95 protein-coding genes, 1 tRNA gene, 1 rRNA gene and 1 other RNA gene (1 of these 98 cut by a window edge) are annotated in these 113,893 nt (G+C 72.4%); 64 read left to right on the forward strand and 34 right to left on the reverse strand.

Going from position 1 to position 113,893, the window contains the following annotated elements; all coding sequences use genetic code 11:
- Positions 1-215: 215 nt before the first annotated feature.
- The 5 genes from rrf to BLW78_RS17380 all read left to right on the forward strand — a co-directional run bounded on the left by rrf (position 216) and on the right by BLW78_RS17380 (position 7,711).
- Positions 216-331: ribosomal RNA gene (gene rrf / locus BLW78_RS17360) — 5S ribosomal RNA — on the forward strand.
- 109 nt (positions 332-440) lie between these two features.
- A tRNA-Met gene (locus tag BLW78_RS17365) sits at positions 441-517 on the forward strand.
- 434 nt (positions 518-951) lie between these two features.
- Complete coding sequence (locus BLW78_RS17370) at positions 952-2,910, forward strand: autotransporter assembly complex protein TamA (RefSeq protein WP_091681073.1); 1,959 nt, start codon at positions 952-954, stop codon at positions 2,908-2,910.
- The gene (locus BLW78_RS17375; protein WP_091681074.1) at positions 2,911-7,263 is read left to right on the forward strand and encodes a translocation/assembly module TamB domain-containing protein; all 4,353 of its coding nucleotides are present in this window, start codon (positions 2,911-2,913) and stop codon (positions 7,261-7,263) included.
- A gap of 130 nt (positions 7,264-7,393) precedes the next feature.
- Entirely contained in the window at positions 7,394-7,711 is a 318-nt protein-coding gene (locus tag BLW78_RS17380) for an HPr family phosphocarrier protein (RefSeq protein WP_091681076.1), read from the forward strand.
- A gap of 3 nt (positions 7,712-7,714) precedes the next feature.
- Here the strand turns inward: BLW78_RS17380 and nth are convergent, their stop codons facing one another.
- From nth to BLW78_RS17400, 4 genes are all read right to left on the reverse strand, one after another.
- Complete coding sequence (gene nth, locus BLW78_RS17385) at positions 7,715-8,335, reverse strand: endonuclease III domain-containing protein (protein ID WP_244526972.1); 621 nt, start codon at positions 8,333-8,335, stop codon at positions 7,715-7,717.
- A gap of 172 nt (positions 8,336-8,507) precedes the next feature.
- A complete protein-coding gene (locus BLW78_RS17390) occupies positions 8,508-9,383 on the reverse strand; it encodes a GNAT family N-acetyltransferase (RefSeq protein WP_091681079.1) in 876 nt (291 codons plus the stop codon).
- Positions 9,384-9,487: 104 nt separating this feature from the next.
- A complete protein-coding gene (locus tag BLW78_RS17395; RefSeq protein ID WP_091681080.1) occupies positions 9,488-10,594 on the reverse strand; it encodes a CobW family GTP-binding protein in 1,107 nt (368 codons plus the stop codon).
- A gap of 66 nt (positions 10,595-10,660) precedes the next feature.
- Positions 10,661-12,178 carry a D-alanyl-D-alanine carboxypeptidase family protein gene (locus BLW78_RS17400; RefSeq protein ID WP_091681083.1) on the reverse strand — a complete coding sequence of 506 codons (1,518 nt, stop codon included), beginning with the start codon at positions 12,176-12,178 and terminating at the stop codon, positions 10,661-10,663.
- Between the two features lie 270 nt (positions 12,179-12,448).
- Here BLW78_RS17400 and queE point away from each other — a divergent pair, with 270 nt between their 5' ends.
- Positions 12,449-13,081, forward strand: coding sequence for a 7-carboxy-7-deazaguanine synthase (queE, locus tag BLW78_RS17405; RefSeq protein WP_091681085.1), 633 nt, complete (start codon positions 12,449-12,451; stop codon positions 13,079-13,081).
- A 286-nt stretch (positions 13,082-13,367) separates the two neighbouring features.
- Here queE and BLW78_RS17410 read toward each other — a convergent pair whose 3' ends face one another.
- On the reverse strand, positions 13,368-14,279 hold the full coding sequence (locus BLW78_RS17410) for a DUF6925 family protein (protein ID WP_091681086.1): 912 nt from the start codon (positions 14,277-14,279) through the stop codon (positions 13,368-13,370).
- Between the two features lie 175 nt (positions 14,280-14,454).
- On the opposite strand from BLW78_RS17410, the gene rfbC reads away from it, so the two are divergent.
- The 4 genes from rfbC to rfbA all read left to right on the forward strand — a co-directional run bounded on the left by rfbC (position 14,455) and on the right by rfbA (position 17,950).
- A complete protein-coding gene (rfbC, locus tag BLW78_RS17415) occupies positions 14,455-15,006 on the forward strand; it encodes a dTDP-4-dehydrorhamnose 3,5-epimerase (RefSeq protein WP_020094104.1) in 552 nt (183 codons plus the stop codon).
- 93 nt (positions 15,007-15,099) lie between these two features.
- Positions 15,100-16,149, forward strand: coding sequence for a dTDP-glucose 4,6-dehydratase (gene rfbB, locus BLW78_RS17420; protein ID WP_091681088.1), 1,050 nt, complete (start codon positions 15,100-15,102; stop codon positions 16,147-16,149).
- Entirely contained in the window at positions 16,149-17,054 is a 906-nt protein-coding gene (gene rfbD / locus BLW78_RS17425) for a dTDP-4-dehydrorhamnose reductase (RefSeq protein ID WP_091681089.1), read from the forward strand. Before rfbB ends, rfbD begins: the two co-directional genes overlap by 1 nt.
- Positions 17,051-17,950: a glucose-1-phosphate thymidylyltransferase RfbA gene (rfbA, locus tag BLW78_RS17430; RefSeq protein ID WP_056534087.1), complete on the forward strand. Its 900-nt coding sequence runs from the start codon at positions 17,051-17,053 to the stop codon at positions 17,948-17,950. The genes rfbD and rfbA overlap by 4 nt, the downstream gene beginning before the upstream one ends.
- A gap of 30 nt (positions 17,951-17,980) precedes the next feature.
- On the opposite strand, the gene BLW78_RS17435 is transcribed toward rfbA, so the two are convergent.
- Positions 17,981-18,247, reverse strand: coding sequence for a hypothetical protein (locus tag BLW78_RS17435; RefSeq protein ID WP_020094108.1), 267 nt, complete (start codon positions 18,245-18,247; stop codon positions 17,981-17,983).
- Positions 18,248-18,416: 169 nt separating this feature from the next.
- On the opposite strand from BLW78_RS17435, the gene BLW78_RS17440 reads away from it, so the two are divergent.
- Genes BLW78_RS17440 through BLW78_RS17455 form a run of 4 tightly spaced genes read left to right on the forward strand, consistent with a single transcriptional unit; the run spans position 18,417 to position 22,880 of the window.
- A complete protein-coding gene (locus BLW78_RS17440) occupies positions 18,417-19,514 on the forward strand; it encodes an OpgC family protein (RefSeq protein WP_091681091.1) in 1,098 nt (365 codons plus the stop codon).
- Entirely contained in the window at positions 19,475-20,347 is an 873-nt protein-coding gene (locus tag BLW78_RS17445; RefSeq protein WP_020094110.1) for an SGNH/GDSL hydrolase family protein, read from the forward strand. The genes BLW78_RS17440 and BLW78_RS17445 overlap by 40 nt, the downstream gene beginning before the upstream one ends.
- Positions 20,348-20,403: 56 nt before the next feature.
- A complete protein-coding gene (locus BLW78_RS17450; protein WP_091681092.1) occupies positions 20,404-21,744 on the forward strand; it encodes a lipopolysaccharide biosynthesis protein in 1,341 nt (446 codons plus the stop codon).
- Positions 21,741-22,880 carry a GNAT family N-acetyltransferase gene (locus BLW78_RS17455; RefSeq protein ID WP_091681094.1) on the forward strand — a complete coding sequence of 380 codons (1,140 nt, stop codon included), beginning with the start codon at positions 21,741-21,743 and terminating at the stop codon, positions 22,878-22,880. The genes BLW78_RS17450 and BLW78_RS17455 overlap by 4 nt, the downstream gene beginning before the upstream one ends.
- Positions 22,881-23,186: 306 nt before the next feature.
- Here BLW78_RS17455 and BLW78_RS17460 read toward each other — a convergent pair whose 3' ends face one another.
- Positions 23,187-23,471 (reverse strand): hypothetical protein, encoded by a 285-nt coding sequence (locus tag BLW78_RS17460; protein ID WP_020094113.1) that lies wholly within the window; start codon positions 23,469-23,471, stop codon positions 23,187-23,189.
- A gap of 169 nt (positions 23,472-23,640) precedes the next feature.
- On the opposite strand from BLW78_RS17460, the gene BLW78_RS17465 reads away from it, so the two are divergent.
- Positions 23,641-23,895: a hypothetical protein gene (locus BLW78_RS17465; RefSeq protein ID WP_026605077.1), complete on the forward strand. Its 255-nt coding sequence runs from the start codon at positions 23,641-23,643 to the stop codon at positions 23,893-23,895.
- A 10-nt stretch (positions 23,896-23,905) separates the two neighbouring features.
- Here the strand turns inward: BLW78_RS17465 and BLW78_RS17470 are convergent, their stop codons facing one another.
- The 3 genes from BLW78_RS17470 to BLW78_RS17480 all read right to left on the reverse strand — a co-directional run bounded on the left by BLW78_RS17470 (position 23,906) and on the right by BLW78_RS17480 (position 30,314).
- Positions 23,906-26,203 (reverse strand): PAS domain-containing sensor histidine kinase, encoded by a 2,298-nt coding sequence (locus BLW78_RS17470; protein ID WP_020094115.1) that lies wholly within the window; start codon positions 26,201-26,203, stop codon positions 23,906-23,908.
- Between the two features lie 253 nt (positions 26,204-26,456).
- A complete protein-coding gene (pepN, locus tag BLW78_RS17475) occupies positions 26,457-29,081 on the reverse strand; it encodes an aminopeptidase N (RefSeq protein WP_091681095.1) in 2,625 nt (874 codons plus the stop codon).
- Between the two features lie 105 nt (positions 29,082-29,186).
- Positions 29,187-30,314: an acyltransferase family protein gene (locus tag BLW78_RS17480; RefSeq protein WP_244526973.1), complete on the reverse strand. Its 1,128-nt coding sequence runs from the start codon at positions 30,312-30,314 to the stop codon at positions 29,187-29,189.
- Between the two features lie 419 nt (positions 30,315-30,733).
- On the opposite strand from BLW78_RS17480, the gene BLW78_RS17485 reads away from it, so the two are divergent.
- From BLW78_RS17485 to murD, 9 genes are all read left to right on the forward strand, one after another.
- On the forward strand, positions 30,734-31,174 hold the full coding sequence (locus BLW78_RS17485; RefSeq protein WP_056534063.1) for a VOC family protein: 441 nt from the start codon (positions 30,734-30,736) through the stop codon (positions 31,172-31,174).
- A gap of 51 nt (positions 31,175-31,225) precedes the next feature.
- Positions 31,226-31,624: RNase P RNA component class A (gene rnpB / locus BLW78_RS17490), an RNA gene on the forward strand.
- A gap of 427 nt (positions 31,625-32,051) precedes the next feature.
- Entirely contained in the window at positions 32,052-33,116 is a 1,065-nt protein-coding gene (gene rsmH / locus BLW78_RS17495) for a 16S rRNA (cytosine(1402)-N(4))-methyltransferase RsmH (RefSeq protein ID WP_091681098.1), read from the forward strand.
- Positions 33,113-33,526: a cell division protein FtsL gene (locus BLW78_RS17500; protein WP_012319332.1), complete on the forward strand. Its 414-nt coding sequence runs from the start codon at positions 33,113-33,115 to the stop codon at positions 33,524-33,526. Before rsmH ends, BLW78_RS17500 begins: the two co-directional genes overlap by 4 nt.
- Before the next feature lie 6 nt (positions 33,527-33,532).
- Positions 33,533-35,425, forward strand: a complete 1,893-nt coding sequence (locus BLW78_RS17505) for a peptidoglycan D,D-transpeptidase FtsI family protein (protein ID WP_020094120.1) — start codon at positions 33,533-33,535, stop codon at positions 35,423-35,425.
- Positions 35,426-35,449: 24 nt separating this feature from the next.
- Positions 35,450-36,907 carry a UDP-N-acetylmuramoyl-L-alanyl-D-glutamate--2,6-diaminopimelate ligase gene (locus tag BLW78_RS17510; RefSeq protein WP_091681099.1) on the forward strand — a complete coding sequence of 486 codons (1,458 nt, stop codon included), beginning with the start codon at positions 35,450-35,452 and terminating at the stop codon, positions 36,905-36,907.
- A gap of 19 nt (positions 36,908-36,926) precedes the next feature.
- Positions 36,927-38,375: a UDP-N-acetylmuramoylalanyl-D-glutamyl-2,6-diaminopimelate--D-alanyl-D-alanine ligase gene (locus tag BLW78_RS17515; protein ID WP_091681101.1), complete on the forward strand. Its 1,449-nt coding sequence runs from the start codon at positions 36,927-36,929 to the stop codon at positions 38,373-38,375.
- Between the two features lie 68 nt (positions 38,376-38,443).
- Positions 38,444-39,529, forward strand: coding sequence for a phospho-N-acetylmuramoyl-pentapeptide-transferase (gene mraY, locus BLW78_RS17520; protein ID WP_020094123.1), 1,086 nt, complete (start codon positions 38,444-38,446; stop codon positions 39,527-39,529).
- A gap of 205 nt (positions 39,530-39,734) precedes the next feature.
- Entirely contained in the window at positions 39,735-41,099 is a 1,365-nt protein-coding gene (gene murD, locus BLW78_RS17525) for a UDP-N-acetylmuramoyl-L-alanine--D-glutamate ligase (protein ID WP_091681207.1), read from the forward strand.
- Between the two features lie 12 nt (positions 41,100-41,111).
- Here the strand turns inward: murD and BLW78_RS17530 are convergent, their stop codons facing one another.
- Positions 41,112-42,587 (reverse strand): methyl-accepting chemotaxis protein, encoded by a 1,476-nt coding sequence (locus BLW78_RS17530; RefSeq protein ID WP_020094125.1) that lies wholly within the window; start codon positions 42,585-42,587, stop codon positions 41,112-41,114.
- Positions 42,588-42,872: 285 nt separating this feature from the next.
- Between BLW78_RS17530 and BLW78_RS17535 the strand changes: the two genes are divergently transcribed.
- From BLW78_RS17535 to BLW78_RS17590, 12 genes are all read left to right on the forward strand, one after another.
- Complete coding sequence (locus tag BLW78_RS17535; RefSeq protein WP_020094126.1) at positions 42,873-44,039, forward strand: FtsW/RodA/SpoVE family cell cycle protein; 1,167 nt, start codon at positions 42,873-42,875, stop codon at positions 44,037-44,039.
- Positions 44,036-45,145, forward strand: coding sequence for an undecaprenyldiphospho-muramoylpentapeptide beta-N-acetylglucosaminyltransferase (gene murG / locus BLW78_RS17540; protein WP_091681102.1), 1,110 nt, complete (start codon positions 44,036-44,038; stop codon positions 45,143-45,145). The genes BLW78_RS17535 and murG overlap by 4 nt, the downstream gene beginning before the upstream one ends.
- 50 nt (positions 45,146-45,195) lie before the next feature.
- Positions 45,196-46,602 carry a UDP-N-acetylmuramate--L-alanine ligase gene (gene murC, locus BLW78_RS17545; protein WP_091681104.1) on the forward strand — a complete coding sequence of 469 codons (1,407 nt, stop codon included), beginning with the start codon at positions 45,196-45,198 and terminating at the stop codon, positions 46,600-46,602.
- A 199-nt stretch (positions 46,603-46,801) separates the two neighbouring features.
- Complete coding sequence (gene murB, locus BLW78_RS17550; RefSeq protein ID WP_091681106.1) at positions 46,802-47,728, forward strand: UDP-N-acetylmuramate dehydrogenase; 927 nt, start codon at positions 46,802-46,804, stop codon at positions 47,726-47,728.
- Positions 47,729-47,795: 67 nt separating this feature from the next.
- Positions 47,796-48,719, forward strand: a complete 924-nt coding sequence (locus BLW78_RS17555; protein WP_091681107.1) for a D-alanine--D-alanine ligase — start codon at positions 47,796-47,798, stop codon at positions 48,717-48,719.
- On the forward strand, positions 48,686-49,639 hold the full coding sequence (locus BLW78_RS17560; protein WP_020094131.1) for a cell division protein FtsQ/DivIB: 954 nt from the start codon (positions 48,686-48,688) through the stop codon (positions 49,637-49,639). Before BLW78_RS17555 ends, BLW78_RS17560 begins: the two co-directional genes overlap by 34 nt.
- A gap of 52 nt (positions 49,640-49,691) precedes the next feature.
- Positions 49,692-51,014 carry a cell division protein FtsA gene (gene ftsA / locus BLW78_RS17565; RefSeq protein WP_012319319.1) on the forward strand — a complete coding sequence of 441 codons (1,323 nt, stop codon included), beginning with the start codon at positions 49,692-49,694 and terminating at the stop codon, positions 51,012-51,014.
- Positions 51,015-51,105: 91 nt separating this feature from the next.
- Positions 51,106-52,896: a cell division protein FtsZ gene (gene ftsZ / locus BLW78_RS17570; protein WP_020094132.1), complete on the forward strand. Its 1,791-nt coding sequence runs from the start codon at positions 51,106-51,108 to the stop codon at positions 52,894-52,896.
- 436 nt (positions 52,897-53,332) lie between these two features.
- Entirely contained in the window at positions 53,333-54,280 is a 948-nt protein-coding gene (gene lpxC, locus BLW78_RS17575) for a UDP-3-O-acyl-N-acetylglucosamine deacetylase (protein ID WP_020094133.1), read from the forward strand.
- Between the two features lie 187 nt (positions 54,281-54,467).
- Positions 54,468-55,349, forward strand: a complete 882-nt coding sequence (locus tag BLW78_RS17580) for an outer membrane protein assembly factor BamD (protein ID WP_091681209.1) — start codon at positions 54,468-54,470, stop codon at positions 55,347-55,349.
- 183 nt (positions 55,350-55,532) lie between these two features.
- Complete coding sequence (gene recN, locus BLW78_RS17585) at positions 55,533-57,206, forward strand: DNA repair protein RecN (RefSeq protein WP_056534038.1); 1,674 nt, start codon at positions 55,533-55,535, stop codon at positions 57,204-57,206.
- Positions 57,207-57,321: 115 nt separating this feature from the next.
- Positions 57,322-57,522 (forward strand): hypothetical protein, encoded by a 201-nt coding sequence (locus BLW78_RS17590; RefSeq protein WP_020094136.1) that lies wholly within the window; start codon positions 57,322-57,324, stop codon positions 57,520-57,522.
- A gap of 15 nt (positions 57,523-57,537) precedes the next feature.
- Here the strand turns inward: BLW78_RS17590 and BLW78_RS17595 are convergent, their stop codons facing one another.
- Complete coding sequence (locus BLW78_RS17595) at positions 57,538-57,783, reverse strand: hypothetical protein (RefSeq protein ID WP_020094137.1); 246 nt, start codon at positions 57,781-57,783, stop codon at positions 57,538-57,540.
- A gap of 279 nt (positions 57,784-58,062) precedes the next feature.
- On the opposite strand from BLW78_RS17595, the gene pstS reads away from it, so the two are divergent.
- The 6 genes from pstS to phoB all read left to right on the forward strand — a co-directional run bounded on the left by pstS (position 58,063) and on the right by phoB (position 63,554).
- Entirely contained in the window at positions 58,063-59,103 is a 1,041-nt protein-coding gene (gene pstS / locus BLW78_RS17600) for a phosphate ABC transporter substrate-binding protein PstS (protein WP_020094138.1), read from the forward strand.
- An 85-nt stretch (positions 59,104-59,188) separates the two neighbouring features.
- A complete protein-coding gene (gene pstC / locus BLW78_RS17605; RefSeq protein WP_026605081.1) occupies positions 59,189-60,166 on the forward strand; it encodes a phosphate ABC transporter permease subunit PstC in 978 nt (325 codons plus the stop codon).
- Between the two features lie 12 nt (positions 60,167-60,178).
- Positions 60,179-61,069: a phosphate ABC transporter permease PstA gene (gene pstA / locus BLW78_RS17610; protein ID WP_020094140.1), complete on the forward strand. Its 891-nt coding sequence runs from the start codon at positions 60,179-60,181 to the stop codon at positions 61,067-61,069.
- Positions 61,070-61,091: 22 nt separating this feature from the next.
- Positions 61,092-61,907, forward strand: a complete 816-nt coding sequence (pstB, locus tag BLW78_RS17615; RefSeq protein WP_091681109.1) for a phosphate ABC transporter ATP-binding protein PstB — start codon at positions 61,092-61,094, stop codon at positions 61,905-61,907.
- Positions 61,908-62,016: 109 nt separating this feature from the next.
- The gene (gene phoU, locus BLW78_RS17620; protein ID WP_020094142.1) at positions 62,017-62,736 is read left to right on the forward strand and encodes a phosphate signaling complex protein PhoU; all 720 of its coding nucleotides are present in this window, start codon (positions 62,017-62,019) and stop codon (positions 62,734-62,736) included.
- A gap of 122 nt (positions 62,737-62,858) precedes the next feature.
- Positions 62,859-63,554 (forward strand): phosphate regulon transcriptional regulator PhoB, encoded by a 696-nt coding sequence (phoB, locus tag BLW78_RS17625; RefSeq protein WP_042671704.1) that lies wholly within the window; start codon positions 62,859-62,861, stop codon positions 63,552-63,554.
- A gap of 179 nt (positions 63,555-63,733) precedes the next feature.
- Here phoB and BLW78_RS17630 read toward each other — a convergent pair whose 3' ends face one another.
- Positions 63,734-65,890, reverse strand: coding sequence for a protein-disulfide reductase DsbD family protein (locus tag BLW78_RS17630; RefSeq protein WP_170855179.1), 2,157 nt, complete (start codon positions 65,888-65,890; stop codon positions 63,734-63,736).
- Between the two features lie 119 nt (positions 65,891-66,009).
- A complete protein-coding gene (locus tag BLW78_RS17635) occupies positions 66,010-67,848 on the reverse strand; it encodes an aminopeptidase P family protein (RefSeq protein WP_091681110.1) in 1,839 nt (612 codons plus the stop codon).
- A gap of 198 nt (positions 67,849-68,046) precedes the next feature.
- On the opposite strand from BLW78_RS17635, the gene BLW78_RS17640 reads away from it, so the two are divergent.
- Positions 68,047-68,241 carry a hypothetical protein gene (locus BLW78_RS17640; protein ID WP_244492334.1) on the forward strand — a complete coding sequence of 65 codons (195 nt, stop codon included), beginning with the start codon at positions 68,047-68,049 and terminating at the stop codon, positions 68,239-68,241.
- On the opposite strand, the gene BLW78_RS17645 is transcribed toward BLW78_RS17640, so the two are convergent.
- Positions 68,242-68,430 (reverse strand): ribosome modulation factor, encoded by a 189-nt coding sequence (locus BLW78_RS17645; protein WP_091681112.1) that lies wholly within the window; start codon positions 68,428-68,430, stop codon positions 68,242-68,244. It abuts the gene before it with no gap.
- 50 nt (positions 68,431-68,480) lie between these two features.
- A complete protein-coding gene (locus BLW78_RS17650; RefSeq protein WP_091681114.1) occupies positions 68,481-69,401 on the reverse strand; it encodes a 50S ribosomal protein L11 methyltransferase in 921 nt (306 codons plus the stop codon).
- Between the two features lie 291 nt (positions 69,402-69,692).
- Here BLW78_RS17650 and BLW78_RS31405 point away from each other — a divergent pair, with 291 nt between their 5' ends.
- From BLW78_RS31405 to modB, 4 genes are all read left to right on the forward strand, one after another.
- Positions 69,693-69,836, forward strand: a complete 144-nt coding sequence (locus tag BLW78_RS31405; protein WP_020094149.1) for a hypothetical protein — start codon at positions 69,693-69,695, stop codon at positions 69,834-69,836.
- Positions 69,837-70,049: 213 nt separating this feature from the next.
- A complete protein-coding gene (locus BLW78_RS17655) occupies positions 70,050-70,190 on the forward strand; it encodes a hypothetical protein (protein ID WP_234082796.1) in 141 nt (46 codons plus the stop codon).
- 107 nt (positions 70,191-70,297) lie between these two features.
- The gene (modA, locus tag BLW78_RS17660; RefSeq protein WP_091681116.1) at positions 70,298-71,113 is read left to right on the forward strand and encodes a molybdate ABC transporter substrate-binding protein; all 816 of its coding nucleotides are present in this window, start codon (positions 70,298-70,300) and stop codon (positions 71,111-71,113) included.
- A gap of 15 nt (positions 71,114-71,128) precedes the next feature.
- Positions 71,129-71,821, forward strand: coding sequence for a molybdate ABC transporter permease subunit (gene modB / locus BLW78_RS17665; protein ID WP_020094152.1), 693 nt, complete (start codon positions 71,129-71,131; stop codon positions 71,819-71,821).
- 30 nt (positions 71,822-71,851) lie between these two features.
- On the opposite strand, the gene BLW78_RS17670 is transcribed toward modB, so the two are convergent.
- A complete protein-coding gene (locus tag BLW78_RS17670; RefSeq protein ID WP_091681118.1) occupies positions 71,852-72,508 on the reverse strand; it encodes a glutathione S-transferase in 657 nt (218 codons plus the stop codon).
- Between the two features lie 62 nt (positions 72,509-72,570).
- Between BLW78_RS17670 and modC the strand changes: the two genes are divergently transcribed.
- The 3 genes from modC to BLW78_RS17685 all read left to right on the forward strand — a co-directional run bounded on the left by modC (position 72,571) and on the right by BLW78_RS17685 (position 75,927).
- Positions 72,571-73,674: a molybdenum ABC transporter ATP-binding protein gene (modC, locus tag BLW78_RS17675; RefSeq protein ID WP_020094154.1), complete on the forward strand. Its 1,104-nt coding sequence runs from the start codon at positions 72,571-72,573 to the stop codon at positions 73,672-73,674.
- Between the two features lie 178 nt (positions 73,675-73,852).
- Positions 73,853-74,293 (forward strand): TadE family protein, encoded by a 441-nt coding sequence (locus tag BLW78_RS17680; RefSeq protein ID WP_234082799.1) that lies wholly within the window; start codon positions 73,853-73,855, stop codon positions 74,291-74,293.
- Entirely contained in the window at positions 74,290-75,927 is a 1,638-nt protein-coding gene (locus BLW78_RS17685; protein WP_091681120.1) for a TadG family pilus assembly protein, read from the forward strand. Before BLW78_RS17680 ends, BLW78_RS17685 begins: the two co-directional genes overlap by 4 nt.
- Positions 75,928-75,976: 49 nt before the next feature.
- On the opposite strand, the gene BLW78_RS17690 is transcribed toward BLW78_RS17685, so the two are convergent.
- The 6 genes from BLW78_RS17690 to BLW78_RS17715 all read right to left on the reverse strand — a co-directional run bounded on the left by BLW78_RS17690 (position 75,977) and on the right by BLW78_RS17715 (position 81,358).
- On the reverse strand, positions 75,977-76,567 hold the full coding sequence (locus tag BLW78_RS17690) for a PAS domain-containing protein (protein WP_020094157.1): 591 nt from the start codon (positions 76,565-76,567) through the stop codon (positions 75,977-75,979).
- A 470-nt stretch (positions 76,568-77,037) separates the two neighbouring features.
- Entirely contained in the window at positions 77,038-78,198 is a 1,161-nt protein-coding gene (locus BLW78_RS17695) for a M20 aminoacylase family protein (RefSeq protein WP_056534002.1), read from the reverse strand.
- Complete coding sequence (locus tag BLW78_RS17700) at positions 78,195-79,478, reverse strand: GNAT family N-acetyltransferase (RefSeq protein ID WP_091681121.1); 1,284 nt, start codon at positions 79,476-79,478, stop codon at positions 78,195-78,197. Before BLW78_RS17700 ends, BLW78_RS17695 begins: the two co-directional genes overlap by 4 nt.
- A gap of 177 nt (positions 79,479-79,655) precedes the next feature.
- Positions 79,656-80,090 (reverse strand): lysozyme inhibitor LprI family protein, encoded by a 435-nt coding sequence (locus tag BLW78_RS17705; RefSeq protein WP_091681123.1) that lies wholly within the window; start codon positions 80,088-80,090, stop codon positions 79,656-79,658.
- A 42-nt stretch (positions 80,091-80,132) separates the two neighbouring features.
- On the reverse strand, positions 80,133-80,882 hold the full coding sequence (locus BLW78_RS17710) for a glycerophosphodiester phosphodiesterase family protein (protein ID WP_091681125.1): 750 nt from the start codon (positions 80,880-80,882) through the stop codon (positions 80,133-80,135).
- Between the two features lie 2 nt (positions 80,883-80,884).
- Positions 80,885-81,358 (reverse strand): RidA family protein, encoded by a 474-nt coding sequence (locus BLW78_RS17715; RefSeq protein ID WP_020094162.1) that lies wholly within the window; start codon positions 81,356-81,358, stop codon positions 80,885-80,887.
- Positions 81,359-81,685: 327 nt separating this feature from the next.
- On the opposite strand from BLW78_RS17715, the gene BLW78_RS17720 reads away from it, so the two are divergent.
- The 4 genes from BLW78_RS17720 (at position 81,686) to BLW78_RS17735 (ending at position 86,763) form a co-directional block, all read left to right on the forward strand.
- Positions 81,686-82,876: an aspartate aminotransferase family protein gene (locus BLW78_RS17720; RefSeq protein ID WP_026605084.1), complete on the forward strand. Its 1,191-nt coding sequence runs from the start codon at positions 81,686-81,688 to the stop codon at positions 82,874-82,876.
- A gap of 168 nt (positions 82,877-83,044) precedes the next feature.
- Positions 83,045-84,025 (forward strand): ornithine carbamoyltransferase, encoded by a 981-nt coding sequence (argF, locus tag BLW78_RS17725; RefSeq protein ID WP_020094164.1) that lies wholly within the window; start codon positions 83,045-83,047, stop codon positions 84,023-84,025.
- A 277-nt stretch (positions 84,026-84,302) separates the two neighbouring features.
- Positions 84,303-85,346 carry an Hsp33 family molecular chaperone gene (locus BLW78_RS17730; RefSeq protein ID WP_091681127.1) on the forward strand — a complete coding sequence of 348 codons (1,044 nt, stop codon included), beginning with the start codon at positions 84,303-84,305 and terminating at the stop codon, positions 85,344-85,346.
- A 169-nt stretch (positions 85,347-85,515) separates the two neighbouring features.
- On the forward strand, positions 85,516-86,763 hold the full coding sequence (locus BLW78_RS17735; RefSeq protein ID WP_091681129.1) for a hypothetical protein: 1,248 nt from the start codon (positions 85,516-85,518) through the stop codon (positions 86,761-86,763).
- Between the two features lie 91 nt (positions 86,764-86,854).
- On the opposite strand, the gene speG is transcribed toward BLW78_RS17735, so the two are convergent.
- The 3 genes from speG to apaG are packed head-to-tail and all read right to left on the reverse strand — an operon-like array spanning position 86,855 to position 89,017.
- Positions 86,855-87,406, reverse strand: coding sequence for a spermidine N1-acetyltransferase (speG, locus tag BLW78_RS17740; protein ID WP_280142468.1), 552 nt, complete (start codon positions 87,404-87,406; stop codon positions 86,855-86,857).
- Between the two features lie 14 nt (positions 87,407-87,420).
- A complete protein-coding gene (argE, locus tag BLW78_RS17745; protein WP_056533989.1) occupies positions 87,421-88,590 on the reverse strand; it encodes an acetylornithine deacetylase in 1,170 nt (389 codons plus the stop codon).
- A gap of 34 nt (positions 88,591-88,624) precedes the next feature.
- Positions 88,625-89,017, reverse strand: coding sequence for a Co2+/Mg2+ efflux protein ApaG (gene apaG, locus BLW78_RS17750; protein WP_012319280.1), 393 nt, complete (start codon positions 89,015-89,017; stop codon positions 88,625-88,627).
- Positions 89,018-89,273: 256 nt separating this feature from the next.
- On the opposite strand from apaG, the gene BLW78_RS17755 reads away from it, so the two are divergent.
- Together BLW78_RS17755 and BLW78_RS17760 are read left to right on the forward strand one after the other, a co-directional pair.
- On the forward strand, positions 89,274-90,398 hold the full coding sequence (locus BLW78_RS17755) for a 2'-deoxycytidine 5'-triphosphate deaminase (RefSeq protein ID WP_091681132.1): 1,125 nt from the start codon (positions 89,274-89,276) through the stop codon (positions 90,396-90,398).
- Positions 90,399-90,433: 35 nt separating this feature from the next.
- On the forward strand, positions 90,434-90,895 hold the full coding sequence (locus tag BLW78_RS17760) for an Lrp/AsnC family transcriptional regulator (protein ID WP_012319278.1): 462 nt from the start codon (positions 90,434-90,436) through the stop codon (positions 90,893-90,895).
- Between the two features lie 22 nt (positions 90,896-90,917).
- Here BLW78_RS17760 and BLW78_RS17765 read toward each other — a convergent pair whose 3' ends face one another.
- The 7 genes from BLW78_RS17765 to BLW78_RS17795 all read right to left on the reverse strand — a co-directional run bounded on the left by BLW78_RS17765 (position 90,918) and on the right by BLW78_RS17795 (position 101,114).
- Complete coding sequence (locus BLW78_RS17765; RefSeq protein WP_056533981.1) at positions 90,918-91,439, reverse strand: cysteine dioxygenase family protein; 522 nt, start codon at positions 91,437-91,439, stop codon at positions 90,918-90,920.
- Between the two features lie 188 nt (positions 91,440-91,627).
- A complete protein-coding gene (pgl, locus tag BLW78_RS17770; RefSeq protein WP_091681134.1) occupies positions 91,628-92,353 on the reverse strand; it encodes a 6-phosphogluconolactonase in 726 nt (241 codons plus the stop codon).
- A gap of 55 nt (positions 92,354-92,408) precedes the next feature.
- Positions 92,409-93,386, reverse strand: a complete 978-nt coding sequence (gene gnd / locus BLW78_RS17775) for a phosphogluconate dehydrogenase (NAD(+)-dependent, decarboxylating) (protein ID WP_091681135.1) — start codon at positions 93,384-93,386, stop codon at positions 92,409-92,411.
- A 129-nt stretch (positions 93,387-93,515) separates the two neighbouring features.
- The gene (locus tag BLW78_RS17780) at positions 93,516-96,365 is read right to left on the reverse strand and encodes a bifunctional transaldolase/phosoglucose isomerase (RefSeq protein ID WP_091681137.1); all 2,850 of its coding nucleotides are present in this window, start codon (positions 96,363-96,365) and stop codon (positions 93,516-93,518) included.
- 79 nt (positions 96,366-96,444) lie between these two features.
- Positions 96,445-98,520 (reverse strand): transketolase, encoded by a 2,076-nt coding sequence (gene tkt, locus BLW78_RS17785; RefSeq protein WP_091681140.1) that lies wholly within the window; start codon positions 98,518-98,520, stop codon positions 96,445-96,447.
- Positions 98,517-100,406, reverse strand: coding sequence for a glycoside hydrolase family 15 protein (locus BLW78_RS17790; protein WP_091681142.1), 1,890 nt, complete (start codon positions 100,404-100,406; stop codon positions 98,517-98,519). Before BLW78_RS17790 ends, tkt begins: the two co-directional genes overlap by 4 nt.
- Positions 100,407-100,514: 108 nt before the next feature.
- Positions 100,515-101,114, reverse strand: a complete 600-nt coding sequence (locus BLW78_RS17795; protein WP_091681144.1) for a hypothetical protein — start codon at positions 101,112-101,114, stop codon at positions 100,515-100,517.
- Positions 101,115-101,335: 221 nt separating this feature from the next.
- Between BLW78_RS17795 and BLW78_RS17800 the strand changes: the two genes are divergently transcribed.
- The 8 genes from BLW78_RS17800 to cysG all read left to right on the forward strand — a co-directional run bounded on the left by BLW78_RS17800 (position 101,336) and on the right by cysG (position 113,066).
- Complete coding sequence (locus BLW78_RS17800) at positions 101,336-101,923, forward strand: ANTAR domain-containing response regulator (RefSeq protein WP_026605088.1); 588 nt, start codon at positions 101,336-101,338, stop codon at positions 101,921-101,923.
- Entirely contained in the window at positions 101,920-102,918 is a 999-nt protein-coding gene (locus BLW78_RS17805) for a CmpA/NrtA family ABC transporter substrate-binding protein (protein ID WP_056533963.1), read from the forward strand. Before BLW78_RS17800 ends, BLW78_RS17805 begins: the two co-directional genes overlap by 4 nt.
- Before the next feature lie 127 nt (positions 102,919-103,045).
- A complete protein-coding gene (locus BLW78_RS17810; RefSeq protein WP_020094181.1) occupies positions 103,046-103,225 on the forward strand; it encodes a hypothetical protein in 180 nt (59 codons plus the stop codon).
- Positions 103,226-103,788: 563 nt separating this feature from the next.
- Positions 103,789-105,057: an NAD(P)/FAD-dependent oxidoreductase gene (locus BLW78_RS17815; protein WP_085986811.1), complete on the forward strand. Its 1,269-nt coding sequence runs from the start codon at positions 103,789-103,791 to the stop codon at positions 105,055-105,057.
- Between the two features lie 10 nt (positions 105,058-105,067).
- A complete protein-coding gene (locus BLW78_RS17820) occupies positions 105,068-106,885 on the forward strand; it encodes a NirA family protein (protein WP_091681146.1) in 1,818 nt (605 codons plus the stop codon).
- A complete protein-coding gene (locus tag BLW78_RS17825) occupies positions 106,882-108,486 on the forward strand; it encodes a sulfite reductase subunit alpha (protein ID WP_056533955.1) in 1,605 nt (534 codons plus the stop codon). Before BLW78_RS17820 ends, BLW78_RS17825 begins: the two co-directional genes overlap by 4 nt.
- A gap of 209 nt (positions 108,487-108,695) precedes the next feature.
- Positions 108,696-111,392 (forward strand): nitrate reductase, encoded by a 2,697-nt coding sequence (locus BLW78_RS17830; protein WP_056533946.1) that lies wholly within the window; start codon positions 108,696-108,698, stop codon positions 111,390-111,392.
- 201 nt (positions 111,393-111,593) lie between these two features.
- The gene (gene cysG / locus BLW78_RS17835; RefSeq protein ID WP_091681147.1) at positions 111,594-113,066 is read left to right on the forward strand and encodes a siroheme synthase CysG; all 1,473 of its coding nucleotides are present in this window, start codon (positions 111,594-111,596) and stop codon (positions 113,064-113,066) included.
- A gap of 67 nt (positions 113,067-113,133) precedes the next feature.
- On the opposite strand, the gene nudC is transcribed toward cysG, so the two are convergent.
- On the reverse strand, positions 113,134-113,893 hold the 3' portion of the coding sequence (gene nudC, locus BLW78_RS17840; protein ID WP_091681149.1) for an NAD(+) diphosphatase. 143 nt of this gene lie beyond the right edge of the window; the window shows 760 of its 903 coding nt (coding positions 144-903); its start codon lies beyond the right edge, outside the window; its stop codon occupies positions 113,134-113,136.

Raw genomic sequence — 113,893 nt, forward strand, 5'->3', positions numbered from 1 at the left:
CGCGTTGAGCCGACCGGTACTAATCGCCCGATTGGCTTGATCGCTCTCGTGATCCGTGTCCGTGTGTGACCGGCAGCCGCTGCAAAGCGGGTGACGGGCACACAGCCACGGTTATAAGAAGACCCGCAGCGATGACGCTGCATGCTTGCCGAACACAGCACTCGCCGTCGCAGCACCCTGCGACGCCCAGTGCCAAACAAATTGCGATGCGCCGGTCTGGTGGCCTGAGCGGCGTGCCCAGAACCCGATCCCATCTCGAACTCGGCCGTTAAACACGCCAGCGCCTATGGTACTGTGTCTCAAGACACGGGAGAGTCGGTCGCCGCCAGACCCGCCCATCGCAATCATCATTCCCTCGACACGAACACCGATCCGGCCCCCGGACACGGCGCACGCTCACACAGAGCCCGCGTCGACCCGGACCAGCCGCACAGACTTGGCGCGGGGTGGAGCAGCCCGGTAGCTCGTCAGGCTCATAACCTGAAGGTCACAGGTTCAAATCCTGTCCCCGCAACCAAATCCGACACACAGAACCCGCCGCGCTCAACAGCGCGGCGGGTTCTGCGTTGTGGCAGTAAGTCGCGTGGAACCGCTCGTGGCGCGGACACGCTCCGTGACAGGGCCTGCCCTCCGCGAGGGGAGGGGAGTCCGAGCACCGCGCCGCCCCGGGTTCGCGGTCTGTGCCGCCTGCATCACGCGCCTCGAGCCCGTCGTCGGCCAGCCTCATCGCGAGCGGCCGAACCGGTTCCCGGGCGCGGTCCCCGGGCCGCGACCTTGGCGGTGTTGGCCTCGCAGGCACCTGGCCTTAAGATGCGGTGGGGTACGTCGTGATACGGCGTAAGGGGGGAGCGGCAATGATCTCACAGGCAGGCGGCACGGCCGACCTCGATCGGAGCTGAAGAGCGCGGTTTGCGCGTCTCCGCTCCCTCTCATCGTGCGGCCCGCCCGGTGATGCGTCGCGCATCGCCGCCGAGGCTGGCCGCCCTGGCCCTGGCCCTGCTGGTCGCCGCGGGGAGCCAACCCGCGCGCGCCTTCGACCTGTTCGGCCTGTTCGGCAGCGAGCCGGAGCCGCCGCCACCGAGCGCGACAGCGCTTCCGTACACGCTGCGGATCACCGGCACGGACGATTCCGACGTGCTGCGGGCCCTGCAGGACACGTCCACCCTCTATCGCCTGCGGCAGGAACCGCCGCCCGACGGCGAGGGCCTGCTGCGCCGGGCCGAGACCGACCGCGCCAAGCTCGCCGACGTCCTGTCGGGCTACGGCTACTATCAGGGAACGGTGTCGATCCGGATCGACGGGGCGCCCGTGCCGGGCCAGGCGGCGACCGCGGTCGGTGCCGCGGAGGCGTGGCGCAACCGCGGCCTCGTCCCGGTACGGATCGCGGTCGATCTCGGACCCCTCTACCATCTGCGCCGGATCACCGTGCGCGATCCGGCGGGCAACCCGTTCCCGGACGCCGTTCTGCCCGCGCGGGTCACCCGCGTCGACGACGACGTGCCCGCGCGTTCCGCCACCGTGCTGGCGCGGGAAGCGCAGATCGTCGACCAGTTCCGCGCGCAGGGCCATCCCTTCGCCAAGGTGATCGCGCGCGACCCCGTGGTGGACGATTCCGCCCACGTCATGGACGTGACCTTCACGGTGGCGCCGGGCCCGGTGGCCGGACTCGGCCCGGTCACGGTCAGCGGGGCGCCGGGCATCGACCCGGCCACCATCCGGTCCTTCATCTACGCCGAGCCGGGCGACCCGTACTCGCCCCAGGCGGTGGCGGCGATCCGCCGGTCGGTGGCGCGGATCGAGGGGATCGGCGGCGTGCGGGTCCGCGAGGGCACGACCCTCGACGCCGACGGGAACCTGCCGCTGTTCGTCGCGGTCACCGAGCGCGAGCGCAACCTCGTGGGCGTCTCGGCGCGCTACTCCACCGTCGACGGGCCGGGCGTGCGGGCCTACTACGCCAACCGCAACCTGTTCGGTGGCGGCGAGTCCTTCCGGGTGGATGCCGACATCTACTATCTGGGTCTCGGGAACGACCCGTTCGCCAACCAGCGCAAGCTCGCGGGGATCGGCACGAACGGCCTCGGCGGCCGCCTCTCGGCGACCTACGTCCAGCCGGCCCTTTGGGGGACGCGCAACGACTTTCTCGCCAACGCCTTCATCACCCGCGAGGTGCAGCAGAGCTACCTCGTGGATGGCGGGGGCGTCTCGGGGGCGATCCGCCACCGGTTCTCGGACACGTTCTCGGCGCAGATCGGGCTCGACGCGCAGGCGGGCCGGTCGAAGGACGCCCTCGGCACGGTCAATTACCGGCTGATCGGCGTGCCCGCCTCGGTCACCTACGATTCCACCGACAGCCTCCTCGACCCGACCCGGGGCGTCCGGGCCATCGCCTCGCTGGCGGTCTATCCCGGCGCGATCTCCTCGCCCGGCATCGTCGTGGCCAAGGCGCAGGGCTCCACCTACTACGCCCTCGACGACGAGGCCCGCGTGATCCTGGCCGGCCGCGTCGGCTTCGGCTCGGTCTCGGGCGCGCCGCTGGGGGAGATCCCCGACAATTTCAGGTTCTTCGCGGGCGGCGGCGGCTCGGTGCGGGGCTACCCATACCGGACCCTCGGGCCGATCGGCCCCTTCAACCTGCCGATCGGCGGCCGCAGCCTGCTGGAGGCCTCGCTCGAGGCGCGCATCAAGGTCACCGACACGATCGGCGTCGTGCCGTTCTTCGACGCGGGCACCGCCTTCGCCTCGGCGACGCCGGATTTCGACGAGAAGATCCGCAAATCCGTGGGCATCGGCCTGCGCTACTACACCGGCATCGGGCCGATCCGCGCGGACGTCGCCTTCCCGCTCGATCCCTACAAGGGCGGACACGTGCGTCCCGCCGTCCTGTATCTCAGCCTGGGGCAGGCGTTCTGAATGGTATTCCGGACCGGACTCACGCCGCGCACCGCGCGTCCGACCGCCCGTCCCGGCCGGTTGAGCCTGGCGCTCGTCCTGGTCTGCCTCGCCCTGCTGCCCTGGACCCTCGCGGCGACGCGCGCCGACGAGGGCGACAAGTCCGTCCTCGGCGGCCTCCTGTCCCGCGCCCTGTCGACGCCCTCGTCGCGGGTGGCGATCGGCGCCATCGACGGCGCCCTGTCCTCGGACGCGACCATCCGGGACGTGGCGATCAGCGACCGCGACGGCGTCTGGCTGAAGCTCGACCGGGCCCGCATCGTCTGGCGGCGGCTGGCCCTCCTGTCGGGACGGCTGGAGGTCGACAGCCTCGAGATCGGGCATCTCGACGTGCTGCGCCGCCCGATCCCCGGACCGCCGCCGCCCGAGGCCAAGCCCGACGGGCGGCTCCTCCCGGACCTGCCGGTCAAGGTCGAGATCAAGGGGTTCAAGCTGGCCGAGCTGACGCTGGGCGAGGCGGTGGCCGGGCAGCCGGCGCGGCTGTCGGCGGAGGGCCGGGCGAAGCTCGGCGCCGCCAGCGAGGGGCTCGACCTGCAGGCGAGGGCGCAGCGCCTCGACGCGCCGGGCCGCTTCCTGCTGTCGCTGCTGTTCGTGCCGAACGGCGAGCGGCTGGAACTCAAGGCGAACCTGGTCGAGCCGGCGGGCGGACTGCTCTCGAAGGCCGCCAACCTGCCCGGCACCCCGCCGATCGACTTCGCGCTCGACGGGACCGGGACACTGGATGCCTGGGGGGCCAAGCTCGACTTCACGGCCGGTCCCGACATCGGCGCCAGGGGCGGGGCGAAGATCTCCCGCATCGGGGCCGAGCGGCGCCTCGCCCTCGACCTCGCGGCCCGGATCGAGGGGCTGATGCCCGGTCCGGCGGCGGCGGTCTTCGCCGGCACCACCAAGCTCGACGGCGGCCTCGCCTTCGCGGATAGCGGCGCCTTCCGGATCGACCGGCTGGAGCTGACCTCCCGCACGGCGCGCCTGACGGCCGGCGGCAGCCTCACCCGCGACCGGGTCGCCGACCTGACGTTGCAGGCGCGCGCCCTGCCGACGGAGGGCGACGTCACCCGGGCCGGCGAGGCCGAGATCGGCAAGCTCGTCTTCGACGGCAGCCTCAAGGGACCGCTGGCGGCGCCCACCGTCCGGGGCCGTCTCGACGCGGCCGCCCTGCGCAGCCGCGATTCCAGCCTGGACCGGATCGAGGCCAGCCTCGGCATCGACCCGCAGGGCGAGCCGTCGGCGCAGCGTTTCGCCATCGCGGCGGACGGCCGGGTCGACGGGCTGAAGCTCGCCGACCCGGCCCTGCGCCGGGCGATCGGCAGCCGGGCCACCGTGACGCTCCGGGCCTCGGCCGGCGCCGACGGCGTTCTCGATATCGCGGCGCTCAAGCTCGATTCCGACACGGCGCGGGCCGCCTATGCCGGCCGGGTCGGCCAGAACACCCTGACCGGCACCGTGGACGCGGCGCTGCCGGACCTCTCCGTCTTCTCGGGCCTCGCGGGCCAGGGTCTCGCGGGCAGCCTCGACGCCAAGGCGCGGCTCAGCGGCGATCCGGCGCGCAAGGCCGTCGCCGCCGACCTCGCCGTGACGACGAGCGGCGTCGTCACCGGGATCCGGGCGGCCGACCGCACCCTCGGCCGCGCGCCGAGCCTCCAGGGGCGCGTCTCCCAGACCTTCGACGGGTACGGCTTCGACCATCTGCGCCTCGAAGGCTCCGGCGTCACCGCGACCCTGCAGGGCGAGGCGACGGCGACCCGCGCGGACGTCACCGGCAGGATCGACCTCAAGAGCCTCGCGGATCTCGACGGGCGCCTCACCGGCAGGGCGGGCGTCGACGCGCGCCTGACCGGATCCCTCGAGCATCCGGACGTGACCGCGACCCTGACGGCGCCCTCCGCCACGGCGGCCGGCAAGCCGATCCGGGACCTGCGCGTCGAGGCGGTCCTGCGGGACGCGCTCCTCGCGCCGGACGGCACGGTCCGGCTCGGCGGCGATGTCGGCGGCAAGCCGCTGACCGGCGGCGCGCACCTCGCGCGCGTCGGCGGGGACTGGGTCCTCGACCGGCTCGGCCTCGATCTCGGCTCGGTCTCCGTCGCCGGCCAGGCGACGGTCGCGGCCGACACGTGGCTGTCGGCCGGCGCGCTCACCGTGCGGGCCGGCGACCTGACGGACATCGCGCCCCTGGTCCCGGAACCGGTCGCGGGCCGTCTCGACGCCGCGCTGACCCTCGCCCGCGACGGCGGGCGCCAGGACGTGACCGTCCGCGCCACCGGGGCCGGTCTCCGCTACGGCGAGACCGCCCTCGCGCGGCTCGACGCGGACCTCTCGGGACGCGACCTGCGCGCCCACCCGGTCCTCGACGGGCGCGTCGAGGCCGACCGGCTCCTGGCCGCCGGCCAGCAGGTCGACACGATCCGGCTCCTCGCGAACGGCACGCCCGCCTTCAGCGACGTGAGCCTCACCGCCCGGGCGCGCGGCTTCACGCTCGACGGTGCCGCGCGGGTCGTCCCGGCCGCGGACACGCGGATCGAGATCCAGCGCCTGTCGGCGGCCCGCGGCAACGACCGCTTCGCCCTCACCGGGCCGGCGGCGATCACCCTCCGGGACGGCGGCGCGGTGATCGACGGCCTGTCGATCGCGGCGGGCTCCGGCCGCATCACGGTCGCGGGCCGCGCCGGGCGGGATCTCGACCTCAAGGTGGCGATCCGGTCGCTGCCCCTGTCGCTCGCCCGGATCGCCGCACCGAGCCTCGCCCTCTCGGGGACCCTGGACGGGGAGGCGGATCTCCGCGGCCCCGCGACGCGGCCGGAGGGGCGCTACGCGGTCAGCGTCGCCAAGCTCGTTGCCCCGCAGACGCGGCAGGCCGGCTTGCCGGCGATCGACGCGACCGCCAAGGGCACGCTGTCGGACGGGCAGGCGAGCCTGGACGGGCGGCTCACGGCCGGGCGCGGCGTCGCCCTGACGGTCTCCGGGTCGCTGCCCGTGGAGGCCGGGGGTCCGCTGGACCTGCGCGCGCGCGGGACGCTCGACGCCGCCCTCGCCAATTCCCTCCTGAGCGTCGGCGGCCAGAGCGTCACCGGCAAGATCGCCATCGACGGCGGCGTCACCGGCACGCTCGCGGCGCCGCGGGCCCAGGGCGCGGCGGTGCTGAGCGGCGGGAGCTTCACCGATCCGCTGAACGGGCTCCGCTTTACCGGGATCGAGGGTCGCGTCACCGGCCGCGGCGACAGCGTCGTGGTCGAGCGCCTGACCGCGACCGCCCGCAACGGCGGTCAGGTCTCCGTCACCGGCCGCGTCTCCCTCGCGCCCGACTTCCCGGGCAATTTCCACGTCGTCGCCGACAAGGCCGAACTCGTCTCGAGCCCTCTGATGACGGCCGTGTCGAGCGTCGACATCACGCTGGCGGGGCCGCTGGCGCGGACGCCGCGGATCGCCGGCCGGGTGAACGTCGTGTCGATCGACGTCGCGGTTCCGGACCGGCTGCCGGCCACCATCAGGCCGCTGCCGGGCGTCCGCCACGTCAACACGCCGCCGGCCCTGAAGGCGCGCCTGGCGCAGCGGGCGGAGCGGAAGGCCGCGACCCGGTCCGGGCGACGGGGCGGGAAGCCGGCCGTCCCGTTCGACGCCACCCTCGACGTGACGATCGACGCGCCGAGCCGCATCTTCGTGCGCGGGCGCGGCATCGACGCGGAACTCGGCGGTGCGCTGCGCGTGACCGGCACCTCGGCGTCGCCCAACGCCAACGGCGCGTTCTCGCTGCGGCGCGGACAGTTCGAGCTCGTGGGCCAGCGCCTGGATTTCAGCCGCGGCCGGCTGACCTTCGCCGGCAGCCTGACCACGCCGGAGCTCGATTTCGTCGCCGAGACCAAGGCCACCGACGTGACCGCCCGCATCGCGGTCTCGGGCTTCGCGGACGCGCCGCAATTCTCCCTGACCTCGGATCCGGTCCTGCCGCAGGACGAGATCCTGTCGCGGATCCTGTTCAAGAAGGCCTCGGCCGGCCTGTCGCCGTTCCAGGCGCTGCAGCTCGCCCAGGCGGTCGCCCAGCTCTCGGGGGGCGCCGCCGGTCCGGACGTGTTCGAGCAGGCGCGCAAGAGCCTCGGCCTCGACAGCCTCGACGTCTCCACCGGCGCGAGCGGCGGGCCGGCGATCGGCGCCTCGCGCTACATCTCGGATCGGGTCAGCGTCGGCGTGAAGGCCGGGGCGAAGCCCGCCGACACCGCCGTCGGGGTCGACTTCGACGTCACCCGCCGGATCAAGCTGAAGGGCGAGGCCGGGACCGACGGCCGCACCAGCCTCGGCGTCGGCGCCGAGTACGAGTGGTAGCCGGCACGGTCACACAGCCGCCCGTTCCACCGCGCCCGCGGGGCTGCGGGATCGACACGCCCGGTCAATGGTTTAGGTTCGGGACGAGCGGCCGCCAGGGCCGCCGATCGGGCGGGAAACACCACGGGCGATGGACGAGCTTTTCGAGACCGATGACGATCCGCCGGTTCCGGAGGGCGGCCTGCTCCGCAAGCTCCCGATCATCAACAGGCGGGGCCTCCACGCCCGCGCCTCCGCGAAGTTCGTGCAGACCGTGGAGCGCTACGACGCCGCCGTGACGGTCACCCGGGCCGGCGAGACGGTCGGCGGGCGCTCGATCATGGGCCTGCTGACGCTCGGCGCCGCCATGGGCACACGCATCGCCGTCACCGCCGTCGGCCCGGACGCGGAGAGCTGCCTCGACGCCATCGAGGCCCTGCTGGCCAACCGCTTCGGCGAGGACGAGTAGCGTCTAGGCCGTCGCCTTACCCGGCCACGCGCAGAGGTCGGAGACCGGGCACCGGGGGCAGGCGGGCTTCCGGGCCGTGCAGATGTCGCGCCCGTGCCGGAACAGCCAGACATGGGCGTTGTCCTTGAACGCGTCCGGCACGATTCGGGCGAGGCCGTCGGCCACCGCGTCGACCGTCGCGCCCGGGGCGAGGGGGATCCGGTTCGCGATCCGGAAGATGTGGGTGTCGACCGCGATCACCGGCTCGTGGAAGGCGAAGTTCGCCGTGACCTCGGCGCTCTTGCGGCCGATCCCCGGCAGGCGGCGCATCTCCGCGGCGCTGCGCGGGACGGCGCCGCCGTGCTCCGCGAGCAGGACCGCCGACAGCCTGACGATGTTGCGCGCCTTGGAGGGCCCGAGCCCGACCGGCCGGACGATCTCGGTGATCCGGGCCTCCCCCAGGGCCGCCATGGCGGCGGGATCGCGGGCCTCGGCGAACAGCGCGTCCGCGATCCGCGAGACGGTCGGGCCGGTGGACTGGGCCGAGAGCAGCACGGTCACGAGCAGGCGGAACGGGTCGGTGCGGTCGAATCCGGCCTTCGGATCCGGGTCCCGCTCGGCGAGGCGCGCGAGGATGGCGGCCACCCGGTCGGCCTCGCCCGCCCCGCGCGAGCGCGGCACAGTCCGTGCGGCCGCCTTCCGGCGCGGAGCGGGTCGAACGCCGTGGGGCAGGTCGCGGGTCATGTCGGCCAGCTAGGGTTCGCCGCCCCCGTCGACAGGCGCCCCGGACGCGGCGGATTGACCGCTCACCGACCACTCAGGCCCGGGCGCGGCGCCAGGGCACCGCGTTGGCGCCGGCGCACAGGTGGAGCGTCCCGGCGACCACCGCGCCGGCCCGCCGGCGGAACTCGACCCGCAGCGCGCCGCGGCGGGCGAACAGCCGGGTGACCACACGCACCAGCGACGCCTCGGCCGGGTCGGCGATGATCGGCCGCGCGGCCGTGCGGGCGTCGAGGGCGAGGAAGGTCTCGACGGCGTCGCGGACCGCTTCCGGCTCGGTGACGGCGAGCATCTCGGTCTCCGCGGGCTCCCAGCCCTCGGGACGCACGCCGAGCAGGTTCCCGGCCGGGATCGGCCGGGAACGCGCCGGGCGGCTGGCCGCCAGGACGGGGCGCCGCGGCTCCGGATCCGGGGCGGGTGCGGACTGGCCGACGAGTCGGAGCGGGCGGCGCAGCGCCCCGAGCCGCTCCCGCAGCGCCCGGTCGACGGCCTCCGCGGCCGCGCGCTCCACGAGGGCGGCCGCGTCGGGCTCGGCGGGCTGCCAGGGCCGGGCGCGGCGGCCCCAGACCGGATGCGGCATCGCCAGCGGGACCACGCCGCGCAGGGTCTCGTGGCCGTCGCGCGCGTCCCGGCTCCAGGCGAGGGCGACGGCCACGGGACGACCGGCCGGGCAGTGCTGGGCGAGCGGGAGGAGGTGGTCCGGGTCGCGCAGCGGGTCGGTCACCGCGTTGCGCACGAGCATGGCCCGCCACGCGGCGACGGAGGCCGCGTCGACGGCACCGGGTCGCCGCAGATCGACCCGCCAGGTCCCGGTCTCGGCGCCGTCCTCGGCACCGGCTCCGGCTTCCGGATCCGCCGCGCGGTCCGGCCGCTCGGTGAGCCCGCCCTGTATCACGGTGAAGCGTCGCGCCATCCGCGTGTCCTGCCTCTCGACGACCCGTCCCGATCCGGGACGATCCGGCGCCTCCGGGGCGCCCTTCGCGTCGAGGGCTTCAAGGACGGTGCCGACCGCCGGCGTCAGGGGCCGGGGATCGCCAGGGGATTGTCGAAGAGGGCGGCGGCATCCGGCGCGTCGACCCGGGGGCGGCCGAGGAAGGCGTCCCAGAGCTGGCGCACGAAGGCCGGATCGAGGTCGCGCAGGATCAGGACGAGGCGCGAGGTGTGGTCGGGATCCGGCCAGGCCGGGAGGGTGACCGGCGCGTGGAACACGTGCTGGACGCCGTGGACGACGAGGGGACGCTCGGGATCGTCGGCGAGGGCGACGAGGCCCTTGAGCCGGAGCAGCTTCGGCCCGTGGCCGGAGCGCAGGAGATCCATGAACATCTCGAAGGCGGGGCGCGGCACGGGCGCCGCGCTGGTCAGGCAGATCGCCCGGATCGACGCGTCGTGGTGGTTCACGTCGGCGTGGCGGTGATGCGCCTGCTCCAGGGCCGCGTCGCCGAGCCACGCGCGCACGTCGGCGGTCTTGCCGTCGAGGCCGAACAGGCCGCCGAGGAGCGTGTCCGCGGGGGCGTCGGGCGCGACGATCGGGGCGGCCGGGTTGAGCGCCGCGAGGCGCGCGCGGATCCCCGAGAGGTCGCCCGCGAGGTCGGCCTTGGTCAGCACGATCCGGTCGGCGACCGCGGCCTGCCGCAGGGCTTCCGGATGGGCGTCGAGGGTCGCGGCGCCGGTAGCCGCGTCCACCACCGTCACCACGGCCTGGAGACGGTACCGCAGCACGAGGTAGGGGTGGTAGATCAGCGCGTGCAGGATCGGCGCCGGATCGGCGAGGCCCGTCGTCTCGATCACGACCCGGCGGAACGGCCGGATCCGGCCGTTGTCGCGCTTGCGCAGCAGATCCTCGAGGGTGGCGATCAGGTCGCCCCGCACCGTGCAGCACAGGCAGCCGGCGCCGAGCAGGATCATGTCCTCGTCGACGGTCTCGATCAGCAGGTGGTCCAGGCCGATCTCGCCGAACTCGTTGACGATCACCACCGTGTCGGCGAGCGCGGGATCGCGCAGCAGCCGGTTCAGCAGGGTGGTCTTCCCGGCTCCGAGGAACCCGGTGAGCACGGTCAGCGGGATGGGCTCCGGGCGGCGCGGGTCCGGAGCGGGGGCGGGGGTCTCTGACAGAGGCGGCGACATGGGCGACGAAGTGGGGTGTGGCGGCCTCCGCGGCAACGCGGCGGCCGCACGGACACCCGCGCGGACCTACTCGTCGGCCGCCGCCTTCTTGGCGGCCGGCTTCCTGGCCGGGGCCTTGGCCGCCGCCTTGTGGGACGTCGTATCGGCCTTGGCGGGCGACGGCTTGTGGGCGGTCGCCTTCGGCGCCGGCTTGCTCAGGCCCTTACCGGGCTTGGCCTCCGGCATCCCGGGCGTGACGTCCGACGTGTAGGCGCTGGCGTTCCGCGGAACGCCGTGGCCCGGCTTCGCGGCGACCTTGGGAGCGGATTTGGCGGCCGCCTTCGCGGCCTCGGCCCGCTCCAGGCGCGCCGCGCGCGCCTGCTTGGCCGCCTCCAGGGCCGCCGCGCGCTTGGCCTTGGCGGCCTCGAGCTTGGCGGCGCGGGTGTTGGCGGCGGCGGCCTTCTGCTCGGCCTCCTGCGCCTCGAGGATCTGCTGGCCCTCGGCCGGGTTGCGACCGACCCAGACGGCGATCGGCTGGAGCGGTGCCCGCGGCGGCAGGGACCGCGCCCGGAGGGCCGGGTTGGAGAACGCGGCGAGCGCCAGCGCCGGCGAGTTCGCCGCCGAGCCGCCGATCAGCTGCGCGGCCGAACCGGGGGCGCTCAGCGCGCCGGGACCGTCCTCGATGGCCGGGGGCTTCTTGCCGCCGCACACGAAGGGACGCATGTCCGGCGGCGCCGGGATCGCGGAGGCCGGCAGCGCGTCGAGGGTCGGGCTGGTCCAGCCGGCGCTCTGGCCGAAGGCGTAGTCGAACAGGTCGGCGGTCTTCACGTCGCGCTCGCGCGGGGTCGGCTGCCCCATCACGATGGTGACGATCCGCCGGCCGTTGCGCGTGGCGGTCGCCACGACGTTGAAGCCGCCCGAGCAGATGAAACCCGTCTTCATCCCGTCCGTGCCGGGATAGCGCCCGAGCAGGCCGTTGTGGTTCGCCATCACGGCGCGGCCGAACTGGATCGCCGAGATCGAGAACAGGTCGTGGGAATCCGGGAAGTCGCGGATCAACGCCCGGGCGAGGACCGCCATGTCGCGGGCGGAGGTCCACTGGCGCGGGTCGGGCAGGCCGTTCGGGTTGAACCAGCGGCTGTCGTGCATGCCGATCCGCTGCCCGGTCTCGTTCATCAGCGCGGCGAAGTTCTCGACGGATCCCCCGAGCGACTCGCCGATCGCGTAGGCGACGTCGTTCGCCGACTTGACCATGATGATCTTCAGGGCGTTGTCGAGGGTGAGCTGCGTGCCCGGCTTGAAGCCCATCTTCGACGGCGGCTCCGCGGCGGCGGCGGCCGAGATGGTGATCATCGAGTCGAGCGAGACCTTGCCCTGGCGGACGAGGTCCAGGGCGACGTAGGTCGTCATCAGCTTCGTGATCGAGGCCGGGTACCAGGGATCGGTCGGCGCCTGCGCGTAGATGACCTTGCCGGAATCCACGTCGGCCACGAGGATCGGCACCGTCACGGCGTTCGCGGCGCCGATCCCGACGAGGCCCGCCCCGAGCAGACCCGTCAGCGCCGCAAGCCCGACGGTGAGGCGTCGGTAGAGAGAAGAGGACATTCGAGCCCGACTCGTCAGAGGATCGCCTGGATCGACGCCCTGGGGGCGTCGGATTTCCGGCCGGCCAGCCGGAGAGCGGCGCAACCCGGACGGCCGAAAGGCGATCGCCGGACTGCATCTCGGCATGAACGAGCCTACCGTGGCAAGAGCAAGGCGAGATCACATCGCGGGTCTGCACGGCGCGGTTGTCGGTGGCCCGCGCGGGCGGCACGGCTTATGTGCAGGCCGGGCGCGCAAGCCGGATCGCGCGCGACGGTGACTGGGACGGTTGTGGCTTACGCGGTCAAGGAGATCTTCCACACGCTCCAGGGCGAGGGCGCGCAGGCGGGCCGTGCCGCCGTGTTCTGCCGGTTCGCCGGATGCAACCTCTGGTCCGGGCGCGAGGCCGATCGCGCCGCCGCGGCCTGCCGGTTCTGCGACACCGATTTCGTCGGGATGGACGGGGAGGGCGGCGGGCGCTTCGCGGACGCGGCCTCCCTCGCCGACGCGATCGCCGCCACCTGGGCGGGCGGCACCGCGAACCGCTACGTTGTCTTCACCGGCGGCGAGCCGCTGCTCCAGCTCGACACGCCGCTGATCGAGGCCGTCCACGCGGCCGGGTTCGAGATCGCCATCGAGACCAACGGCACGCTGCCGGCGCCCCCGGGGATCGACTGGATCTGCGTCAGCCCCAAGGGGAGCAACGCCCTCGCACAGGTCTCCGGCCACGAGCTGAAGCTCGTCTACCCGCAGGCGGACGCCGATCCCGCGGCCTTCGTGGATCTCGCCTTCCAGCACCGCTTCCTCCAGCCCATGGACGGCCCCGACCGGGTCGCCAGCACCGAGGCGGCGATCGCCTATTGCCGCCGAGACGCCCGCTGGCGGCTCTCGCTGCAGACCCACAAGATGATCGGCATTCCCTGAGAGGCCTGGATTTGGTCCCGGGATTGGGTTCGGACGAAGTGATCGCCAAGCGGGTGCCGCACGAGGCGCCGGTCCCCTTCCCGTGCGGGAGAGGGACAGGGTGAGGGATCAGGGCCATCCGGACGAGTCGCGGCCTGTCGGCAACCCGAGAGCGCGCCTGATCCTGAAGCTTCTCGTCCCTCACCCCGACCCTCTCCCGCACGAGAGGGGGGGGGGGGTTACGGCACGGTTGTCTCGACCGGGATCGCCGTCTCTCCGAACCGTCAGGAAGCGATCGGGGACGGCACTACCTGACGATAGCCCCCCGCTGGGCGCGCGCCGCGCGGATCGCCGAGCGCGCGAACCGTCCGCCCGCGCGCGGCGGATCGGGATCCTGGCCGTCCAGCACGGCGCGGCGCAGGGCCACCAGCGCGGGATCGCCCCATCGGTCGAGCACGCGTCCGAACGCGGCGTGGCGCCCGGCATCGAACGGGACCGGTCGCCCGGCCCCGTCCCGCGCGGGATGGGCCGGATGCAGCGTCCCGCAGGGTATCCAACCCGGCGGGATCGGCGCGGTGGCCGCGTGCGTGCGTGCGAGTCGCAGGAGTTGCGGCAGTACGTGGCACCGCGGACCGGGCCCCGCGGCCGCCCGATCGGCCTCCGGCGCGAAGACCTCGACGCGACCGATGCGGGTGATGACGATCTGGTCCAGGCCCGAGATGACAGCGGACGGCATCGCCGCGGCGCCGGCGGCGAGGAGCGGACGGCCCGCCAGCGCCCGCAAGCGGGCGATCCGCGCGGGGTCGGCGGTCCGGATGCAGGCATCCGCGGCGCGCAGACCGAGGCCGAGATCGAACAGGCGCGCGGCGCGGTCCTCCGGCCGGATTGCCGCCTCGTCGGGACCCAGTTCGGTCAGAACGGCGCGCCGGCCCATCGCGCAGGCGGCCTCGGGAAGGCAGAGCGCGACCGCCTGGCTCCAGCCGTCGGCGAAGCCGGTCTCGTAGGCGAACGGCCTGAGATCCGGATGCGCCCGGACCGCGAGCGCGCCGCGGGCCGTGCGGAGCCCGATCGCGTCGTCCTCGAGGGGCCGTGCCGGCTCGTCGGGTTCCCGCGCGAACACGGCGGCGGCTCCGTAGCCGCCGAGGCTCCACGTGCATGCCGGATCGGCCAGCTGGGCACGCAGCAGGCCGTCCACCGCGGGTCCGGCTCCGCCCGTCATCGGCTCCCCTCGTGCACGCCACCGCAGCCCGCACGCCTTGACACGGACGGCGAATGACCGGAAGTCGCGGTGCATCACCGAGGTTGTGGTCGGCGAGGCGGGCGCGCGACCCGGAACGACCGACGCGGAGACGTCCGCTGGACCTCGCGACGGGATCCGCAAGAAGGGCGCTGGCATGGACGTCATCGAGACCGAGATCCCGGACGTGAAGCGCATCGTCCTGAAGCGCTTCGGCGACGCGCGGGGCTGGTTCTCGGAGACCTTCCGGGCCGACACCCTGGCGCGGGCCGGCATCACCACGCCCTTCGTGCAGGACAACCAGTCCTTCTCGGCCCCGCAGGGGACGGTCCGCGGCCTGCACTTCCAGATCGCCCCCCGCGCGCAGGCCAAGCTGATCCGCGTGCTGCAGGGCGCGATCCTCGACGTCGCGGTCGACATCCGCAGCGACTCGCCGACCTACGGGAAGTACGTCGCCGTCACGCTCGACGCCGAGAACGGCGAGCAGCTCTACATCCCGCACGGCTTCGCGCACGGCTTCTGCACCCTGACCCCCGACGTCATGGTCGCCTACAAGGTCGACGACTACTACAGCCCCGAGCACGACCGCGCGCTGTTCTGGAACGATCCGGCGATCGGGATCCCATGGCCGGTCTCCGGCGAGGCGGCGATCCTGTCCGACAAGGATCGCCGGGCGCCGAAGCTCGCCGATCTCGGCCGCGTCTTCTGAAGAGCGCGGCCCGGCCGCAATTTTGTCACGACGGCCGGTCTTAGGCTGCCCCGGCTTTCTCAGTTCTCGATCGATCCGAAGAGGTAATCCGCCATGCGCATCCTGGTGACCGGAGGCTGCGGCTTCATCGGCTCGGCGCTGGTGTTGCACCTCGTCAACGATCTCGGCCACGACGTCTGCACCCTCGACGCGATGACCTACGCGGCCAACCCGGTCTCGCTGGCGCCGCTCGCCGACAACCCGCGCCATCGCCTGGTCGAGGCCGACATCTGCGACCGCGCCGCCGTGCAGAAGGCCTACGCGGACTTCCAGCCCGAGGCGGTGATGCACCTGGCCGCCGAGAGCCACGTCGACCGCTCGATCACCGACCCGGGCGCCTTCGTGCGCACCAACGTGATCGGCACGCAGACCATGCTGGACGGCGCCCGCGGCCATTACGAGACGCTGCCGGAGGCCGAGAGGAAGACCTTCCGCTTCCTCCACGTCTCCACCGACGAGGTCTACGGCTCGCTGCCGCCGGACGCGTTCTTCACGGAGGAGAGCCGCTACGATCCGCGCTCGCCCTACTCGGCCTCGAAGGCGGCCTCCGACCACCTCGCCCGCGCGTGGCACGAGACCTACGGGCTGCCGGTCCTGGTGACCAACTGCTCGAACAATTACGGGCCGCGTCACTTCCCCGAGAAGCTGATCCCGCTGATGATCCTCAACGCCCTCGAGGGCAAGAAGCTGCCCGTCTACGGCGACGGCCTGAACGAGCGCGACTGGATCCACGTGGAGGACCACGCCAAGGGCCTCGTGGCCGTGCTGGAGCGCGGCCGGATCGGCGAGACCTACCTGCTCGGCGGCCGCGCGGTGCGCAACAACCTCGCGGTGGTCAAGGCGCTGTGCGCCGCCTTCGACCGGCTGCGCCCGCAGGGCGCGCCGCACGAGCAGCTGATCAGCTTCGTGGCCGACCGCCCGGGCCATGACCGGCGCTACGCGATCGACTGCACCAAGGCCGAGACCGAGCTCGGCTGGCGCCCGCAGAAGACCTTCGAGCAGGCGCTGGAGGAGACCGTGGCGTGGTACCTCGGCAACGAGGGCTGGTGGCGCCCGATCCGCGAGGGCCGCTACAAGGGCGAGCGCCTGGGGCTCAACGGCTGATGGACGTCCTCGTCCTCGGCGGCGCCGGCCAGGTCGGCACCGAGTTGCAGGCCCTGACGTGGCCGGACGGCGTCACCGTCCACGCGCCGGGCCGCGCGGACCTCGACATCACCGACGCGGACGCCGTCGCGGCGGCGCTCGCCGCCCGCGCCTACCGGGCGGTGATCAACACCGCCGCCTACACGGCGGTCGACAAGGCCGAGTCCGACGTCGTCGCGGCGTGGCGCCTCAACGCGCTGGCCCCGGCGATCCTGGCGGCCGCGACCGCCGCCAAGCGAATCCCGCTGGTGCACGTCTCGACCGACTACGTCTTCGCCGGGACCAAGCCCGACGGGGCCTACGCGCCCGACGCGCCGATCGACCCGCAGAGCGTCTACGGTGCCAGCAAGGCCGCCGGCGAGCTGGCGGTGCGCACCGGCAACCCGCGCCACGCCATCGTGCGGACCGCCTGGGTGGTGAGCCCGCACCGGGGCAACTTCGTCAAGACGATGCTGCGGCTCGCGGCCGAGCGCGACGCCCTGACCGTGGTGAACGACCAGCACGGGTGCCCGACCTCGGCCGCCGACCTCGCCGCGGCCCTCGCGACGATCGCGCAGGCCATGGCCGGGGATCCGGAGGCGCCGACCGGCACGTTCCACTGCGTGAACCGGGGCGACACCACGTGGTGCGGCTTCGCCGAGGCGATCGTGGCGGGCTCGGCCCGGCGCGGCGGGCGCTCCGTGCCGGTCAAGGGCATCCCGACCTCCGCCTACCCGACGCCGGCCCGGCGGCCGGCCAATTCGCGCCTGTCCACCGACAGCCTCAACGAGGCCTACGGCATCGCGCCGCGGCCCTGGCAGGCGGCGCTCGACGACATCCTGGACCGGCTCGTCGGGCCGGTCTCAGAGGGAGTTTCCAAGCCATGAAGGGCATCGTTCTGGCCGGCGGATCCGGCACGCGCCTGCACCCGGCCACGCTGTCGATCAACAAGCAGCTCCTGCCGGTCTACGACAAGCCGATGATCTACTACCCGGTCTCGGTGCTGATGCTCGCCGGCATCCGCGAGATCCTGATCATCTCGTCGCCGGAGCACCTCGACAACTACAAGCGCCTGTTCGGCACCGGCGAGCAGTTCGGCCTCAAGTTCTCCTACGCCCTGCAGCCGCGGCCGGAGGGCCTCGCCCAGGCCTTCGTGATCGGGCGCGACTTCGTCGGCGACGACGACGTGGCGCTGATCCTCGGCGACAACCTGTTCTTCGGCGCCGGCATGGGCGAGCTCCTGGAGCGCGCGTCGAGCCGCAAGCAGGGCGCGACCGTCTTCGCCTACCACGTCGACAACCCCCAGGCCTACGGCGTCGTCAACCTCGACAAGTCGGGGCGGCCGACGAAGATCGTCGAGAAGCCGCAGAACCCGGAATCGACCTGGGCGGTGACCGGCCTGTACTTCTACGACAACCAGGTGCTCGACATCGCCGCCGACGTGAAGCCCTCGGCCCGGGGCGAGCTGGAGATCACCAGCGTCAACGAGGCCTACCTGCAGCGCGGCCAGCTGCACGTGGAGCGCATGTCGCGCGGCTACGCGTGGCTCGACACCGGGACCCACGACAGCCTGCTGGAGGCGAGCGAGTTCGTCCGCACCCTGCAGAACCGGCAGGGCCTGCAGGTGGCGTGTCTGGAGGAGATCGCCTACCTGCAGAAGTTCATCACCCGCGACCAGCTCGTGGCCCGCGGCGAGATGTTCGCCAAGACCGCCTACGGGCAGAACCTGCTGCGCCTCTCCCGCGAGAGCGAGGACGACCTGCGCCTGCGCCGCGGCAAGTAGCGTCGTCGGCGGCACCCGGGCGCTGCCCCCTTATCGGGGGGCGCAGCCGATGCAGATGCCGCGCATGAGCTTGTCGTTCTCCGCCTCGCGCGGCGTCCGCACGCGCCGGTCGTCCGGCGTCTCGGCACCGGCGCCGCGGCTCGGCGGCATGACGCGGCCGACCGACGAGGTGTTGGGGGCGGTCGCCGTGGAGGCGGGGCCGCCGCCGGTGCCGGTCTGGGCCTGAGCCAGCGCGGGGCCGGTCGCCAGGACCGGCAGGAGGAGCGCGAGGCCGAGGGCGGTGAGGGGGCGGGTCATGGGTGCGGAACTCCGTGCCGGGCCATAACGCGGGTGTGACCGTCCGGTTCGATCGGGCCGCGCGATCCCCACCTTTGTTCGCCTTTGCAGAAGCGATGCGGCGCCGTATCAGGGGCCGCGTTCCCGCCGCCGCCATCCTGATGCGTCGAAACTCGGAGCCGCCGCGACGATGCGGGACCCCAACGCGATCGACTTCTGGCGCGGCTTCGCCCTGATCACGATCTTCATCAACCACATCCCGGGCAACACCTTCGAGCGCTACACCTTCTCGCAGTACGGCATCTCGGACGCGGCCGAGCTGTTCGTGTTCCTAGCCGGCTGGTCGATCGGGATCGCCACTCGCGGGCGCGACGGCCATCCGGAGCCGCCGGGCCGGAGCGTGGTGCGGCTCCTCGCCCGCACCGTCGAGGTCTACCGGGCGCAGCTGACCGTGATGCTGCTGGCGCTCGCGATCATCGCGGGGGCGGCGCTGCTGCTCGACAACCCCCTGATCCTCGAGTGGCACAATGCCGGCGGCTTCTTCGCGGACCCGATCCAGTCGGTCTGCGGGATGGCGCTGCTGACCTACCAGCTCGGCTACTTCAACATCCTGCCGCTCTACGTGCTGCTGATCGGCATCGCGCCCGTCTTCGTCCTGGTCGGCCGCTTCAGCCTGCTCGGGGCCCTGGGACTGTCGGTGAGCGTCTATCTGGCGAGCCTCGTCTTCGGGTGGAACGTCCCGTCCTGGCCGGGCGAGGGCGACTGGTTCTTCGATCCGCTCTGCTGGCAGCTCCTGCTGGTGCTGGGCTTCGTCCTGCAGGGCTGGAACCTCCGCTCCGACGCCCTGCGCCGCTGGTCGCGGCGCCTGATCCCGGCGGGCGTCGGGATCGTTCTCCTCGGGATCGTGCTCGCCGTGACGGAGATCCGCCCGGATCCGATGCTCGTTCCGGAGCCGCGCCTGCTGTTCACGTTCGAGAAGACTTACCTGACCCCGGCGCGACTGGTTCATTTCCTGGGGGTATTGTTAGCGTTTGCACCGCTTTACGCGGTGCTCGCCCCCCGAATCGGCCGCGTCGTCGGTTATCTGAGTCAGATGGGCCGGAATTCACTGGCTGTCTTCTCGATGGGCTCGATCCTGAGCCTGATCGGACAGCTCGTGCGTTTCCAGACGGGCGGCGGCGCGCTGATCGATATGCTGGTCGCCGGCTCGGGCCTGGTCGGGCTGGGGTTTACGGCATGGTTCGTCGAATGGCGCAGCCGCAGCAGATCGTCGCGACCCCGCGCATGACGCGGGCCCGGCTCGCCGCGGCGCTGGCCGTGCTCCTGCTGTCGGGCCCCGCCGGCGGCGCGGCCGCGGCCGAGCAGGCCGCAGGCCCCGTGGCGGACGATCCGGCCCTGTCGCAGGAATGCCGGGTCCCGGGGGCGCAGCTCTACAGCGTCGCCCAGCTCGGCGCCGTCAAGGCCGCGCTGGCGGAGAACCGTCCGCTCAAGATCCTGGCGATCGGCGGCAGCGCGGCGCCGGGCGCCTCGGCCTCCTACCCGGCCAAGCTCGAGGCCGCCCTGGAACACGCCCTGCCGAAGGTCGACGTCGTGATCGACCACCGCGGCCTGCCGGGCGAGATCGCCTCCGGGGCCGCCGAGCGCCTGCGCACCATGGTGGCCGAGGCCGAGCCCGACCTCGTCGTCTGGCAGGTCGGCACCCACGACGCCATCGCCCGCGTCGACGTGGACGCCTTCGCGAGCGCGCTGGCCGAGGCCGTGGGCTGGATGCGGTCCCACGGGATCGACGTGGTGCTGGTCGACCCGATCTACACGGCCAGCATGGCGGCCGACGTCGACTACAACCGGATCGTCGAGGCCGTCCGGAGCGTCGCGACCCAGCAGGGCGTGCCGCTGGTCCGGCGCTACGAGGCCCTGCAGTACCTGTCGCGCCGCAGCGACAAGGGCGAGGGTCACATGCTCGGCCGCCAGTTCCGGCTCAACGACCTCGGCCTGCGCTGCATGGCCGAGCACGTGGCGCTGACGATCGCCACCTCGCTGATGCGGACCGAGGCGCCCAAGGAGCCTAAGGCGGCCCCGGCCCAGCCGCCCTTAACCGAGCCGCAACGCGCCCCGGGCTAGACCGGGCGGCCAGAGATCGGCCTCCCGCCGAATTCGGGACCGGCGCGGAGCGCGTAGTGTCAGCCACGGCCCTCCCTGTCCTCGCGCTCCGGCACCTCCGGGCGCTGCGCAGCGGCCCGCAGCGGGCGGCCCTGACGGTCTTCGCGATCCGCGTGGGGTCGGCCGGCTTCGCCTACGGCGCCCAGGTTCTCGCGGCGCGGCTGATGGGCTGGGACGCCTACGGGATCTTCGCGTCGGTCTGGGTCTGGACCGCGATGCTGGGCCACACCCTGACCCTCGGCCTCTCGCAGGGCGCCTGCCGGTTCGTGCCGGGTGATCAGGCGCAGGGCGACCTCGACCTCGCGCGCGGCTACATCCGGGCCGGCGCCCTCGTGACCGGCGGAGCGGCGCTCGCCGTCGCCTGCCTCGGCGCGGCGCTGCTCGTGCTCGAGCCGGGCCTGTTCGCCCCCGCCTACTGGGCACCGATCCTGGTCGCGCTCTGCGTGATGCCGCTCTTCGCGCTCCAAGACTACCTCGAGGGTGTGGCGCGCAGCCAGAACTGGGTCGGGCTCGCCATCGCGCCGCCCTACCTGCTGCGCCAGACCCTGATGATGGCCTGCATGGTCGCGGCGATCCTGCTCGGCGCGCCGCCCCGGGCCGAGGTCGCGATGGCCTGCATGCTGGTCGCCGCCGCGGTCGCGACCGCCCTGCAGGCCGCCCTCCTCGCCGCGCGGCTCCGGCGGGAGCTCCCGGCCGGGCCGCACCGCTACCGGTGGCGCACGTGGCTCGGCACGGGCCTGCCGATCGCCGCGATCGACCTCGCCAATGCCGGCTTCACCTTCGTCGACGTGATCGTGCTCGGCGCCCTGGTGAGCCCGGCCGAGGTCGGGATCTACTTCGCGGCGACCCGCATCCAGCAATTCGTGGTGTTCGTGCACTACGCGGTCAGCGCGGCGACGCTCCAGCGCTACAGCGCCGCCCAGGCGCAGGCCAACCGCTTCCTCCTCGCCGAGCTGGTCCGGCGCCAGGGCCGCCTGACGGCGGCCGCGACGCTCGTGGTCGGCGGCGCGATCCTGGCCGTCAGCCCCCTGCTGCTGGCCATGTTCGGGCCGGGTCTCGGCGACAGCGTGCCGATCCTGTGCATCCTGATCGCCGGCAGCGTCGGGGCGAGCCTGTTCGGCCCGGGCGAGGATCTGCTGACCATGCTGGGCGGGGAGCGGCTCTGCGCCGGCATCACGGCGGGGAGTCTCCTCGCCGCCGCCGGCCTGTGCCTCGCCCTGGTCCCGGCGCTCGGGACGCTCGGCGCGGCCGTGGCGGTCGCGGTGGCGAGCGTGGGCCGGGCCGCCCTGCTGGCGCGCGCCGCGGGGCGGATCCACGGGCTGCCGACCCCGGTCTGGGCCGCCGGAGCGGTCCGATGATCGCCGCGAGCCCCCTGCGCGCGCCGTCCGGAGCCATCGTCACCCTCGGCGACGCGCCGGAGCCGGAGGCCTGGGACGCGCTGGTCGCGGCGGGCGCCGCGGCGCACCCGCACTTCTCCCGGCACGTCATCGAGGCCCATCGGACCGCCGGGCTGCTGCCGGTGGCCCTCCGCTACGTCACGGTCCGCGCGGGCGACCGTCTCGTCGGGCTGCTCCCGTACCGTGGGGCCCGGGACCTGACGGGCCTCGGCGGCCGGGTCCTGCGGCCCTTCCTCTCGCCTTACGTGACCGCCACGTCCCCCCTGGTCGCCGACGGTCCGGACCGGGCCGCGCACGCGCTGGCCCTGGTGGCCGGCCTCGAGGCCGCCTCCGGCGGATGCCCCTGGCGCTGGCCGCTGCTGCCGACCGGGGAGGGCGCCGTGCCGGAGATGCTCGCGGCGATGCGCGCGCGCGGCTGGGCCATCGGCACGGTGGCGGGCTTCGACCGCCCGGTCATGGACCGGCGCGCCGACCACGCGGCGTTCCTCGCCGACCATCCCGGTCGGGCGCGCTTCAAGGACCTGCGCCGCCGGGCGCGCCGCCTGTCGGAGACCGGAACCGTCGCCCACGCGTGCGCCACGGGCGGATCGGACCTCGCCCGCCTCGTCACGGCCTTCCTCGACCTGGAGCGCGCCGGCTGGAAGGGGCAGGCCGGCACCGCCATGGCCTGCCGGCCCGAGGGCGCCGCGCTGGCCAGGGCGCTGTTCACCGCGGCTCCGGGCCCGGTCGCCGTCCGGGCCGACGCGCTGACCCTCGACGGCCGGCCTGTCGCCGTCAGCCTCGCCCTGGTCAGCGGCGGCACCGCGACCCTGCTGAAGACCGCCTACGACGAGGATCTGCGCGGCCACGCCCCGGGCCTGCTGCTCGAGGCCGAGATCGTGCGGGCCTGCCACGAGACCGGCTTCGCCGACCGGCTCGACTCGGCGACGCTGGAAGGATCGGCGCTGGAAGGTCTCTACCGCGACCGGGTTCCGGTCGCCGAGATCATCGCGGTCCCGCCCGGTCGACAGGTGATCTCGCTGGAGCGGCGCCTCCGGCTCGCCCGGTTCGAGCGGGACGCGCGCGCGGCCGCGAAGCGGGCCCTGCGGCGGCGCTAGGGCCGGTTCAGCGCGTTCCGCACGCGGCGCTGGTCCCCTCTCCCGTGCGGGAGAGGGACAGGGTGAGGGATCGGGTCTGTCCGAACGAAGCGCAGTCTGGCCGAGGGGCAATGGCGCGCTCGACCGAGAGGCCTCTTGTCCCTCACCCCAACCCTCTCCCGCACGGGAGAGGGGGCGATGGCGCGGCTGTCGCGTTCGGAGCCGCCGCCCTATCAAACCGTTCCGGAGCGATCGGGACAGGTTCTCGCGCCTCACCCCATCCTCTCGCGGCGGGTCCACGGCGCCCTGAAGCCGCGGTGCGGCCCGCTACCGGCCCCGGTACAGACCGTCGCCCTGCACCCGATCGTAGACGCCGTGCCCGGTCCGGGCACGATAGGCGCGGCCGGCGATCGCGCCGGGGGTCGGCGGCGTGCCGGGCTGCGCGAAGCTCGTCTCGGGCCGGTAGGCCGGCCCCCAGCCGATCTCCTCGTCGCCCGCGGGATCCTTGCCTGGGAAACCCGTGACGTAGCCCGTGCTCTGCGCGAGCGCGGGCCCGGCGGCGAGCCCGAGCAGGAGCGCCAGCGTGCAGCGGTACGTTGTCCTGGATCGCATCGGCCGTATCCTCCGGTCCGGTCCGCCGGGCGGACCACCTGCGGGGCAAACCCGGATCCGGAACGGAGGGTTTTCCGGCGTGTACTCATGCCGCGGGCGAGACGGCGGGCAGGCTGTTGGGAATTCCGGCCGGCCGCGGGGGCGGGCGATGATCGCGGAGGCGGGCGTCATGGACGACTGGAAGGCGGGGCTCCGGGCGGAAATGCGGGCCATCGACATCGCCACGGGCGAGGCGGCCTCGGCGCAGCTGCCGGACCTGCTGCGACGCCTGAGCCGGCATCAGGCCGGTCTCGGCGGCAACCCGGTCCTGTCGCTGTACCGGCGCTGGCGCATCCGGCGCCTGGCACGCGCCGTCGCGGACGCGCGCTGGCACGCGGAACAGGGCCGCCTCGCACGCCGCGGCGGGCTCGACCCGCGTCCGTGAACGGTCCCGCTCAGGCGGCGGAACGGCCCGCCCGCGGCGCCTCGCGCCTGACAATCGTGGAATCGGCCGTCGCGGAAGGGGCCGAGCCGGCCGGAACGCCGGCCTCCGGGCGCTCGGCCGGCGTGGCCGGCAGGCGGACGAGCACGATGGTGCCCACCGTCTCCTCGGAGCGGATCCGGAGCGAGCCGCCGTGGAGCTCGACCATCGAGCGGGTGATGGCGAGGCCCAGGCCCGAACCCTTGTGGCACCGGGTCATCTGCCGCTCGACCTGCGTGAAGGGCCGGCCGAGGCGGGCGAGGTCGGAAGTCGGGATGCCGATGCCGTTGTCCTCGATATAGAGGTGGGTGCACGCGCCGGCGCGGCGGCCCCGGACGGCGACGCGGCCGCCGGCGGGCGTGAACTTCACGGCGTTCTGCACGAGGTTGGCGAGGATCTGCCGGATCGCCTGCGGATCGGCCAGCAGCTCGAGGCCGGGCACGACGTCGACGCTGACGGTGATCGCCTTCTCGCGGGCGGCCGCCTCGACGGGCGCGAGGGCAGCGCTGATCGCGGTCTCGGCGGAGATCGCCCTGGGGCTCAGGCGCACGCGCCGGGCCTCCAGCCGGGCCATGTCGAGGATGTCGTCGATCATGGACAGCAGGTGCGAACCGCTCTCGCGGATGTCGCGGCAATACTCGGTGTAGCGCGGGGTGCCGAGCGGCCCGAGAACCGCGTTCTCCATCACGTCGGCGAAGCCGATGATGGCGTTGAGCGGCGTGCGCAGCTCGTGGCTCATATTGGCCAGGAACTCGGCCTTGGCCTGGTTGGCCGCCTCGGCGGCCGCCTTCTGGTCGAGGTAGCGCTCGGCGAGGTCCGCGAGCTGCTGGGTCTGGAGTTCGAGGGTGCGGCGGGACCGTTTGAGGTCCTTGACGGTCTCGATCAGCTCGCGCTCGGAGGCGAGGAGCTGCTCCTGGTTGCGCTTCAGGCTGGTGATGTCGGTCCCGACCGACACGTAGCCCCCGTCCTTCGTGCGCCGCTCGCTGATCTGCAGCCAGCGGCCGTCGGCGAGTTCCGCCTCGAAGGTGCGGGCGGCCATGTCGGTCAGCGCCATCCCGGCCTCGGGCGATTCCCGCCGGACCTGGGGCAGCACGCCGCGGCCCATCACGTCCGTGTAGCTCCGGCCCGCCTGCGCATCCTCGGGGCTCAGGGCGTGGAGGTGGCGGAATTTCGAGTTGCACAGGACCAGGCGGTTGCCGGTATCCCAGAGCACGAAGGCTTCCGAGATCGCCTCGACGGCGTCGCGCAGGCGCATGTCGGCCGCGGCGTTGGTCTCCTCCAGGGCCCGCTGCTCGCTGATGTCGTTGGCGATGCCGACGAGGTGGCGGCCGCCGTCGGCGGCGTCCGCCACGACCTCGGCGCGGGCGCGCAGCCAGACGTAGGCCCCGTCGGCGCCGCGCATGCGGAAGGCGTGATCGATATGCGTCTGGTTGGCCGCGAGCCCCCGGGCGAGGCTGTACAGGTCGCCGTCGTCGGGATGGACCAGGCCGTTGACGTCCCCGAACGAGAGGTACTCGTGCTGCCGCCTGTAGCCGAGCAGCGTGTACATCGAATCGGACCAGTAGATCCGGCCGCGCGCGATGTCCCAGTCCCACAACCCGCAGGCGCCCCGGCGCAGGGCGGTCTCCAGGCGGCCGCGGATCTGCTCGCGGGCACGGTCGGCGCGGGCGGCCTGGCGGGTCTGCAGGCCGTAGGCCAGTCCGACTCCGACGATCACGATCGCTGCGGCGGCGATCAGGACGATCTGGTCGCGGGTCCGGGCGCTCCAGCCGCGCAGCAGCGGCTCGATGGGCTGGAGCACCGCCACCTGTCCCGCGCCGCCGGGCAGGCTGTGCACCGCGGCGAGCACGCTCTCGCCGCCGGGAAGCTCGAGGGCCATCGCGCCGGCGCGCTCGCCGAGGCCGGAGAGCGGCTCGCTCTCGCCGAGCACCGCCGAGAGGGTCGTGCGGTCGGCCGGCAGCGGCGGATGGGCGGCGACGATGCGGGTGTCGGGGCGGACCACCAGCAGGCGGCGGCCGGGATGCCGCTCGCTCTCGGGCATCAGGGCGCGCAGGTCCTCCGCCACGGTGCCGGCCGGATCCACCGCCCGCGCGGCCAGACGGGCGAAGCCTTCGACCTCGGCCTTCGCGCCCGCCAGGATCTCGGCACGCTGGCCCTGGATATGGAGGGTGGCGAGCCCGACGAGGCAGGCCAGGAACACCGCGAGCGTTCCCGGCACGGCGTAGCGCAGCCAGCGCTCGGCCTGGCCGAGCCGCGGATCCCGGCTCCGCATGGGCCACGAGATCGTGAGACTCGAATCCGCACGCGCGGAGAAGGAAGCGGAAGCCGCCTCCGGCATGGCCGAACCTCGCCCGTGGGAACTGTGATCCGGTGTGGGCACCCGGCCCCCGAAGGCCCCCCGAATCTGACTGAATACAATCACTTCGGGGGGCAGTTTGTCCACGGATTTTTTACCATAAGGGCTTGACGGAACCCAGGTGTTGCCCGGGAGCCCGAGAATCGATTTCTACCGCAGGTTCAGACGGTTAGCCGCCTCCGAGGGTGCGCGCGAGGATGTCGGCGGTGTCCCGGGAAAGCCCCGGGATCGCCTTGATCCCATTCAGCATTTCGACCGCTTTGGCGCCGCGTGATTTTTCCAGCCGGCGCCAGGATCCGAAGGCCGTGAGGAGCCGCGCGGCCACCTGTGGGTTGGTCGAATCGAGCGCCGCGACCGTCTCGGTCACGCGGGCGAATCCCGCCCCGTCGCGCCGGGCGAACTGGGTCGGGTTGCCGAACGCGAAGCTCCCGATCAGCGCCCGCACGCGGTTCGGGTTGGTCATGGTGAAGGCCGGGTGTTCCTGCAGCCGCGCGATCCGGTCGAGGGTGCCGGGCTCGGGGATCTGGGCCTGGAGGGCGAACCACTTGTCGAGGACCAGGGGCTCGTCGGCGTAGCGGGCCGCGAACTCCGCGAAGGCGGCCTCGCGGGTCTCCCCCGGGATCAGCGCCAGCGTGCCGAGGGCGGCGAGCCGGTCGGTCATGTTGGTGGCCTCGGCCAGCCGCGCGGCGGCGCGGGCGGCCCCCTCCCGGGGATCGCCGGCGGCGACCAGGTCGAGGGCCGCGTTGCGGAGCGACCGGCGCCCCGCCGAGGCGGCGTCGGGGCTGTAGGGCGCACCGGCGACCGGCGCGAGCGCCGCGTCGATCGATTCGAGCCGCGGCCGCAGGGCCTGGCCCAGACGCGCCCGCAGGTTGAATCGCGCCCGGTGGATCGCGTCGGGATCCACGTCGGCCGGCACCGCGTCGGCGGCCTCGCCCTCGCTCGGCAGCGCCAGGACCAGGGCCGCGAAGGCCGGGTCGGCCAGGGCTTCGTCTTCGAGGAACTGGCCGAGTGCCGCGGCGAACGCCTCCGTCCGATCGGCGTCTGGCTCGAGGATCAGCCGCAAAGCGACGTCCTGCGCGGCCTGCCAGCGGTTGAACGGGTCGCTGTCCTGCGCGAGGAGCCGCATCCGCTCCGCGTCGGTCAGGGCGAGGTCGAGCCGCACCGGGGCGGAGAAGTCGCGCAGGAGCGAGGGGACCGGCTCCTCGGCGACCGCGTCGAACACGATCTCGGCCTCGGGGCGGTCGAGCACGTAGACGCCGTCCCGCACGTCCGGGCAGGTCGCGCCCGCCAGCGGCCCGGACACCCCGACGAGACCGAGGGCCACGGGGATCACCAGGGGCGGCCCGTCGGACTCCGCGCCGCCGCCGGGCAGGCTCTGGGCGAACCGGAGGGTGTAGCGCGCGGCGGCCGGATCGTATGCGGCCGCGACGGCGAGGCGGGGCGTGCCGGGACGCTCGTACCAGCGGGCGAAGGCGCCGAGATCGCGCCCGGTCACCGCCGCGAAGGCCGCCAGGAAGTCCTCGACGGTGGCGGCGCGGCCGTCATTGTCGGCGTAGTACCGGTCCATGCCGGCCCGGAAGGCCTCGGGACCGATCAGCGTCCGCAGCATCCGGACGATCTCGGCGCCCTTGTCGTAGACGGTCGCCGTGTAGAAGTTGTTGATCTCCGCGTAGGCCCGCGGCCGCACCGGGTGCCGCAGCGGCCCGGCATCCTCGGGGAACTGGCGCGCCCGCAGGGAGCGCACCTCGGCGATGCGGTGCACCGGCCGGGAGCGCATGTCGGAGGAGAATTCCTGGTCTCGGAAGACCGTGAGACCCTCCTTCAGGCAGAGCTGGAACCAGTCCCGACACGTGACGCGGTTGCCGGACCAGTTGTGGAAGTACTCGTGCGCGATGATCGCCTCGATCGCCGCGTAGTCGCCGTCGGTCGCGGTCTCGGGACTCGCCAGGACGTATTTGTCGTTGAAGATGTTGAGGCCCTTGTTCTCCATGGCGCCCATGTTGAAGTCGGACACCGCGACGACGTTGAACACGTCGAGGTCGTAGGCGCGGCCGAAGGCGGTCTCGTCCCAGGCCATGGAGCGGATGACGGCGTCGAGGGCGTAGCCTGCCCGGTCCTCTTTGCCGGGCTCGACGTAGACCGCGCAGGTGACGGGGCGGCCCTCCATCGTGGTGAAGCGCGTCTCGACCTTCCCGAGCCGGCCGCCCACGAGGGCGAACAGGTAGGCGGGCTTCGGGTGGGGATCGTGCCAGATCGCGAAGTGGCGGTCCGGCCCGGCCGCGCCGGTCCCGACAGGATTGCCGTTGCCGAGCAGGACCGGCGCCTCGACCCGGTCGGCCTCGATGCGCGTGGTGTAGACCGAAAGCACGTCCGGCCGATCGAGGAAGTAGGTGATCCGGCGGAAGCCGTCCGCCTCGCACTGGGTGCAGTAGACGCCGTTCGACCGGTAGAGGCCCATCAGCTTGGTGTTGGCGGTCGGATCCACCTCCGTGACGAGACGCAGCGCGAAGGGCCGCTGCGGCGGATCGCGGAGGATCAGTCCGGACGGCGTCGCCGCGTAGGCGTCGGGCGCCAGCGGCGCGCCGTCGAGCGCGACCGAGACCAGCCGGAGATCGTCGCCGTCGAGGGTGAGCGGCGCCGCCGGCACGCCGGCCGGGTTCGGCCGCAGCGTCAGCGTCGCGTCGATGCGGGTCGCGTGCGGGTCGAGACGGATGTCGAGGTCGACGCGATCGATCAGGTAGTCGCTGGGCCGGTATTCCTCGAGGCGGATCAGCGGCGGCGTCTCGGTGCGCATTCGGCTCACTCCGGGTGCGGGGCGGGCCCGTTCTGGTCCCTCGGAGCGCGCGGCGCAACGATCGGAGCCGTCGAAACGGCCGGCGTGGCGCGGTCCTCGCCCGGCTCAGAGCCCGGGGGCGGGGCGGCCTTCCGCGCGGAGCGGGCGCTCGAGGCCGACCCTGTCGAGCGTGGCGGACAGGCGGGCGCGGACGAACGGCTCGGCCCAGCGCATCACGGCGTAGCTCAGCAGGAGCATGGCGCAGCACGCGGCCACGAGCGCCGCGTAGGGCGGAACCCCGCCGCCGACGAGGCGGTGGATCAGGGCGGCACCGTTGACGTTGTGCAGGACGTAGAGCGGGTAGGTCATCAGTCCGATCCGTCGGGCCAGCGCGCAGCCCCGCTCGCCGAGCCGCACGCGGAGCCACGCGTTGCCGCGCACGCTGGCCACGATCATCAGGACGCAGCCCGCGAAGACGAGGCGCGGGAGGAGCGGATCCTCGCTGCGGCCCATCTGGAACAGGAACGACCCGGCCGCGTCACCGATCTCGACGAGCGCCCCGACGGCGCAGACGGCGATCACGCAGAGCCGACCGGCCGTCGGCCCCTTGACGAGCGACAACCACAGGAAGACGCCGAGCGCGAAGAAGCAGCCGTGGCGCAGGAGCGTCAGCTCGGCCACGCGGTTCGCCGCCAGGGCGGGGAGGTTCGGCACAGCCAAGGTCGCGACCCAGAAGAGGGTGCTCACACCGCCGACCACGGCGCAGACCGGGCCGATGCTCCGGAATCGCCCGAGCCGCAGCAGCGCGAAGACGAGTGCGTAGAAGGCGATCTCCACGCCGAGGGTCCAGTAGACGCCGTCCAGCCACGGCTCGACCGGAACGAACAGGACGCAGTCGAGATAGGCCCGCAGCACGTGCCGACCGGACCCCATGCGGCCGATGGCGAGCGAGACCAGGGCGGTGAGCGTGGCGCAGATCCAGACCGCCGGCACGAGGCGCAGGATGCGGCTGCGCAGGAAGGCGCGCGCGGTCGCGTGCTCGGCCGAGTAGGCGATCACGAAGCCCGAGATGACGAAGAACAACTCGACCCCGATCCATCCGAACCACGTCCAGGCAAACAGGCCGGGGTAAGCTGCGGCGGAGTCGAAGGCGCGCCCGGCCGTCGAGAGCGGCGCCTGCCACGCGTAGGCGCCGAGATGAAAGACCATGACCAGCATTGCGGCTAGGAATCGTGCCGCATCGAGACCGATCATCTGTGCATCATGCCTGCCGCCCTCGGATCCCTGCGTCCTCATCACGGCCCCCGACGTTCGAAACCGCTCTCATCATCCCACCGAGTAAGACGAATCCGTCGCAGCCGGGCTACATCTTGCTGGGTAAGACGCGCCCATACTTTCGGCCGAAGGGTCTCTCCTCCGGCGGATCGGGAGTTCGCGGCGGGGCCGACGGGACGCAAGCGGCGCGAGGCCCGCCGCCGGGCCGACGATGCCGGGGGCTGCCGAAACGCCCGCCCGGTCGGCTCGACGGGGTCCGACCGCGCGAACGCCCGGGCCCGATTGTCCCGAGTCTGTATCGGACGGCCTTCTCAGCGCCGGACCGGCCGCTAGCTAGCGGGGCGAGTCAGCCGGAGCGGGCCGGTGGTCCGTCTTCGAAGAGAACAGGACAGGATCCGATGGAATTTCTGCACACCATGGTCCGGGTCGCCGACCTCGACCGGGCGCTCGCCTTCTACGTCGACACGTTCGGCCTGAAGGAGGTGCGCCGCGTCGAGAATGAGAAGGGCCGCTTCACCCTCGTCTTCCTCGCCGCGCCCGGCGATGTCGAGCGGGCCTCGGCGACCAAGTCGCCCCTGATCGAGCTCACCTACAACTGGGATCCGGAAACCTACTCGGGCGGGCGCAATTTCGGCCATCTCGCCTATCAGGTCGACGACATCTACGGCTTCTGCGCCAAGTTGCAGGAGAAGGGCGTCACCATCAACCGGCCGCCGCGCGACGGCTACATGGCCTTCGTGAAGTCGCCGGACGGCATCTCCATCGAGATCCTCCAGAAGGGCGGCGCCAAGGAGCCGCAGGAGCCGTGGAAGTCCATGGAGAACACCGGCACCTGGTAGCGGGCCCGCGCCCTTGACCCGGACGGCCCCGCGGGCGCATCTGCCCGTGGATCAGCCGGCCGGGCGGCCGCTCCGGACGCGCGAGCGTTCGGGGAGGAAAGTCCGGGCTCCATGGAGAGACGGTGCCGGATAACCTCCGGCGGGGGCGACCCCAGGGACAGTGCCACAGAGAGCAGACCGCCCCGGATCCGTCCGGGGTCAGGGTGAAAGGGTGCGGTAAGAGCGCACCGCGGACGCGGCAACGCGGACGGCACGGCAAACCCCACCGGGAGCAAGACCGAATAGGGGCGGCGCGCCCTTCGCGAGAAGGGCAGGCCGGCTCTCCAGGCCAGTCGCCCGGGTTGGTTGCTCGAGGCGATCGGCGACGATCGTCCCAGAGGAATGGCTGCCACGCCGGCGCGCGCGAGCGCTCCGGCCCTACAGAACCCGGCTTACAGGCCGGCTGATCCACTTCCCGATAAGACTTGCACCTGCAAGGCTTTATCGCCCCGCCGGCGTTCCCGCGCGGGCGGCCGGCGCGCCGAAGATTCCGCGGCGGTAAAAACCTTCGGTTAACCTTGCCGGGTTCAGATCGGTCCGCGCGGCAGTGCCAAGCTTGTGCGTTGACGATCCTCCGAGGCCCATGATACCCGGCATCCTCCCGTCAACGGCGTGTATCGGATCGCCGGGCGCACCCTGCCATCGCGCAGGTCCCGTCCGTGCGCGGCGTCTTGCGCGCTCCGCATCCGGTGCCGTTCCCGTCACGCGCGCCGCGCTCGCGCGGCCCGGCACAGGGCACCATGAGACGCACGAGCCGCATCCGCGCCCGGGTTTCCGGGACGCGCCGACAATCCGCCCATCCGCGCGCGCCACGGCGCGCCGGCGCGTCGAGGCGGCCATGAGCCGGCGCCGCTCCTCCCCCGAGAGTCCGCCCCGCCACGACGGCGCCGAGGCGCCGTCCGAGCCGCACGTCCCCGTCCTCCTCGCGGAAGTCGTCGACGCGCTCGGCACCGCGGGCGGGATCGCGGTCGACGGCACGTTCGGTGCCGGCGGCTACACCCGCGCGCTCCTCGCGGCGGATCCGGCCCTGCAGGTCGTCGCGATCGATCGTGACCCCACGGCCATCGCGGGCGGACAGGCGCTCGTCGCGGAGTCCGGCGGGCGCCTGCGCCTCCTCTCCGGCCGCTTCGGCGACCTCGACAGCCTCCTCGCGGAGGCCGGCATCGCGCAGGTCGACCGGGTCGTCCTCGATATCGGCGTCTCGTCGATGCAGCTCGACGCGCCGGAGCGGGGCTTCTCGTTCCGCAGCGACGGCCCCCTCGACATGCGCATGGCCTGCGACGGGCCGAGCGCCGCCGACCTCGTGAACGAGGCCGACGAGACCATTCTGGCCGACATCATCTACCATTTCGGCGAGGAGCGGCGCTCGCGCGCGGTCGCCCGGACCATCCTCGAGGCGCGGCGCCGCGGGCGGATCGAGACCACCGCGCAGCTGGCCGAACTCGTCGCCGGCGTGGTCCGGACCGAGCCCGGCAGCCACATCCACCCGGCGACGCGGACCTTCCAGGGCCTGCGGATCGCCGTGAACGACGAGCTCGGCGAGCTGGTCCGTGCCCTGCACGCGGCCGAGCGCGTGCTCAGGCCCGGCGGCCGGCTCGCCGTCGTGACGTTCCACTCGCTCGAGGACCGCATCGTCAAGCAGTTCTTCGCGGCGCGCAGCGGCCGCTCCGCGCAGGGCTCCCGCCACCTGCCCGGGGGCCCGGTCGAGACCGTCCGCAGCTTCCGTCCCGTCACGAAGGGCCCGGTCCTGCCGGGCGAGGCCGAGACCGCCCGCAACCCGCGCGCGCGCTCGGCCAAGCTCCGGGCCGCGGAGCGCACCGAATCCGACGTTCCCGAGCCGCTGGCCGCGCTGACCGCGCTGGCGAGCCTGCCCGACGCGGCCCGCGGAGGCCATCGCCGATGATCCGCCTCCTGAACCTGCTGGCGGTGGCCGGCCTCGTCGCCTCGGCGATCTACGCCTACTCGATCAAGTACGACACGCTCTACCAGGGCGGTCAGGTCTCGAAGCTCCAGACCGCGCTGCACAAGGAGCGGCAGGCGATCGCCGTGCTGCGCGCCGAGTGGCAGCTCCTGACGCGGCCCGACCGGCTCCAGGCGGCCGTCGACAAGCATCTCGCCCTGGAGCCGATCGGCACCAGCCACCTGGCGCGCCTCTCGGATCTGCCCGCCCGGCCGGAGCGCGGCGACGAGATCGGCCGTCTGCTCGCCGCCACGGCGACGCCCAAGGACAAGGGCGCGATCGAGCCGCGCACGACCGGCTCGATCACCCGCACCGTCACCACGACCCGCACCCCGACGACGGCTTCGAGGTAAACCCCCGTGTCCGATCACGCCGACGAGACCCTAGACCCGGCGGTCGAGCCCGCCGTGTCGGACCACGAGGCGGCGCTGCTCGAAGCCGCCGCGCTGGCGCATGCCGCCGGCGCGCCGCGCCCCCTGGAGGAGGAGGCGCGCGAGCCCGAGCCGCGCGCCGACCGCGCCAAGGCGCTCCTGCGCAGCATGTTCCGGCTGGCGATCGAGCGCTCGCACCTGCGGGTCGCGATGGTCGGGCTGGTCTTCGTCGGCGTGTTCGGGACGATCTCGGCCAAGCTCCTGATGATGGCGATCTTCGGGGAGCCGCCCAGCCAGGAGCACCGGGTCGCGGCCGCGTCCTCGACCGCCTTCCGGCCCGACATCATCGACCGCAACGGCGAGATCCTGGCCACCGACATCCGCACGGTCTCGGTCTTCGCCGAGCCGGGCAACATCTACGACAAGGACGAGGCGGTCGAGCTGCTCACCGCCGTCCTGCCGGAACTCAACGCCTCCGAGCTGCGCGCCAAGCTGACGCAACGCAAGGACAAGAAGGGCGCGGGCTTCGTCTGGGTGAAGCGCGAGCTGACCCCGAAACAGCAGGCCGAGGTCCACCGGCTCGGCATCCCCGGCATCGGCTTCCTGCCCGACCACAAGCGGGTCTACCCGAACGGCGTCGCGGCCGCCCACATCCTGGGCGCGACGAACCTCGACGGCATCGGCATCGCCGGTATGGAGAAGTACATCGACTCCACCGGGCTGCAGGCCCTCAACAGCTTCGGGCTGATCAACAAGCAGGCCGACCTGAAGCCGGTGCAGCTCTCGCTCGACCTGCGCGCGCAGTTCGCCGTGCGCGACGAGCTGGCCTGGGGCATCGACCACTTCAAGGCCAAGGCCGGCGCCTCGATGATCCTCGACGTGAAGACCGGCGAGGTCATCGCGCTCGTCTCCATGCCGGATTTCGACCCGAACGACCCCAAGGACGCGCTCTCGCCCGACCGCATCAACCGGATGAATGTCGGCGTCTACGAGATGGGCTCGACCTTCAAGGCGATGACCCTCGCCATGGCGCTCGATTCCGGCAAGTACAACGTCAACTCGACCTTCGACACCCGGGGCGGCGTGCTCAACTGGGGCCGGCAGAAGATCCACGAGTACCACGGCACGAACCGCGTCATCACCATGCCGGAGGTGTTCACCCACTCCTCCAACATCGGCTCCGCCAAGATGGCGCTCGGCGTCGGCGTGCCCGGCCACAAGGCCTTCCTGAAGAAGATGGGCCTGCTCGACCGGCTGCGCACCGAGCTGCCGGAGAGCGCGGCGCCGATCGTCCCGTCGCGCTGGACCGAGATCAACACCATCACCATCGCGTTCGGCCACGGCATCGCGGTGGCGCCGATCCAGGCCGCGGCCGCGGTGGCGGCCATCGCCAACGGCGGCGACCTGATGACGCCCACGTTCCTCAAGACGACACCGGAGGCGGCGCGGGCGCGGGCCACGCACGTCCTCTCGGGCCAGACCTCCGAGGCGATGCGCTACATCATGCGGCTCAACGCGGCCGAGGGCTCGGCCAAGAAGGCGGCGGTCCCGTACTATTTCGTCGGCGGCAAGACCGGCACCGCCGAGAAGGTCATCGGCGGCCGCTACATCCACAACCGCCTGTTCACGACCTTCATGGCGGCGGCGCCGATGAACGATCCGAAGTACCTGTTCGTGACGATCATGGACGAGCCGCAGGGCCTGCCGGAATCGGGCGGCTACGCCACGGCGGCCTGGAATTCCGGCGTGGTCACCGGCAAGGTGATCGAGCGCGTGGCGCCGATCCTCGGCCTTCCGCCGCAGTTCGAGCCGCCGGTGAGGCCGTTCCCGCAGATGGTCAAGCTCAACGCCTACCACGTCAACCAGCTGGGCGGCCCGTGAGATCGGATCGATGAGGGTGCAGCGATGAGCGCGCGGCTCGCCGACCTCTTCCCCGAGGCTGCTGGCCCCGCCGCGGACCTGACCGTCTCGGACCTCACGGCCGACAGCCGGCAGGTCGCGACCGGCACGGTGTTCGTCGCCGTTCCCGGCACGAAGGCCGACGGCCGACGTTTCGCCGCGCAGGCCGCGCAGCGCGGCGCCGCCGCGGTCGCCGGGGAGGGGGCCCGTCCCGCCGACCTGCCCGACGCGGTCGCCTGGATCCCGGTCGCCGACGCGCGCCGGTCGCTCGCCCTCGCGGCGGCCCGCCTCGCGGGCCCGCAGCCCGAGACCGTGGTGGCGGTCACCGGCACCGCCGGGAAGAGCTCGGTGGCCGACTTCGTCCGCCAGATCCTGGCGCGTCTCGGCCGCGACTCCGCGAGCCTCGGCACCGTCGGCATCGTCACCAACCGCGGCGCGCAGTACGGCTCCCTCACGACCCCGGACCCCGTGACGCTGCACCGGACGCTGGCGCAACTCGCAGCGGACGGCGTCACCGACCTCGCCATGGAAGCGTCCTCCCACGGGATCGAGCAGCGCCGGCTCGACGGCGTGCGCCTCGACGCGGCGGGCTTCACCAATCTCGGCCGGGACCATCTCGACTACCACGCGAGCATCGAGGAGTACCTCGCGGCCAAGCTACGCCTCTTCACGGACCTACTCCCGGCGGGCCGCCCGGCCATCGTCAACGCCGACGGCGCCTACGCCGAGCGCGTCATCGCCGCCGCCGAGGCCGCCGGCCGGCCGGTCCGCACGGTCGGGCGGGGCGGCCGGGACCTGCGGGTCGAGGCGGTCCGCACGGAGGGGTTCGCGCAGGTCGCCCGGATCCTGTTCGCGGGCCGGGCCCGGGAGCTGCGCCTGCCGCTCGTCGGCGAGTTCCAGGTCGAGAATGCCCTGGTGGCGGCCGGCCTCGCACTGGCTACCCCGGCGGGGGCGGCCGATCCCGACGGCGTCCTGGCGGCCCTCGACCACCTCACCGGCGTCCCCGGCCGCATGGAGCGGATCGGCGAGGCACGGGGCGGCCTCTGCCTCGTCGACTACGCCCACAAGCCCGAGGCCCTGGAGAGCGTGCTCGCCGCGCTCCGCCCCTTCGCGTCGGGCCGGCTGATTGCGGTGTTCGGCTGCGGCGGCGACCGCGACCGGGGCAAGCGGCCGCTGATGGGCGCCATCGCGCAGCGGCTCGCCGACGTCGTCATCGTCACGGACGACAACCCGCGCACCGAGGACGCGGCCGCCATCCGCCGGGCCATCCTGGACGCGGCGCCGGGCGCGGAGGAGATCGGCGACCGGTCGGAGGCGATTCACAGCGCCGTCGACCGGCTCGGGCCGGGCGACGTGCTGGTCGTGGCCGGCAAGGGTCATGAAACCGGCCAGATCGTGGGAGATCGCACGCTGCCGTTCTCGGACCACGCGGTCCTGCGCGCCGCGATCGCCGCGGCGGCCTGAGGACGACGGGGGACCGACGATGACCGCACTCTGGACGCGGGAGGAGCTGGAATCCGCGACGGGCGGCCGGTTGATCGGCGCCGGGCGCGCGATCGGCGGCGCCTCGATCGACACCCGCACGCTCCAGCCCGGCGACCTGTTCTTCGCGATCCGCGGCGACACCCGCGACGGCCACGACTTCGTCCCCGACGCCCTGGGGCGCGGCGCCGGCGCCGCCGTGGTGAGCGCCGCGCGCGCCGAGGCGCTCGCGGTCCACGGCCCCGTCCTGGCGGTGCCCGAGGGGGGCGCCGACCCGGTTCTCACCGCGATGGTGCGCCTCGGTGCCGCCGCCCGGGACCGGACGCGCGCGCAGGTCGTGGCGGTCACGGGCTCGGTCGGCAAGACCGGGACCAAGGAGGCCCTGCGCCACGTCCTGTCCGAGCAGGGCGAGACCCACGCCTCGGCGGCCTCCTACAACAACCACTGGGGCGTGCCCCTGACCCTGACGCGGATGCCGCGCTCCGCGCGCTACGGCGTGTTCGAGATCGGCATGAACCACGGCGCCGAGATCGTGCCGCTGACCGCGCAGGTCCGGCCGGACATCGCGCTGATCACCACGATCGCGCCCGCCCATATCGAGCATTTCGCCTCGCTGGCCGCGATCGCGGACGCGAAGGGCGAGATCTTCTCCGGGCTCCAGCCCGCCGGCGTCGCCATCCTGAACCGCGACGCCCCGCATTTCGACCGCCTGGCCGCCCACGCCCAGGCCTCCCGGGCGGGCCGGGTGGTGACCTTCGGCGAGCACGCGGATGCCGACGTCCGCGCCCTTAGGATCGTGCTGCGGCCCGACCTGTCGGTGATCGACGCGGTGGTGATGGGCCAGCCCGTCACTTACAAGCTCGGCACCGCCGGCCGGCACGCGGCGCTGAACTCGCTGGGCGTCATGGCGGTGGTCCACAGCCTCGGGGCCGACCTCGCCCGCGCGGCCCTGTCGCTCGGCGGGCTGACGCCGCCGGCGGGGCGCGGCGAGCGCACCGCCCTCGAGATCGGCGGCGGCACCGCCTACCTCGTGGACGAGAGCTACAACGCCAATCCCGTCGCCGTCCGCGCGGCGCTGGCGACCCTGGCGGGGATCGAGACCGGGCCCCGCGGCCGCCGGATCGCGGTGCTGGGCGACATGCTCGAGCTCGGCGCCGCCGCGCCCGACCTGCATCGCGGCCTGGCGGAGGCGATCGAGGCGGCCCGGGTCGACCTCGTCTTCACGGCCGGTCCGCTGATGCGCCACCTGTTCGAGGCCCTGCCGGTGAGCCGCCGCGGCGCGGTGGCCGACACCGCGGCCGACCTGCTCGAGCCGCTCGCCCGGACCCTGCGGTCCGGCGACGCCGTCATGGTGAAGGGATCGAACGGCAGCCGCATGGGCCGGATTGTCGAGGCGCTGAAAGCCCGCTACGCGGTCGATCCGACCCGGCGGACCCAGGCCGTCCCGTGACCGGCACGCCTGCGCGTGCGGCGCCGTCCCCCGAAACCTGAGCCTGAACAAGGGGGCCGAGCGCCCGGATGCTGTACCTTCTCTCGGACCTGAGCAGCAGCTTCACGCCGCTCAACGTGTTCCGCTACATCACCTTCCGCACCGGCGGCGCGCTGTTCACGGCGGGCCTGTTCGTGTTCTGGTTCGGGCCCTGGATCATCTCGCTGCTGCGGATCCGCCAGGGCAAGGGCCAGCCGATCCGCGAGGACGGGCCGCAGACCCATCTGCTGACCAAGCGCGGCACGCCGACCATGGGCGGCCTGATGATCCTGGCCGGCGCCGTCGTGGCGATCCTGCTCTGGGCCAACCCGCGCAACCACTACGTCTGGGTGACGCTGACCGTCACCCTCGGCTTCGGCGCGATCGGCTTCTACGACGACTACCTCAAGGTCACGAAGCAGTCCCACAAGGGTTTCTCGGGCAAGTTCCGCCTCGCCCTCGAGGCGTTGATCGCGATGGCGGCCTGCGTGACCATCGCGGTCTACTCGCCCGCCGCGCTGCAGAATCAGCTCGCCTTCCCGGTGTTCAAGGACGCGCTCCTGAACCTCGGCTGGTTCTACCCGCTGTTCGGCGCCTTCGTGATCGTCGGGGCGGGCAATTCCGTGAACATGACCGACGGCCTCGACGGCCTCGCGATCGTGCCGGTGATGATCGCCTGCGGCACGTTCGGCTTCATCGCCTACCTCGTCGGCAACTCGTTCACCGCCAGCTACCTGCAGGTGAACTACGTCCGCGACACGGGCGAGCTCGCCGTCGTCTGCGGCGCGGTCATCGGCGCCGGGCTCGGCTTCCTGTGGTTCAACGCGCCGCCGGCCCAGATCTTCATGGGCGATACCGGCTCCCTGGCGCTGGGCGGCCTGCTGGGCTCCATCGCGGTGGCGACGAAGCACGAGATCGTCCTGGCGATCGTCGGCGGCCTCTTCGTGCTGGAGATGATGTCGGTGATCATCCAGGTCGCGTCGTTCAAGCTCACGGGCAAGCGCGTGTTCCGCATGGCGCCGATCCACCACCATTTCGAGCAGAAGGGCTGGAAGGAGCCGCAGGTCGTGATCCGGTTCTGGATCATCGCGGTGATCCTGGCGATGGCCGGCCTGGCGACGCTGAAGCTGCGCTGAGAAATCGTGCTAGAGGGGCGACCTGAGAGGTCGATCCGATCCTCGCCCTCGTCCTGAGGCGCGGCCGCGGAGGGGAGCCTCGAAGGAGGCTTCCGGTCGGCCGCGCGATCCCGGGAGCCCGCCTTCGGGGTCGCCGATGCGGGGCGCCCGGGAGGAGGGCCCGGTTCGGGTCGGCCGGGTCCGGTCGCCGCATCCAGAGTTCCGCATGACACCCGTCACCGTCTTCCAGGACAAGACCGTCGCCCTGTTCGGGCTCGGCGGCTCGGGGCTCGCCACGGCGCTGGCGCTGAAGGCGGGTGGCGCGGCCGTGCAGGCCTGGGACGACAATGCCGACAGCCTCGCCCGCGCGCGGGAGGCCGGCATCGAGACGCGGGACCTGCGCGCGGCCGACTGGTCCGCGTTCGCCGCCTTCGTGCTTAGCCCGGGCGTGCCGCTGACCCATCCCGAGCCGCACTGGAGCGTCCGGCTCGCCCGGGATGCCGGCGTCGCGGTCATCGGCGACATCGAGCTATTCTGCCGGGAGCGGCGGGCGCAGGCGCCGGGGGCGCCGTTCGTGGCGATCACCGGGACCAACGGCAAGTCGACCACCACGGCGCTGATCGCCCACGTGCTCGCGCAGGGGGGCCGCGACGTGCAGATGGGCGGCAACATCGGCACCGCGATCCTGTCGCTGGAGCCGCCGGCCGCCGACCGCGTCCACGTGATCGAGATGTCGTCGTTCCAGATCGACCTGACGCCGAGCCTCGACCCGAGCGTCGGCGTGCTGATGAACATCACGCCGGACCATCTCGACCGGCACGGCACGATGGAGCAGTACGCGGCCATCAAGGAGCGTCTGATCCAGGGCGCCGGCCTCGCGGTGGTCGGCGTCGACGACGCCCCGAGCCGCGCCATCGCGGACCGCCGCGGCGCCGACCTCGTGCGTGTCCACGTGCCCCACGGCGACGTGCTGTGCGCCGACGCGCTGACGGTGCGCGACGGGATCGTCCGGGAGCCGGACGGGACGGCCCTCGCCGACGTCAACGGGATCGGCTCGCTCCGGGGGGCGCATAACTGGCAGAACGCCGCGGTGGCGGTGGCCGTCGCGCGGGCCCTCGACCTGTCGCCGGAGCAGATCCAGGCCGGCCTGACCTCGTTCCCGGGCCTGCCGCACCGGATGGAGGAAGTCGGGCGGCGCGGCCACGTGCTGTTCGTCAACGATTCCAAGGCGACGAACGCGGATTCTACCGAGAAGGCCCTCACCGCCTTCCGGGACATCCACTGGATCCTCGGCGGCAAGGCCAAGGAGGGCGGGATCTTCCCGCTGGTGCCGTATTTCGAGCGGGTCGCGCACGCCTACCTGATCGGCGCGGCGTCGGACGCCTTCGCGGCGACCCTGGAGGGCGCCGTGCCCTACACGCGCTGCGAGACCCTCGAGAACGCCGTCCCGAAGGCCGCCGAGAACGCCGCCGCCTCGGGCGCACCGGAGCCGGTGGTGCTCCTGTCGCCGGCCTGCGCGTCCTACGACCAGTTCCGGAACTTCGAGATCCGCGGCAACCGCTTCCGCGAGCTGGTGCAGGCGCTGCCCTGAGGCAGCGCCACTTCAGCGCGCCAGAACCTTGGCGGCGTCGCGGGTGGTGTCGACCGCATGCGAGACGTTGGCCACCGACTGGACGATCGCCCCGATGTTGCCGGTGATCTCCGTGACGGCCCCCGCGGCGCTCTGCATGCTCTCGGCCAGATCCCGGGTCACGGCACTCTGCTCCTCGATGGCGGCCGCGGTGGCCACCACGGTCTCGCGCATCACCGAGACCGAGGACCCGATCGAGCTGAGAGCCTGCACGACCTCCTGCGAGACGCGCTGCACGCTGGCGATCTCGCCGTTGATCTGACCGGTGGCGCGCGCCGCCTGGTCGGCCAGCGCCTTAACCTCGGAGGCGACGACCGCGAAGCCGCGGCCCGCCGCGCCCGCGCGGGCGGCCTCGATGGTGGCGTTCAGCGCCAGCAGGTTGATCTGGCCGGCGATGTCCTGGATCAGGCCGACGATGCCGGTCATGGCGGTGGCGGTCTCGGCCAGCCGCTTGGTGTGGCCGTCCGCGTCCTGAACGCAGGCATAGGCGGTGTCGGTGGCGCTCTGGGAGCGCACGATGCTCTGGGACATCTCCGCCACCGAGGCCGCCAGCTCCTCGGCGGCGGCCGCCACGGTCTGGACGTTCCCGGAGGTCGAGTCCGCCGCCGACGAGGCCAGCGAGGCCGCCGTGGTCGAGTGCGTCACCGCCTGCTCGATCTCGCCGAAGTTCTGATCGATCAGGGTCCGCAGGTTGGCGAACAGCCGGACCTGGTCGCTGATGTCGGTGGCGAATTTCACCACCTTGTAGGGCCGGCCGGCGGCGTCGAGGATCGGGTTGTAGGAGGCCTGGATCCAGACTTCGCGCCCGTCCTTGCCGATCCGCCGGAACTGGGCCGCCTGATAGGTGCCGTTCCGCAGGGCCGCCCAGAAGGCCCGGTAGGCCTCGCTCTCCCGGTAGGCGGGCTCCACGAACAGGCTGTGATGCTGCCCGAGCACCTCGGCGCGGCTGTAGCCCATCGCGGCGAGGAAATTGTCGTTCACCGCGATCACCGTGCCGTCGAGGTCGAAGGCGATGACCGCCTGCACCTTATCGATCGCGGCGATCTGCCCGGCGCGGTCGGCCTCCTCGGTGCGCTGCTGCGTGATGTCGGTGGCGAACTTCACCACCTTGTAGGGCCGGCCGCGGACGTCGAGCATCGGGTTGTAGGAGGCCTGGATCCAGATCGACCGGCCGCCCCGGCCGACCCGCTGGAACTGGCCCGACTCGAAGGTGCCGGAGCGCAGGCGTTCCCAGAAGGCCCGGTAGTCCGGCGCGTCCCGCTGGGCCGGCTCCATGAACATGCTGTGGTGCTGGCCGACGATCTCCGGCAGCGTGTACCCGACGACGTCGAGGAAATTCCGGTTCGCCGACAGGATCCGCCCCGCCAGGTCGAACTCGATCACGCCCTGAACCCGGTCGAGGGCCGCGAGCTTGGCATGCGCTTCACGGACGTTCAGGGCAGAGAACATGGCGCGTCGGCTTCCGCTGGGCGGATCGGGCGCGGCGCACCGCGACCCGCCGGGTCGATACATCCGAAAGTTGCAATGGGAAGATTAACATAGAGTGTCTTTTTACTAGTATTGCGCCGTCCTAATACAGCATCCCAGGGGCCGCCGGCTGCGTGGCCGGCGCGTTCTGACGTGCCCCGACGCGCCCCGACCCGTCGGTCATAAGGCTCCGTTTACCATTCCTGCCGAGGATCCCGGCCGACCCGCGCGGATCGGCATCCGCGCGGCCTGGAGTCGTTGCCCGGCATGATGTCACGCGCGGAACGCACCCCCCTGACGGACTGGTGGTGGACGGTGGACCGCGGCCTGCTCGCGGCGCTGTTCGCGCTGATGGTCGCGGGCCTCGTCTTCCTGATGGGCGGCGGCCCGCCCGTGGCCGAGCGGATCGGCCTGCCGACCTTCTACTTCCTCAACCGGCAGGCGATGTACCTCGCGCCGACCATCCTGCTGATCTGCGCGGTCTCGTTCCTGTCGCTGCGCGGCATCCGGCGGCTCGCGCTCGTCACGTGGATCCTGGGCGTCATCCTGTGCCTGCTCGCCGGCAAGTTCGGGCCCGAGATCAAGGGCGCGCATCGCTGGATCCAGTTCGGCTCCTTCGGCCTGCAGCCCTCGGAGTTCGTGAAGCCGGCCTTCGTGGTCGTCGCCGCCTGGGCCTTCTCGGAGGGCGCCCAGCGCCGCGACATGCCGGGCGGCATCCTGGCGCTGCTGCTCCTGCCGATCACCATCGTGCCGCTGCTGCTCCAGCCCGATTTCGGCCAGACCATGCTGATTACCATGGTGTGGTGCGCGCTGTTCTTCGTGGCCGGCCTCCACCTGATCTGGGTGGCCGTCCTCGGCGTGCTGGGCCTCGGAGGTGTGTTCGCTGCCTACCTGTTCTTCCACCACGTCCGCGAGCGCTTCAACAAGTTCCTCGACCGGGATTCCGGCGGCGGCTTCCAGGATTTCTGGTCGCGCGAATCGTTCCGCTCGGGCGGCTGGTTCGGCACCGGGCCGGGGGAGGGCGTGGCCAAGCGCCACCTGCCGGACGCGCATACCGACTTCATCTTCTCGGTCACCGGCGAGGAGTTCGGCGTGATCGTCTGCCTCTGCCTCGTGGCGCTGTTCGCCTTCATCGTCCTGCGCGGCCTCAAGCTCGCGCGGCGCACCGACGACACCTTCTCGCGGCTGGCGATCACCGGCCTGACCACGCTGTTCGGCCTGCAGGCCTGCATCAACATGGCGGTGAACACCCAACTGATGCCCGCCAAGGGCATGACGCTGCCGTTCGTCTCCTACGGCGGCTCCTCGCTGATCTCGCTGGCGCTCGGCACCGGCTTCCTCGTCGCCCTGACCCGCAAGCGGCCCCGCACCGTGATGCTCAGCCAGAAGCCCCCCGGCACCGCGCCCGCCACCGTCGCCGGGGTGATGCGGTGACCGTCTTCACGCCCACGATCCTGCTCTGTGCGGGCGGCACCGGCGGCCACCTGTTCCCGGCCGAGAGCCTCGCCCACGCCCTGCGGGCCCGCGGCATCCGGGTGGCGCTCGCCACCGACGCCCGGGTCGATGCCATCGCGTCCGAGTTCCCGGCCTCCGAGGTGGTGACCATCGCCTCGGCGACGCCGTCCGGCCGCTCGCCGCTGAAGCGGGCCGGCGCCGTGCTGACCCTCGGCCGGGGCTTCGGCGTGGCCGCGAAGGAGATCCGCCGGATCAACCCGGCCGCCATCGTGGGCTTCGGCGGCTACCCGACCGTGCCGCCGGTGCTCGCCGGCCAGATCCTGCGCGTGCCGACGATCCTGCACGAGCAGAACGCCGTGATGGGCCGGGCCAACGCCTTCCTGGCGCGGGGCGCCCGCACCATCGCCACCGGCTTCAAGGTCGTGCGCGGCGTGCCCGACAAGGCCAAGGCCCCGCGGATCCACACCGGCAATCCGCTCCGCCCGGCGGTGATCGAGGCGGCCAAGGTCCCGTATCCCGCTTTCGGCGAGGGCGACGCCCTGCGGCTCCTGGTGTTCGGCGGCAGCCAGGGCGCGCGCGTGATGGGCGAGGTCGTGCCGGAGGCGATCGCCCGCCTGCCCGACGCGCTGCGCGCCCGCCTGCACCTCGTCCAGCAGGTCCGCCCCGAGGACCTGACGGCCGTTCAGAATCGCTATCTCGCCATGGGCCTCGCCGGGATCGAGGCGGCGCCGTTCTTCAAGGACCTGCCCGCCCGCATGGCCGCGAGCCACCTCGTGGTCTCGCGCTCGGGTGCTTCCACGGTCTCGGAACTCGCGGCGATCGGCCGCCCGTCGATCCTCGTGCCGCTGCCGGGCTCCCTCGACCAGGACCAGGCCGCCAACGCCGCGACCCTCGACGCGATCGGCGCGGCGCTGGCGGTGAAGCAGCCGGATTTCACGCCCGAACGGCTCGCCGCGGAGCTGACCGCCTGCTTCGAGACGCCGGCAAAATTGACCGCGGCGGCCGATGCGGCCAGAAGCGCGGGCATCCACGACGCCGCCGAGCGGCTGGCCGAGGTCGTCGTCGAGACGGCCGCCCGCACCTGATTCCTTGAGGGATTCCGCACCGGCGGTCCCGCCACCAGACGGTTCGACCCATGAAGCTGCCCGACAAGCTCGGCCCCATCCACTTCATCGGCATCGGCGGCATCGGCATGTCCGGCATCGCCGAGGTGATGCACAACCTCGGCTACACGGTGCAGGGCTCGGACGCCTCCGACAACGCCAATGTCCGCCGTCTCGCCGAGAAGGGCATGCGCACCTTCGTGGGCCACGACGCCGAGAACGTCGAGGAGGCCGCCCTCGTCGTCGTCTCGACCGCGATCCGGCGCGACAACCCCGAGCTGCAGGCCGCCCGCGAGCGACGCCTGCCCGTGGTGCGACGGGCCGAGATGCTGGCCGAACTGATGCGCTTCAAGTCCTGCGTGGCGATCGCCGGCACGCACGGCAAGACCACGACCACGTCGCTCGTCGCCACGCTGCTCGACGCCGGCAACCTCGACCCGACCGTGATCAACGGCGGCATCATCAACGCCTACGGCACCAACGCCCGCATGGGGGCGGGCGAGTGGATGGTGGTGGAGGCCGACGAGTCCGACGGCACCTTCCTGAAGCTGCCGGCCGACGTCGCGATCGTCACCAACATCGATCCCGAGCATCTCGACCATTTCGGCTCGTTCGACGCGATCAAGGACGCGTTCCGGCGCTTCATCGACAACATCCCGTTCTACGGCTTCGCGGTGATGTGCATCGACCACCCGGTGGTCCAGGATCTCGTCGGCCATATCGAGGACCGGCGGATCATCACCTACGGCGAGAACCCGCAGGCCGACGTGCGCCTCATCGACGTGGACCTGCGCGGCGGCCAGAGCCGCTTCCGGGTGATGATCCGCGACCGTCGGCCCGGCTACCGGATGGAGATGGAGGATCTCGTCCTCCCGATGCCCGGCAAGCACAACGCCCTCAACGCCACCGCGGCGCTCGCCGTCGCGCACGAGCTCGGCGTGAAGCCGGACGCGATCCGCCAGGCGCTCGCGGGCTTCGGCGGCGTGAAGCGGCGCTTCACCCGCACCGGCGAGTGGAACGGCGCGACGATCTTCGACGATTACGGACACCATCCGGTGGAGATCAAGGCGGTGCTCAAGGCCGCCCGCGCCTCGACCGAGCACGGCGTCGTCGCGGTCGTGCAGCCGCACCGCTACACCCGCCTGCAGTCGCTGTTCGACGATTTCTGCACCTGCTTCAACGATGCCGACACGGTCATCGTCGCGCCGGTCTACGCGGCCGGCGAGCAGCCGATCGAGGGCTTCGACCGCGACAGCCTCGTGGCCGGCCTGCGCTCGCGCGGCCACCGCGACGCCCGGGCCCTGGAGCGGCCGGAGGAACTCGCGGGGATCATCGCGGAGCTCGCCAAGCCCGGCGACTACGTGGTGTGCCTCGGCGCCGGCACGATCACCCAGTGGGCCTACGCCCTGCCGGACGAACTCGCCGCGCGGGGACGGTAGGCGCGGTGCGCGCGCCCGCCCCGGGAGGCCTCTCGGGTCGGCGGCACCCTCGACCGTCCACACTGGGCTGCGCTCCGAGGATGAACCCGGCGGTGACTCTCCGGACCCCGGCCTCGCAGCGTCCGCTGCCACCCCGATGCGACGACACCAGGATCGCCGCATCCCTCTCCCCGCGGGCGGGGCGAGGGGAGACACACAGATGACCGCCTCTCTGCACGATCGCATCCGGGCCGCCGCGCCCGACCTCCGCGGGCGCCTGCTCGCCGACCAGCCGCTCGCCGACCTCACCTGGTTCCGGGTCGGCGGACCGGCCGAGGTGCTGTTCACCCCGGCCGACGAGGAGGATCTCGCCCGCCTCCTCGCCGCTCTCGATCCGGACGTGCCGGTCACGGTGATCGGGCTCGGCTCGAACCTGATCGTGCGGGACGGCGGCGTGCCGGGCGTGGTCGTGCGCCTCGGCGGCAAGGCCTTCGGCAGCATCGCGGTCGACGGCGACGCGCTGACCGTCGGCACCGCGGTCCCGGACATGCGCCTCGCCAAGGCGGCCGCCGAGGCCGGGCTCGACGGGCTCGCCTTCTACCGGGGCATCCCCGGCTCGATCGGCGGGGCGCTGCGCATGAACGCGGGCGCGCATGGTGGCGAGACCACCGACGTGCTGGTCGAGGCCCGCGGCATCGACCGCGGGGGCGCGCTGCGCACTTTCAGCCACGCCGACATGGGCTTCTCCTACCGGCACTCGGACGCCCCGGAGGACGTGATCTTCACGCGCGCCGTCTTCCGCGGGCGGCCCGGCGACCGGGTCGCCATCGAGGCCGAGATGGAGCGGGTCACCGCCGCCCGCGAGGCCGCACAGCCGATCCGCGAGCGGACCGGCGGCTCGACCTTCGCCAACCCGGACGGCGGCAAGGCGTGGCAGCTCGTCGACGCCGCCGGCTGCCGCGGATTGAGGCGGGGCGGCGCCCAGGTCAGCGAGATGCACTGCAACTTCCTGATCAACACCGGTACCGCGAGCGCGGCCGACATCGAGGGGCTCGGCGAGGAGGTCCGCCGCCGCGTCCGGGAGACCAGCGGGGTCGCATTGCGCTGGGAGATCCGGCGCATCGGCCAGCCCGCCGGCACGACGTGAGAGCGGTGTTCCGGACGGACCGGTGCGCTCAGATCCTGATTGAAGCCGACCTATTCGAGGTGCCCTGATGTCCAAGCACGTCGCCGTCCTGCTGGGCGGCACCTCCGCCGAGCGCGAGGTCTCCCTCAGTTCCGGCAAGGCCTGCGCCGACGCGCTCGAAGGGGAGGGCTACCGGGTCACCCGGGTCGATGTCGGCCCCGACATCGCCGCGGTGCTGACGGCGCTCCGGCCGGACGTGGCCTTCAACGCGCTCCACGGGCCGGACGGCGAGGACGGCACCATCCAGGGCCTGCTGGAGATCCTCAAGATCCCCTACACCCATTCCGGCGTCCTCGCGTCGGCGCTTGCGATGAACAAGGAGCGGGCCAAGACCGTCATGCGCGCCGCCGGCGTCGACGTGCCCGAGGGCCGGACCGTTAACCGTCGTGAGGCCGCCAGGACACACCCCCTGCCGCCACCCTACGTCGTGAAACCGATCGCGGAAGGCTCATCGGTGGGTGTGATCATCGTGCGCGACGGCCGCTCGCACCCGCCCCAGATCCTCGCCTCCGAGGAGTGGACGTTCGGCGAGCAAGTCCTTGCAGAACCTTACATTGCTGGCCGCGAACTCACCTGCGGCGTGATGGGCGACAAGGCCCTCGGGGTGATCGAGGTGAAGGCCGCCACGGGCGATTGGTACGATTACGACGCCAAGTACGCCCCGGGGGGCTCGGTGCACGTGCTCCCGGCCGAACTTAAACCAAATGTTTACCAGCGTGTCCAAGAACTGTCGTTAACGGCGCATCAAGCACTGGGCTGTCGGGGCGTCAGCCGTGCCGACCTTCGCTACGACGACACACCGGGTGGAACCGGTCTGCTCGTGGTGCTGGAGGTCAACACGCAACCCGGCATGACCCAGACGAGCCTTGTGCCGGAGATGGCGGCCCATGCGGGCCTGAGTTTCGGTGAGCTCGTCCGATGGATGGTGGAGGACGCTTCCCTGAATCGCTGAGCGGCGACGCCGCCGGCCGGAGCGGTCCCGCGCGCCTCGCCGGCGCGATCCTGGGCCGGCTCACCGGCCGCGGCACGTCCCGGTCGCTCTCGGTTCGTCGGGCCCGCCCGAGTCAGCGCCTGAGCGAGCGCCTGCCCCGCGGCGCCGGGATCGTGGCGGTCTCCGTCTCCGCCGCCGCCGTGGCGCTCGCCGGTTTCGTGGCGAGCGGCCGCTACGACGCGTTCGTGGCCGAGCAAGGCCGCCCCCTCGACATCGCCGCGCGCGTCGCCGGCTTCGGCGTCGAGCGCGTCACCATCTCGGGCATCTCCCGCATGTACGAGCGCGAGGTCCTGGCGGCCGCCGGGATCGACTGGCGCTCCTCGGTTCCCTTCCTCGACGTCAACGACGTGCGCGAGCGGCTGCTCCGCGTGCCGCTGATCGCGCAGGCCTCGGTCCGGAAGATCTACCCCAACGAGATCGCCATCACCCAGGTGGAGCGCGAGCCCGCGGCCCTCTGGCAGAAGAACGGCGAGATCAGCGTGATCGCCGCCGACGGCACCGTCATCGACGCCATGCGCGACGACCGCTACGCCAGCCTGCCCCTGGTGGTCGGCGAGGACGCCAACACCAAGCTTCCGGAATACCTCGCCCTCATCGCCGCCGCGGGGCCGCTCGCCGAGCGGATCAAGGCCGGCACCTACGTGTCGGGCCGGCGCTGGACCCTCAAGTTCGACGGCATCGACGTGCGCCTGCCCGAGGTCGATCCGGCCGCGGCGCTCGCCCGCCTCGTCCGGTTCGAGCGCGAGGCCCACCTGCTCGAGAAGGACGTCATCGCGGTGGACCTGCGCATGCCGGACCGCCTGGTGGTGCGCCTGACCGAGGAGGCCGCCGCCGCCCGCGCGGAAGCCCAGAAGGCGAAGAAGAAGGGCGCGGCCAGCTGATGCCCTTCCTGTCGATCTCCGCCCGTCCCGCATCCCGCGCCCGGTAGCGTCAATGCACAGCCAACACGGCCTCACGCCGCGCTTGAAGCCGCTCTCCGCCCGGCGCTCGACCACCCTCTCGGTGCTCGACATCGGCACGAGCAAGGTGGTCTGCCTCATCGCCGAGCTGCAGCCCGCCGAAGCGCTCACGACGCTCCGCGGCCGCACGCACCTCGCGCGCATCATCGGCATCGGCCACCAGCGCTCCCTGGGCCTGAAGGGCGGCGCCATCGTCGATCTCGCCGCGGCCGAGAGCGCGATCCGGCAGGCGGTCCACGCCGCCGAGCGGATGGCCAAGGTCGAGGTCCAGTCGGTCATCGTCAACATGTCGGGCGGCCGGCTCGCCTCGCAGCATTTCCAGGCGCGGGTGAACGTCCGCTCGGGCACCGTCACGGGCAGCGACGTCGAGCGGGTGCTCGAGACCGCCAGCGCCCACGGCGTCAGCCCCGGCCGGGCCGTGCTGCACGCGCTGCCCACCGGCTACGCCCTCGACGGGCAGGGCGCCGTCATCGACCCGTCGGGCATGATCGGCGAGGCGCTCAGCGTCGACCTGCACGTGGTGACCAGCGAGCTCGCGGCCGCCCGCAACGTCATGCTGGCGGTGGAGCACTGCCACCTCGGCGTCGAGGCCGTGATCGCCACGCCCTACGCGGCCGGCCTCTCGGCGCTGGTCGACGACGAGGCCGAGATGGGCGTCTGCGTCGTCGACATGGGCGGCGGCACCACCAGCGTCGGCGTGTTCTCCGGCGGCCACCTCGTTCACGTGGACGCCCTGGCGGTCGGCGGCCACCACGTCACCATGGACATCGCCCGCGGCCTCTCCACCCGCATGGCGGCGGCCGAGCGGCTGAAGACCCTCTACGGCTCGGCCCTCTCCACCCCCTCCGACGACCGCGACATGATCGCCGTGCACGGCGTCGGCGAGGACGAGGGCGAGGCGCCGGCCCACATCCCGCGCTCGCAGCTCGTGCGGATCATCAAGCCGCGCGTCGAGGAGGTGGTCGAGCTGGTGCGGGACCGCCTGCGCGACGCGGGCTTCGCCGCCCAGGCCGGGCGGCGCGTCGTCCTCACCGGCGGCGCCAGCCAGCTCGTCGGTCTGCCCGAGGTCGCCCGCCGCGTCCTCCAGGGTCAGGTGCGGATCGGACGGCCCCTCGGCATCCGGGGCCTGCCGGAAGCCGCCAAGGGTCCGGCCTTCTCGGCGGCGGTCGGCCTGCTCGTCTACCCGCAGGTCGCCCATGCCGAGCATTTCGAGCCGCGGGGGCACGGCGCCTTCGCGGCGACCGGGACCGACAACTACCTGAACCGGGTCGGCCGCTGGCTCCGGGACAGCTTCTAGGTTTCACGCCCGCCCGCTCGCGCGGGGGGATCGAAGGGATCCGGCGCCCAGGCGTCGCACGGACAGCACAGTTAGCGAGAGGCTCGACACCATGGCCATCACCCTCCAGGCGCCGGACATCCGGGAACTGAAGCCCCGCATCACCGTCTTCGGCGTCGGCGGCGCCGGCGGCAACGCCGTCAACAACATGATCGAGTCGGGCCTCCTCGGCTGCGAGTTCGTCGTGGCCAACACCGACGCGCAGGCGCTCACCTCCTCGAAGGCCGAGCGGGTGATCCAGATGGGCCTGGGCGTCACCCAGGGCCTCGGCGCCGGATCGCACCCGGAGGTCGGCTCGGCCGCCGCCGACGAGGTGATCGACGAGATCCGCGACCAGCTCTCCGGCGCCCACATGTGCTTCATCACCGCCGGCATGGGCGGCGGCACCGGCACCGGCGCCGCGCCGGTCATCGCCCGCGCCGCCCGCGACATGGGCATCCTGACGGTCGGGGTCGTGACCAAGCCGTTCCAGTTCGAGGGCATGCGCCGCATGCGGACCGCCGAGTCCGGCATCCAGGAGCTGCAGGCCGCGGTCGACACCCTGATCGTGATCCCGAACCAGAACCTGTTCCGGGTCGCCAACGAGAAGACCACCTTCGCGGACGCCTTCGCGATGGCCGACCAAGTGCTCTACTCGGGCGTCGCCTGCATCACCGACCTGATGGTGAAGGAGGGCCTCATCAACCTCGACTTCGCCGACGTCCGGGCGATCATGCGCGGCATGGGCAAGGCCATGATGGGCACCGGCGAGGCGTCCGGCGAGAAGCGCGCCAACCGCGCCGCCGAGGCCGCCATCGCCAACCCGCTGCTCGACGACGTCTCGATGAAGGGCGCCCGCGGCCTGCTGATCTCGATCACCGGCGGCTCCGACTTGACCCTCTACGAGCTCGACGAGGCCGCCACCCGCATCCGCGAGGAGGTCGACCAGGACGCCAACATCATCCTGGGCGCCACCTTCGACGAGAGCCTCGACGGCATCATCCGCGTGTCGGTGGTCGCCACCGGCATCGAGCCGGCGCTGATCTCGGCGAACTCGCCCAACAACCCGGCCATCGCCGAGACCGAGCAGCGCATCGCCGAGGTTGCCGAGCGCCTGCGCGCCGAGGCCCGCTCGCGCGCCGCCTCGCCGGTGCCGAGCATCCGCACCGAGTCGGTCGCCCCGGCGCCGATGCCCGCCCCGGCCCCCGCGCCGCTCGCGGCCCCCGAGATGCGCCCCGAGTCGCGGATCGACAGCCGCATCGAGGCCGCCGCGCCGATGACCCGCGACGACGTCGTGCTCGCCCCGGTCCAGGCGCGCGCCGCGGCGCCGTTCGTCCCGGCCCCCGCGCCGCAGCGCGTCGAGGCGGCGCCCGCCGTCGAGGCCGGCCCGTTCGTGCCGCCGCGTCCGGCCGCCCCGACGGGCACGCCGCTCGCCCGCGCCCCGCGCATGCCGCAGATCCACGAGCTGCCGCCGATCGCCCAGACGCAGATCATGGCGAACCGCGCTGCCGAGGAGGCCGCCCCGGAATCCAAGCGGACCTCGCTGCTGCGCCGGCTCGCGACGGTGGGCTTCGGCGGCCGCCGCGAGGACATGGACGGCGCCCCGGCGGCCCGGCCGGCCTCGCCAGCCGCCCCGCAGCCGCATATGGCCCAGTCGCACATGGCCCAGTCGCACATGGCCCAGCCCCACATGGCCCAGCCCCACGTGCCGCCGGCCCCGCGCGCTCCGGCCGCCCCCGCGGTCCCGCAGTACCGCCCGGCCCAGGGCAACCTCGACGGTCAGGGCCGGGCCGCGCCCCAGCCGCGGATGATGGACGACGATCAGCTCGAGATCCCGGCCTTCCTCCGCCGTCAGGCGAACTGACCGGGCCGGGTCTCCGGCACGGCCCGGGGCTGGCGGGAAACCGCCGGCCCCTTCGCGCTGCAGCAAAGCAACTCATGGTTGTTGCGGTGAGGAATAGGGCTCGACGAGGCTGTGCGCCGCGGCTCTCGAGCCGTGGCGCATGGTGCATCCGCGCCACAGAACGGCCGCGGGTTAGTCACGCATTAACCAACCTTTAAGCCTTTGGTGGAGCAGCGCTTTGTGGTGACGAACCGCTAAGCGTGTCTGTAACAGACCGTAAGAATCCGTGATTTGGCTGCCCTGTGCGGCGCAGCTATAGAAACCATGTGATCGAGACGACACGCAGCAGGACACAACCTGATCGCGTGGGCTAGGGCATCAAGCAGCGGACGGATCAGTCAGTTTCTCCTCACCCCCAGTCGGGGTGGCGGAAATGATCGCGCCCGGGGGCTAAGGAATGCGAACGCATAAACAGACGACCCTCAAAGGGCCGGCGACTCTCTCGGGGATCGGAGTTCACTCCGGCAACCCCGCCGAGATCACCATCCGACCCGCTCCAGCCAATCACGGCATCGCTTTCCTCCGCACCGGCACCACCCACGGCAACGACCGCCTGATCAAGGCGCATCACGCCCTCGTCTCCGCCACCGAACTCTGCACCGTCCTGGGTGACGTCGAGACCGGCGCGGTCGCCACCGTCGAGCACCTGATGTCCGCCCTGTACGGGCTGGGCGTCGACAACGCTCTGGTCGAGATCGACGGCCCCGAGATGCCGATCCTCGACGGGTCCGCGCTCCCCTTCGTCCAGGCGATCGACCAGACCGGCATCGCCACCTGCGACACGCCGCGGCGCTGGCTCAAGATCCTCCGCCACGTCCGCATCGAGACCGGGACATCCTTCGCGGAACTGCGCCCGATCGACCGCGGCTTCCGCCTCGACGTCGAGATCGACTTCGAGAGCCCGGTGATCGGCCGTTCCCGCAAGGCGATGGACCTGTCGCCCGCGACCTACCGCCGCGAGATCGCCGGCGCCCGCACCTTCGGGATGATGCGCGACGTGGAGCGCTACTGGAAGGCGGGCTTCGCCCTCGGCGCCTCCCTGGAGAACACCGTGGCGGTCGGCGAGACCGCGGTGGTCAATCCCGAAGGCCTGCGCTTCCAGGACGAGTTCGTCCGCCACAAGATCCTCGACGCCATCGGCGACCTCGCCCTGGCGGGCCTGCCGATTCAGGGAGCCTACCGCTCCTATTGCGGCGGCCACCGGATGAATGTCGGGGTGCTGTCGGCCCTGTTCGCCGACCGGGCAAACTACGCCATCGTCGAGGCGCAGGGCTCGCGCCGCGAGACCGTGCTGTCCGAACTCGGCGCCGGCCTGGGCCTCGCCGCCTTCGCGGGCGACCTGTAGCCCCTGTGACCGACGGGCCACAGCCCGCAACCGATCCTGACTGCCGCAGCCTTGCCGCTTTCGTGCCCGAATCGAACGGCACGGTTTAACGGTCCGTGAACGGCGGGCACGGCCCGGGGCGGGCCGGATCCACCCACGCGATGGCATGACGGCGCGCAACGGCGCCGGTTCCGGGAAAGAGCGCCAGATGCCTGTCACCATTCGTCATCGCCGGGCGGCGGCCTTCGCGGCGCCCCTCGTGGCCATCCTCGGCCTGGGCCTCGGCGGCTGCGACTTCGACCCGACGAGCATCTTCGCCGAGAAGTACAAGCCGGAGGTCGTTCCGGACGTTCCGGCCGACAAGCTGTACAGCGACGGCCTCGCCAAGCTCGAGGACAGCGACTACGAGGGCGCGGTCAAGAAGTTCGACAGCCTGGACAAGCAGTACCAGTACTCCGATTGGTCCCGGAAGGCGCTGCTGATGACGGCATACGCCAATTACGAGGGCCAGAAGTACGACGACGCGATCAGCGCCTCGAAGCGCTACCTGCAGCGCCATCCGGCCAGCAAGGATGCGGCCTACGCGCAGTACCTGATGGCGATGTCGAACTATAAGCAGATCCCGGACGTCACCCGCGATCAGGAGCGCTCCGAGAAGGCCCTCGTCGCGCTGCAGGAGCTGGTGCAGAAGTACCCGACCTCCGAATACGCCGCGGACGCGAAGGCGAAGATCCAGATCACCCGCGATCAGCTCGCCGGCAAGGAGATGGAGATCGGCCGCTTCTACCTCGAGAAGCGCAATTTCCCGGCGGCGATCAACCGCTTCCGCGACGTGGTCGCCAAGTATCAGACCACCCGGCACGCCGAGGAGGCGCTCGAGCGCCTGACCGAGGCCTACTGGGCGCTCGGCATCACCCAGGAGGCGCAGAACGCCGCCGCGGTGCTCGGCCACAACTTCCCGGAGAGCCCCTGGTACAAGGACGCCCACGCGCTGCTGGCGCAGGGCGGTCTCGAGCCCCGCGAGGAGAAGAGCTCGTTCCTCTCGAAGATCTACCGGACCGTCACGGGCAAGACCGCCTCGGCCCAGTAAGCCGCCGCGCCCGCGCGGGGATCGCCCACGAAACCTCGAGGCCCGGAGCCGCCGCTCCGGGCCTTGCCCATTGCGGCGCCCGGCGCGTTGCACCGACCGCGCGGTGCGACGCATTTTTGGGGTGAATCCGCGCCGCGGCGGCCTTATGTCTGCGGTCCCATCCTGAGGAATCCCCGTCGCCGCATGCTGGCGCAGCTCGCGATCCGCGACATCGTCCTGATCGACAGGCTCGAACTGAATTTCCGATCGGGGCTCAGCGTCCTGACCGGGGAGACAGGCGCGGGCAAATCGATCCTGCTCGACGCCTTCGCCCTGGCGCTCGGCGGCCGCGGCGACGGCCGCCTCGTCCGCCACGGCGAGGCGCAGGGCGCGGTCACGGCGGTGTTCGATCTGCCCCTCGACCATCCGGCGCGTCGGATCGCGGCCGAGGCCGAGATCGACACCGAGGGCGACCTGATCCTGCGCCGGACCCAAATGGCGGACGGCCGGACCCGCGCCTTCGTCAACGACCAGCCGGTGGGCGTGCAGGTCCTGCGGGCGATCGGCGCGGCCCTCGTGGAGATCCACGGTCAGCACGATGACCGGGCGCTGGCCGATCCCGCCTCGCACCGGGCGATCCTCGATGCCTTCGGCGGCCTCCAGACCCAGCTCGCGAAGGTCGCCGCCGCGTCGCGGACCGTGCGGCATGCCCGCACCGAACTCGCCGAGCACCGCGCCCGCGTGGAGGCGGCCCGCAAGGAATCCGACTTCCTGCGCCACGCCGTGGAGGAGCTCGCCGCACTGGCGCCGCTCGCCGGTGAGGAGGCCCAGCTCGCCGAGCGCCGCACGATCATGCAGCAATCCGAGAAGGTCGCGCGCGAGCTCAACGAGGCGCTCGAGGCCGTCGGCGGCCCCCATTCCGGCGTGCCGCACCTCTCGGCCGCCCTGCGCAAGCTGGAGCGGCGCGCCGCGCAGCTGCCGGCCCTGGTGGACCCGTGCGTGAACGTCCTCGACGCCGCGATGGTCGCCCTCGACGAAGCCCGCGCGGTCCTCGAGGCGGCGGTGGCCGAGACGGAGTTCGATCCCCGCGACCTGGAGCGCGTCGAGGAGCGGCTCTTCGCCCTGCGCGCCGCGTCCCGCAAGTACGACGTCGCGGCCGACGACCTCGCCGCCCTGGCGGAGCGCTACGCCGGCGACGTGGCGGCGATCGATGCCGGCGAGGCGGCCCTGGCTGGGCTGGAGCAGGCGCTCGCGACGGCGGAGGCCGCCTACGCCGAGGCGGCCGAGAAGCTCAGCGCCGGGCGGCGCCGGGCGGCCAAGCAGCTCGACGCGGCCGTGAAGGCCGAGCTGCCGCCGCTCAAGCTGGAGCGCGCCCGCTTCATCACCGAGATCGCCACGGACCCGGATTCCCGCGACCCGGCCGGCACCGACAGGGTCGAGTTCTGGGCCCAGACCAATCCCGGGACCAAGCCCGGCCCGATGATGAAGGTCGCCTCGGGCGGCGAGCTGTCGCGCTTCATGCTGGCGCTGAAGGTCGTGCTGGCCGACAAGGGCTCGGCCCCGACGCTCATCTTCGACGAGATCGATACCGGCGTGGGCGGCGCGGTGGCGGACGCCATCGGGATGCGGCTCGCCCGGCTGGCGGCGACCGTGCAGGTGGTCGCGGTCACCCACGCGCCCCAGGTCGCCGCGCGGGCGGAGACGCATTTCCTGATCGCCAAGGCCCCCGTGAAAGGGGCCGGCCGCGTCGCCACGCGGGTGGCGAGCCTGCCGGTCGCCGAGCGCCGCGAGGAGATCGCCCGGATGCTGGCGGGCGCCACCGTCACCGACGAGGCCCGGGCGGCGGCCGCGCGACTCCTCCAGGGCGCCGACGCGTGAACCGGCGTCAACCTTAACCGTTGGTTGAAGGTAATAATTCGTTAACTATTCATCGTGAGAATGCTGTCATCCCGGTACCGCGGCAGGGTTGGGCGGTCGAAGGGCGGGAGGAGCCATGAAGCCGTCAGTCGTCGACTCCGATGGGTCTCTGCCCGCGGGACAGCCACTGAAGCGGGCGGTCGACACCCGCCAGCTCGGCCTCACGCTCCGCACGGTCTACGAGGGCAGCGTCGACACGCAGCCGATCACCGACACGCATGTCGAGCTGCTCCTGCGCCTGCGCCAGAAGGAGCGGGAGCTGCGCCGGGCGGTCTGACCCGGGGCGGCGGCCTCACCAGCGGCGCGCCCCCGGCCGGCGACGGTACTCGGCCGCACGAATCAGCGTCAGCACGCGGTCGAGGCTCACCAGCAGCTCCGCCTCCTCGACGCGCGCCGCGGAGGCCGCGTCCGGGTCGGGGCTGAATTTCTGCCGGGCCTGCGCCAGCGCGAGCGCCCGCTCCACGGCCTCCCGCTCGGCGTGCAGGGCCAGCCAGGCCGGATCGGATTCCGTCGCCGCATCCACCTCGTCGCCGCCCACGATCCGCGCGTCCTTCTGCTGCCGGCTGCCGCTCCTGGCTGAGAGGAACGCGCGAGAGGCCGGAACCGTGCCGCGCCCGGCCGACGCGCGGTGTCGTCCCCCGTGTCGTCCCCCCGTCATCCCCCGTGTCATCCCGGTGTCATCTACTTGTCGTAACCGCCCGGCCATCGGGCGGCCGGCGCTGGGTCTCTTCGGAAGATCGGCCGCAGGGCTCTGCCGCGGGCACGGGCCCGCCGGCGGGGCAGCGCAGGCTCTAGCCCGACGGCAACGGAGATTCCTTTGAGACCCTTCGCTTACGCGCTCGCCGTCGGCCTCGCGACGGTTCAGCTGGCGTCCGCGGCGCTCGCCGCCGATATCACCGGCGCCGGCGCCACCTTCCCGTTCCCGGTCTACTCGAAGTGGGCCGAGGCCTATCGCAAGGAGACCGGCTCGGGCCTCAACTACCAGTCGATCGGCTCCGGCGGCGGCATCAAGCAGATCCAGGCCAAGACGGTCGATTTCGGCGCCACCGACGCGCCCCTGAAGCCCGAGCAGCTGGCCAAGGACGGCCTCGTCCAGTTCCCGACCGTGATGGGCGGCGTCGTGCCGGTGGTGAACATCCCCGGGATCGAGCCCGGCAAGCTGAAGCTCACCGGCGACGTGCTGGCCGACATCTACGCCGGCAAGATCGCGAAGTGGAGCGATCCGCGCATCGCCAAGCTCAATGACGGGCTGAAGCTGCCCGACGCCAACATCACCCCGGTCTACCGCTCCGACGCGTCGGGCACGACCAACATCTTCACCACCTACCTGTCCCAGGTCTCCGAGCCCTGGAAGAAGGAGTACGGCGCGGCCACGACGATCTCCTGGCCGGTCGGTCAGGGCGGCAAGGGCAACGAGGGCGTGACCGCCACCGTCAAGCAGGTTCCGAACGCCATCGGCTACGTCGAGTCGGCCTACGCCAAGCAGAACAAGCTCTCCTACGCCCTGCTGCAGAACAAGGCCGGCCAGTACCCGCAGCCCGACGACAAGGCGTTCCAGGCCGCGGCGGCGAGCGCCGACTGGAAGGCGACCCCGGGCTTCGGCATCTCGCTGACCAATCAGCCGGGCGAGGCGGCGTGGCCGATCACGGCGGCGACCTTCATCTTGGTCCACAAGGACGCCGCCGATCCGGCCAAGTCCGCCGCCGTGCTCAAGTTCTTCGACTGGGCCTACAAGAACGGCGACACGCTCGCCACCGACCTCGACTACGTCCCGCTGCCGGACAACGTCGTCGAACTGATCCACCAGGAGTGGAAGGACGTGAAGGGCAAGGACGGCAAGCCTGTCCTCAACATGTGAGCGTGGCGGGGAGGGGGTGAGAACCTCCTCCCTCGCTTCCGGGAACGCACCGCGCTACCACGCCCCCCTTCGCAGAGAACCGCGGATGCCCGCTTTGACCGAATCGATCGCCCTCGGCCGAACCCGTTCCGCGACCGCGCGGAAGGCGCCGAGCCGGAGCCTCGACACGCTGTTCCGGACCTGCTCGTACGGCGCGGCCCTGCTGGTGCTGCTCGTGCTCGCCGGCATCCTCGGCTCGATCCTGTACGGCGGCTGGCCCGCCTTCCGCGAGTTCGGCTTCGGCTTCCTGACCTCCAGCGCCTGGAACGTCGGGACCGAGCAGTACGGCGCCCTGGTCGCGGTGATCGGGACTGTCGCCTCCGCCTTCCTGGCCCTGCTGATCGGCGTGCCCGTCTCGCTGGGCATCGCGGTCTACCTCACCCAGCTCTGTCCGGGCTGGGCCCGCAAGCCGGTCGCCATGACGATCGAGCTGCTCGCGGCCGTGCCGAGCATCATCTACGGCATGTGGGGCCTGTTCGTGTTCGCGCCGCTCCTGGCGCGCTACGTCCAGATCCCGGTCTCGAACCTCGTGGAGGGCATGCCGATCGTCGGCACGCTGTTCTACGCCCGGGTGCCGTCGGGCGTCGGCGTCTTCACCGCCGGGATCATCCTGGCGATCATGATCGTGCCGTTCATCGCCTCGATCGCCCGCGACATGCTCGACCAGATCCCGACCGTGCTGCGCGAGAGCGCCTACGGGATCGGCTGCACCACCTGGGAGGTCGTGCGCCACGTGCTGGTGCCGCAGGCGGCCGTCTCGATCATCGGCGCGATCATGCTCGGCCTCGGCCGGGCGCTCGGCGAGACGATGGCGGTGACCTTCGTGGTCGGCAACGCCAACCGGCTCTCGGCCTCGATCTTCGACCCCAGCTCGACCATCGCGTCGCGCATCGCCAACGAGTTCAACGAGGCGGACGGCCTCCAGCTGAACGCGCTGATGGCTCTGGGCTGCATCCTGTTCGTGATCACCTTCGTGGTGCTCATCATCGCCCGGCTGCTGACGCGCCGCGTCCAGGCCGCCTGAGGAGCACGCGCGATGGTTTCCTCCAGCACGATCGCCGCCACCGCCCAGCGCCGCCCCGGCCGGGTCCGCCAGGGGCGCCGCGTCGCCGACCGGACCCTGCGCGTCGCCTGCACCGGCGCCACCGTGGTGGGTGCCCTGGTCCTCGGCTCGATCCTGGTGATGCTGATCGTCCAGGGCGTGCGCGGCTTCACGCCGACCCTGTTCACCAACCCGACCCCGGGCCCGGGCTCGGAGGGCGGCGGCATCGCCAACGCCATCCTGGGCAGCCTCGTTCTGACCGGGATCGGCATCCTGATCGCGACGCCGGTCGGCGTCATGGCCGGGACCTTCCTGGCCGAGTACGGGCGCGGCTCGAAGCTGGCCGCCCTGATCCGCTTCCTCAACGACGTCCTGCTCTCGGCGCCGTCGATCCTGATCGGCCTGTTCGTCTACACGCTGATGGTGCGGCCGATGGGCACCTACTCGGGCTGGGCCGGCGGCGTGGCGCTGGCGATCATCGCCGTGCCGGTGATCGTGCGCACCACCGAGGACATGCTGCGCCTCGTGCCCGGCACCCTGCGGGAGGCCGGCGCGGCGCTCGGCGCGCCGCCCTCGACGGTGATCATGAGCGTGACCTGGCGGGCGGCCTCGGCCGGAATCGTCACCGGCATCATCCTGGCTCTCGCCCGCATCGCCGGCGAGACCGCGCCGCTGCTGTTCACCGCGCTCAACAACAATTCCTGGTTCTCGGCCAACCTGATGGGCGGCGTCGCGAACCTGCCGGTGATGATCTACCAGTTCGCCCTCTCGCCCTACCCGAACTGGCAGGGCCTGGCCTGGGCGGGCGCGCTCCTGATCACCACCACCATCCTGGCGCTGTCGATCATCGCGCGCCTCGTGATCAAGCCGCAGGCCTCGCGCTAAGCCCCCTTTCGAGGACACGACGATGAACGCCGCCTCCGCGATCCCCACGGTCGAGCTGAACCGCAACCGCGCCGAAGAGGGCGGCCCCGTGCGGATCGCCGTCAAGGACCTGAACTTCTACTACGGCAGCTTCCACGGGCTGAAGGACGTCAACCTCAACTTCCACGACCGGCAGGTGACGGCGCTGATCGGCCCCTCCGGCTGCGGCAAGTCCACCCTGCTGCGCTGCTTCAACCGGATCTACAGCCTCTACCCGGAGCAGCGCGCGGAGGGCGAGATCCTGCTCGACGGCGAGAACATCCTCAGCCCCTCCGTCGACCTGAACGAGCTGCGCTCGCGCATCGGCATGGTGTTCCAGAAGCCGACGCCGTTCCCGATGTCGATCTACGACAACGTGGCCTTCGGCCTGCGCCTCTACGAGAAGCTGCCGAAATCCGAGTTCGACGGCCGGATCGAGGAATCCCTGCGCAAGGCCGCCCTCTGGGACGAGGTGAAGGACAAGCTCCGGCAGCCCGGGACCGGCCTGTCGGGCGGCCAGCAGCAGCGCCTGTGCATCGCCCGGACGGTGGCGCAGAAGCCGGAGGTGATCCTGTTCGACGAGCCGACCTCGGCGCTCGACCCGATCTCCACCGGCCGCATCGAGGAGCTGATCGAGCAGCTGCGCGACGAGTTCACCATCGTGATCGTCACCCACAACATGCAGCAGGCGGCGCGCATCTCGCAGTTCACCGCCTTCATGTATCTGGGGCAGCTCGTCGAGTTCGGTCCGACCAACCGGATGTTCATGAACCCGACGGAACGCCGCACGCAGGACTACATCACCGGCCGCTTCGGCTAGTCTGCCGGGCCGCTCCGGTCCCGGGACCGCCGCTCGCGTCTCCGGCGCGCCGGCGGGTCCCGCAAGCCTCCCGGAGGGCCGTCCCCGGGACCCCATCGAAGGATCCGCCATGCCCGGCCATATCGTCACCTCCTACGACACCGACCTGGAGAACCTGCGTCGCTCGATCTCGGAGATGGGCGGCGTCGCCGAGAAGATGACCGCGGAGGCGACCGACGCCCTCGTGCGCCGGGACGACACGCTCGCCCAGGCGGTGATCCTCGCCGACAAGCGCCTCGACGCGCTGCAGCGGGACATCGAGGAGCGCGCCGTGCTGCTGATCGCCCGGCGCCAGCCCCTGGCGATCGACCTGCGCGAGACCATCTCGGCGATCCGCGTCTCCGGCGATCTGGAGCGGATCGGCGACCTCGCCAAGAACGTCGCCAAGCGCGTGGTGGCGATCTCCGACCAGGCGCCGGCCCAGAAGATCGTGCTCGGCGTGCGCCACATGAGCGACCTCGCCGAGGGTCAGCTCAAGGACGTGCTCGACGCCTACGGGAGCCGCGACGTCCAGGCGGCCCACGACGTCTGGGAGCGCGACGGCGAGATCGACGCCCTGTACAATTCCCTGTTCCGCGAGCTCCTGACCTACATGATGGAGGATCCGCGCAACATCTCGTTCTGCACGCATCTCCTGTTCTGCGCGAAGAACGTCGAGCGCATCGGCGACCACACCACCAACATCGCCGAGACGATCCACTACCTCGCCACGGGCGAGACGCTGGCGGGTGACCGGCCGAAGAACGACGCGTCGAACTACGCGACCGTGGACGGCGTGCAGGCGCCGTGAGGCGCCGACCCCGGCGCCTTCCTGTGGGCGCGGCCGGGGTCACTCTCCGTGCGGGTTGAGGCGGGGCGGCGCCTCCTGCACCATCCGGGGACCGCCCGCAGAACGAGTCTTCGAACGTGAGCATGCAAGTCCTGATCGTCGAGGACGAGGAGGCCCTGAGCACGCTGCTCCGCTACAACCTGGAGGCCGAGGGCTTCCTGGTGGATTCGGCGGCGCGCGGCGACGACGCCGAGCTGCTCCTGGCGGAGCGGATCCCGGACCTCGTCCTGCTCGACTGGATGCTGCCCGGCCTCTCGGGGATCGAGCTGTGCCGCCGGATCCGGGCGCGCCGGGAGACCGAGCGCCTGCCGGTGATTATGCTCACCGCCCGGGGCGAGGAGGGCGACCGCGTCCGCGGTCTCGGCACGGGCGCCGACGACTACATCGTCAAGCCGTTCTCGGTCCCGGAGCTGCTCGCCCGGATCCGCGCGCTCCTGCGCCGGGCCAAGCCCGCCCACGTCTCGGACCGGCTAGCGGCCGGCGACCTGGAACTCGACCGCACCGGCCACCGCGTCCGCCGCGGCGGCGAGGAGCTGCATCTGGGCCCCACGGAGTTCCGGCTCCTGGAATTCCTGATGCTGGCGCCGGGCCGGGTCTTCTCCCGCGAGCAGCTCCTCGACGGGGTGTGGGGCCACGACGTCTACATCGACGAGCGTACCGTCGACGTCCATGTCGGGCGGCTGCGCAAGGCGCTGAACGGCCCGCGCCAGACCGACCCGATCCGTACGGTCCGGGGCTCGGGCTACGCCTTCGACGAGACCTTCTCGCTGGAGGCCTGAGGCGGCCTCACTGGCCGTCCGGATAGGACTTCGCTCCGGCGCACCGTCATCGCGAGCGCAGCGAAGCGACCCAGGGCGGCGGGACGCCGATGCGCGCGGCGCTGCTGGGTTGCTTCGCTCCGCTCGCAAAGACGGTGGGACGGGCCCGCGAAGATCCGCGCGTCCCGGTCTCCAGGGATTCAGCGCGCCAGCGCCGCGCTCCGGCCCGAGGCGGCCGGCACCGCCTCCAGCGCCGCCAGGACCGTCCCCTCGGTGAGGATCTGCGGCAGCACCTGGGGCTCTCCCGTCCCGGTATAGAGCAGGTAGAGCGGGACGCCGCTGCGCCCGTGCTTCTCCAGGAGGCGGGTAATCTCGGGGTTCTGGTTGGTCCAGTCGCCCTTCATGTAGGTCACGCCGCGCTCGGCCATCGCGGCCCGCACGGCCTTGGTGTTGAGCGAGGTCGCCTCGTTGACCGCGCAGGCGATGCACCACGCGGCGGTCATGTCCACGAAGACGGGGCGGTGCGCGTCGACCAGGGCGTCGAGGCGCGCCTGCGTGAACGGCTCGATCCCGTCGGCGGCGGCCTGCGCGGCCGGCGCGGCGCGGTCCCGGGGCAGGGTGACGGCGAGGGCCCCGACGGCGATCAGCGCCAGCGCGGCGGCGGCCTGCGCGACCCGGCCGGCCCGCGGCGGGGCGGCGCGGCCGTGCTCCCAGGCCCAGGCGGCGAAGCCCACGAGGACGAGGCCGATCAGCGCCGCCAGCAGCCCGCGCGGGTCGACCTGCTGCGCCAGCACCCAGATCAGCCACGCCACGGTGGCGTAGACCGGGAAGGCCAGCACCTGCTTGAGGGTCTCCATCCAGGCGCCCGGCCGCGGCAGCGCCCGCAGGGCCGGCGGCCAGAGGGTCAGGAGCAGGAAGGGCAGGGCGAGGCCGAGGCCGAGGCTCGCGAAGACGGCGAGCGCCACGCCGGCGCTCTGGGTCAGCGCAAAGCCCACCGCCGAGCCCATGAACGGCGCCGTGCAGGGCGTCGCCACCAGGGTCGCGAGCACGCCGGTGAAGAACGAGCCGCTCAGGCCGCCGCGCCGGGTGAGGCCGTCGCCGAGGCCGGCGAGCCGGCCGCCGACATGGACCGCGCCCGAGAGGCTCAGGCCCATCGCGAACAGCAGGTAGGCGAGCCCCGCCACGATGGCGGGCGACTGGAGCTGGAACCCCCAGCCGATCGCGGCCCCGCCGCTCTTCAGGCCGATCAGCGCGGCGGCGAGCGCCAGGAAGCTCGCCAGGACGCCGGCCGTGTAGGCGAGGCCGTGGAGCCGCAGCCGGGCCGGCCCCTCGCCCGCGTGCCGCACGAGGCCGAGCACCTTGATCGACAGGACCGGGAAGACGCAGGGCATCAGGTTGAGGATCAGGCCGCCGAGGAAGGCGAAGGCCGCGGCGGTCGCCAGCGTCAGCGCGTCGAAGTCGGCGGCGGCCGGCGCGGTCGCGGGCGGCGCGGTCGCGGCCGGCGCCGCGGCGGCCGGGAGCACCGGCTCGTCGCCGTACGCGAAGGCGAGCCGGCGGGTCCCGGCGGCGTCGACCGCCTCGACCGTCAGGACGCCGGGCAGCGCGGCGGGCACCGGGTCGGTCGGGCTGCTCCGGGCGAGGGTCAGGTGCAGGCCGGTCTCGTCGACGCTCATCACCTGCGCGGCGGCGTTGTCGATCGCCGTCTCGGCGTAGGGGAAGTACGCGGCGTTCCGGACCGCCTCGGGCTTGAGGCCGGCCGCGGCGAAATCGAGGCGCAGGGTGTCGCCCTGGCTCGACAGGCTCAAGGGCCAGAGCGCCGGCACGGGGAGCGCAGCGCGGGCGCGCGCGAACAGCGCGGCGTTGGCCGGGTCCGGCTCGGCCTTGCCGACCGGCAGGGTCAGGGCGAGATCGGCCGAGCCGGGCACGCACTCGGTCTCGCAGACGAGGTAAGTCAGCTTGGCCTGGATCCGCACCGGGTCGGCCGGGTCGAGGCTCGGCGGCGGCGTCACCGGGACGAGGAGCGTGACCTCACCCTCGTAGCCGTAGTTCATGAGAGTCGCGATCGGGATGCGCTCCGGCGCCGGCCACCGGATCGCGCCGGCGCTGAAGCCGGCCGGCAGGGTCCAGGTCACCTCCGGGGGCAGGCCGGAATCGCCCGGGTTGCGCCAGTAGACGTGCCAGCCGGGCTTGACCTGCATCCGCACCGCCAGCGTGAAGGGCTGCGCGCCGGCGACCGCGGCGGACTCGGCCACGAGGCTCGCGCGCACGAGGTCCGCGGGCGTGCGGAACCCCTGTGCCGCGGCGGCCGAGAGGCTCGCGGCGAGGGCCAGGATCAGGAGGACGAGGCGGCGGATCATGCTGTCCCTTCGCGCGCGGGGCGGTCGCGGTTTCACGCGCGGCGTGTCGGGCTCGGCGCGGGCGTTTCCATGGCGTCGGGTCTTACCACGGACCGCGTTCGGGATCCCCTGCGGCCGGCTCACCCCTCGAGCGGCGCCGTCGCCCGCTCGAGCCAGTCGCGCGTCGCGGTGTCGAGCCCGGGCGCCAGGGTCTCGCGGACCCTCGCATGATAGGCGTCGATCCAGGCCCGCTCCCCGGGCTCGAGCAGGTCCGGCCGGATCAGCCGGCGGTCGTAGGGAGCGAGCGTCAGCGTCTCGAAGCCGAGCATCGGGCGCTCCCCGCCCGCGATCGCGCGGGCCTCGACCAGGACGAGGTTCTCGATCCGGATGCCGTAGGCGCCGCGGGCGTAGTAGCCCGGCTCGTTCGACAGGATCATGCCGGGCTCGAGCGCCACCGTGCCGGTCTTGGCGATCCGCTGCGGCCCCTCGTGCACCGACAGGAAGGCGCCGACGCCGTGACCGGTGCCGTGGTCGAAGTCGAGGCCCGCCTGCCAGAGCGGTGCCCGCGCGAAGGCGTCGATCTGGGCGCCGGTCGTGCCGACCGGGAACACCGCCCGGGCGATGGCGACGTGCCCCTTCAGCACCCGCGTGAACCGGTCGCGCATCTCCGGGCTCGGCGCGCCGACTGCGACCGTCCGGGTGATGTCGGTGGTGCCGTCCGGGTACTGCGCTCCCGAATCGATCAGGAACAGCTCGCCCGACTGGACCGCCCGGTCCGTGGCGCGGCTCACCCGGTAGTGGACGATCGCGCCGTTCGGTCCGGAACCCGAGATCGTGGGGAACGAGACCTCGCGCAGATCGCCGCCGGCGGCCCGGAAATCCTCCAGGGCCTCGACGGCGGCGATCTCGGTGAGGCCGCCGGCCACGGCCGCACCGTCGAGCCAGGCGAGGAAGCGCGCGACGCTCGCCCCGTCCCGGACATGGGCCGCGCGGGCGCCCGCGATCTCGGCGGCGTTCTTGACCGCCTTCATGCCGGTTATCGGGTCCTTGCCGACATCGGCCGTGCCGCCGGCGGCCTCGATCTTCTCCTTCACGGCGACGGCGCCCGTGGCCGCGTCGAGGCGGACGCGCGCGCCCGCCAGGGATGCCAGCCCGTCGTCCAGGTCCGCCCGCGGCAGGATCTCGGCGATCGGCGCGAGTTCCGCCCGCAGGGCCGGATCGACGTTCGGAGAGACGAGGTACAGCCGGGCCCGGCCTTCGCGCGGCAGGATGGCGTAACCCAGCGCCAGGGGCGTGTGGGCGACGTCGGACCCGCGCAGGTTGAAGGCCCAGGCCAGGTTGTGCGGGTCGGAGATCACCAGGGCATCGCAGCCGCCCTCGGCGAGCGCCGCCCGGATCCGGGCGAGCTTGTCGGCGGCCCCCTCGCCGCACAGCGCGTCGGGATGGACCACCACCGGACCGGCCGGCGGCCGCGGCCGACCGGCCCAGACCGCGTCGACGAGGTTCGGCACCGCCCGCATGGTCCCGCCGGCGCGGGTCACGGCCCGCTCCAGGCGCGCCAAACCGTCCGGGGTGTGCAGCCAGGGATCGTAGCCGAGTATCTGATCCCGCCGCAGGTTGGCTCCGACCCAGGCCTCCGGCGTCGATTCGGCGAGCGGCACCACCGTGACGAGGCCGGTATCGATCTGCTCGGGCGCCTGCAGCGTATAGCGCCCGTCGACGACCAGTGCCGCGGAGTCCATCAGGATGACGGCCGTCCCGGCCGAGCCGGTGAAGCCCGTGAGCCAGGCCAGCCGCTCGGCGTCGGCGGGAACGTATTCCGACTGGTGCTCGTCGGCCCGCGGCACGACGAAGCCGTCGAGCCCGGTCTCGCGCAAGGCGGCCCGCAGCGCCTCGATCCGCTCGGCACCCTTCCGGTGGCTCGGGTCGTCGAAGCTCTGGAAGCGTTGACGCTGTCGGGACGGATGGGTCTCGGTCATGCGGCGAGCCTAGCGCCCGCCGCTCCCGCGTCGCAACACCCTGTTGTCATGAGAAAGAGGTTGGTCAGAGGTCGGTTGCGGTGCTTAAAGATCGTTAGCAATCTTATCACGCCGCGGATTCTCGCTTATTACTCAGACATGCCACGCCGCGTTTACTACCGGATCAGCGACAGACCCGACGGCCGCTTCGACGCCGTCGTGACGATCGAGCCCGACACGGTCGTCCGCCGCGACGGCTTCGATTCGCTCGCCGAACTCGAAGAGTGGATCGACGGCCTGCGCGCGCTGATGGCGGCGCTCGGCGCGCCGGTGTCGCAGGCGGATGCACCTGGGTCGCCGGCCGAGACCGCGGGCGCGCCTGACCGGCCGGGCCGGCTGCGCACCGCGCGCTGATCAGCCGTCCGTGATCGGCAGGTCCGGCGCCCGGTCCGCGGGTGCCCCATCGTAGCCCTCGATCCAAGCCCGGCGCGCGGGCGAGTCGGCCGGATAGGGGCAGGCATCCTTGGGCCGCCCCTGCGCCCGGGCGCGAGCGCCCTCGGCGATGGGGTCAGCGGGCGGATCGTGGAGCGACGTCTGGCTCATGGCCGGACAACACGCCGGCGCGCGGGGAGTTCGGGGCGATGCCGCGCGGGTCAGCGCCGCGGACGCTGCGCCGCACCGCCGCGCGTCAGGACCAGAGCGACCCACCCCTCGATCACGCCGCGCCGCACGAGGGAGAAGCCCTGGAGGCGGTAGGCGGAGAGCACGCCGGGCACGTCGCGCTCGATCAGGCCGGACAGGACCAACACGCCCTCGGTGGCGACGACCCGCGCCAGGGTCGGCGCCAGGAGCCTGAGTGGCCGGGCCAGGATGTTGGCGAAGACGAGATCGAAGTGGCGCGGCCGGTCGGCGAGGCGGTGGCGGACCCCGGGCCCCTCGTAGAGCTTGAGATAGGGGCCGAGCCCGTTGGCGCGGGCGTTCTCGCGGGCCGTGCGCACAGCCTCCGCGTCGAGGTCGCCGGCCACCACAGGCTGCCGCAGGGCCTTGGCGGCCGCGAAGGCGAGGATCCCGGTTCCCGTGCCGACATCGAGGACGTGGACCGGGCGCCGGCGCTTGAGTTCCGAGACCAGGGCGCGGAGGCAGCCCAGCGTCGTTCCGTGATGCCCGGTCCCGAAGGCGAGGGCGGCCTCGATCTCGATGGCCAGATCGTTGCCCCGGACCGAGTCGCGGTCGTGCGAGCCGTGGACGAGGAACCGGCCGGCCCGGACCGGCTTCAGGCCCTCCAGCGACGCGCGCACCCAGTCCTGCTGGTCGATCGTGCGGAACTCCGCCGCGTCGGCCGCGTCGCCGATGACCGGGCGGATCAGTTCGCGGACGTACTCCTCGTCGGGGGCGTCCGCGAAGTAGGCCTCAAGCCGCCACGTGCGCCCGTCCTCGTCCTCGAAGGCCGCCACCGCGGTCTCCGTGGGATCGAACATCTCGCCGAGGAGGTCGGTCATCGCGCGGGCCGAGCGTTCGTCGGTCAGCAGACGCAGGACGTGGGACGGGCGATGGGGCGGCAGGCCTTCGAGCATGGTGCCCGGCTGTAACGCCGGGGCGCGCCGCAGCCCAGGGGCTGGCGCGAAAAAATCCGGGCCCGGCAAGGGTGAGGCCGCGGGGCAGGGCGGCGGAGCGGACCGGCGACTCCGCCCGTTGTTGCCGGACGGTCACAAGCGCCAATACTTATCTTCTGCGCGACTCAAACCAGTGTCCACAGCCATCACGTGTGCTTAAACAATCTCGGCTTACCCAAGGCCGGACCCTCAACTCGGGCGCGCCGCACTTCCCGGAGCGGCGCGCCTGTTTTGACAGACGATCGTGCTGCCATGACCGCGCCTCTCCTCATCAGCGTCGCCTTCGCGGCCGTGACCGCGGGCGCCGCCACGCTCTGGGCCTTGCTGGTCGCGAACGGCATGAACGGCATGCCGGAGGCGCGCCCGACCGAGCGGCACGACATCCGGACCTGGTGACGGCGCGACACCGATTCGCGCGAGCGGGCGCCCAGGAATGAGGCAGGTTGTTCGCGCGTTAACCAAATGATGTACGGCAGCTGCGGAACTGGCCGACTTGCGCGGCGTTTTTGCCGGCTTTTTACGTGAATCACGATTGAGCAGGGTGCGTACAGCGTGACCAAGTCCCGGCGTTCCGGCCCCCGCGGGCCCGTGGTCGTCAACGGTGCGGCCGTGCCTGCCCGACCACGCGAGCGGATCTTCGGCGGTCCCGCACCGGACGGGCCGCTCCCGGGCCATCTCCTCGTCCTGCTGAGCCGCCTCCACCGGGCCGAAGCCGAGCCCAAGGACCGGCCGGAGGCCAAGCTCGGCTGACGCGCGGTCACCCGGGTGGCCGGGCCTTGGCCGACCGCCCGCGCGCGCCTATGATCCCCGTCGTTCCCCGCCGTATATAGCGGGTCGCGACCGGAGAGATCTGCGTGATGCCCCTGACTCGACGGATCCTGGTCGCCTGCGCGCTCGCGGCGCTGGTCCTCGCGCCGACCGGCAGGGCCGCGCGGGCGGACGAGCCGGTCGTCGTGTTCGCGGCCGCGAGCCTCAAGAACGCCCTCGACGACGCCGCGGCAGCCTGGACGAAGGCGACCGGCAAGACCGCGCGGATCTCCTACGCCGGCTCGAACGCCCTCGCGAAGCAGATCGAGGCGGGGGCGCCGGCGGACCTGTTCATCTCGGCCGACCTCGCGTGGATGGATTACGTCGACCGGGCCGGGCTGCTGAAGGCCGGCTCGCGGATCGACCTCCTGCGCAACGCCCTGGTGCTGATCGCCCCGGGGCCGAAGGACAGCGCGGCGGATCCGCAGGTGGCCCTGGCGCCGAACCTCGGCACCACGCTGACGCGGATCCTCGGCGGCGGGCGGCTGGCGATGGCGACGATCGACGCCGTTCCCGCCGGCAAGTACGGCAAGGCCGCCCTGGAGAAGCTCGGCGCCTGGGACGCCGTGAAGGGGCAGGTCGCCCAGGCCGAGAACGTGCGCGCCGCCCTCCTGCTGGTCGCCCGGGGCGAGGCGCCGCTCGGCATCGTCTACGCCACCGACGCGGCCGCGGACCCGAGCGTCCACGTGGTCGCGACCTTCCCGGCCGACAGCCACCCGCCGATCGTCTATCCGGCGGCGGTGACCCGGGAGTCGCGCAACCCGGATGCCGGGACGCTGCTCGGCTACCTGCGCGGCCCGGAGGCCCGGGGCTCCTTCGAGCGCCAGGGCTTCACGGTGGTCGCGCAGCCCGGCGCCAGCCAGTAGCGGCGCGCCGCCCCCTTGCTCGGGCTCACGCCGGACGAGTGGACCGCCGTCGGCCTGAGCCTGCGGGTGGCGACGGTGGCGACGCTCGCGAGCCTCGTGCCCGGACTCGCCGTGGCGTGGCTGCTGGCGCGGCGCCGGTTCCCCGGCCGCGCCCTGCTGGACGGGCTGGTCCACCTGCCGCTGATCCTGCCCCCGGTCGTGACCGGCTACCTGCTGCTGCTGGCCTTCGGCCGGCGCGGCCCGCTCGGCGCGCCCCTCGCCGAGATCGGCGTGGTCTTCTCCTTCCGCTGGACCGGGGCGGCGCTGGCCTGCGCGGTGATGGGCTTCCCGCTCATGGTGCGGGCGATGCGGCTGTCGATCGAGGCCGTGGACCGGCGCCTGGAGCAGGCGGCCGGGACGCTGGGCGCGAACCCCTTCGCGGTGTTCCTGACGATCACGCTGCCCCTCAGCCTGCCCGGGTGCCTCGCGGGCGCCGTGCTGGCCTTCGCCAAGGCGATGGGGGAGTTCGGCGCGACCATCACGTTCGTCTCGAACATCCCGGGCGAGACCCAGACCCTGCCGTCGGCGATCTACACGCTGACGCAGGTTCCGGGCGGGGAGGGGCCGGCCCTGCGCCTCACCCTGATCTCGATCGCGCTGTCTGTCGCGGCGCTGCTGGTGTCGGAATTCCTGGCGCGGCGGGCCGGTCGGCGCCTGGGGGCGGGCTGAATGGCGATCGATCCGGGGCGGGACGCCCGCTCAGGCATACGCGTAGGGCCCGCCCTGCTGCAGCGCCCTCTGATAGGCCGGACGGGCATGGATGCGCGCGAGCCAGTCCGCGACGCGCGGGCCCGCGCCCGTGCCGCGCGCCGCGAAGGCCTCCAGCGGGAAGCTCATCAGGATGTCGGCCGCGGTGAAATCGGCGCCGCAGAAATACGGGCGGCCGGCGAGTTCCGTCTCCCAGAAGGCCGCGTGCCGGCGCAGGTCCGGATCGACGAAGCCCCGCAGCACCGTGTCGGCGATCCGCCGGACGAGGGGCCGCAGCGGCCAGGGACTGCCCGGTGCCAGCCGCCCGAAGACCAGCTTCAGCAGCAGCGGCGGCATCGCCGAGCCCTCGGCGTAGTGCGACCAGTAGACGTAGCGCCGCCGCTCCTCCGTCCCGGGCCCGGGCACCAGCCGCGCGCCGGCCAGATCCGTCAGGTAGGCGACGATCGCGCCGGTCTCGGCGACCACCGTCCCGCCGTCGGTGATCACCGGCGCCTTGCCCAGCGGGTGGACGGCCAGGAGTTCAGGGGGCGCGCGCAGGGTCCGCGGATCGCGGGCGTGGCGGATCACGCGGTAGGGCAGCTCCAGTTCCTCCAGCAGCCAGAGCACGCGCTGCGAGCGGCTGTTCTCGAGGTGGTGGACCGTGATCATCGCGGGCAAGTCCGGGCCGGCGCCGGGACGCGCCGGGGCTCCTGTTACGCGAGTCTGTCCGCGTGAGCATCCAGGTCGACGTTCAGCTCCGGCGCGGCGCCTTCGCGCTCGCGGCCGCCTTCGAGGCCGGGCCGGGGCTGACCGCCCTGTTCGGGCGCTCGGGCTCGGGGAAGACCACGCTGATCGACCTGATCGCCGGCCTCGCGCGGCCGGACCGGGGCCGGATCGTCGTCGGCGGCACCCCGTGGGTCGACACCGCGTCCGGCCTGGTGCTGCCGTCGCACCGGCGCCACGTCGGCGTGGTGTTCCAGGACGCGCGGCTGTTCCCGCATCTCAGCGTCCGGACCAATCTCGGCTACGGCCGGGTCTTCGCGCGGCGCCGCGCCGACCCGGCGGCCTTCGCGGCCGTGACCGACATGCTCGGCATCGACCATCTCCTCGACCGGCGGCCCGCGGGTCTCTCGGGCGGCGAGCGCCAGCGGGTGGCGATCGGCCGAGCGCTGCTGGCGAGGCCGCGCCTCCTGCTGATGGACGAGCCCCTCGCGGCCCTGGACGAGGCCCGCAAGGCCGAGATCCTTCCCTACATCGAGCGCCTGCGCGACGAGGCCGGCGTGCCGATCCTCTACGTCAGCCACGCCGTCTCCGAGGTGGCCCGGCTCGCCAACACGGTGATCGTGCTGGAGGCCGGGCGGGTGGCCGCCGCCGGCCCCGCGGAGACGATCCTGCGCCGCGCCGATCTCGTGCCGATCCACGAGGCCGAGGCCGGCGCGCTCCTCGACATGGTCGTCGAGGCCCTCGACGCTGCCACCGGGCTCACGCGCCTGACGGGCGCCGCCGGGAGCCTGCTGGTGCCGGGCCTGTCGCGCCCGGCCGGGACGCGGCTGCGGGTGCGCATCCCCGCCCGCGACGTGCTCGTCGCCACCGAGCCTCCCCGCGGCCTCAGCGCCCGCAACGTGCTGGCCGGCCGGATCTGCGGCCTGACGGCCGCGGGCGCCGAGACGGCGGTGGAGATCGACTGCAACGGCGCCCGTCTCGTGGCGCGCGTGACCGGCGCGGCCGTCCGCGAACTCGGCCTCGCCCCGGGGCGCGAGGTCCACGCCATCGTCAAGAGCGCGTCCTTCGATCCGGCGGGGATCGGCCTGCTGCGGCCTCCGCGGGCGATCTGAGACCGCGACACGGCTCGGCGCGACGAGCCGGTCGAGCCCGGGAGGCGCACCCGGGACGCGAACCACTCGCTTTGGTTGTAAAATTGAGCATTAAAACAACCATTAGTTAGAACATCGCCGCCACGATGGATCGTGCAGTGGTCGTGCTGCGCGAGTCGCGGAGGGCGATGCGATGGGCATGCGGCGCTTGCGCCGGCGGAGCGCGCCGAACGGGTGGACCTGCCGGCGCGGCAGTTCCGCGGTGGAGTTCGCCCTCGTGGCACCCGTGCTGTTCCTGCTCTTCGCCGGGATCGCGGTGTTCGGGATCTGCCTCGGCGCCGCCCACAACCTCCGCCAGATCGCCGCCGAGGCGGCCCGCGCCTCCGTGGCCGGCGTCACGGATGCCGAGCGCGCGAACCTCGCCCAGTCCATGGTGAACCGGAGCCTGAGCGCCGGCGCGATGTTCCGGCCGGGCAGCATCGTCGTGCAGGTCGGGCCGGATCCCAGCGACGCGACGGTGTACACGGTCACCGTCACCCTCGACGCCAACACGCTCGGCATCAACGCCTTCGCGCGCCTGCTGCCGATGCTCCCGACCGTGCTGCGCAGCACCGTCAGCGTCCGGAAGGGCGGCCTGTGATCGGCCGGGGCGGGCGCCTGCATCGCTTCGGGGCCGCACGCGGCGGCAACGTCGCGATTCTGGTGGCGCTCGGCAGCGCGATGCTGATGGGGGCGGGCGCGGTCGGGATCGATCTCGGCCTGGTCTTCCAGGCGCGGCGCAAGGCGCAGGGGGCGGTGGACATCGCCGCCATGCTGGCGGCCGTCGATCCGAGCCAGGCCGACACGGTCGCCCGCCGCTCCCTCGGCGACAACGGCTACGGCGCGGCGACCGCCACGGTCGCGCCCGGCAGCTACGACGCGAGCACCAAGGGCGTCGCCCCGGGCGGCCGGTTCAGCGCCGGCGGCAGCCCGGCGAACGCGGTGCGGGTCGGCCTCGCGACCTCGGTCCCGGTGACCTTCGGCCGGGCGATCGGCCTGCCCGCCGCGGTGCCGCTGCGGGTGACCGGCACCGCCGCGAGCGCGCAATTCGCCGCCTTCACGATCGGGTCCGGCACGCTGAAGCTCGACGGCGGCATCGCCAACGCCCTGCTCGGCGCGCTGCTCGGCGCCAAGCTGTCGCTCAGCGTCAGCGACTACGATGCCCTGGCCAGCGCCCGCGTCGACGGGCTGCGCGTCCTCGACGCCCTCGGGGCGAGCCTCAACATGCAGGCCGCGAACTACACCGACATCGTTCAGGCGAATGCCAGCGTCGGTCAGATGCTGATGGCGCTCCGGGTCGCCGCGGCGGACAACGGCAGCGCGGTGGCGGCCCTGTCGGGGATCCTCAACGCCCTGCCGAATGCCGGAAACCTCGTCGCGATCGGCCAGGTGGACGGGCTCGGCGACGCCGCCGCGCTGGCGCCGCCGCGGGGCTTCGCCGGCCCCTCGCTCAACGTGCTGAACCTGCTGGGCGCGGCCGCCTCCCTGGCGAACGGCCAGAATCAGGTGGCGATCGATCTCGGAGCCACGGTGCCCGGCCTGCTCTCGACCCGCCTGACCCTGGCGATCGGAGAGCGCAAGCGCAGCTCCGGCTGGGTCCGGCCGGGCAGCCGGAACGCCACCGTGCAGACGGCGCAGACCCGGCTGCTGATCGAGACCACCGTCACGGCGCTCGGGCTCGGAACCATCACCCTGCCGGTCTACGCGGAGGTGGCACCCGCGCAGGCGACCCTGCGGTCGCTCAGCTGCGCCGGGTCCGGCGGACGCAAGGTCACCCTCGACGCGCAGACGGGACTGGCGACGCTGGCGATCGCGCAGGTGCCGCGCACCGCGATCAACGGGGGCAGCGCGAGCCCCGACCTGTCGCAGCCCGCGCCCCTGGTCACGGTGCTCGGGATCACCGTCTCCGGGCGCGCCCTGGCGACGCTCGGCACCGGGTCGCAGACCCTCGTGTTCTCGGACGCGGACATCGCCAACCACACGGTGCGCACGGTCGCCTCGGGCAACCTGACCCAGTCGCTCACCGGCAGCCTGCTGCGCAATCTCGTGCTGAGCGTCGGCGACGTCGGCGTGCCGCCGCTGATCCAGTCCACCCTGACGACCGCCCTGGGCACCGTGACGCCGGGTGTCGACCTCGTGCTCGACACCGTCCTGCGCAGCCTCGGCCTGCGTCTGGGCTACGCCGATCTCGAGGTCGACGGCACCCTCTGCAACCAGGCCGTGCTGGTGCAGTGAGCCGGGCCGGACGGCCCGGCAGAGCCCCGACAGGACGCGGCAGCCCCGCTCAGTGGCCGCCGCGGCGCGCACCGGTCGTGGAGGCCTTGGCGATGCGCCGTCCGAGGTGCAGCAGCAGCATGTCGATCAGGAGTTGAAGCTCGGAATCCGCCACCCCCTCCAGGGCGTCGCGGCATTCGAGAGCGCGGTCGACCGCCTGGGTGAGCGCGTCCGCGGGCTCGGGCATCGCGCGCGTCGCCGACGGCTCGTCGGTCACGTCGATGATGACACCGTGCCCGAGGCGCCGGCTCGACGCGCCCGGCGGGATCCGGCCGCGATCGAGGATCCGGCGGACCTGCCCCGAGGGCGACAGCGTCCGGTACTCGGCCACGAACAGGCCGCCGCGCTCGCGCAGAGCCTTGAACTGCCGCACCACGGCCGGCCGATCCTCGGGATGGACGCAGGCCTTGGCGACCGAGAGCGGAAGGGGGCGCCCGGCGAGCCCGGCATCCCCGGCCAGCACCTCGGCGGCGCCGGCATCGAGGACGCACCGCTCGGCGCGCGGCGACCACGACCACGCGCCGATGATCCCGGAGGCGTCGAGGGCGGCCGAGAGGTCGACCGGCCGAGGGCGGGGGCCCTGGATTGCGTCGGCCATCATGGGCGAACTCCGGTTCCAGCGCGCACCGTGCCCGCCTTCGTCGGAGACATACAACCGCTGATGGAATTAATGAGCAGTTAACTCAACTCGATAGCCCGTGAAGCATCAACGGCATTCCCCTGCGCGGACGGCGGAATCCCGATCGTCGGGCCGCCGGGCCGCGCCGATCGGGGCCGGGATCGACCCGCTCAGGTTGCAATCGCGGTCGCGCCTCAGCCGAGCTGCGTGAGCAGCGTGAAGGCGCCGAAAATCAGGACCGCCCCCACCGAGGCGGCGAGCAGGATGAGCGCCGCGCGCGATTCCCGCATCTCCGGTGACATGGCGCCCTCCCTTCGCGGCCCGCGTTGGCTCGCGGGCGAGTTCCGTCAGGATTCGCACCGGCCGGCCGCGCTGTCGACGGCCGGACGGGCTCGCGCGGCGACATCGCCCGCCATCCGGAAAGTCCCGGAGGGCGGGCACGGCGCCCGGCGTCAGGCCGCGGTGCGGCGCTCGACCATCCGCGCCAGGAAGGCGCTGCCGATCGGGATGATCGAGTCGTCGAAGTTGTAGCCGGCATTGTGCAGGCCGGGCCCCGGATTGGCGCCGAGCCAGACATAGGCGCCGGGGACCGCCATGGTCATGTCGGCGAAGTCCTCGCTGCCCATCTTGGGCACGACGTTCGACTCGACCTTGTCGGCGCCCAGGAGCTCGGTGGCGACCTCCGTGGCGGCGGCCGCCTGCGCGGGGGCGTTCTCCAGGACGGAGAACACGTCCTGCAGGTCGACCGTGACCTCGGCGCCGTAGGCCGCGCCGAAGCCGGCCGCCAGCTCGCGCATGCGGGTTCCGGCGAGCGCCCGGATCTCCTTGTCGAAGGTGCGGATCGTGCCGGCGAGGTGGGCGGTCTCGGGGATCACGTTGTAGGCGGAGCCCGCCTCGATCCGGGTGATCGACAGCACGATGGACTTCAGCGGGTCGGCGTTGCGCGACACGATCGACTGGAGCGCCTGGGCGAGGCCGGTGGCGATGATGATCGGGTCGACGCCCCGGTGCGGCTGGGCGGCGTGGATGCCCTTGCCGCGGATGTGGATGTCGAAGAAGTCCGCCGCCGCCATGATCGGCCCCGGCCGCAGCTTGATCATGCCGTGGCCGCCGCCGGGCTGGTTGTGCAGGCCGTAGATCTCGTCGCAGGGGAAGCGCTCGAACAGGCCGTCCTTCAGCATGGCCCGGGCGCCGCCACGGCCCTCCTCGGCCGGCTGGAACACGAACACCGCGGTGCCGTCGAAATCGCGGGTCTCGGCGAGGTAGCGCGCCGCGCCGACCAGCATGGTCGTGTGCCCGTCATGGCCGCAGGCGTGCATCTTGCCCGCGTAGGTCGAGCGATAGGGGAGGTTGGTCTCCTCCTCGATGGGCAGGGCGTCCATGTCGGCGCGCAGGCCGATGCGCTTGCCGTTGTCGGTGCGGCCCTTGAGCAGGCCCACCACCCCGGTGCCGCCGACGCCGCGATGCACCTCGCAGCCGAACGTCTCGAGGAGGTCGGCCACGATGCCGGCGGTGCGCACCTCCTCGAAGCCGAGCTCCGGATGGGCGTGCAGGTCGCGGCGCAGGGCCGTCAGCTCGTCGGCGTAGGTCTTGATGCGGTCGATCGGGCTCATGGCTCGGAACTCTCGGGGGGTGAGGTGGTGGACGACGCGGTTCGGGACGGTGTCGCGCCCGCGCAGGCGTCGCCCGCGTCCGCGCGCCGGAACGGCGTCAGCGTGTCGAGGACGTCGACCGCCTCGGCGACGTGGGCGCGCTCCCGCTGCAAGTAATCGGCCACCGCGCGGCGCAGCGCCGGGTCGGCGATGTCGTGGGCCGAGTGCATCAGGACCGGCCGGTAGCCGCGGGCGAGCTTGTGCTCGCCCTGGGCACCCGCCTCGACCCGCTTCAGGCCCCGGGCGATCGCGAAGTCGATCGCCTGATAGTAGCAGATCTCGAAATGCAGGAAGGGGTGATCCTCGATGCAGCCCCAGTTGCGCCCGTAGAGCGCGGTATCGCCGATGAGGTTGATCGCCCCCGCGATGTAGGCGTCCCCGCGCTTCGCCATCACGAGGAGCACCCGGTCGGCCATGCGCTCGGACAGGAGCGAGAAGAACCGGCGGTTGAGGTAGGGCCGCCCCCACTTCCGCGAGCCCGTGTCCATGTAGAAGGCGTAGAACGCGTCCCAGTGGGCCTCGGTGATGGCCGCGCCGGTCAGGTGTTCCACGGTGATGCCGGGCGCCAGGGCGTCGCGGCGCTCCTTGCGGATGGTCTTGCGCTTGCGCGAGGCGAGGGCGGACAGGAAGTCGTCGAAGGTCGCGTAGCCGTCGTTCTGCCAGTGAAACTGCTGGTCGGTGCGCTGCAGGAAGCCGGCCGCGCCGGCGCGCTCCCACTCCGTCTCGCGCATGAAGGTGACGTGGATCGAGGAGGCCTTGGTCTCGCCCCGCAGCGCCCGCAGGCCCGCGACGAGGCCGGCCGTGGCCTCGTCGGGATCGGCCCCCGGGGCGATCAGGAAGCGTGGCCCGGTCACCGGCGTGAACGGCACGCTGACTTGGAGCTTGGGGTAGTAGGCGCCGCCGGCCCGCTCGTAGGCGTCGGCCCAGCCGTGGTCGAAGACGTACTCGCCCTGGCTGTGCGATTTCAGGTAGCAGGGCGCGACGCCGAGGCGGACGCCGTCGCGCTCGACCGAGACGTGGAGCGGCAGCCAGCCGGTCCTGCGCGAGACGCAGCCCGAATCCTCCAGCGCCGACAAGAAAGCGTGCGACAGGAAGGGGTTGTGGGTCTCGTCGCCCGCCGCCAGGGTCTCGGGCGAGAAGGCGCAGGCATCCCATTCCGCCGCGCCGATCTCCTTCAATCCGGGAAGCGCCCGCACGGTCAGTGCGGCGGTCTCCGGCGTCGGCCCGGGTGCTTGCTTCATGGGCCGGACTCTAGCCCCTGACCGGCCGGGGGCAAGCGGGCGGATGCGCGCGGCGACCATGGCAGCGTTGTCAGACGGCCGCCGACGTCACCCGCCCCGCGCTTTCGCGCGGCCTCCAGGACGGCGCGCGGCGACGCGCGCGCGCTCCGAACCGGACGGCGCCGTCGCGGCCCGCGCTCACTCGCCGAGGCGGCCGACGCACGACACGTCGTCCGCCTTGCAGTCGAGGTATCCCTTCAGGACCTTGATCCGCGCGTCGGTCAGCCCCTTCAGGCAGCCGTTGTACTCCATCGCGTAGGCCGAGCCCCCGTCGAGACCCATGGTCTCGAGGAAGCAGGTCGCGTCCCGGTACGACAGCCAGGCCTTCTGGGCGCCCCGCAGGGCGTCCTTCGTCTTCGGGCCGATCTTCTTCATCAGCTGCCCGTAGACGGCGTTCAGCGCCGTGTCGGCGGCCCGGTAATCGGCAGCCGCGCAGGCGTTGAGATCCGCCTGGGTCGTGCCCGCGCACTGGTCGGCCGCCGAAGCGGGCGCCGGGGAGAGCAGGGTGGCGGCGAGGGCGAGGCCCCCGCAGAGCCGCGCGAAGCGGGCGCGGGCGTCACTCGAAGCGGTCATGGCGATCTTGGTCGGACAGAATCGGACAGGGAGTAGGAAAATTTACGGGGCGAAGCCCTCGAACACCATCTGGTCCGCATGCGCGGCCGCGCGGGCGCGCTGCTCCGCATTCCGGACCGTCCAGGTCATGACGGGGATCTGACCGAGCAGCCGGCAGAGGTAGGTCGGGGCGCAGGGCAGGTCGTCCACCCGCCAGGACAGGAAGTCGGGCCGCGTCTCGGCGAGGTGCAGCAGGTCGGAGAGGGACCGGCGGAGCGAGGGGGTCAGCGCCGCGTAGACCGGGTCGTCCTGCGTCGTCTCCGCCACGATGCCCCGCGGGATCGCGGCGGGGCAGAGGTCGCGCAGGGCCGCGACCACCTGCGGGTCGAAGGATTTCAGCGCCACCGGCCCGTCATAGGCGGCGGCTACTTCGGCGGCGCGGGTCGCGAGCCGCAGGTCGCCGTCGTAGCGGGACTTCACCTCGATCACCACCGGCACCGCCCCGGCCACCGCCGCCAGGAAGGCCGGCAGCGTCGGGATCGTCTCCGCGGACCCGGCGACGGCGAGCGTCCCGAGTTCGGCGGCCGACCGGTCGGCCAGAGCCGCACTCGCCCCGGTCAGGCGCCCGAGCGCGGTGTCGTGGAAGACCATCGCCTCGCCGTCGGCGCTGAGCTGGACGTCGCACTCGATGGCGAAGCCGCCCGCGACGGCCGCCCGGGCCGCCGCCAGCGTGTTCTCCGGCCGGCCCGCCGCGCGGTCGTGCAGGCCGCGATGGGCGATCGGCCGCGCGGTGAGCCAGTCGGGGGCGGCCACCGTCAGCGGACCTCGAACATCGCCTCGACCTCGACGGCGGCGTCGAGGGGCAGCTCGGCCACGCCGACGGTGGAGCGCGCGTGGCGCCCGCGGTCGGCGAGGAGCTCGACCATCAGGTCGGAAGCACCGTTCATCACCCCGGCCACGGCCGAGAAGCCCGGCGCCGCGTTGATGAAGCCGCCGAGCCGCACGCACTGGACCACCGCGCGGTCGAGGTCGCCCACCGCGGCCTCGAGCTGGGCGAGCACGTTGAGGGCACAGAGGCGCGCGGCCGCCTTGCCGGCCTCGGCCGAGACGTTGCCGCCGACCTTGCCCTTGTGCTCGGCCGCGATGGCGCCGTCCGCGCCGAAGCAGACCTGGCCGGAGATCACCACGAGGTTGCCGGCGCGCACGAACGGCACGTAGTTGGCGACCGGCGCCGCCGCCTTCGGCAGCGTCAGGCCCAGCGCCGCCAGGCGTTCCTTGATCGAGCTCATCGGGTTCTCCCAGGTTCCTGCGAATCCGCGGGAGCAGGAGCACGGCCGCCCCCCGCGGCGCAAGGGCCGCCGCCGCGAAGGCCGGGATCGCGGCCCCGCGATTCTCCGGTGATCCGGGACGGGACCGCCGCAGATTCGCCGTCAGGATCGGCTCTATCGGTGCCACGCGCAGGGCTGCCCGTCGGGCCCGCCGGGCACTGAAACGTTGACAGGCGGCGGCTCTTTCATAGTAATCGCGCGCGTGCCGCCCAGGACTGAGGCGGCACTTTCATTTGGAGCCGGCTCAACGCTCGCTCCGGGATCCTGCGTGAAACGGAGATGGGACCCGTGACGTCAGCCCTTCTGCCGACCTACGTCCGCGCGCCGCTCGCTTTCGAGCGCGGCGAGGGCGCCTGGCTCGTGACGGAGGGTGGGGAGCGATATCTCGACTTCGGCGCCGGCATCGCGGTGAACGGCCTCGGCCACGCGCACCCGCACCTCGTCGGCGCGCTGACCGAGCAGGCGGGCAAGATCTGGCACACCTCGAACCTGTTCCAGATCCCGGGCGGCGAGCGCCTCGGGCAGCGCCTCGTCGACGCGACCTTCGCGGACGTGGTGTTCTTCTGCAACTCGGGCGCCGAGGCGAACGAGGCGGCGATCAAGATCGCCCGCAAGTACCACGCGGCCGGCGGGCAGCCGGAGCGCTACCGGATCGTCACCTTCGCGGGCGCCTTCCACGGGCGGACGCTGGCGACGCTCGCGGCTGGCGGCCAGCAGAAGTACATCGAGGGTTTCGGTCCGAAGGTCGAGGGCTTCGACCAGGTCCCGGCCGGCGACTGGGCGGCGCTGGAGGCGGTGATCGGGCCGGAGACGGCGGCGCTGATGATAGAGCCGATCCAGGGCGAGGGCGGCGTGCGGGAGATCCCCCACGCGGACCTGCGCCGGCTGCGCGAGATCTGCGACGCCAACGGCCTCCTGCTGATCATGGACGAGGTCCAGACCGGCGTGGGCCGCACCGGCCGGCTGTTCGCGCACGAATGGTCCGGCATCACCCCGGACATCATGAGCGTCGCTAAGGGCATCGGCGGCGGCTTCCCCCTGGGCGCCTGCCTCGCGACCCGCGAGGCCGCGCGCGGCATGACCGCCGGCACGCACGGCACCACCTTCGGCGGCAACCCGCTCGCCATGGCGGTGGGCAACGCCGTGCTGGACGTCGTGCTGGAGGAGGGCTTCCTCGCGCGCGTCGCCCGCTCCGGCCTGCTGCTCAAGCAGAAGCTCGCGGCCCTGCGCGACCGCCACCCGCACGTCATCCAGGAGATCCGCGGCGAGGGGCTGATGCTCGGCCTCAAGCTCGGCGTGCCGAACACCGACTTCGCCGCCGCCGCGCGGGACGCGCACCTGCTGGTGATCCCGGCGGGCGACAACATCGTCCGCCTGCTGCCGCCGCTGACCATCGGCGAGGCCGAGATCGACGAGGCGGTCCGCCGCCTGGACGCGGCGGCGTCCGGCTTCGAGGCCGTGCGCGGCGCGGCCGAGTAGGATCGATCCGCGCGATTGAGAACACCGCCCCCCGGACCCCGGAGGGCGGCCCGAAGCATTTCCGGGCGCGGTCGATCCCGCCGCGCGTGACGGAGATGCCCCTGCCAGGAGGTAGAGTGCGGTTCATGATCAGGTGATCGGTGAGCAGACTCTAGTGATTGTGACGCGATGAAAGCCCAGATTGACGGCCGGGCACAGGCCCCGGCCAGGCACCTGAACGGTGCCGGCCCTCGTCATTTCCTCGACCTCAAGGATTTCTCCGGTGCGGAGCTGCGCCGGGTCCTCGATGCCAGCGCCGCCATCAAGGCGCGCCGCCGCAAGGGCGAGCTGGCGGCCGAGCGCCCGCTCACCGGCAAGACCCTCGCTATGGTGTTCGACCGGCCCTCGACCCGCACCCGCGTCTCCTTCGACGTGGCGATGCGCGAGCTCGGCGGCGAGACCCTGATGCTCACCGGCTCCGAGATGCAGCTCGGCCGCGGCGAGACCATCGGCGACACCGCGCAGGTGCTCTCGCGCTTCGTCGACGCGATCATGATCCGCATCCTCGACCACGGTCAGATGCTGGAGCTGGCCGAGTACGCCACCGTCCCGGTGATCAACGCCCTGACCAAGGTCTCCCACCCGTGCCAGATCATGGCCGACGTGCTGACCTTCGAGGAGCATCGCGGGCCGATCCGCGGCCGCAAGGTCGCGTGGTCGGGCGATTCGAACAACGTGCTGGCGAGCTGGGTCCACGCCGCCGCCCGGTTCGACTTCACGCTCAACGTCGCGAGCCCGCCGGAGCTCGCGCCGCCGCCGGCGCTCCTCGCCTGGGCGCAGCAGGAGGGCGCCGACGTCCACGTCACCACCGACGCCTTCGCGGCCGTCGACGGCGTCGATGCCGTGGTCACCGATTGCTGGGTGTCGATGGGCGACGACGACGAGGCGCACCGCCACAACCTGCTCAGCCCCTATCAGGTCAACGACAAGCTGATGGCGGCGGCGAATCCGGGCGCGATCTTCATGCACTGCCTCCCGGCCCACCGCGGCGAAGAAGTGACGGCCGAGGTGATGGACGGCCCGCGCTCCGTGGTGTTCGACGAGGCCGAGAACCGCCTGCACGCGCAGAAGGGCATCCTGGCCTGGTGCCTCGGCGCCAGCGGGCTCTGATCCCGCTCTCATACTGTCCGGCCTCGCGCTCGCGGGGTCGGCGCACCATATAGGCGTGAGCGGGCGGCCCGTGCTGCCCGTCTCCCCATCACGGCCGCCGGAAGGCGGCATCCCGGCGACGAACGGAGCGCGCTGCGCCGCCGCTCCCGCTCCGGGCTGGACGGGGTGAGGGATCCGATCGCTCCGCCAAGGTCATCGCCTCACGCCGCCCGGCCCCCGGGAGGACGGATCCCCGCTTTGCCGGCACGCGCCGCCGGACGCATCGATCGGAGAGGGCATGACCTCAGGAACGCAGTCGCACCCCCAGTCGCCATCCCAGCCGCAGGCCCCGAATGCCGGCAACGGCCATGCCGGCGCCGACGACGCCGTGCTGCCCTTCGCCGTCGAGGCGCTGGACGTGCGCGGCCGCGTCGTCCGCCTCGGCCCGGCCGTCGACACGATCCTGCGCCGCCACGGCTACCCGGACCCGGTGGCGCGCCTCCTCGGCGAGGCCGCGGCGCTGACGGTGCTGCTCGGCTCCTCCCTCAAGTTCGAGGGCCGGTTCCAGCTCCAGACCAAGACCGACGGTCCGGTCGCGATGATCGTGGTCGATTTCGAGGCCCCGGACCGGCTGCGCGCCACCGCGCGGTTCGAGCCGGAGCGGGTCGCGGCCCTCGGGACCGGCCCGCTCAAGGATTCCGAGCTGATCGGCACCGGGCATCTCGCCATGACCATCGACCAGGGCACAGCGGCGAGCCGCTACCAGGGCGTCGTCGCCCTCGAGGGCCAGAGCCTGGAGGAGGCCGCGCACCAGTACTTCCGCCAGTCGGAGCAGATCCCCACGCAGGTGCGCCTCGCCGTGGCCGAGGCCGTGGAGGAGGGGGCCGGGCGCTGGCGGGCCGGCGGCCTGCTCGTGCAGTTCCTGCCCCAGTCGGTGGACCGGGCGCGCCTCGCCGACCTGCCCCCGGGCGATATCCCGGAGGGCCACGCGCACCTCTCGGGGGACGCGCCGGAGGACGATGCCTGGGTCGAGGCCCGCTCGCTGGTGGCGACCATCGAGGACCACGAGCTGGTCGACCCGAACGTGTCGAGCGAGCGGCTGCTCTACCGGCTGTTCCACGAGCGCGGTGTGCGGGTGTTCGACCGCCAGCCCGTCCAGGAGACCTGCCGCTGCTCGCGGGAGCGCGTGATGGGCATGATCCGCTCGTTCACGCCGCAGGAGCGGCACGAGATGGTGGCGGATGACGGGCGCATCGTCATCACCTGCGAGTTCTGCTCCCGGCGCTACGACCTCGATCCCCAGGAGGTCGAGGCCGAGATCGCCGGACAGCCCGGCCAGTAGAGCGCAGGACAGCGGGCCTGCGGACCAGCATGCCCGCGTCTACGGCCAAGCTTTTCCGCGCGAAACGCACGAAGATCGGTATTCGTTGCGTAAATTTTTGATCCCTCCAGGCTGAACCGTTTCGCGACCTTTGACGTTGCGTCGCAGATTCAACATTGGAGGGTACGCCATGCGGAAATTATCGATCGGATTGGCCGCGCTGCTGATCAGCACCTCGGCCTACGCCCAGCAGGGTGGCGCCGATCGCGGCGCCGGGACGGGCGGTCGCGGCGGTCAGGGTGGCGCCGAGTCCGGCATGAAGGCCGGTGGCGGCGAGCGCGGCGGCATGCAGGGTGGCATGCAAGGTGACATGAAGGGCGGCCGCCAGGCGGCGTCCGAGCGCTCCGGTGCCGAGGCAGGCCGGTCCGCGCAGGGCCGCGAGGCCGGCGGCGAGGGCCGCACGGGCCAGGATCGCATGGCTCAGGACAAGGACCGGGCCGGCGCCGAGCGGGGCGACCGCCGCGGTGATCGCGCCGACCGCGACGAGCGCGGGGATCGCGACGGCGCGCGTGCCGATCGCGGCGACCGCCGCGGTGACCGCCGCGCCGACCGGACCGATTTCCGCGGTCGGACCGACGTGAGCCGGACGGATGTCCGGTCCGAGCGGGTCGAGGGCGGCTTCCGCCGCGAGGGCCGCTACGTGTTCATCGGCGGCCGCCGGGTCGTGTACGGCTCGCCGGAGTATCGCCGCCTGATCGTCACCGAGAACCGCGGCTCGCGCGCGCGCTACGTCGTGATCCGCGGCCAGCGCGTGCTCTACGGTTCGCCCGAGTACCGCCGCCTCGTCAGCGTCCGCGAGACCGGCCCGCGCGAGCGCTACGTCGTCATCCGCGGCCAGCGCGTGGTGTACGGCTCCCCCGAGTACCGCCGCCTCGTCTCCGTCCAGGAGGACCGCTTCGTGACGATCCGCGGCCAGCGGGTGCGCTACGGCTCCGCCGAGTACCGGCGCCTGAGCGGCGGCGGCGCGGTCAGCGCGAGCTTCCGCTCCGAGCAGCGCGCCGGCGCGCGCTTCGACAACCGCGGCGAGCGCGACGGCATCCGCAACGCGTCGCGGAACGAGGGCCGCAACGAAGGCCGGATGGACCGGAACGACCGCGGCCAGGATCGCGGGATGGACAAGGCCTCCCGTCAGCAGGAAGGCAAGAACGACGGCATGCGCAACAGCGACATGCGCGGCGGCCAGCAGGACGGCATCCGCAACGCGTCCGATCGCGGCGGCCAGCAGGGCGGCATGAAGTCCGGCGCCGAGGGCGGCCGGACGGGCGGCGCGGAGCGCGGCGGCATGAGCGGCGGCAGCGCGGGCGGCAACGGCGCCATGGGCGGCGCCCAGGGTGCCGGCCGGGCCGGCGGCCAGACGGGCGGTGCCGGCCGCAACTGAGCGGCGTGAGCGCGGGGGCGGGGCCGACGGGCTCCGCCCCCGCGTCGTTTCGAGCTCGTCCGTCGCCCGTCGGCGGCGGACGAGACCCGGTTCAGACCTTCAGGACGGGCTCGGCGATGTCGCCGCCTCCGCCGCGGGCCCTCAGGTAGTTCGGCTGGAACAGGCACATCCGCACGGCGTCGCGGTAGCGCCCGTTCACGAAGAACTCGTCCTTCAGCACGCCCTCGGGGTGGAAGCCGCAGCGCTCGTAGATCCGCACGGCCCGGGCGTTGTCCCGGTCGACGTGCAGGTAGAGCTTGTGGATGTTGAGCACGCTGAACGCGTAATCCATGGCGATCCGGGTGGCCTGCCACGCGTAGCCGCGGCCCTGGAAGCTCGGGTGGATCGCGATCTGGAACTCGCAGCGCCGGTGCAGGTGGTTGATCTCGACGAGCTCGATCAGCCCGGCCGGCTCCCCGCTCGGATCGGCCACGATGAAGCGCCGCTCGGTCTGGTTGTGGATGTTGCGCTCGTAGAGCTGCTGCAGTTCGGCGAAGGACTCGTAGGCCTCCTCGAACCAGTAGCGCATGATGCTGTCGTTATTGTTGAGCTGGTGGACGAAGCGCAGGTCCTCCCGCTCCAGCGGACGCAGCTTGATGGTGATACCGGTCACCGCATTCATGACGCACTGGCCTCGATCAGCTCGCGCAGGAAGTGCTCACCCTGGCCCAGGGCATCCAGAGTGATGAACTCGTCGGGCTGGTGCGCCTGGGCGATGTCGCCGGGGCCGCAGACCACAGTCGGGAGACCGGCCGCCTGGAAGCGCCCGGCCTCGGTGGCGTAGGGGACCGCGACGGTGTGGTTGCGTCCGGCGAGGCGCAGGCAGAGGCGCTCGGCCGCCGAGCCCGGCTCCGGGGCGAGGCCGGGGATGTCGACCTCCTCCAGCGTCTCGATCCGCCCGAACGCGCCGTAGCGGTTGAGGCGCTCGCGGGTGACCCGCTCGACCTCGGCCGCGAAGAGCCGCGGGATCTCGGCCGGGTCGAGATCCGGCAGGCCGCGATACTCCCAGAGGAAACGGCACTCCTTGGCAAGGATGTTGCGGGCGGTGCCACCCTGGATCGTCCCGACATGGACCGTGGTCGAGGCCGGGTCGAACCGCCCGGACGGGTCACCGCGCTCGATCATCAGGTCGGCGATCCGGTTGAGGCCGGCGACGAGGTCGCAGGCGGCCGCCACGGCGTTCGCGCCGAGGGCGGGGCGCGCGGAATGGGCCTCGTGGCCGTGGACCGTGGTGAGGCAGGTGACGATGCTCTTGTGGGCGTCCGCCACCTCCATCCCGGTGGGCTCGCCGACGATCACCGCGGCCGGCCGGGGCAGGCCGTCGCCGAACCGCGCGATCCCGTCCATCGAGCCGAGGCAGGTCGTCTCCTCGTCGTAGGAGAGCAGGATGTGGATGGGCCGCTTCAGGCCGGCGGCGAGCATGTCGGGCACGAGCGCCAGGGCCAGCGCGTCGAAGCCCTTCATGTCGACCGCGCCCCGTCCGTAGGCCCGGCCGTCGGCGACGCGCAGGGTGAACGGGTCGCCGGTCCAGGCCTGGCCCGCCACCGGCACCACGTCGGTGTGGCCGGACAGGACGGTGCCGCCGTCGACCATCGGGCCGACCGTGGCGAGGATGGCGGCCTTGTCGCCCGCCGCGTTCGGGAGGCGCAGGTACGGGACGTCCCAGCCGTCGAGATAGGCGCAGACGGCGTCGATCAGGGCGAGGTTGGACTTGTCGCTCTCCGTGTCGAAGGACACGAGGCGGGCGAGCATGTCGAGCGGGCTCAGCCGCTCGCCGGTCGCGGACATGGATTCCTCCGGGGCGAGGCCCCGGGCCGGGACCTCAGTGCAGGCTGCGGCGGACGTGCGGGCTGTCGAGGGAGAAGGCGGGGATCTCGGCCTCGAAGCTCTCGCCGGCCACCGTCGCCATGGTGTAGCTGCCGGCCATCAACCCGTCGGGCGTGTTGAGCGGACAGCCGCTGGTGTAGCAGAAGGACTCGCCCGGCTCCAGCACCGGTTGCTTGCCGACCACGCCGGTGCCGCGCACTTCCTGGCAGGCCCCGTGCCCGTCGATGATCCGCCAGTGGCGCGAGCGCAGCTGGACCTGCTCGCTGCCGTTGTTCACGATCTCGACCGTGTAGGCGAAGAAGTACCGGCTCTCGGTCGGCGAGGACTCCTCCTCGACGAAACGAGACTGGACCGTCACACTTATTCCCCGCGTCTCGGCCTTGTACATCGCCCTAATTGGCCCTTCTTCGGACGGTACGACTCGCGGAAGCCGAATGGAACGCGCTTCCCGGCCGGTGGTAGTGGGCGGCGGAATCGCCGTCAATTGCGGCGGACTACCTCGCGCGGCGCGGCGGGCCGCCGGTCGCGGCGCCGGCCTCACGAGGCCTCCGGACGCGGTTAAGCCCGCGTTAGCGGGTCCCGGCGGACAACGCTGCTCGGCGTGACGCGGACCGGCCGGGGCGCGCGAGGGAGTCAGGGGCGCGATGAACGCGGGCGCAGCCACGGGAGCCGCCGAGTCGAGCGCGGACGGCCGATCCGGCATCCTGCCGGCCCAGGCGATCGCCGCCCTCGCGCGGGCGGGCGGCATCCGGAATGCGAGCCCCTTCGCGGCCGATCAGATCCAGCCCGCGAGCCTCGACCTGCGCCTGGGCGCCAGGGCCTACCGGGTGCGGACGAGCTTCCTGCCCGGCTCGGGACGGACGGTCCAGGCCTGCGTCGACCGGCTGTCGCTGCACGCCGTCGACCTGCGCCCGGGCGCCGTCCTGGAGACGGGCTGCGTCTACATCGCGGAGCTTCAGGAGAGCCTCGCCCTGCCGGCCGATCTCGCGGCGGCCGCGAACCCGAAGAGCTCGACCGGGCGCATCGACGTCTTCACCCGCGTCATCACCGACCGGGGCGAGGCCTTCGACCAGGTCGAGCCCGGCTACGACGGGCCGCTCTACGCGGAGATCTCGCCGCGCACCTTCCCGGTCCTCGTGCGCAGCGGCTCGCGGCTGTCGCAGATCCGCTTCCGCCGCGGGGCGCCGCGGCTGACCGAGGCCGAGCTCGGCCTGCTGCACGCCCGCTCGGCCCTGGTCGACGCCGGCAGCCCGTCCTTCCAGGGCGGCGTGGCGGTCTCGGTCGACCTCGCCGGCTTCGACGGCCTCGTCGGCTACCGGGCGAAGCGCCACACCGGCCTCGTCGACGTCGACGCCCCCGGTCGCCACCGGGCGGCGGATTTCTGGGAACCCCTCGCCGCCGACGGATCGGGCAGCCTGATCCTCGATCCCGGCCAGTTCTACATCCTGGCCTCCAAGGAGGCGGTGCAGGTCCCGCCGGACCACGCCGCCGAGATGGTGCCGTTCGATCCCCTCGTGGGCGAGTTCCGCGTCCACTACGCGGGCTTCTTCGACCCGGGCTTCGGCTATGCCGGGGCCGGCGGGGCGGGCGCGCGGGCCGTGCTGGAGGTCCGCTCCCGCGACGTGCCCTTCCTTCTGGAGGACGGGCAGATCGTCGGCCGCCTCGTCTACGAGCGGATGCTCGACCTGCCGGAGACGCTCTACGGGGCGGGGGCCGGCTCGAACTACCAGGCCCAGGGGCTCAAGCTCTCGAAGCACTTCGCCCTGTAGTCCGGCCCGGACGCGCCGACGGGAGCATCGATCGCATGGACGCCGTGGACCGGAAGATCCTCGATCTCCTCCAGCAGGACGCGACGCTCCCGGTGGCCGAACTCGCCGAGCAGGTCGGCATCAGCGCGGCGCCGTGCTGGCGGCGGGTGAAGAAGCTGGAGGCGTCCGGGGTGATCCGCCGCCGGGTCGCCCTGGTCGACCGCCGCAAGGTCAACGTCCCCACCACGGTGTTCGTGGCCGTGAAGGCGCCGCGCCACGCCGCAGACTGGTCGGACGCGTTCCGGCGGGTGGTCGCCGGCTTCCCGGAGATCGTCGAGGCGTGGCGCCTGACCGGCGAGATCGACTACCTGCTGCGGATCGTGGTGCCCGATATCGAGGCCTACGACGCGGTCTACCAGCGCCTCATCGCCAAGCTCGACTTCTCGAACCTGTCCTCGTCCATCGCCATGGAGGAGATGAAGTACACGACCGCCGTCCCGACGATCTACGTGGCGTGACGCGGCCGCGCCGCGGCGGGGCTCAGCCCGCCGCCACCGCGTAGGTCCGATGGATCGACGAATCCTGCGCCCGGTGGTCGTAGCCGTAGACGTGGATCGAGACGGCCGCCTCCGGCCCGTCATTGGCGATCCGGTGCAGATTCGGCCCCGTGGGCATCATGCAGGCGACGAAGCCGGGCTCGCGGACGGCGTCCATAGTCGCCACCGCGTGGGTCTCGCTGATCGGACGGTACCACGTCTCCCGGAGGCTGCCGCGCAGCAGGCCGAAGCAGCACGAGCAGTGGTGGTCATGGACCGGCGTGACCGTGCCGGGCGCCCAGACCATCGCCCAGACGCTGATCGCCTCGGTGCCGAACAGGAGGTTCCGGCTCAGGCCGGGCCCCCGGCCGACCAGCCGCGACGGGTCGAGCAGATCCGGCTGGGCCAGCAGGCGCACCAGGGTCGCCCGGGCCGAGGCCAGATAGGCCTCCGGCGAGCGGCTCGCGGAGCGCGCGAGGTTCGCCAGCATCGCCTCGACGTCGGTCGGGATGGTGGTCTGCGGCATCGGCAGGTCTCCTTCGGTGCCCTTTCACGAGGCTGCACGAAGGATACCCAGAGGCTGGCCATGACGGGTTGCGTTCTCGAACGTCATCACGTGCGACGTGGCAATGCCATTGCTCGGAGACGCCCGAGTAGGAAATGGTGTTGCGCACGCCCGATCATTCCCGCGCGGCTGACGCCGGCGCGGCGGGTTCAGCCGGCCGCGGCCTCGTCGAGCAGCCACGCCACGGCGCCCGCGCTGGTCACGCGGCCGGCCGGCAAGGTCTCGCCGGCGGCCAGCCGGGCCAGCGGGGCCCGCTTGCCGGCCCCGGTGACGAGGAACAGCACGTGCCGGGAGGACGCGAGCGCCGGCAGTGTCAGGCTGATCCGCGGAACGAACGGCTCCAGGCCGGCCTCGGGCACGGCGACGACGAGCCGCCGGGTCTCGTCGACGGCGGGCTTGCCGGGAAACAGCGAGGCGGTGTGCCCGTCCTCGCCGAGGCCGAGCAGCACGAGGTCGAACAGCGGGCGGGCCGGATCGAGGCGCTCGGCCTCGTAGAAGTCGAGGAGCGTCCGCTCGTAGGCGCGGGCGCCCGCCTCCGGACCCTCGTCCGAGGGGATGAAGTGGAGATGCGTCGGCGGGATCCGGGACCCGTGCCCGAAGGCCTCCCGAACCATCCGGACATTGCTGCGCGGATCGTCCCACGGCACGGCGCGGTCATCGCCGAAGAACCAGTGGATCCGCTCCCACGGCACCCGGGCCGCGTAGTCCGGCCCGGCCAGCAGGCCGTACAGCACCTTGGGCGTCGAGCCGCCCGAGAGGCAGAGCGCGATCCGGTCGGACCGGCTCTCGCCGCAGGCCACGATGATCCGCTCGGCCGCCTCGCGGGCGACCGCCTCCGGATCCTTCAGGACGTGGGTTCCGACGGGAAGGCTCATGGGTTCGGGCCCTGCGGCTTCGGGGGTCGGACAGGTCGGCCGGCGGGCGTCCCGCTCAGCCCTTCGGCTCCTGGTGGCCGCCGAAGCCCTTGCGCATCGCCGAGAGCAGCTTGTCGGCGTAGCTCGCGTGCTCGCGGGAGCGGAAGCGGCGGTAGAGCGCGGCGGAGAGCACCGTCGCCGGGACGCCCTCCTCGACGGCGGCGTTGATGGTCCAGCGGCCCTCGCCCGAATCCTCGACGTAGCCGGAGAAGTCGGTGAGCTGCTCGTCGCCCGCGAGTGCCTGGGCGGTCAGGTCGAGCAGCCAGGACGAGACGACGCTGCCGCGGCGCCAGACCTCGGCGATGTCGCCCATGTTGAGATCGAAGCGGCGCTCGGCCGGCAGGTCGGACGCGTTGGCGTGGCGAAGGATGTCGAAGCCCTCCGCGTAGGCCTGCATCAGGCCGTACTCGATGCCGTTATGGACCATCTTGACGAAGTGGCCGGCGCCGGTCGGGCCCGCGTGGATGTAGCCCTGCTCGGCGCGGGGGTCGCGCCCCTCGCGGTTCGGCGTCTTCGGGATGTCGCCGATGCCGGGCGCCAGGGTCTTGAAGATCGGGTCGAGGCGGTCGACGGCCTCCTTGTCCCCGCCGATCATCATGCAGTAGCCGCGCTCCAGGCCCCAGACGCCGCCCGAAGTGCCGACATCCACGTAGTGCAGGCCCTTCTCCTTCAGGGCGGCCCCGCGGCGGACATCGTCGCCGTAGAAGGAGTTGCCGCCGTCGATGACGCAGTCGTCCGCCTGCATCAGCCCCGAGAGCGCCTGGACGGTCTGCTCGGTGATCGCCCCGGCCGGCAGCATCACCCAGGCCGCGCGCGGCACCTCGAGCTTCGAGACCAGGTCCTCCAGGCTCGACGCGCCGACCGCGCCGGCCTCGACCAGGGCGGCGACGGCCGCCGGGTTCTGGTCGAACACCACGGCTGTGTGCCCGTCGCGCAGGAGACGCCGGACGATGTTGCCGCCCATCCGGCCGAGGCCGATCATGCCGAGTTGCATTGCTGCCCTTCCTTACCGATTGCCCCCGCGCGGCGAGGGTCAGGCCCCTACGGCTTCACCGACGTCACAGGCGATCTGCAGCGGCGGACCGGCGGCGGGCCGGGAAGCCTCCCCGCCGGTCCGGGGCGGCTAGACGACCGCCATCTTCAGGGCCGCCGCGACCCGGACGAGGCCGGCCTTCGTGTCGCCGCCCTTGAGGTGGACCCGCAGCGCCCGCCGGCCGCGCTCGGCGAGCACGGCGAAGTCGCCCCGCGCCTGCGCCGCGACGACGGTGCTGAACCCGAGCTTCCGGTTCGGGATCGGCAGGTCCTCCGCAGCGTCCGCAGTGATCTGCAGGAACACGCCGGTGTCCGGGCCGCCCTTGTAGGCCTGGCCGGTCGAGTGGAGGAACCGCGGCCCGAACTCCAGGCAGGTCGCGACCTTGCGGGCGTCGCGCACGGCGATCCGCGGCTCCTGCAGGATCGCGGCGGACTCGGCGTCGCGCGGGACGTAGGCCAGGAGCCCCAGGTAATCGCCGTCCTTCAGGCGGCCGATCTGCGCCTTCATCGCGGCCTCGAGCCCCTCGGCGGCCGGCTTGAGGGCGTCGGCGTTCCGCGGATCGGCGTAGAGCGCGACCCAGTCGTCCTCGTAGAGCGGCGTCTCGGCGGGGAGGGCGCCCTTCGCCTCGGCCTCGGCGAACAGCTTCTTCGTCTCGACCTTGCTGGCCTCGACGTCGGGCTGGTCGAACGGGTTGATCCCGATCACCGCGCCGGCCACCGCGGTCGCCATCTCCAGACGGTAGAATTCCTGCGGCAGCTGCTCGATCGAGTCGAGGGTGATGCGGGCGATCGGGTGGCCGTCCCGCTCCAGGGCGCGCAGGGCCTCGTCCTGCGCGGCCTCGGCGTTGCCGTCGAGGCGCAGGTAGATGAAGAACCGGTCGTGGCCGTAGACCGCCGGAACGCCGACCGGCTCGCCGTCCACCGGCACGAGGCCCTTGCCCTGCTTGCCGGTCGATTCTGCGATCAGCTGCTCGGCCCAGGCGCCGAAGCTCGCGATCGCCGGCGAGGCGACGATCGTCACCTTGTCGCGCCCGGCGAGCGCCGCGGCGCCGATGGCCGTGCCCAGCAGGACGCCCGGGTTCACGGCCGGCGGCACGGCCGGGCCGCAGGAGCGGACCATGATGCGGGCGGTCTCGAGGAGCGCCTTCACGTCGAGGCCCATGGCGGCGGCCGGCACGAGGCCGAAGGCCGAGAGCACCGAGTAGCGCCCGCCGATCTGCTTCACGCCGTAGAAAATCTTCTTGAAGTTGTCCGCCTTCGCGGCGCGCTCCATGTCGGAGCCGGGATCGGTCACCGCCACGAAGTGGTCGCCGGCCTTCTCGCCGAGCACGTCCTTGGCGCGGGCCAGGAAGTAGTCGCGGAAGACGTTCGGCTCCAGGGTCGAGCCGGACTTGGACGCGACGATGAACAGCGTCTTGGCCAGGTCGATGCTCGCCTCCAGGGCGCGCACCTGATCCGGGTGGGTCGAGTCGAGGATCTGGAGCTTCGGGAAGCCCTCGCGCTGACCGTAGGTCAGGCTGAGGACCTCCGGTCCGAGGCTCGACCCGCCCATGCCCAGCACCACGGCGTCGGTGAAGCCCTCCGCCTTCACCCAGTCGGAGAAGGCGGCGTAGTCGGCGGCCTTCTCCAGCTCCTCCTCGACGATGTGCAGCCAGCCGAGCCAGTTCGCCTCGTCGTGGCCGGACCAGACCGCGGCGTCGCCCGCCCAGAGCCGGCGGATCGACCCGCTGGCGCGCCAGGATTCGACGGCCTTCTTGGCCTCAGCCGCCAGGGTGTCGTCCATGGCGAGGCTCTGCCCGTCCAGACGGTGCCCCAGCAGTGCGACGCGCTTGCCGGCGACGGCGCCCAGCAGGTTGTCGGCGGCGTCGATGAAGAGCTGCACGCCCTCCTTCACCAGCTGCTCGGCCACCACCTCGATGTCGATGCCGGTCCGCGCGAGCCGGGCCATCACGGCCTCGGCGCCGGGCACGTCCTCCTCGATGGTTGCCCGCACCACGCCGTGGTCGCGGAACGCGTCCATGGTGGCCGGCGGCATCGTGTTGACGGTGTTCGGTCCGATCAGCTCCTCGACGTAGAGGACGTCGGAATAGGCCTTGTTCTTCACGCCCGTGGAGGCCCAGAGCAGACGCTGCGCCTTGGCGCCCTTCTCGGCCAGGGTCGTCCACTTGGATTCGGCGAAGATCGTCTTGTAGCGCTGGTAGGCGAGCTTGGCGTTGGCGATCGCCACCTTGCCCTTCAGCTGCTCCAGGGCGAACTTCTCGTCCGGATCGTTGGCCTGCGCGATCTTCTCGTCGAGGAGCTTGTCGACCAGGACGTCGATGCGGCTGATGAAGAAGCTCGCCACGCTGGCGATCCGCGAGACGTCGTGACCGGCCTTCGCGCGCGCGTCGAGACCGTCGATGAAGGCGCGCGCCACGGCCTCGTAGGCCTCCTGCGAGAACAGCAGGGTGACGTTGATCGAGATGCCCTCGCTCGTCAGCTGCTGGATCGCCGGGATCCCCTCCGGGGTGGCCGGCACCTTGACCATCAGGTTGTCGCGGGAGACCGCCTTGTGCAGGCGGCGCGCCTCGGCCAGCGTCGCCTCGGTGTCGAGGGCGAGGTAGGGCGAGACCTCCAGGCTGACGTAGCCGTCGGCACCGTCGCTCGCCTCGTAGACGGGGCGGAGCACGTCGGCGGCCGCCTGGATGTCGGCGATGGCGAGCCCCTCGTAGAGGTCGATGACGCGGCTGTCGCCGGTCGCCTGCACGGCCTTCAGGCTGTCGTCGTACTCGTCCGAGTGGCCGATCGCCTTCTCGAAGATCGACGGGTTGGAGGTAACGCCCCGCAGGCCGTCGCGCTCCACGAGCTGCTTCAGCTCGCCCTTCTCGATGAATCCGCGGGCCACGAAGTCGAGCCAGACCGCTTGATCCTGTTCGTCGTGCAGGGCCTTGAGCGCGTTCATGTCGGTTCCTCGCCTCGCGTACCGCGTACTCTCGCCCGAACGCGCCCGCCCGCCCGGATCGGGCAGGCAGGCTCCCAGGCTACTTCCTGTGCTTGGCCACCTGCGCCTTCGCGGCGTCCAGGACCTTCTCGGGGGTAAAACCGAACTTGGTCTGGAGATCCTTGATCGGCGCCGAGGCGCCGAAGGTGTGCATGCCGATGATCGCGCCCTCGGAACCGGCGTAGCGGTCCCAGCCGATGACGCTGCCCTGCTCGACGGCCACCCGGGCCTTGACGGCGGGGGGCAGCACCGAGTCGCGGTAGGCCTCGTCCTGGCGCTCGAACAGGTCCCAGGACGGCATCGACACGACCCGGGCCTTCACCCCCTCGGCCTTCAGGGCCTCGTAGGCACCGACGCAGAGCTGCACCTCGGAGCCCGAGGCGAGCAGGATCACGTCGGGCGTGCCCTCGCTGTCGGCCAGCACGTAGCCGCCCTTGGCGGTGCCGGAGGCGGCCCCGTACTTCGCGCGGTCGAGGGTCGGCAGCGGCTGGCGCGAGAGGGCGAGAACCGCCGGCTGGTTCTTCAGCGTGAAGATCACCCGGTAGGCCTCGGCGACCTCGTTGGCGTCGGCCGGGCGCAGGGTCACGAGGCCCGGGATGCAGCGCAGCGACAGGAGCTGCTCCACCGGCTGGTGGGTCGGCCCGTCCTCGCCCACGCCGATCGAGTCGTGGGTGAAGATGTGGAAGACCGGCAGCTCCATGAGCGAGGCGAGCCGGATCGGCGGGCGCATGTAGTCGGCGAAGACCAGGAAGGTCGCGCCGTAGGCCCGCAGCCCGGAGAGGCCGAGCCCGTTCACGATCGAGCCCATGGCGTGCTCGCGGACGCCGAAATGCAGGTTGCGGCCGCCCGGCGAGAACGGGCCGAACGAGCCTGCGCCCTCGAAGGTCAGGTTGGACTTGTTGGACGGCGCCAGATCGGCCGAGCCGCCGAGAAGGAACGGCACGTGCTGGGCGATGGCGTTCAGCACCTTGCCGGAGGATTCGCGGGTGGCGAGGCCCTTGGCATCCGGCTCGAAGACCGGGATGTCCTTGTCCCAGCCCTCCGGCAGGCGGCCTTCCAGGAAGGCGTTCAGGTCCTCGGCGTGGGCGGCGTCCGCCTCCTTCGCCTTGGCGAGCAGGCCCTGCCACGAATCGTAGAGGCCGGCGCCGCGCTTGCCGATGCCGTTCCGGAAGTTCTCCTGCACGCCGTCCGGCACGAGGAACTGGGCGTCCTCCGGCCAGCCGTAGGCGCGCTTGGCGCCCTTCACCTCGTCCTCGCCGAGCGCGTCGGAGTGCGCCTTGGAGGTGCCCTGCTTCTTCGGGGCGCCGTAGCCGATCACCGACTTGACGATGATGAGCGTCGGGCGGTCGTTGGTGGCCAGGAAGGTCTCGATCGAGCCCGCCAGCGCGTGCACGTCGTTGGCGTCGGCGACGCGCAGCACCTGCCAGCCGTAGGCCAGGAAGCGGGTCGCGACCTCCTCGCCGAAGGCCAGCTCCGTGTGGCCCTCGATGGTGACGGTGTTGTCGTCGTAGATCCAGCAGAGGTTGGCGAGGCGCAGGTGGCCGGCGAGCGAGGCGGCCTCCGAGGCGACGCCCTCCATCAGGTCGCCGTCCGAGCAGACGGCGTAGACGTTGTAGTCGAACAGCGGCAGGTTCGGCCGGTTCAGGTGCTGGCCGAGGAAGCGGCTGCCCATGGCCATGCCGACCGAGTTGGCGACGCCCTGGCCGAGCGGGCCCGTCGTGGTCTCGACGCCGGTGGTGAAGTGGTATTCCGGGTGGCCCGGGGTCCGGCTGTCGAGCTGCCGGAACTTCTTGATGTCCTCCAGCGACACCGCCGGGGCATTGCCGCCGTCGCTCTCGGCGACGCCCGCGAGGTGCAGCAGCCCGTAGAGCAGCATCGAGGCGTGGCCGCAGGACAGCACGAACCGGTCGCGGTTCGGCCAGTGCGGATGCGCCGGGTCGTAGCGCAGGTAGCGGTTCCACAGCGTGTAGGCGACCGGCGCCAGCGCCATGGGCGCGCCGGCATGGCCCGAATTGGCCTTCTGCACCGCGTCGATCGCGAGCGTCCGGATCGTGTTGATGCTGAGCGTATCGATCTCAGCGAGGGCCGCCTTGGCGGGAGTGTCAGCACCGCTCATGATGTCGCGTCTTCCAGTTCGCCTCGCGCGGTCCGCTTCGCGGCTTCGCGCTGCCGTAGGACGGCGGGAGGAGCTCCGTTGGCCTTACCACCCTGCCGATCCGCCGGCCCTTCGCCGCGCGTATAGCTGAGGAGCGTGTTGACGAGGGCGACGTGGGTGAACGCCTGAGGGAAGTTACCCACAAGACGCTTGGCTTGCACGTCGAATTCCTCGCTGACGAGGCCGAGATCGGTGCAGATGCCGATCAGGCGCTCGATCAGTGCCCCGGCCTCGTCGCGCCGCCCCAGGCCGATGAGGTTGTCCACGTACCAGAAGGTGCAGGGCAGGAAAGCCCCCTCGGAGCCGGTCAGCCCGTCGGTGGTCTGCCCCTCGGTCTCGTAGCGGAGGATGAAGCCGTCCCGCATCAGCCCCTTGCCGATCGCCTCCACGGTGCCGACCACCCGGGGATCGTGCTGCGGCAGGAAGCCGGTATGGGCGATGAGCAGGAGGCTCGCGTCCAGGGCCTTCGCGCCGTAGGACTGGACGAAGCTGTTGAGGGCGGGATCGAAGCCCTTCTCGCAGACCTCGGCGTGGATCTCGTCCTTGACGGCGCGCCAGCGCTCGGCCTGCTCCTGCGTGGCGCCGTTCTCGTGCATCTCGTGCATGCGCAGCGCCCGGTCGAACGCCACCCAGGCCATGACCTTCGAGTGCGTGAAGTGGCGACGCCCGCCGCGCACCTCCCAGATCCCCTCGTCTGGCTCGCGCCACGCGGTCTCCAGGTGGTTCAGGATCGCGAGGCCGACCCGCAGGCCGTCCTTGCTCACCGGCAGGCCACGGGCATGGGCCTGGTAGAGCGCGTCGAACAGCTCGCCGTAGACGTCGAGCTGGAACTGGCTGGCGGCGGCGTTGCCGATGCGGACGGGCCGCGAGTTCTCGTAGCCCGGCAGCCAGTCCAGCTCGATCTCGGGCAGCAGCCGCTCGCCGGCGATGCCGTAGAGGATGTGCGCCTGCTCGGGATTGCCCGCCACGGCCCGCAGCAGCCAGCCCAGCCAGTCGCGCGCCTCGTCGATGTAGCCGCCGTCCATCAGGGCGATCAGCGTCAGGGTCGAGTCGCGCAGCCAGCAGAACCGGTAATCCCAGTTCCGGATCCCGCCGAGCCCCTCCGGCAGGGAGGCCGTGGGCGCCGCCACGATGCCGCCGGTGGGCTCGTAGATCAGCGCCTTGAGGGTCAGGAGGGAGCGCTGGAGCATCCGGTCCCAGCCCGTGCCGCCGGCGCAGCGCGACGACCATTCGCGCCAGTGCTGGTCGGTGATCTCGAGGACCTTGCGCGGCTCGATCGGGGGCGGGTCCTCCTCGTGGGAGGGACCGTAGCTCAGGACGAACCGGTGCTTGTCACCGGCATGGACGGTGAACTCGGACACCGTCGTCTGCGCGTCCGATCCCTTGAGATGGACGTCGGTGCGCAGCACGACCTTGTGCGGACCCGAGACGGCGCGCAGGTCGCCCAGCTCCGAGCGGGAGACCCAGGGCACGGCCGAGCCGTAATCGAACCGGACCGCCATCTCCATCCGCATGGCGACGCGCCCGTGCACGCCCTCGACGAGCCGCACCAGATGGGACCCGTCGCCGACCGGCATGAAATCCGTGACCAGGACCTCACCCTGCCGCGTGGTGTGGCGGGTCTCCAACACGAGGCTGCCCGGGCGGTAGGACCAGCGCGTCTCGACGTGCTCGGCCTCGGGGAAGATCTTCCAGAAGCCGTGCGCCTCGGTTCCCAGGAGGCTGGTGAACAGGGCGGCCGCGTCGAAGCGCGGCCAGCACAACCAGTCGACGCTGCCCTGACGGCTGATCAGCGCCGCGCTCCGGCAATCCCCGACGAGCGCGTAATCCTCGATGCGTGCAGCCATCCGGCCCCGGCCCCGGTCCGCGGCCGGCAGTCCGGGCCGTCCGCTGCGACGCACCTAGGACGTCCGGTCACGAGATCCAGAGGTCGGGGTGCCCGCTGCCCGACGCGGTCAGCGCAGGCAGTCGGCCACCGCCAGGGCCACCGTGCCCTGGACCACTCTCGCGCTGCTGCGCACGAGATTCGCCGCGTCGCCGACGGCCCGCGCGGCCGGAACCAGGGTCTCCACCACCGAGGCCGCGAAGGGCATGGCCTGCGACGGGAGCAGGGCGTCCTCGGCCTCATCGGCCGCCCCGCGGGCGGGCGCCATGGGATCGGTGTTGCTGCGGGGCGTCTCGGGGCAGCGCCGGCCGGGGCAGGCGCGCCGGCCCGCGGCCGCGACGTGGGCGTTCGCCCGTGCGGCCACGGCCGGACGGGCGGGCAGGGACCCCGTCCGCGCGATCACGGCGTCGAGCGGATACTGCTCGGCGAACGCGATCACGGCGGGCGGGCGGCCCGGCGCCGCGACGGCGGCGATCGGCGCGAAATCCGTGGGTCCGGGCGCGGCGGACACGCCCGCTTCGACCCGGGCGCCGGGCTGCCCCGGCTTCGAGGTCGGGCAGTAGAGCGAGGCCACGCCCAGGATTGCCACGACGGCCAGCGTCGGCAGGAAGGGCATGGACACGCGGCCGTGGGCGGCGGCCGTCAGGGCGGGCTGATCTGGCCTGCGCATCCGAATCACCGATCTCCTTGACCGCCGCGAGGCCTGTACAGTGCGGTCAGCATTGCGGCGGAAGCTGGACCGTTTCTTTGCGCAGCGGTTACTGGTGCCGCAAGGTGGGATTCCGCGGAAACGGGCGCCGCGGGCCCAGCACGGGCACGGGCCTTGCTTAGCTCGCGGCGGCCCGCGCCGGGCCGGCCTCGAGAAGAAGACCCGCCCCGTACCGGGCCACGATGACTGAAACCAATCTCACCGTCGCCGTGATCGACCCGAGCCGCGCCCGCGCGGCCATCCTGGAAGAGGGCCTGCGCGCCGCCGGGATCGGGCGCGTGGTCGTGATTCCCGACACCGCCGACCTCATGGAGCGCGTCGCCGCGCTCAAGCCCGACGTGGTGGTGATCCATCTGGAGAGCCCGAGCCGGGACATCCTGGAGCAGATGTCAGGTGTCTCCCGGCAGGTCGAGCGGCCCGTGGCGATGTTCGTCGACCGCTCGGACTCGACCATGATGCAGGCCGCCGTCGATGCCGGGATCTCCGCCTACGTGGTGGACGGGCTGCGGGCCGAACGGATCAAGTCGATCCTCGACATCGCGATCCTGCGCTTCAACGCCTTCGCGCGCCTCCAGCGCGAGCTGACGGAGGCGCGGGGCGAACTCGCCGACCGCAAGCTGATCGAGCGGGCGAAGGGCATCCTGATGACCATGAAGGGTCTCTCCGAGGACGAGGCGTACAAGCAGCTGCGCCGCAAGGCCATGAACGAGAAGCGCAAGATCGCCGACATCGCCCGGGCGATCGTCACCACCGCGGACCTGCTCGGATGAGGCTCCAGCTCGGCTACGTTCCGCTCTGCGACGCGGCGCCCCTGATCGCGGCCCACGAACTCGGCTTCGCCCGGGCCGAGGGGCTCGACCTCGACCTCACCGCCGAGCCCTCGTGGGCGACGCTGCGCGACCGGCTGGCGCTGGGCCATCTCGACGGCGCGCACATGCTGGCGCCGCTGGCGCTGGCGAGCCGGCTCGCCCTGTCGGGGCCGCCCTCCGACCTGATCGTGCCGCTCCAGCTCAGCACCGACGGCAACGCCGTCACGCTGTCCAACACGCTCTGGGGCGCGATGGACCCGGCCAGCGAGGCCCTGGCGGATGTCGCCCGCGCCTTCGCGGGCGTGGCGGAGGCCCGGCACCGCGCCGGCACCCCGCTGACCCTCGGCACGGTGCATCCCTTCTCGTGCCACAGCTACCAAGTGCGGCTGTTCGCCGAGGCCGGCGGCCTCGACGCGGCGGCGTTCCGCACCGTCGTGGTCCCGCCGCAGCACTGCGTGGAGGCGCTGGCGCGCGGTCTGGTCGACGGGTTCTGCGCGGGCGCGCCCTGGAACGACGTGGCGGTCGCGGCCGGCCACGGGCGTGTGGCCGTCCACGGCAGCGCCCTCGCGCCGAACGCGACCGAGAAGGTGCTGGCCGTCTCCGCGCGGCTCGACGGCGCGATCCTGCCGCTGGTGCGGGCGGTCGCCCGGGCCGGACGCTGGTGCGCGGATCCGGAGAACCGGACCGAACTGATCCATCGCCTCGCCCGCCGGACCTATCTCGATCTCGATCCCGCCCTGGTCGGCCGGGCCTTCGGCGATCCGGACCCGTCCGCCGGGCCCGGCACGCGCATCCGTTTCGGCGCGGCGGTCGAGGAGCCGCGCGCCGCGCAGGCCCGGTGGCTGCTGGAGCAGATGCGGGCGTCGCAGCAGGTGCCCGCGCAGTTCGACATCGCGGCGGCGATCGCGACCGTCTACAGGGCGGATCTGTACCGGGCGGCGATGGCGGATCTCTGACGACGGCGACACTTCGCGCGGTTCGTCATCGGCGCGCGGAATCGCGGCGAACAGCGGCGGAACGCGGGGCACGCTCACCCGTTGTGCTTGAGCCATGCCCGGATGCCGCAAACTCGAAACTGGATCGTTGATCTCGCATCCGCGCGGGCGGGTCGAGCTTCGACGCTACGTCACGCGGGGCGGCCGCGTGCCCCGCGCCTGCAACGACAACCGTCGGGCGGGATCGCACCACGCCTGGTACTGGGTCCTGGCCGCCGGCGCGATGCCGACGCTGGGGCTCCTGGCGATGCTGTCGACACTCCTGTGACGGACCGCGACGTCGATGCGGGCGCGTTCCAGGCGCCGGCATTGCGCGCCTGCGATTCTACAACTCGAAAATCGGTGCGACTCGCGGCGATATAGTCGCGAGAACTGACGTAATACGTTCATCATAATCCGAAGCTGCGCGTTGCCGGTCCGCCCATCGGGGCCGACGCGGCGATCGCGTGCGCGCGGTAGGCTCCCGTCGACGCGCCTCCGGAAACGTCCCGACCTTCCTGTCGCTGCCGGAAAGCCCGGTCCGCCCGTGATCGCTTTTGCGACGGGTCGCACAGTTTTTGTGCAGTGCCGAAGCCGCCGCCTCGACGGCCGAAACGTCCCGGCCGCCCCACCGATCCTGCGGGTCCGCGCGGCGCCCGCGGACCGCGCGGCGTCTGGCATGGAACCTGCAAACCTCCCCCCGTCCGTCAACGGCGACGGACAGCGCCGTCAGCGAGGCCGCTGATCCGGTTCTCCCTGGGGCTGAAGCCTGCCGGGAGACGACCGGCAGCGGCTTTTTCGTGGGCGGTCCGCCAACGACCCTGCACTCGAGGTTCCAGACGCGATCGAGCGATGGCGACATCCCCCATGGACACACGCGGACACGACGCGGGCGCCGGGAACGGCCCGCCGCGCGAGAGGCTGGTCGTCGTCGGCAACGGCATGGCCTCGCTGCGCTTCCTGGAGCGGCTGACCGAGGCCGCGCCCGGCCGCTACGACATCACCTGCATCGGGGCCGAGCCCACGGCCGCCTACAACCGGGTCCTGCTCTCCTCGCTGCTCGGCGGCGAGGTCGACGAGGCGGCCTGCGCCTTCCGGGGCCTCGACTGGTACGCGGATCACGGCATCCGCCTGATCACCGGCGCGCCGGCGACGCGGATCGACCGGGAGAACGGGCTGGTCATCGTGGGCGAGACCCACGTCCTGCCCTTCGACAGGCTGGTCCTCGCGGTCGGCTCCCTGCCGATCCGCCTGCCGAAGCCCGGCATGGACCTTCCGGGCGTCATCACCTTCCGCGACCTCGCCGACGTGGCGGCGATCCGCCGTGCAGCCGTGCAGCACGCGAAGGCGATCGTCATCGGCGGCGGCCTCCTGGGCCTCGAGGCGGCGGTCGGGCTCGCGCGCCTCGGCGTCGAGACCACGCTGCTCCACGTCATGGACCGGCTGATGGAGCGCCAGCTCGATCACCACGCCGCCGGGCTGGTGAAGCGCGCCATGGAGGCGCGGGGCGTGCGCGTCATCCTCAAGGCCGACACCGCCCGGATCGAGGGCGCGTCCCGGGTCGAGCGCCTCGTGCTGGCGGACGGCACCGCGCTCCCGGCCGACCTCGTGGTGATGTCGGTGGGCGTGCGCCCCTCGGTGGCGCTGGCGCAGGAAGCCGGGCTGGCCATCGGCCGGGGCATCACGGTCGACGACCGGATGACCACCTCGGACCCGCGGATCTTCGCGCTCGGCGAGTGCGCCGAGCACCGCGGCCAGATCTACGGTTTGGTCGAGCCCGCCTACGAGCACGCCGACACGCTCGCCCGCCACCTCTCGGGCGAGCCGGCCGAGTACCGGGGCACGGCCCTGTCCACGAGCCTGAAGGTTTCGGGCCTGCCGGTCTTCTCGGCCGGGATCGTGGACACGCCCGACGACGCGGAGGCGATCGTGCTCTCTGATCCCGGCGCCGGCCTCTACCGCAAGCTGCTGGTGCGCGGCGGCCGGCTGATCGGCGCGGTGTTCGTCGGCGACATCGCCGAGCAGGGCGCCTGCAAGGGGCTGATCCGCTCCGGCGACCCGATCGAGAACGTGGACGACTTGATGTTCGGGCGCCCCGCGCCCGAGCCCCTGGCTGCTTGAGGAGGCGCGGATGTCCGAGACCACCACCCAGACCGCCGCGGGCGCGTTCGAGGCCGAGCAGAAGCGCTACCTCGAGGGCTTCGCCTCCGGCATCGCCGCCGTCCGCCTGACCGGCGGCCTCGCCGCGGGCGGGGCGGGGGCGGCCGCGCCGCCGGCCGAGCCGACAGGCCCGGACGCGATCCACATCAAGGCGCAGGACCGGACCGTCAAGGACGGCGGCAAGCTCTGCGACCAGGAGAAATGGAAGCGCGCCGAGAACCCGTTCGACGGCCACAACCGCCTCATCCGGGAAGCCGCCTCCGGCAAGCAGCCGAAGCCCGAGGACAATTTCCGCTGGCGCTACCACGGGATGTTCTGGGTGGCGCCGAACCAGGTCTCGTACATGTGCCGGCTGCGGATCCCGAACGGGATCCTGCACCACTGGCAGTTCGCCGGCATCGCCGACCTCGCCGACCAGCACGGCGGCGGCTACGTCCACGTGACCACCCGGGCGAACCTGCAGGTGCGGGAGATCGATCCCGAGCACGCCCAGCCCTTCCTCGACGGGCTCACCGATATCGGTCTCACGGCCCGGGGGGCGGGCGCCGACAACATCCGCAACGTCACCGGCTCCTCGACCGCCGGCATCGACGTCCAGGAGCTTCTGGACACGCGCCCGCTCGCCAAGTCCTGGCACAACTGGATCCTGAACGACCGCTCGCTCTACGGCCTGCCGCGCAAGTTCAACGTCGCCTTCGACGGCAGCGGCGTGATGCCGACGCTCGAGGAGACCAACGACATCGGCTTCCAGGCCGTGGAAGTGCTGGACGGCGCCGCCGTGCCGCCCGGCATCTACATGCGCCTCGTGCTCGGCGGCATCTCGGGCCACCGGGACCTCGCCCGCGACACCGGCATCGTGCTGAAGCCGGAGGACTGCAACGCCGTCGCCGACGCGATCATCCGGGTGTTCATCGAGAACGGCGACCGGACGAACCGCAACAAGAGCCGGATGAAGTACGTCCTCGACGCCTGGGGCTTCGACAAGTACCTCGCGGCCGTCGAGGACAAGCTCGGCCGCAAGCTCGACCGGGTCGCGCCGGAGCAGGTCGCGCCGCGGAAGGCCACCGACCGGTTCGCCCATGTCGGCGTCCACGCCCAGAAGCAGCCCGGCCTCAACTGGATCGGCGTGGTCCTGCCGGTCGGCAAGATGACCAGCGATCAGGTCCGGGCGCTCGCCAAGATCGCCGCCGAGTGCGGCGACGGCCAGATCCGCCTCACCGTCTGGCAGAACTTCATCTTCTCCGGGGTTCCGGACGCGAAGGTCGCCGAGGTTGAGCAGCGGGTGCTCGATCTCGGCCTCACCACCAAGGCGGCGGGCATCCGCTCCGGTCTCGTGGCCTGCACGGGGGCGAAGGGCTGCAAGTTCGCGGCCTCCGACACCAAGGGCCACGCGCTGATCATCGCCGACCACGTCGAGACGGCCCTGCCGAACCTCGACGTGCCGGTGAACGTCCACCTCACCGGCTGCCATCACAGCTGCGCCCAGCACTACATCGGCGATATCGGGCTGATCGGCGCCAAGGTCGTCGTCTCGGAGGAGGGCGACACCGTCGAGGGCTACGACGTCGTGGTCGGCGGCGGTTTCGCCGAGAACCCGAAGATCGGCACCGAGATCTGGAAGGCCGTGAAGGCCGAGGATGCGCCCGCCCGCGTCGAGGCGCTGCTGCGCGCCTACCTCGCCCTCCGACAGGGCCCCGAGGAGAGCTTCCAGGCCTTCACCAGCCGCACCGGCGCGGAGGCGCTCCGCGACGCCGCCGAGGACCAGCCCGCCCTGAAGGCCGCCGCATGACCCAGCACGTCTCGCCCCCCCTCGTCCTGATCCCCGAGACCGCGCCCTTCAACGAGGACCAGCGCGCCTGGCTCTCGGGCTACTTCGCGGCCCTGCTCGGCCCCGCCGTCGCGGGCGCGACGGCGCTCGCGCCCGGCGAGGGCCCCGCCACGGGCCCCAAACTCGCCGACAACGACGACGCCCCCTGGCACGACCCGTCCGTGCCGATCGCCGACCGGATGGCGATGGCGAAGGACCGGCCCGAACCGCAGAAGCTGATGGCCGCCATGGCCCAGCAGGATTGCGGCCAGTGCGGCTACAACTGCGCCGACTATGCCAACGCCATCTTCCTCAAGAACGAGGCGCGCCTGAACCTTTGCCAGCCCGGCGGCAAAGAGACCCTGCGCATGCTCAAGAAGCTGGACGAGGAGTTCGGCGCCGCAGGCGGCGCCCCCGCGGCGCCGAAGGCGGAGGACGACGCCCCGAAGGCGGCGGCCGATCTCGGCCCGCTCGGCTACTGCCGCGAGAACCCGGTCGAGGCGCTGTTCCTGTCCCGCCGACGCCTCAACGATCCGGGCGGCGAGAAGGAGACGTGGCACATCGAGATCGGGCTCGACGGCACGCCGATCCAGTACGAGGTCGGCGACTCGCTGGGCCTGTTCCCCGCCAACGCCCCGGCACTGGTGGATGCCGTGATCGCGGAACTCGGCGCCCGGCCCGAGCGGGTGATCGGGGAAAGGACCCTGCGCGAGCACCTGCTGATCAACTACGCGCTCGGCGCGGCGCCCGACAATCTGTACCAGCTGCTGTCGCTGCTCACCTCCGGGGCGGCGCGCAAGAAGGCGCAGGCGCTCGCCTCCGGCGAGGATCCGGACGGCGACGCCGCCTATCTCGACGTGCTCGGCGCGCTCCACAAGTTCCCGGGCGCGCGGCCCGACGCCGAGGTCTTCCTGGAGGCCTTGGACGAGTTGCAGCCGCGGCTCTACTCGATCTCGTCCTCGCCCAAGATGGATGTCGGCCGCGTGTCGCTGACCGTGGACGCGGTGCGCTACAACCACCGCTCGCGGCTGCGGCTGGGCGTGGCCTCGACGCACCTGGGCGAGCGCCTGCCCGAGCAGACCAGGGTGAAGGTCTACCTCCAGAAGGCGCACGGGTTCGGCCTGCCGGCCGACCTGTCGAAGGACGTGATCATGTGCGGCCCCGGCACCGGCATCGCGCCGTTCCGGGCCTTCCTGCGCGAGCGCGCCGCCACGCGGGCGCCGGGCCGCAACTGGCTGTTCTACGGCCACCAGCGGCAGGCCTCGGACTTCTTCTACAAGGACGAGCTGAACAGCCTGAAGGACGACAAGGTGCTCACCCGCCTGTCCCTGGCCTGGTCGCGGGACGGGACGGAGAAGACCTACGTTCAGGACCGGATGCGCGAGAACGGCGCCGAGCTGTGGAAGTGGCTCGAGGGCGGCGCGCATTTCTACGTCTGCGGCGACGCCAAGCGCATGGCCAAGGACGTCGAGCGGGCGATCATCGACGTGGCGGCGCAGTTCGGCGGCAAGAGCCCCGAGGACGCGGTGGCCTATCTCGCCGCGCTCAAGAAGGCCGGGCGGTATCAGGCCGACGTGTACTGAACCGCAACTTGCTCTCCTCCCCTGGCGACCCCGGGCTTGCCCGGGATCGCTCGAGCTTGTGGGGAGGAGCCGGAGGTGGGGGTGGCGCAGGATGGGGCTCGGGCGGTGCCTTCTGCACCACCCCCACCCCTGACCCCTCCCCACAGGGGGGAGGGGAACGGCGGCGCGAAGCTTGCTCCCGCCCAGGACGACCCTGCGAGGATTCAGCCATGACCCAGCCAGTGGCGGCGCCGACGGTGCGGACCACCTGCCCCTATTGCGGGGTCGGGTGCGGCGTGCTCGCGACCCCGGACGGGCAGGGCGGCGCCACCATCGCGGGCGATTCCGAGCACCCGGCCAATTTCGGCCGCCTGTGCTCGAAAGGCTCGGCGCTGGGCGAGACCCTGTCGCTCGAGAACCGCCTGCTCCACCCGCAGGTCGACGGCGCCCAGGTCTCGTGGGATGCCGCGCTCGACACGGTCGCGGGCAAGCTCCGCGCGGTGGCGGACGAGCACGGGCCGGACGCGATCGCCTTCTACCTCTCGGGCCAGCTCCTCACCGAGGATTACTACGTCGCCAACAAGCTCGCGAAGGGCTTCATCGGCACGCCGCACGTGGACACCAACTCGCGGCTCTGCATGTCGAGCGCGGTCGCGGCCCACCGCCGGGCCTTCGGCTCCGACACGGTCCCGGGCTGCTACGAGGATCTCGACGAGGCCGACCTGATCGTGCTGGTCGGCTCCAACACCGCGTGGTGCCACCCGGTCCTGTTCCGCCGCATGGCCGACGCCAAGGAGCGCCGCGGCACCAAGTTCGTGGTCATCGACCCGCGCCGGACCCAGACCGCGCAGGAATGCGACCTGTTCCTCGGCATCCGGCCGGGCACCGACACCGCCCTGTTCTCGGGCCTGCTGGTCTACCTGTCGGACAACGGTTTCCGCGACCGCGCCTTCATCGATTCCCACACGGCCGGCCTCGACGGCGCCCTCGACCGCGCCCGCCAGATCGCGCCGGACCTCGCGGCTGTCGCCGCCGTCACCGGCGTGACCGAGGCCGACATCGCGGCCTTCTACGCCCTGTTCGCCGGCACCCGCCGGGTGGTCACGGCCTTCTCGCAGGGGGTGAACCAGTCGGCGCAGGGGACCGACAAGGGCAACAGCATCATCAACTGCCACCTCGTCACCGGCCGGATCGGCGAGACCGGGATGGGGCCGTTCTCGCTGACCGGCCAGCCGAACGCCATGGGCGGGCGCGAGGTCGGGGGGCTCGCCAACATGCTGGCCGCCCACATGCACTTCACCCCCGAGGAGGTGGACCGGGTGCGCCGCTACTGGGGCGCCCCGCGGATCATCACCGGCGAGGGCATGAAGGCGGTGGCCCTGTTCGAGGCGATCGGTCGGGGCAAGATCAAGGCGCTGTGGGTGATGGGCACCAACCCGCTGGTCTCGATGCCGCGGGCCGACGCGATCCGGGACTCGCTCGCCGGCCTCGACCTCTACGTGGTGTCCGAGGCGGTGGCGGATTCCGACACCGCGCGGGGGCGGGCCAAGACCACCGTGCTTCTCCCCGCCCAGGCCTGGGGCGAGAAGGACGGCACGGTCACCAATTCCGAGCGCCGGATCTCGCGCCAGCGCCGCTTCCTCGCGAGCCCCGGCGAGGCCAGGCCGGACTGGGCGGCGCTGGCGGATGTCGGGCGCCGCCTCGGCCACGGGCGGGCCTTCGCATTCGATTCCGCCGCCGCGATCTTCCGCGAGCATGCCGGGCTCTCGGCCTACGAGAACAACGGCACCCGCGATTTCGACCTCGGCGCGCTCGCGGACATCGGCGACGCCGCCTACGAGGCGGCCCTGCCGGTGCAGTGGCCGATCCCGAAGCGCTCCGGCTTCCGGGGCGCCCCGCAGGGGAAGGCGAGGCTGTTCGGCGACGGCCGGTTCTACACCTTCGACCGGCGCGCCCGCTTCGTCGCGGTGCAGCCGCCGGCCCTCGCGCTCGCGGCCTCTACGGCGTTCCCGCTCATGCTCAACACCGGCCGGGTCCGCGACCACTGGCACACGATGACGCGCACCGGGAAGAGCCAGCGGCTCTCCGCGCACCGGGCCGTGCCGTTCGTCGAGGTCCATCCGGACGACGCGGCGGCCCACGGCCTCGCGGAGGGCGACATCGCCCGGCTCACGACCGCGCACGGCGCGGCCGAGCTGGAGGTGACGGTCACCGACACGGTGGTGCCGGGCAGCCTGTTCATGCCGATGCACTGGGGCGGCGCCTTCGCGTCGCGGGCCCGGGTCGGCGCGCTGGTGCGGGGCATGACCGACCCGGTCTCGGGTCAGCCCGAGCTCAAGGCGACCCCCGCGGCGGTCGAGTCCGTCGGCTACCGCGCCCGCGGCTTCCTGCTGACGCGCCGACAGGTGGCGCTGCCCGAGGGCTGGTGGTGGGCACGCGCCGCGATCACCGGCGGCTGGGGCGCGCAGTTCGCCACCGCCGACAGCTCCCGCGCCGTGGCGCTGATGGTGCGCGGGCTGATCCAGAGCGAGGCGCTGCCGGGCGGCGAGCTGGCGGAATACGCCGACCACGCCCGCGATCGCTACCGCTGCGCGGTCTACGACGGCGACCGCCTCGTCGCCTGCCTCGCCTACGCCCCCGCCGCCGAGCGGCCGGACTGGGAGGCCGCCAAGGTCCTGTTCGCCGCCGAGGCGCCCGACGCCGCCGAGCGGCGGGCGCTGCTCTCGGGCCGCGCGGCGACCGCCTCGGCGGGTCCGGTGGTCTGCGCCTGTCACGGCGTCGGCGCGGACATTATCGCCGCGACCATCGCCGGAGGCGCCGGCTCCGTGGAGGCGGTGGGTGCCGCCTGCAAGGCCGGGACGAATTGCGGCTCGTGCATACCGGAGATCCGCAAGATGCTGGCCGGGCAGACCGCATGCGCCGCGTGATTTTCTGATACACTCGCCGGCGAGGATGGATCGGCTTCTCCTGTCAGATCACCTCATCCTGAGGTGCCCGCGTCAGCGGTCCTCGAAGAAGAGCTCCAGGGATCGCGGCCGACTGGAGCCTCCTTCGAGGCCTCCGCTCCGGTACCCGAGGATGAGGGGGCAGTCGGGACCGGCCGGATCAGGACGCTTCAGGACAGGCCCGTGACCGAGACCCCCCTGCGCGCAGCCCGCGCCCCCCGCGAGACCAAGGCTGCCGGCCTGGAGCCGCTGGCGGTGCTGCCCGTCTTCGTCCCCCTGCGCGGCAAGCGAGTGGTGCTCGCCGGCTCGTCCGGCGGCGCCCCCTGGAAGGTGAAGGTGCTGGCCGCCGCCGGCGCCCATGTCGACGTCTACGCGCCCGAGCCCGGCGAGGAGCTGCGCGCCGTGCCGGGCGAGATCGTCGACGGGCAGGTGGTCCTGCACGAACGCCCCTGGAGCCCGGACGATCTCTGGGGCGCGGCCTTCTGCATCGGCGCGATGGAGGACGAGGCCGAGTGCGTCGCCTTCGTGGCGGCCGCCCGCGGCGCCGGCGCCATCGTCAACGCGGTGGACCGGCCACACCTCTGCGACGTGAAGTTCGGCGCCATCGTCAACCGCTCGCCGCTCGTGGTCGGCATCTCGACCGAGGGCGCGGCCCCGGTCTTCGGGCAGACCGTGCGCGCCCGGATCGAGGCGATGCTGCCCCGCGGGTTCAGTCGCTGGGTCGCGGCCGCCCGCGACTGGCGCGACGGCGTCACGGCCCGCTTCCACGGCTTCGCCGACCGGCGGTTCTTCTGGGAGCGCTTCACCGACCGGGCCTTCGCGGAGCCCGACCGGGCGCCGTCGGACCGGGATCTCGCCGAGCTGCTCGGCGAGACCGAGACCGCCCCGAAGGGCGGCGCCGTGACGCTGGTCGGGGCCGGCCCCGGCGACGCGGAGCTGCTCACGCTCAAGGCGCTGCGGGCGCTGCGCAACGCCGACGTGATCCTCTACGACGACCTCGTCGCACCCGAGATCCTGGACTACGCCCGCCGCGAGGCCCGCACCATGCTGGTGGGCAAGACCGGCCACGGCCCGTCCTGCCGCCAGGACGACATCAACGCGCTGATGGTGCAGCTCGCCCGCTCCGGCAAGCAGGTGGTGCGGTTGAAATCCGGCGACCCGCTGGTCTTCGGCCGGGCCGGCGAGGAGATCGAGGCCTGCCGGGCCGCCGGCATCCCGGTGACCGTGGTGCCGGGCGTCTCGGCCGCACAGGGTGCGGCGGCGTCCCTCGGCCTGTCCCTGACCCATCGTGACGCCGCGCGCCGGCTCCAGTTCGTCACCGGCCACGACCGCCGCGGGGCGCTGCCGGACGACCTGAACTGGGGCGCTCTCGCCGATCCGAGCGTCACCACGGTCGTCTACATGCCGAAGCGGACCCTGCGGGCCTTGCTGGCGCGCGCCGTGGAGGAGGGGCTGGCGCCCACGACGCCGGCGCTGCTGGTGTTCAACGCCACCCGCCCGAACCAGCAGGCCCTGCGCGGCACGGCCGCCGACCTCGCCGACCGGGTCGAGGCGGCGGGCCTCGACGGGCCGGCGCTGCTGATGGTGGGCGAGGCCTTCTCGGAGATGCGTGGCGCGCTGCCGGCCCAGGCGGAGCAGGCCCGCGTGGCGGTCTGAGGCCGATGACGCGGGCGCGGCGGGGGAGCTGCAGATCAGCGGCTCCGGCGCGTCCGGCTGATCCGGATCAGGTCTCGCCGGCCACGAAGGCGCGCATCAGGTAGTTGGCAATCGCCATGGGCGGCGGCGCCAGGATCCCCTCGGGATGCGTTCCCGCCAGCATGGCCGCGACGTCGGCCCGGCTGAACCAGCGCGCATCCTCCAGCTCGCTGGGATCGGTCACGATAACCTCGTCGAGCGCCTCGGCGGCGCAGCCCATCATCAGCGACGACGGGAACGGCCAGGGCTGCGACGTCCGGTAGGTGACGGCGCCGACGCGGATCTGCGTCTCCTCGAACACCTCGCGGCGCACCGCGTCCTCGATCGTCTCGCCGGGCTCCAGGAAGCCCGCGAGGCAGGAATACATGTGCGGGCGGAAATGCGGACCCCGGCCGAGCAGGCAGGTGTCGCCCCGGCGCACCAGCATGATCACCACCGGGTCGACCCGGGGGAAATGGTGGGCGCTGCAACTCGGGCATTCCCGGCGGAAGCCGCCGGCTTTCGAGACGGTGGCGGTGCCGCAATTGGCGCAGAAGCCGTGGCGGGCGTGCCAGTCGAGCATGGACTTGGCCACGGCGAGCAGGCCGAGCTCCTCGGCCTCCACGGCGGAGTCGGTGGCGATCGACCTCAGGTCGAGGGTACGGGCCGGCCCCTCGGAGAAGCGCTCCGCGGCCTCGGCCGGCGCGGCGGCGGCGAAGACGGGCTGCCCGTCCCGGTGCCCGAGGAAGATGCGCGTCCCGCCGGCGAGGTCCGCCGCCTCCGCGACGGCGATCAGTGCGGTCTCCCCG

This window comes from Methylobacterium sp. 275MFSha3.1 (assembly GCF_900108435.1).
Taxonomy (GTDB): domain Bacteria; phylum Pseudomonadota; class Alphaproteobacteria; order Rhizobiales; family Beijerinckiaceae; genus Methylobacterium.

What these genes read in the sequence shown, in the direction of transcription:
- BLW78_RS17370 (WP_091681073.1), top strand. Translation starts at nt 952, where the DNA reads ATGCGTCGCGCATCGCCGCCGAGGCTGGCCGCCCTGGCCCTGGCCCTG.
- BLW78_RS17375 (WP_091681074.1), top strand. Translation starts at nt 2,911, where the DNA reads ATGGTATTCCGGACCGGACTCACGCCGCGCACCGCGCGTCCGACCGCC.
- BLW78_RS17380 (WP_091681076.1), top strand. Translation starts at nt 7,394, where the DNA reads ATGGACGAGCTTTTCGAGACCGATGACGATCCGCCGGTTCCGGAGGGC.
- BLW78_RS17390 (WP_091681079.1), bottom strand. Translation starts at nt 9,383, where the DNA reads ATGGCGCGACGCTTCACCGTGATACAGGGCGGGCTCACCGAGCGGCCG.
- BLW78_RS17395 (WP_091681080.1), bottom strand. Translation starts at nt 10,594, where the DNA reads ATGTCGCCGCCTCTGTCAGAGACCCCCGCCCCCGCTCCGGACCCGCGC.
- BLW78_RS17400 (WP_091681083.1), bottom strand. Translation starts at nt 12,178, where the DNA reads ATGTCCTCTTCTCTCTACCGACGCCTCACCGTCGGGCTTGCGGCGCTG.
- BLW78_RS17410 (WP_091681086.1), bottom strand. Translation starts at nt 14,279, where the DNA reads ATGACGGGCGGAGCCGGACCCGCGGTGGACGGCCTGCTGCGTGCCCAG.
- rfbC (WP_020094104.1), top strand. Translation starts at nt 14,455, where the DNA reads ATGGACGTCATCGAGACCGAGATCCCGGACGTGAAGCGCATCGTCCTG.
- rfbB (WP_091681088.1), top strand. Translation starts at nt 15,100, where the DNA reads ATGCGCATCCTGGTGACCGGAGGCTGCGGCTTCATCGGCTCGGCGCTG.
- rfbD (WP_091681089.1), top strand. Translation starts at nt 16,149, where the DNA reads ATGGACGTCCTCGTCCTCGGCGGCGCCGGCCAGGTCGGCACCGAGTTG.
- rfbA (WP_056534087.1), top strand. Translation starts at nt 17,051, where the DNA reads ATGAAGGGCATCGTTCTGGCCGGCGGATCCGGCACGCGCCTGCACCCG.
- BLW78_RS17435 (WP_020094108.1), bottom strand. Translation starts at nt 18,247, where the DNA reads ATGACCCGCCCCCTCACCGCCCTCGGCCTCGCGCTCCTCCTGCCGGTC.
- BLW78_RS17440 (WP_091681091.1), top strand. Translation starts at nt 18,417, where the DNA reads ATGCGGGACCCCAACGCGATCGACTTCTGGCGCGGCTTCGCCCTGATC.
- BLW78_RS17445 (WP_020094110.1), top strand. Translation starts at nt 19,475, where the DNA reads ATGGCGCAGCCGCAGCAGATCGTCGCGACCCCGCGCATGACGCGGGCC.
- BLW78_RS17455 (WP_091681094.1), top strand. Translation starts at nt 21,741, where the DNA reads ATGATCGCCGCGAGCCCCCTGCGCGCGCCGTCCGGAGCCATCGTCACC.
- BLW78_RS17460 (WP_020094113.1), bottom strand. Translation starts at nt 23,471, where the DNA reads ATGCGATCCAGGACAACGTACCGCTGCACGCTGGCGCTCCTGCTCGGG.
- BLW78_RS17465 (WP_026605077.1), top strand. Translation starts at nt 23,641, where the DNA reads ATGGACGACTGGAAGGCGGGGCTCCGGGCGGAAATGCGGGCCATCGAC.
- BLW78_RS17470 (WP_020094115.1), bottom strand. Translation starts at nt 26,203, where the DNA reads ATGCGGAGCCGGGATCCGCGGCTCGGCCAGGCCGAGCGCTGGCTGCGC.
- pepN (WP_091681095.1), bottom strand. Translation starts at nt 29,081, where the DNA reads ATGCGCACCGAGACGCCGCCGCTGATCCGCCTCGAGGAATACCGGCCC.
- BLW78_RS17480 (WP_244526973.1), bottom strand. Translation starts at nt 30,314, where the DNA reads ATGATCGGTCTCGATGCGGCACGATTCCTAGCCGCAATGCTGGTCATG.
- BLW78_RS17485 (WP_056534063.1), top strand. Translation starts at nt 30,734, where the DNA reads ATGGAATTTCTGCACACCATGGTCCGGGTCGCCGACCTCGACCGGGCG.
- rsmH (WP_091681098.1), top strand. Translation starts at nt 32,052, where the DNA reads ATGAGCCGGCGCCGCTCCTCCCCCGAGAGTCCGCCCCGCCACGACGGC.
- BLW78_RS17500 (WP_012319332.1), top strand. Translation starts at nt 33,113, where the DNA reads ATGATCCGCCTCCTGAACCTGCTGGCGGTGGCCGGCCTCGTCGCCTCG.
- BLW78_RS17510 (WP_091681099.1), top strand. Translation starts at nt 35,450, where the DNA reads ATGAGCGCGCGGCTCGCCGACCTCTTCCCCGAGGCTGCTGGCCCCGCC.
- BLW78_RS17515 (WP_091681101.1), top strand. Translation starts at nt 36,927, where the DNA reads ATGACCGCACTCTGGACGCGGGAGGAGCTGGAATCCGCGACGGGCGGC.
- mraY (WP_020094123.1), top strand. Translation starts at nt 38,444, where the DNA reads ATGCTGTACCTTCTCTCGGACCTGAGCAGCAGCTTCACGCCGCTCAAC.
- murD (WP_091681207.1), top strand. Translation starts at nt 39,735, where the DNA reads ATGACACCCGTCACCGTCTTCCAGGACAAGACCGTCGCCCTGTTCGGG.
- BLW78_RS17530 (WP_020094125.1), bottom strand. Translation starts at nt 42,587, where the DNA reads ATGTTCTCTGCCCTGAACGTCCGTGAAGCGCATGCCAAGCTCGCGGCC.
- BLW78_RS17535 (WP_020094126.1), top strand. Translation starts at nt 42,873, where the DNA reads ATGATGTCACGCGCGGAACGCACCCCCCTGACGGACTGGTGGTGGACG.
- murC (WP_091681104.1), top strand. Translation starts at nt 45,196, where the DNA reads ATGAAGCTGCCCGACAAGCTCGGCCCCATCCACTTCATCGGCATCGGC.
- murB (WP_091681106.1), top strand. Translation starts at nt 46,802, where the DNA reads ATGACCGCCTCTCTGCACGATCGCATCCGGGCCGCCGCGCCCGACCTC.
- BLW78_RS17555 (WP_091681107.1), top strand. Translation starts at nt 47,796, where the DNA reads ATGTCCAAGCACGTCGCCGTCCTGCTGGGCGGCACCTCCGCCGAGCGC.
- BLW78_RS17560 (WP_020094131.1), top strand. Translation starts at nt 48,686, where the DNA reads ATGGATGGTGGAGGACGCTTCCCTGAATCGCTGAGCGGCGACGCCGCC.
- ftsA (WP_012319319.1), top strand. Translation starts at nt 49,692, where the DNA reads ATGCACAGCCAACACGGCCTCACGCCGCGCTTGAAGCCGCTCTCCGCC.
- ftsZ (WP_020094132.1), top strand. Translation starts at nt 51,106, where the DNA reads ATGGCCATCACCCTCCAGGCGCCGGACATCCGGGAACTGAAGCCCCGC.
- lpxC (WP_020094133.1), top strand. Translation starts at nt 53,333, where the DNA reads ATGCGAACGCATAAACAGACGACCCTCAAAGGGCCGGCGACTCTCTCG.
- BLW78_RS17580 (WP_091681209.1), top strand. Translation starts at nt 54,468, where the DNA reads ATGCCTGTCACCATTCGTCATCGCCGGGCGGCGGCCTTCGCGGCGCCC.
- recN (WP_056534038.1), top strand. Translation starts at nt 55,533, where the DNA reads ATGCTGGCGCAGCTCGCGATCCGCGACATCGTCCTGATCGACAGGCTC.
- BLW78_RS17590 (WP_020094136.1), top strand. Translation starts at nt 57,322, where the DNA reads ATGAAGCCGTCAGTCGTCGACTCCGATGGGTCTCTGCCCGCGGGACAG.
- pstC (WP_026605081.1), top strand. Translation starts at nt 59,189, where the DNA reads ATGCCCGCTTTGACCGAATCGATCGCCCTCGGCCGAACCCGTTCCGCG.
- pstA (WP_020094140.1), top strand. Translation starts at nt 60,179, where the DNA reads ATGGTTTCCTCCAGCACGATCGCCGCCACCGCCCAGCGCCGCCCCGGC.
- pstB (WP_091681109.1), top strand. Translation starts at nt 61,092, where the DNA reads ATGAACGCCGCCTCCGCGATCCCCACGGTCGAGCTGAACCGCAACCGC.
- phoU (WP_020094142.1), top strand. Translation starts at nt 62,017, where the DNA reads ATGCCCGGCCATATCGTCACCTCCTACGACACCGACCTGGAGAACCTG.
- phoB (WP_042671704.1), top strand. Translation starts at nt 62,859, where the DNA reads ATGCAAGTCCTGATCGTCGAGGACGAGGAGGCCCTGAGCACGCTGCTC.
- BLW78_RS17630 (WP_170855179.1), bottom strand. Translation starts at nt 65,890, where the DNA reads ATGATCCGCCGCCTCGTCCTCCTGATCCTGGCCCTCGCCGCGAGCCTC.
- BLW78_RS17635 (WP_091681110.1), bottom strand. Translation starts at nt 67,848, where the DNA reads ATGACCGAGACCCATCCGTCCCGACAGCGTCAACGCTTCCAGAGCTTC.
- BLW78_RS17645 (WP_091681112.1), bottom strand. Translation starts at nt 68,430, where the DNA reads ATGAGCCAGACGTCGCTCCACGATCCGCCCGCTGACCCCATCGCCGAG.
- BLW78_RS17650 (WP_091681114.1), bottom strand. Translation starts at nt 69,401, where the DNA reads ATGCTCGAAGGCCTGCCGCCCCATCGCCCGTCCCACGTCCTGCGTCTG.
- BLW78_RS31405 (WP_020094149.1), top strand. Translation starts at nt 69,693, where the DNA reads ATGACCGCGCCTCTCCTCATCAGCGTCGCCTTCGCGGCCGTGACCGCG.
- modA (WP_091681116.1), top strand. Translation starts at nt 70,298, where the DNA reads ATGCCCCTGACTCGACGGATCCTGGTCGCCTGCGCGCTCGCGGCGCTG.
- BLW78_RS17670 (WP_091681118.1), bottom strand. Translation starts at nt 72,508, where the DNA reads ATGATCACGGTCCACCACCTCGAGAACAGCCGCTCGCAGCGCGTGCTC.
- BLW78_RS17680 (WP_234082799.1), top strand. Translation starts at nt 73,853, where the DNA reads ATGCGGCGCTTGCGCCGGCGGAGCGCGCCGAACGGGTGGACCTGCCGG.
- BLW78_RS17690 (WP_020094157.1), bottom strand. Translation starts at nt 76,567, where the DNA reads ATGATGGCCGACGCAATCCAGGGCCCCCGCCCTCGGCCGGTCGACCTC.
- BLW78_RS17695 (WP_056534002.1), bottom strand. Translation starts at nt 78,198, where the DNA reads ATGAGCCCGATCGACCGCATCAAGACCTACGCCGACGAGCTGACGGCC.
- BLW78_RS17700 (WP_091681121.1), bottom strand. Translation starts at nt 79,478, where the DNA reads ATGAAGCAAGCACCCGGGCCGACGCCGGAGACCGCCGCACTGACCGTG.
- BLW78_RS17705 (WP_091681123.1), bottom strand. Translation starts at nt 80,090, where the DNA reads ATGACCGCTTCGAGTGACGCCCGCGCCCGCTTCGCGCGGCTCTGCGGG.
- BLW78_RS17715 (WP_020094162.1), bottom strand. Translation starts at nt 81,358, where the DNA reads ATGAGCTCGATCAAGGAACGCCTGGCGGCGCTGGGCCTGACGCTGCCG.
- argF (WP_020094164.1), top strand. Translation starts at nt 83,045, where the DNA reads ATGAAAGCCCAGATTGACGGCCGGGCACAGGCCCCGGCCAGGCACCTG.
- BLW78_RS17730 (WP_091681127.1), top strand. Translation starts at nt 84,303, where the DNA reads ATGACCTCAGGAACGCAGTCGCACCCCCAGTCGCCATCCCAGCCGCAG.
- BLW78_RS17735 (WP_091681129.1), top strand. Translation starts at nt 85,516, where the DNA reads ATGCGGAAATTATCGATCGGATTGGCCGCGCTGCTGATCAGCACCTCG.
- argE (WP_056533989.1), bottom strand. Translation starts at nt 88,590, where the DNA reads ATGTCCGCGACCGGCGAGCGGCTGAGCCCGCTCGACATGCTCGCCCGC.
- apaG (WP_012319280.1), bottom strand. Translation starts at nt 89,017, where the DNA reads ATGTACAAGGCCGAGACGCGGGGAATAAGTGTGACGGTCCAGTCTCGT.
- BLW78_RS17755 (WP_091681132.1), top strand. Translation starts at nt 89,274, where the DNA reads ATGAACGCGGGCGCAGCCACGGGAGCCGCCGAGTCGAGCGCGGACGGC.
- BLW78_RS17760 (WP_012319278.1), top strand. Translation starts at nt 90,434, where the DNA reads ATGGACGCCGTGGACCGGAAGATCCTCGATCTCCTCCAGCAGGACGCG.
- BLW78_RS17765 (WP_056533981.1), bottom strand. Translation starts at nt 91,439, where the DNA reads ATGCCGCAGACCACCATCCCGACCGACGTCGAGGCGATGCTGGCGAAC.
- pgl (WP_091681134.1), bottom strand. Translation starts at nt 92,353, where the DNA reads ATGAGCCTTCCCGTCGGAACCCACGTCCTGAAGGATCCGGAGGCGGTC.
- gnd (WP_091681135.1), bottom strand. Translation starts at nt 93,386, where the DNA reads ATGCAACTCGGCATGATCGGCCTCGGCCGGATGGGCGGCAACATCGTC.
- BLW78_RS17780 (WP_091681137.1), bottom strand. Translation starts at nt 96,365, where the DNA reads ATGAACGCGCTCAAGGCCCTGCACGACGAACAGGATCAAGCGGTCTGG.
- tkt (WP_091681140.1), bottom strand. Translation starts at nt 98,520, where the DNA reads ATGAGCGGTGCTGACACTCCCGCCAAGGCGGCCCTCGCTGAGATCGAT.
- BLW78_RS17790 (WP_091681142.1), bottom strand. Translation starts at nt 100,406, where the DNA reads ATGGCTGCACGCATCGAGGATTACGCGCTCGTCGGGGATTGCCGGAGC.
- BLW78_RS17795 (WP_091681144.1), bottom strand. Translation starts at nt 101,114, where the DNA reads ATGCGCAGGCCAGATCAGCCCGCCCTGACGGCCGCCGCCCACGGCCGC.
- BLW78_RS17800 (WP_026605088.1), top strand. Translation starts at nt 101,336, where the DNA reads ATGACTGAAACCAATCTCACCGTCGCCGTGATCGACCCGAGCCGCGCC.
- BLW78_RS17805 (WP_056533963.1), top strand. Translation starts at nt 101,920, where the DNA reads ATGAGGCTCCAGCTCGGCTACGTTCCGCTCTGCGACGCGGCGCCCCTG.
- BLW78_RS17815 (WP_085986811.1), top strand. Translation starts at nt 103,789, where the DNA reads ATGGCGACATCCCCCATGGACACACGCGGACACGACGCGGGCGCCGGG.
- BLW78_RS17820 (WP_091681146.1), top strand. Translation starts at nt 105,068, where the DNA reads ATGTCCGAGACCACCACCCAGACCGCCGCGGGCGCGTTCGAGGCCGAG.
- BLW78_RS17825 (WP_056533955.1), top strand. Translation starts at nt 106,882, where the DNA reads ATGACCCAGCACGTCTCGCCCCCCCTCGTCCTGATCCCCGAGACCGCG.
- BLW78_RS17830 (WP_056533946.1), top strand. Translation starts at nt 108,696, where the DNA reads ATGACCCAGCCAGTGGCGGCGCCGACGGTGCGGACCACCTGCCCCTAT.